At 61.3% G+C, this 109266-nt stretch carries 119 protein-coding genes, 2 tRNA genes and 5 pseudogenes (1 of these 126 only partly in view); 62 read left to right on the top strand and 64 right to left on the bottom strand.

Going from position 1 to position 109266, the window contains the following annotated elements; translation table 11 throughout:
• On the top strand, nt 1-219 hold the 3' portion of the coding sequence (locus CO667_RS16185; protein WP_097619329.1) for a LysR family transcriptional regulator. 675 nt of this gene lie to the left of the window's left edge; only the last 219 of its 894 coding nucleotides appear in the window; its start codon lies off the left edge, out of view; its stop codon occupies nt 217-219.
• A gap of 90 nt (nt 220-309) precedes the next feature.
• On the opposite strand, the gene CO667_RS16180 is transcribed toward CO667_RS16185, so the two are convergent.
• Nucleotides 310-2142: a methyl-accepting chemotaxis protein gene (locus CO667_RS16180; RefSeq protein WP_097619328.1), complete on the bottom strand. Its 1833-nt coding sequence runs from the start codon at nt 2140-2142 to the stop codon at nt 310-312.
• A 397-nt stretch (nt 2143-2539) separates the two neighbouring features.
• A pseudogene (locus CO667_RS16175) lies at nt 2540-2709 on the bottom strand (transcriptional regulator); the annotation flags it as partial.
• Nucleotides 2710-2885: 176 nt separating this feature from the next.
• Here CO667_RS16175 and CO667_RS35905 point away from each other — a divergent pair.
• Nucleotides 2886-3299, top strand: coding sequence for a hypothetical protein (locus CO667_RS35905; protein WP_245433146.1), 414 nt, complete (start codon nt 2886-2888; stop codon nt 3297-3299).
• Nucleotides 3244-3687, top strand: coding sequence for a DUF3800 domain-containing protein (locus CO667_RS35900; protein ID WP_245433145.1), 444 nt, complete (start codon nt 3244-3246; stop codon nt 3685-3687). The genes CO667_RS35905 and CO667_RS35900 overlap by 56 nt, the downstream gene beginning before the upstream one ends.
• Nucleotides 3688-3793: 106 nt before the next feature.
• On the opposite strand, the gene CO667_RS16165 is transcribed toward CO667_RS35900, so the two are convergent.
• Nucleotides 3794-4480, bottom strand: a complete 687-nt coding sequence (locus tag CO667_RS16165) for a metalloregulator ArsR/SmtB family transcription factor (RefSeq protein ID WP_097619327.1) — start codon at nt 4478-4480, stop codon at nt 3794-3796.
• Nucleotides 4481-4550: 70 nt separating this feature from the next.
• On the opposite strand from CO667_RS16165, the gene CO667_RS16160 reads away from it, so the two are divergent.
• From CO667_RS16160 to CO667_RS16145, 4 genes are all read left to right on the top strand, one after another.
• On the top strand, nt 4551-4880 hold the full coding sequence (locus CO667_RS16160) for an NIPSNAP family protein (protein WP_097619326.1): 330 nt from the start codon (nt 4551-4553) through the stop codon (nt 4878-4880).
• Nucleotides 4877-5227: an antibiotic biosynthesis monooxygenase gene (locus CO667_RS16155; protein WP_097619325.1), complete on the top strand. Its 351-nt coding sequence runs from the start codon at nt 4877-4879 to the stop codon at nt 5225-5227. Before CO667_RS16160 ends, CO667_RS16155 begins: the two co-directional genes overlap by 4 nt.
• Complete coding sequence (locus CO667_RS16150) at nt 5196-5792, top strand: hypothetical protein (RefSeq protein WP_179874158.1); 597 nt, start codon at nt 5196-5198, stop codon at nt 5790-5792. The genes CO667_RS16155 and CO667_RS16150 overlap by 32 nt, the downstream gene beginning before the upstream one ends.
• 204 nt (nt 5793-5996) lie before the next feature.
• On the top strand, nt 5997-7151 hold the full coding sequence (locus tag CO667_RS16145; RefSeq protein WP_097619323.1) for a site-specific DNA-methyltransferase: 1155 nt from the start codon (nt 5997-5999) through the stop codon (nt 7149-7151).
• Nucleotides 7152-7247: 96 nt separating this feature from the next.
• Here CO667_RS16145 and CO667_RS16140 read toward each other — a convergent pair whose 3' ends face one another.
• The 3 genes from CO667_RS16140 to mutY are packed head-to-tail and all read right to left on the bottom strand — an operon-like array spanning nt 7248 to nt 9324.
• On the bottom strand, nt 7248-7613 hold the full coding sequence (locus CO667_RS16140; protein ID WP_097619322.1) for a nuclear transport factor 2 family protein: 366 nt from the start codon (nt 7611-7613) through the stop codon (nt 7248-7250).
• Nucleotides 7614-7618: 5 nt separating this feature from the next.
• Complete coding sequence (locus CO667_RS16135) at nt 7619-8233, bottom strand: HAD family phosphatase (RefSeq protein WP_097619321.1); 615 nt, start codon at nt 8231-8233, stop codon at nt 7619-7621.
• Between the two features lie 2 nt (nt 8234-8235).
• Nucleotides 8236-9324, bottom strand: a complete 1089-nt coding sequence (gene mutY, locus CO667_RS16130) for an A/G-specific adenine glycosylase (protein WP_097619320.1) — start codon at nt 9322-9324, stop codon at nt 8236-8238.
• A 108-nt stretch (nt 9325-9432) separates the two neighbouring features.
• Between mutY and CO667_RS16125 the strand changes: the two genes are divergently transcribed.
• Complete coding sequence (locus CO667_RS16125) at nt 9433-9930, top strand: DUF721 domain-containing protein (RefSeq protein WP_097619319.1); 498 nt, start codon at nt 9433-9435, stop codon at nt 9928-9930.
• Nucleotides 9931-9957: 27 nt separating this feature from the next.
• Here CO667_RS16125 and CO667_RS16120 read toward each other — a convergent pair whose 3' ends face one another.
• On the bottom strand, nt 9958-10323 hold the full coding sequence (locus tag CO667_RS16120) for a hypothetical protein (RefSeq protein ID WP_097619318.1): 366 nt from the start codon (nt 10321-10323) through the stop codon (nt 9958-9960).
• 58 nt (nt 10324-10381) lie between these two features.
• On the opposite strand from CO667_RS16120, the pseudogene CO667_RS16115 reads away from it, so the two are divergent.
• From CO667_RS16115 to CO667_RS16105, 3 genes and pseudogenes are all read left to right on the top strand, one after another.
• Nucleotides 10382-10590, top strand: a pseudogene (locus CO667_RS16115) (TraY domain-containing protein).
• A 182-nt stretch (nt 10591-10772) separates the two neighbouring features.
• A complete protein-coding gene (locus tag CO667_RS16110) occupies nt 10773-11549 on the top strand; it encodes a DsbA family protein (protein ID WP_097619317.1) in 777 nt (258 codons plus the stop codon).
• Nucleotides 11550-11768: 219 nt separating this feature from the next.
• On the top strand, nt 11769-15230 hold the full coding sequence (locus CO667_RS16105) for a chromosome segregation SMC family protein (protein ID WP_097619316.1): 3462 nt from the start codon (nt 11769-11771) through the stop codon (nt 15228-15230).
• A 32-nt stretch (nt 15231-15262) separates the two neighbouring features.
• Here the strand turns inward: CO667_RS16105 and CO667_RS16100 are convergent, their stop codons facing one another.
• The 4 genes from CO667_RS16100 to CO667_RS34835 all read right to left on the bottom strand — a co-directional run bounded on the left by CO667_RS16100 (nt 15263) and on the right by CO667_RS34835 (nt 19735).
• The gene (locus CO667_RS16100; protein ID WP_097619315.1) at nt 15263-17353 is read right to left on the bottom strand and encodes a hypothetical protein; all 2091 of its coding nucleotides are present in this window, start codon (nt 17351-17353) and stop codon (nt 15263-15265) included.
• Nucleotides 17346-18425 carry a toxic anion resistance protein gene (locus CO667_RS16095; RefSeq protein ID WP_097619314.1) on the bottom strand — a complete coding sequence of 360 codons (1080 nt, stop codon included), beginning with the start codon at nt 18423-18425 and terminating at the stop codon, nt 17346-17348. The genes CO667_RS16100 and CO667_RS16095 overlap by 8 nt, the downstream gene beginning before the upstream one ends.
• Nucleotides 18422-19099, bottom strand: coding sequence for a hypothetical protein (locus CO667_RS16090; RefSeq protein WP_245433144.1), 678 nt, complete (start codon nt 19097-19099; stop codon nt 18422-18424). The genes CO667_RS16095 and CO667_RS16090 overlap by 4 nt, the downstream gene beginning before the upstream one ends.
• A gap of 144 nt (nt 19100-19243) precedes the next feature.
• Nucleotides 19244-19735: a hypothetical protein gene (locus CO667_RS34835; RefSeq protein ID WP_143540717.1), complete on the bottom strand. Its 492-nt coding sequence runs from the start codon at nt 19733-19735 to the stop codon at nt 19244-19246.
• Between the two features lie 175 nt (nt 19736-19910).
• On the opposite strand from CO667_RS34835, the gene ppdK reads away from it, so the two are divergent.
• On the top strand, nt 19911-22595 hold the full coding sequence (gene ppdK, locus CO667_RS16085; RefSeq protein WP_097619312.1) for a pyruvate, phosphate dikinase: 2685 nt from the start codon (nt 19911-19913) through the stop codon (nt 22593-22595).
• 18 nt (nt 22596-22613) lie between these two features.
• Here the strand turns inward: ppdK and CO667_RS16080 are convergent, their stop codons facing one another.
• Both CO667_RS16080 and CO667_RS16070 read right to left on the bottom strand, forming a co-directional pair.
• Complete coding sequence (locus CO667_RS16080) at nt 22614-22892, bottom strand: hypothetical protein (RefSeq protein ID WP_097619311.1); 279 nt, start codon at nt 22890-22892, stop codon at nt 22614-22616.
• A gap of 410 nt (nt 22893-23302) precedes the next feature.
• A complete protein-coding gene (locus tag CO667_RS16070) occupies nt 23303-23500 on the bottom strand; it encodes a hypothetical protein (RefSeq protein ID WP_097619435.1) in 198 nt (65 codons plus the stop codon).
• 105 nt (nt 23501-23605) lie between these two features.
• On the opposite strand from CO667_RS16070, the gene CO667_RS16065 reads away from it, so the two are divergent.
• The gene (locus tag CO667_RS16065) at nt 23606-23851 is read left to right on the top strand and encodes a hypothetical protein (protein WP_097619310.1); all 246 of its coding nucleotides are present in this window, start codon (nt 23606-23608) and stop codon (nt 23849-23851) included.
• A 15-nt stretch (nt 23852-23866) separates the two neighbouring features.
• On the opposite strand, the gene CO667_RS16060 is transcribed toward CO667_RS16065, so the two are convergent.
• Nucleotides 23867-24259, bottom strand: a complete 393-nt coding sequence (locus tag CO667_RS16060; protein WP_097619309.1) for a hypothetical protein — start codon at nt 24257-24259, stop codon at nt 23867-23869.
• Nucleotides 24260-24598: 339 nt separating this feature from the next.
• Between CO667_RS16060 and CO667_RS16055 the strand changes: the two genes are divergently transcribed.
• Nucleotides 24599-25507: a DUF1499 domain-containing protein gene (locus CO667_RS16055; RefSeq protein WP_097619308.1), complete on the top strand. Its 909-nt coding sequence runs from the start codon at nt 24599-24601 to the stop codon at nt 25505-25507.
• A gap of 1044 nt (nt 25508-26551) precedes the next feature.
• On the opposite strand, the gene CO667_RS16050 is transcribed toward CO667_RS16055, so the two are convergent.
• From CO667_RS16050 to CO667_RS16040, 3 genes are read right to left on the bottom strand one after another with little or no spacing between them, the layout of a single operon-like run.
• Nucleotides 26552-28273, bottom strand: coding sequence for a DUF4166 domain-containing protein (locus tag CO667_RS16050; protein WP_097619307.1), 1722 nt, complete (start codon nt 28271-28273; stop codon nt 26552-26554).
• Nucleotides 28270-28728, bottom strand: coding sequence for a DCC1-like thiol-disulfide oxidoreductase family protein (locus CO667_RS16045; protein ID WP_097619306.1), 459 nt, complete (start codon nt 28726-28728; stop codon nt 28270-28272). Before CO667_RS16045 ends, CO667_RS16050 begins: the two co-directional genes overlap by 4 nt.
• A gap of 30 nt (nt 28729-28758) precedes the next feature.
• A complete protein-coding gene (locus tag CO667_RS16040) occupies nt 28759-29670 on the bottom strand; it encodes an MBL fold metallo-hydrolase (protein ID WP_097619305.1) in 912 nt (303 codons plus the stop codon).
• Between the two features lie 162 nt (nt 29671-29832).
• Here CO667_RS16040 and CO667_RS16035 point away from each other — a divergent pair.
• Nucleotides 29833-29906 (top strand) — tRNA-Gln (locus CO667_RS16035).
• Between the two features lie 370 nt (nt 29907-30276).
• Here the strand turns inward: CO667_RS16035 and CO667_RS16030 are convergent.
• The 4 genes from CO667_RS16030 to CO667_RS16010 form a co-directional block, all read right to left on the bottom strand.
• Nucleotides 30277-31068, bottom strand: coding sequence for a DUF3037 domain-containing protein (locus tag CO667_RS16030; protein ID WP_097619304.1), 792 nt, complete (start codon nt 31066-31068; stop codon nt 30277-30279).
• Nucleotides 31069-31071: 3 nt separating this feature from the next.
• The gene (locus tag CO667_RS16025) at nt 31072-31749 is read right to left on the bottom strand and encodes a HipA family kinase (RefSeq protein WP_097619303.1); all 678 of its coding nucleotides are present in this window, start codon (nt 31747-31749) and stop codon (nt 31072-31074) included.
• Between the two features lie 352 nt (nt 31750-32101).
• A complete protein-coding gene (locus tag CO667_RS16020) occupies nt 32102-32881 on the bottom strand; it encodes an SDR family NAD(P)-dependent oxidoreductase (protein WP_097619302.1) in 780 nt (259 codons plus the stop codon).
• Nucleotides 32882-33697: 816 nt separating this feature from the next.
• Nucleotides 33698-34306: a TetR/AcrR family transcriptional regulator gene (locus tag CO667_RS16010; RefSeq protein ID WP_097619301.1), complete on the bottom strand. Its 609-nt coding sequence runs from the start codon at nt 34304-34306 to the stop codon at nt 33698-33700.
• A 111-nt stretch (nt 34307-34417) separates the two neighbouring features.
• Here CO667_RS16010 and CO667_RS16005 point away from each other — a divergent pair, with 111 nt between their 5' ends.
• The 4 genes from CO667_RS16005 to CO667_RS15990 all read left to right on the top strand — a co-directional run bounded on the left by CO667_RS16005 (nt 34418) and on the right by CO667_RS15990 (nt 40339).
• Nucleotides 34418-35104 carry a PspA/IM30 family protein gene (locus CO667_RS16005; RefSeq protein WP_097619300.1) on the top strand — a complete coding sequence of 229 codons (687 nt, stop codon included), beginning with the start codon at nt 34418-34420 and terminating at the stop codon, nt 35102-35104.
• A gap of 49 nt (nt 35105-35153) precedes the next feature.
• Nucleotides 35154-35435, top strand: coding sequence for a YiaA/YiaB family inner membrane protein (locus CO667_RS16000; RefSeq protein ID WP_003557239.1), 282 nt, complete (start codon nt 35154-35156; stop codon nt 35433-35435).
• A gap of 93 nt (nt 35436-35528) precedes the next feature.
• Nucleotides 35529-38924 carry an acyl-[ACP]--phospholipid O-acyltransferase gene (locus CO667_RS15995; protein ID WP_097619299.1) on the top strand — a complete coding sequence of 1132 codons (3396 nt, stop codon included), beginning with the start codon at nt 35529-35531 and terminating at the stop codon, nt 38922-38924.
• Between the two features lie 350 nt (nt 38925-39274).
• Complete coding sequence (locus tag CO667_RS15990) at nt 39275-40339, top strand: dipeptidase (protein WP_097619298.1); 1065 nt, start codon at nt 39275-39277, stop codon at nt 40337-40339.
• On the opposite strand, the gene CO667_RS15985 is transcribed toward CO667_RS15990, so the two are convergent.
• Nucleotides 40331-41533, bottom strand: a complete 1203-nt coding sequence (locus CO667_RS15985) for a TCR/Tet family MFS transporter (RefSeq protein ID WP_097619297.1) — start codon at nt 41531-41533, stop codon at nt 40331-40333. The genes CO667_RS15990 and CO667_RS15985 overlap by 9 nt on opposite strands.
• Before the next feature lie 627 nt (nt 41534-42160).
• Between CO667_RS15985 and CO667_RS15980 the strand changes: the two genes are divergently transcribed.
• Entirely contained in the window at nt 42161-45136 is a 2976-nt protein-coding gene (locus CO667_RS15980) for an NAD(P)-dependent oxidoreductase (protein ID WP_097619296.1), read from the top strand.
• A gap of 80 nt (nt 45137-45216) precedes the next feature.
• Here the strand turns inward: CO667_RS15980 and CO667_RS15975 are convergent, their stop codons facing one another.
• Nucleotides 45217-45624 (bottom strand): hypothetical protein, encoded by a 408-nt coding sequence (locus tag CO667_RS15975; protein ID WP_097619295.1) that lies wholly within the window; start codon nt 45622-45624, stop codon nt 45217-45219.
• Between the two features lie 263 nt (nt 45625-45887).
• Here CO667_RS15975 and CO667_RS15970 point away from each other — a divergent pair.
• Nucleotides 45888-45964, top strand: a tRNA-Pro gene (locus CO667_RS15970).
• Nucleotides 45965-46498: 534 nt separating this feature from the next.
• Here CO667_RS15970 and CO667_RS15965 read toward each other — a convergent pair.
• Complete coding sequence (locus CO667_RS15965; RefSeq protein WP_179874157.1) at nt 46499-47626, bottom strand: GSU2403 family nucleotidyltransferase fold protein; 1128 nt, start codon at nt 47624-47626, stop codon at nt 46499-46501.
• A 220-nt stretch (nt 47627-47846) separates the two neighbouring features.
• Between CO667_RS15965 and CO667_RS15960 the strand changes: the two genes are divergently transcribed.
• Nucleotides 47847-48086 carry a DUF982 domain-containing protein gene (locus CO667_RS15960; RefSeq protein WP_097619294.1) on the top strand — a complete coding sequence of 80 codons (240 nt, stop codon included), beginning with the start codon at nt 47847-47849 and terminating at the stop codon, nt 48084-48086.
• A gap of 41 nt (nt 48087-48127) precedes the next feature.
• On the opposite strand, the gene CO667_RS15955 is transcribed toward CO667_RS15960, so the two are convergent.
• The 4 genes from CO667_RS15955 to CO667_RS15940 form a co-directional block, all read right to left on the bottom strand.
• On the bottom strand, nt 48128-48337 hold the full coding sequence (locus tag CO667_RS15955) for a hypothetical protein (protein WP_097619293.1): 210 nt from the start codon (nt 48335-48337) through the stop codon (nt 48128-48130).
• On the bottom strand, nt 48334-48561 hold the full coding sequence (locus CO667_RS15950) for a hypothetical protein (RefSeq protein WP_097619292.1): 228 nt from the start codon (nt 48559-48561) through the stop codon (nt 48334-48336). Before CO667_RS15950 ends, CO667_RS15955 begins: the two co-directional genes overlap by 4 nt.
• Nucleotides 48562-48572: 11 nt before the next feature.
• On the bottom strand, nt 48573-48836 hold the full coding sequence (locus tag CO667_RS15945) for a hypothetical protein (protein WP_097619291.1): 264 nt from the start codon (nt 48834-48836) through the stop codon (nt 48573-48575).
• 839 nt (nt 48837-49675) lie between these two features.
• A complete protein-coding gene (locus CO667_RS15940) occupies nt 49676-50323 on the bottom strand; it encodes a S24 family peptidase (RefSeq protein WP_097619290.1) in 648 nt (215 codons plus the stop codon).
• Between the two features lie 77 nt (nt 50324-50400).
• On the opposite strand from CO667_RS15940, the gene CO667_RS34820 reads away from it, so the two are divergent.
• The 7 genes from CO667_RS34820 to CO667_RS15910 all read left to right on the top strand — a co-directional run bounded on the left by CO667_RS34820 (nt 50401) and on the right by CO667_RS15910 (nt 52968).
• Complete coding sequence (locus tag CO667_RS34820) at nt 50401-50646, top strand: hypothetical protein (protein ID WP_143540716.1); 246 nt, start codon at nt 50401-50403, stop codon at nt 50644-50646.
• Nucleotides 50647-50804: 158 nt separating this feature from the next.
• Nucleotides 50805-51086: an RNA polymerase subunit sigma-70 gene (locus CO667_RS15935; protein WP_097619289.1), complete on the top strand. Its 282-nt coding sequence runs from the start codon at nt 50805-50807 to the stop codon at nt 51084-51086.
• Between the two features lie 61 nt (nt 51087-51147).
• Nucleotides 51148-51513, top strand: a complete 366-nt coding sequence (locus CO667_RS15930) for a hypothetical protein (protein ID WP_097619288.1) — start codon at nt 51148-51150, stop codon at nt 51511-51513.
• The gene (locus CO667_RS15925; RefSeq protein WP_097619287.1) at nt 51479-51871 is read left to right on the top strand and encodes a hypothetical protein; all 393 of its coding nucleotides are present in this window, start codon (nt 51479-51481) and stop codon (nt 51869-51871) included. Before CO667_RS15930 ends, CO667_RS15925 begins: the two co-directional genes overlap by 35 nt.
• Nucleotides 51868-52167 (top strand): GcrA family cell cycle regulator, encoded by a 300-nt coding sequence (locus CO667_RS15920; protein ID WP_097619286.1) that lies wholly within the window; start codon nt 51868-51870, stop codon nt 52165-52167. Before CO667_RS15925 ends, CO667_RS15920 begins: the two co-directional genes overlap by 4 nt.
• Entirely contained in the window at nt 52164-52361 is a 198-nt protein-coding gene (locus tag CO667_RS15915) for a helix-turn-helix domain-containing protein (protein ID WP_097619285.1), read from the top strand. The genes CO667_RS15920 and CO667_RS15915 overlap by 4 nt, the downstream gene beginning before the upstream one ends.
• 13 nt (nt 52362-52374) lie before the next feature.
• Complete coding sequence (locus CO667_RS15910; protein ID WP_097619284.1) at nt 52375-52968, top strand: hypothetical protein; 594 nt, start codon at nt 52375-52377, stop codon at nt 52966-52968.
• A 212-nt stretch (nt 52969-53180) separates the two neighbouring features.
• On the opposite strand, the gene CO667_RS15905 is transcribed toward CO667_RS15910, so the two are convergent.
• On the bottom strand, nt 53181-53417 hold the full coding sequence (locus CO667_RS15905; protein ID WP_027685648.1) for a hypothetical protein: 237 nt from the start codon (nt 53415-53417) through the stop codon (nt 53181-53183).
• Between the two features lie 351 nt (nt 53418-53768).
• Here CO667_RS15905 and CO667_RS15900 point away from each other — a divergent pair, with 351 nt between their 5' ends.
• Nucleotides 53769-54431 carry a hypothetical protein gene (locus CO667_RS15900; protein ID WP_097619283.1) on the top strand — a complete coding sequence of 221 codons (663 nt, stop codon included), beginning with the start codon at nt 53769-53771 and terminating at the stop codon, nt 54429-54431.
• Nucleotides 54432-54483: 52 nt separating this feature from the next.
• Here CO667_RS15900 and CO667_RS35895 read toward each other — a convergent pair.
• Together CO667_RS35895 and CO667_RS15895 are read right to left on the bottom strand one after the other, a co-directional pair.
• Nucleotides 54484-54584, bottom strand: a pseudogene (locus CO667_RS35895) (kinase); the annotation flags it as partial.
• Nucleotides 54585-54648: 64 nt separating this feature from the next.
• Entirely contained in the window at nt 54649-55632 is a 984-nt protein-coding gene (locus CO667_RS15895; RefSeq protein ID WP_097619282.1) for a phosphotransferase, read from the bottom strand.
• A 462-nt stretch (nt 55633-56094) separates the two neighbouring features.
• Between CO667_RS15895 and CO667_RS15890 the strand changes: the two genes are divergently transcribed.
• Together CO667_RS15890 and CO667_RS15885 are read left to right on the top strand one after the other, a co-directional pair.
• Nucleotides 56095-56511, top strand: a complete 417-nt coding sequence (locus CO667_RS15890; RefSeq protein WP_245433142.1) for a hypothetical protein — start codon at nt 56095-56097, stop codon at nt 56509-56511.
• A 118-nt stretch (nt 56512-56629) separates the two neighbouring features.
• Nucleotides 56630-57433: a glycosyltransferase family 25 protein gene (locus tag CO667_RS15885; RefSeq protein WP_097619280.1), complete on the top strand. Its 804-nt coding sequence runs from the start codon at nt 56630-56632 to the stop codon at nt 57431-57433.
• Here the strand turns inward: CO667_RS15885 and CO667_RS15880 are convergent.
• The 9 genes from CO667_RS15880 to CO667_RS15840 form a co-directional block, all read right to left on the bottom strand.
• On the bottom strand, nt 57430-58857 hold the full coding sequence (locus tag CO667_RS15880; protein ID WP_179874156.1) for a HAMP domain-containing sensor histidine kinase: 1428 nt from the start codon (nt 58855-58857) through the stop codon (nt 57430-57432). The genes CO667_RS15885 and CO667_RS15880 overlap by 4 nt on opposite strands.
• Nucleotides 58858-58915: 58 nt before the next feature.
• Nucleotides 58916-59599 carry a winged helix-turn-helix domain-containing protein gene (locus CO667_RS15875; RefSeq protein WP_097619433.1) on the bottom strand — a complete coding sequence of 228 codons (684 nt, stop codon included), beginning with the start codon at nt 59597-59599 and terminating at the stop codon, nt 58916-58918.
• Nucleotides 59600-59841: 242 nt separating this feature from the next.
• Nucleotides 59842-60633: an aldolase gene (locus CO667_RS15870; protein WP_097619279.1), complete on the bottom strand. Its 792-nt coding sequence runs from the start codon at nt 60631-60633 to the stop codon at nt 59842-59844.
• 280 nt (nt 60634-60913) lie between these two features.
• Nucleotides 60914-61300 (bottom strand): response regulator, encoded by a 387-nt coding sequence (locus CO667_RS15865; protein WP_097619278.1) that lies wholly within the window; start codon nt 61298-61300, stop codon nt 60914-60916.
• Nucleotides 61301-61373: 73 nt separating this feature from the next.
• Nucleotides 61374-62423, bottom strand: a complete 1050-nt coding sequence (locus CO667_RS15860) for a PAS domain-containing sensor histidine kinase (protein ID WP_097619277.1) — start codon at nt 62421-62423, stop codon at nt 61374-61376.
• A 40-nt stretch (nt 62424-62463) separates the two neighbouring features.
• A complete protein-coding gene (locus CO667_RS35420) occupies nt 62464-62721 on the bottom strand; it encodes a hypothetical protein (protein ID WP_179874155.1) in 258 nt (85 codons plus the stop codon).
• 125 nt (nt 62722-62846) lie between these two features.
• Complete coding sequence (locus CO667_RS15855; RefSeq protein WP_097619276.1) at nt 62847-63443, bottom strand: general stress protein; 597 nt, start codon at nt 63441-63443, stop codon at nt 62847-62849.
• A gap of 16 nt (nt 63444-63459) precedes the next feature.
• On the bottom strand, nt 63460-63777 hold the full coding sequence (locus CO667_RS15850; protein WP_097619275.1) for a hypothetical protein: 318 nt from the start codon (nt 63775-63777) through the stop codon (nt 63460-63462).
• A 648-nt stretch (nt 63778-64425) separates the two neighbouring features.
• A complete protein-coding gene (locus CO667_RS15840) occupies nt 64426-64758 on the bottom strand; it encodes a hypothetical protein (RefSeq protein ID WP_097619273.1) in 333 nt (110 codons plus the stop codon).
• 243 nt (nt 64759-65001) lie between these two features.
• On the opposite strand from CO667_RS15840, the gene CO667_RS15835 reads away from it, so the two are divergent.
• Together CO667_RS15835 and CO667_RS15830 are read left to right on the top strand one after the other, a co-directional pair.
• Nucleotides 65002-65472: an Hsp20 family protein gene (locus CO667_RS15835; RefSeq protein WP_097619272.1), complete on the top strand. Its 471-nt coding sequence runs from the start codon at nt 65002-65004 to the stop codon at nt 65470-65472.
• A gap of 53 nt (nt 65473-65525) precedes the next feature.
• The gene (locus tag CO667_RS15830) at nt 65526-65774 is read left to right on the top strand and encodes a hypothetical protein (RefSeq protein WP_097619432.1); all 249 of its coding nucleotides are present in this window, start codon (nt 65526-65528) and stop codon (nt 65772-65774) included.
• 217 nt (nt 65775-65991) lie between these two features.
• Here CO667_RS15830 and CO667_RS15825 read toward each other — a convergent pair whose 3' ends face one another.
• The gene (locus CO667_RS15825; protein ID WP_097619271.1) at nt 65992-67017 is read right to left on the bottom strand and encodes an HWE histidine kinase domain-containing protein; all 1026 of its coding nucleotides are present in this window, start codon (nt 67015-67017) and stop codon (nt 65992-65994) included.
• Between the two features lie 211 nt (nt 67018-67228).
• Here CO667_RS15825 and CO667_RS15820 point away from each other — a divergent pair, with 211 nt between their 5' ends.
• Nucleotides 67229-68263, top strand: coding sequence for a PAS domain-containing protein (locus CO667_RS15820; RefSeq protein WP_097619270.1), 1035 nt, complete (start codon nt 67229-67231; stop codon nt 68261-68263).
• 163 nt (nt 68264-68426) lie between these two features.
• Here the strand turns inward: CO667_RS15820 and CO667_RS15815 are convergent, their stop codons facing one another.
• From CO667_RS15815 to CO667_RS36250, 3 genes are all read right to left on the bottom strand, one after another.
• Nucleotides 68427-68876 (bottom strand): response regulator, encoded by a 450-nt coding sequence (locus tag CO667_RS15815; RefSeq protein WP_097619269.1) that lies wholly within the window; start codon nt 68874-68876, stop codon nt 68427-68429.
• Entirely contained in the window at nt 68873-70291 is a 1419-nt protein-coding gene (locus CO667_RS15810; RefSeq protein ID WP_097619268.1) for a PAS domain S-box protein, read from the bottom strand. The genes CO667_RS15815 and CO667_RS15810 overlap by 4 nt, the downstream gene beginning before the upstream one ends.
• Nucleotides 70292-70547: 256 nt before the next feature.
• A complete protein-coding gene (locus tag CO667_RS36250) occupies nt 70548-70670 on the bottom strand; it encodes a hypothetical protein (RefSeq protein WP_280953223.1) in 123 nt (40 codons plus the stop codon).
• Between the two features lie 271 nt (nt 70671-70941).
• Here CO667_RS36250 and CO667_RS15805 point away from each other — a divergent pair, with 271 nt between their 5' ends.
• Nucleotides 70942-71931, top strand: coding sequence for a sensor domain-containing diguanylate cyclase (locus CO667_RS15805; RefSeq protein ID WP_097619267.1), 990 nt, complete (start codon nt 70942-70944; stop codon nt 71929-71931).
• Between the two features lie 308 nt (nt 71932-72239).
• On the opposite strand, the gene CO667_RS15800 is transcribed toward CO667_RS15805, so the two are convergent.
• Both CO667_RS15800 and CO667_RS15795 read right to left on the bottom strand, forming a co-directional pair.
• Nucleotides 72240-73412: an MFS transporter gene (locus tag CO667_RS15800; RefSeq protein WP_097619266.1), complete on the bottom strand. Its 1173-nt coding sequence runs from the start codon at nt 73410-73412 to the stop codon at nt 72240-72242.
• A gap of 105 nt (nt 73413-73517) precedes the next feature.
• Nucleotides 73518-74543 (bottom strand): HWE histidine kinase domain-containing protein, encoded by a 1026-nt coding sequence (locus CO667_RS15795; protein WP_097619265.1) that lies wholly within the window; start codon nt 74541-74543, stop codon nt 73518-73520.
• Between the two features lie 192 nt (nt 74544-74735).
• Between CO667_RS15795 and CO667_RS15790 the strand changes: the two genes are divergently transcribed.
• Complete coding sequence (locus CO667_RS15790; RefSeq protein WP_097619264.1) at nt 74736-75047, top strand: DUF982 domain-containing protein; 312 nt, start codon at nt 74736-74738, stop codon at nt 75045-75047.
• A gap of 130 nt (nt 75048-75177) precedes the next feature.
• Here the strand turns inward: CO667_RS15790 and CO667_RS15785 are convergent.
• Nucleotides 75178-75258 (bottom strand): annotated as a pseudogene (locus CO667_RS15785) (cold-shock protein); the annotation flags it as partial.
• Nucleotides 75259-76003: 745 nt separating this feature from the next.
• Here CO667_RS15785 and CO667_RS15780 point away from each other — a divergent pair.
• Nucleotides 76004-76261: a GlsB/YeaQ/YmgE family stress response membrane protein gene (locus CO667_RS15780; protein ID WP_097619263.1), complete on the top strand. Its 258-nt coding sequence runs from the start codon at nt 76004-76006 to the stop codon at nt 76259-76261.
• A gap of 199 nt (nt 76262-76460) precedes the next feature.
• On the opposite strand, the gene CO667_RS15775 is transcribed toward CO667_RS15780, so the two are convergent.
• Nucleotides 76461-77159 carry a TetR/AcrR family transcriptional regulator C-terminal domain-containing protein gene (locus tag CO667_RS15775; protein WP_097619262.1) on the bottom strand — a complete coding sequence of 233 codons (699 nt, stop codon included), beginning with the start codon at nt 77157-77159 and terminating at the stop codon, nt 76461-76463.
• Between the two features lie 296 nt (nt 77160-77455).
• On the opposite strand from CO667_RS15775, the gene CO667_RS15770 reads away from it, so the two are divergent.
• A complete protein-coding gene (locus tag CO667_RS15770; RefSeq protein WP_097619261.1) occupies nt 77456-77944 on the top strand; it encodes a RidA family protein in 489 nt (162 codons plus the stop codon).
• A 159-nt stretch (nt 77945-78103) separates the two neighbouring features.
• On the opposite strand, the gene CO667_RS15765 is transcribed toward CO667_RS15770, so the two are convergent.
• On the bottom strand, nt 78104-79441 hold the full coding sequence (locus tag CO667_RS15765) for a TadE/TadG family type IV pilus assembly protein (protein WP_097619260.1): 1338 nt from the start codon (nt 79439-79441) through the stop codon (nt 78104-78106).
• 222 nt (nt 79442-79663) lie between these two features.
• On the opposite strand from CO667_RS15765, the gene CO667_RS15760 reads away from it, so the two are divergent.
• Nucleotides 79664-80104 carry a hypothetical protein gene (locus tag CO667_RS15760; protein WP_097619259.1) on the top strand — a complete coding sequence of 147 codons (441 nt, stop codon included), beginning with the start codon at nt 79664-79666 and terminating at the stop codon, nt 80102-80104.
• Between the two features lie 108 nt (nt 80105-80212).
• Here the strand turns inward: CO667_RS15760 and CO667_RS15755 are convergent, their stop codons facing one another.
• The 4 genes from CO667_RS15755 to CO667_RS15740 all read right to left on the bottom strand — a co-directional run bounded on the left by CO667_RS15755 (nt 80213) and on the right by CO667_RS15740 (nt 83899).
• Nucleotides 80213-80968 carry a hypothetical protein gene (locus CO667_RS15755; protein ID WP_143540715.1) on the bottom strand — a complete coding sequence of 252 codons (756 nt, stop codon included), beginning with the start codon at nt 80966-80968 and terminating at the stop codon, nt 80213-80215.
• Between the two features lie 174 nt (nt 80969-81142).
• Nucleotides 81143-82237 carry a GSU2403 family nucleotidyltransferase fold protein gene (locus CO667_RS15750; RefSeq protein ID WP_097619257.1) on the bottom strand — a complete coding sequence of 365 codons (1095 nt, stop codon included), beginning with the start codon at nt 82235-82237 and terminating at the stop codon, nt 81143-81145.
• A gap of 572 nt (nt 82238-82809) precedes the next feature.
• Nucleotides 82810-83055 (bottom strand): hypothetical protein, encoded by a 246-nt coding sequence (locus CO667_RS35415; protein ID WP_179874154.1) that lies wholly within the window; start codon nt 83053-83055, stop codon nt 82810-82812.
• A gap of 499 nt (nt 83056-83554) precedes the next feature.
• The gene (locus CO667_RS15740; protein ID WP_097619256.1) at nt 83555-83899 is read right to left on the bottom strand and encodes a helix-turn-helix domain-containing protein; all 345 of its coding nucleotides are present in this window, start codon (nt 83897-83899) and stop codon (nt 83555-83557) included.
• Between the two features lie 107 nt (nt 83900-84006).
• Here CO667_RS15740 and CO667_RS15735 point away from each other — a divergent pair, with 107 nt between their 5' ends.
• On the top strand, nt 84007-84753 hold the full coding sequence (locus CO667_RS15735) for a glucose 1-dehydrogenase (RefSeq protein WP_097619255.1): 747 nt from the start codon (nt 84007-84009) through the stop codon (nt 84751-84753).
• A 398-nt stretch (nt 84754-85151) separates the two neighbouring features.
• On the opposite strand, the gene CO667_RS15730 is transcribed toward CO667_RS15735, so the two are convergent.
• A complete protein-coding gene (locus tag CO667_RS15730) occupies nt 85152-85964 on the bottom strand; it encodes an alpha/beta hydrolase (RefSeq protein WP_097619254.1) in 813 nt (270 codons plus the stop codon).
• 466 nt (nt 85965-86430) lie between these two features.
• On the opposite strand from CO667_RS15730, the gene CO667_RS15725 reads away from it, so the two are divergent.
• Both CO667_RS15725 and CO667_RS15720 read left to right on the top strand, forming a co-directional pair.
• Complete coding sequence (locus CO667_RS15725; RefSeq protein ID WP_097619253.1) at nt 86431-86772, top strand: hypothetical protein; 342 nt, start codon at nt 86431-86433, stop codon at nt 86770-86772.
• Between the two features lie 137 nt (nt 86773-86909).
• Nucleotides 86910-87443 (top strand): YidB family protein, encoded by a 534-nt coding sequence (locus CO667_RS15720; protein WP_097619252.1) that lies wholly within the window; start codon nt 86910-86912, stop codon nt 87441-87443.
• A gap of 198 nt (nt 87444-87641) precedes the next feature.
• On the opposite strand, the gene CO667_RS15715 is transcribed toward CO667_RS15720, so the two are convergent.
• Complete coding sequence (locus CO667_RS15715; protein ID WP_097619251.1) at nt 87642-88487, bottom strand: dienelactone hydrolase family protein; 846 nt, start codon at nt 88485-88487, stop codon at nt 87642-87644.
• An 854-nt stretch (nt 88488-89341) separates the two neighbouring features.
• Here CO667_RS15715 and CO667_RS15710 point away from each other — a divergent pair.
• From CO667_RS15710 to CO667_RS15635, 16 genes and pseudogenes are all read left to right on the top strand, one after another.
• Nucleotides 89342-89578, top strand: a complete 237-nt coding sequence (locus tag CO667_RS15710; protein WP_097619250.1) for a hypothetical protein — start codon at nt 89342-89344, stop codon at nt 89576-89578.
• A 12-nt stretch (nt 89579-89590) separates the two neighbouring features.
• Entirely contained in the window at nt 89591-90061 is a 471-nt protein-coding gene (locus tag CO667_RS15705) for a terminase small subunit protein (protein WP_097619249.1), read from the top strand.
• Complete coding sequence (locus CO667_RS15700; protein WP_097619248.1) at nt 90027-91598, top strand: terminase; 1572 nt, start codon at nt 90027-90029, stop codon at nt 91596-91598. Before CO667_RS15705 ends, CO667_RS15700 begins: the two co-directional genes overlap by 35 nt.
• Entirely contained in the window at nt 91598-93721 is a 2124-nt protein-coding gene (locus tag CO667_RS15695; protein ID WP_097619247.1) for a hypothetical protein, read from the top strand. Before CO667_RS15700 ends, CO667_RS15695 begins: the two co-directional genes overlap by 1 nt.
• Before the next feature lie 16 nt (nt 93722-93737).
• On the top strand, nt 93738-94049 hold the full coding sequence (locus CO667_RS15690; protein WP_097619246.1) for a hypothetical protein: 312 nt from the start codon (nt 93738-93740) through the stop codon (nt 94047-94049).
• A gap of 41 nt (nt 94050-94090) precedes the next feature.
• Nucleotides 94091-95104, top strand: a complete 1014-nt coding sequence (locus tag CO667_RS15685) for a hypothetical protein (protein ID WP_097619245.1) — start codon at nt 94091-94093, stop codon at nt 95102-95104.
• Nucleotides 95105-95136: 32 nt separating this feature from the next.
• A complete protein-coding gene (locus CO667_RS15680; protein WP_097619244.1) occupies nt 95137-96111 on the top strand; it encodes a phage major capsid protein in 975 nt (324 codons plus the stop codon).
• Nucleotides 96112-96143: 32 nt separating this feature from the next.
• Nucleotides 96144-96617 (top strand): annotated as a pseudogene (locus tag CO667_RS15675) (hypothetical protein); the annotation flags it as partial.
• Nucleotides 96618-96667: 50 nt separating this feature from the next.
• The gene (locus CO667_RS15670) at nt 96668-97228 is read left to right on the top strand and encodes an acyltransferase (protein WP_097619243.1); all 561 of its coding nucleotides are present in this window, start codon (nt 96668-96670) and stop codon (nt 97226-97228) included.
• A gap of 301 nt (nt 97229-97529) precedes the next feature.
• Nucleotides 97530-97784 (top strand): hypothetical protein, encoded by a 255-nt coding sequence (locus CO667_RS15665; RefSeq protein ID WP_097619242.1) that lies wholly within the window; start codon nt 97530-97532, stop codon nt 97782-97784.
• Nucleotides 97759-98223 carry a lysozyme gene (locus CO667_RS15660; protein WP_097619241.1) on the top strand — a complete coding sequence of 155 codons (465 nt, stop codon included), beginning with the start codon at nt 97759-97761 and terminating at the stop codon, nt 98221-98223. Before CO667_RS15665 ends, CO667_RS15660 begins: the two co-directional genes overlap by 26 nt.
• On the top strand, nt 98223-98585 hold the full coding sequence (locus CO667_RS15655; RefSeq protein WP_097619240.1) for a hypothetical protein: 363 nt from the start codon (nt 98223-98225) through the stop codon (nt 98583-98585). The genes CO667_RS15660 and CO667_RS15655 overlap by 1 nt, the downstream gene beginning before the upstream one ends.
• Before the next feature lie 19 nt (nt 98586-98604).
• Nucleotides 98605-98817 (top strand): hypothetical protein, encoded by a 213-nt coding sequence (locus CO667_RS15650; protein ID WP_097619239.1) that lies wholly within the window; start codon nt 98605-98607, stop codon nt 98815-98817.
• Complete coding sequence (locus CO667_RS15645) at nt 98814-100667, top strand: hypothetical protein (protein WP_097619238.1); 1854 nt, start codon at nt 98814-98816, stop codon at nt 100665-100667. The genes CO667_RS15650 and CO667_RS15645 overlap by 4 nt, the downstream gene beginning before the upstream one ends.
• A gap of 10 nt (nt 100668-100677) precedes the next feature.
• Nucleotides 100678-101025 carry a DUF1515 family protein gene (locus tag CO667_RS15640; RefSeq protein WP_097619237.1) on the top strand — a complete coding sequence of 116 codons (348 nt, stop codon included), beginning with the start codon at nt 100678-100680 and terminating at the stop codon, nt 101023-101025.
• 123 nt (nt 101026-101148) lie between these two features.
• The gene (locus CO667_RS15635; protein ID WP_097619236.1) at nt 101149-101334 is read left to right on the top strand and encodes a hypothetical protein; all 186 of its coding nucleotides are present in this window, start codon (nt 101149-101151) and stop codon (nt 101332-101334) included.
• Between the two features lie 609 nt (nt 101335-101943).
• Here the strand turns inward: CO667_RS15635 and CO667_RS15630 are convergent.
• From CO667_RS15630 to CO667_RS15600, 8 genes are all read right to left on the bottom strand, one after another.
• Nucleotides 101944-102141, bottom strand: a complete 198-nt coding sequence (locus tag CO667_RS15630) for a hypothetical protein (RefSeq protein WP_097619235.1) — start codon at nt 102139-102141, stop codon at nt 101944-101946.
• A 270-nt stretch (nt 102142-102411) separates the two neighbouring features.
• Nucleotides 102412-102573: a DUF3606 domain-containing protein gene (locus CO667_RS15625; protein ID WP_097619234.1), complete on the bottom strand. Its 162-nt coding sequence runs from the start codon at nt 102571-102573 to the stop codon at nt 102412-102414.
• Between the two features lie 131 nt (nt 102574-102704).
• The gene (locus tag CO667_RS15620; RefSeq protein ID WP_097619233.1) at nt 102705-102941 is read right to left on the bottom strand and encodes a hypothetical protein; all 237 of its coding nucleotides are present in this window, start codon (nt 102939-102941) and stop codon (nt 102705-102707) included.
• 207 nt (nt 102942-103148) lie between these two features.
• Entirely contained in the window at nt 103149-103589 is a 441-nt protein-coding gene (locus tag CO667_RS15615) for a pyridoxamine 5'-phosphate oxidase family protein (protein WP_097619232.1), read from the bottom strand.
• A gap of 85 nt (nt 103590-103674) precedes the next feature.
• Nucleotides 103675-103821 (bottom strand): hypothetical protein, encoded by a 147-nt coding sequence (locus CO667_RS35410; protein WP_179874153.1) that lies wholly within the window; start codon nt 103819-103821, stop codon nt 103675-103677.
• Between the two features lie 69 nt (nt 103822-103890).
• Nucleotides 103891-104253, bottom strand: coding sequence for a hypothetical protein (locus CO667_RS15610; RefSeq protein ID WP_097619231.1), 363 nt, complete (start codon nt 104251-104253; stop codon nt 103891-103893).
• A 41-nt stretch (nt 104254-104294) separates the two neighbouring features.
• Complete coding sequence (locus CO667_RS15605) at nt 104295-104558, bottom strand: DUF1488 domain-containing protein (RefSeq protein WP_097619230.1); 264 nt, start codon at nt 104556-104558, stop codon at nt 104295-104297.
• 37 nt (nt 104559-104595) lie between these two features.
• Nucleotides 104596-104898: a hypothetical protein gene (locus CO667_RS15600; RefSeq protein WP_097619229.1), complete on the bottom strand. Its 303-nt coding sequence runs from the start codon at nt 104896-104898 to the stop codon at nt 104596-104598.
• A 169-nt stretch (nt 104899-105067) separates the two neighbouring features.
• On the opposite strand from CO667_RS15600, the gene CO667_RS15595 reads away from it, so the two are divergent.
• Nucleotides 105068-105454, top strand: coding sequence for a hypothetical protein (locus CO667_RS15595; RefSeq protein WP_097619228.1), 387 nt, complete (start codon nt 105068-105070; stop codon nt 105452-105454).
• Nucleotides 105455-105519: 65 nt separating this feature from the next.
• On the top strand, nt 105520-105897 hold the full coding sequence (locus CO667_RS15590; protein WP_097619227.1) for a hypothetical protein: 378 nt from the start codon (nt 105520-105522) through the stop codon (nt 105895-105897).
• 186 nt (nt 105898-106083) lie between these two features.
• Here CO667_RS15590 and CO667_RS15585 read toward each other — a convergent pair whose 3' ends face one another.
• A complete protein-coding gene (locus tag CO667_RS15585; protein ID WP_097619431.1) occupies nt 106084-107589 on the bottom strand; it encodes a DegQ family serine endoprotease in 1506 nt (501 codons plus the stop codon).
• A 470-nt stretch (nt 107590-108059) separates the two neighbouring features.
• Between CO667_RS15585 and CO667_RS15580 the strand changes: the two genes are divergently transcribed.
• Nucleotides 108060-109097 carry a LacI family DNA-binding transcriptional regulator gene (locus tag CO667_RS15580; protein ID WP_097619226.1) on the top strand — a complete coding sequence of 346 codons (1038 nt, stop codon included), beginning with the start codon at nt 108060-108062 and terminating at the stop codon, nt 109095-109097.
• Nucleotides 109098-109266: the final 169 nt, after the last annotated feature.

Raw genomic sequence — 109266 nt, 5'->3', positions numbered from 1 at the left:
TTTCCGGCGGTGATCGCCGTCGCGGCGGCATCCGATCTGATCGGCTCGGTTCCTAAGTCCTATTGCAAGTCCGCGATAAGGGAGATCAGGACCTTCGACCTGCCGGTTGCCGTGCCGGGTTTCAACATCGTCCAGGCCTGGCACCCCCGCATGGATGCAGATCGCGCGCATCGCTGGCTGAGGGCGCTGATTTTCGAGACGTTCCACGCGATGAGCTGAGGAAGCGCCCAGCCAAAGCAAGCGCTGCGCCCTGTTTCGCTGGAATGAAAGAGCGATCCTGTAGGGCACAGCGTGTTTACAACGAAGCCGTCAGGCGGCCCACTGCGCGCTCCGCCGGCCGGCTGCAGATTGCGGCGAAGCCGTCGCACGCAGCTTGAACCGGGAAACGAGTTCACGCAGCTTGGCGGCTTCCTGCGCCAGCTGGCTGGATGCAGCAGTCGATTGCTCGACCATCGCGGCGTTCTGCTGGGTCACCTGATCCATGGAATTGACGGCGGTATTGACTTCGGCAAGGCCGGTCGACTGCTCTCTTGCCGAGACGGCGATGGCATCCATGTGCTGGTTGATGCGGGCAATCTGTTCGCTGATCGCGCTCAGAACCTGGCTGGTGTCGAGAACCAGCTTGACGCCGCTTTCCACTTCCTCCGACGATTTCTCGATGTGGCCCTTGATTTCCTTCGCCGCCTTCGCCGATCGCTGGGCGAGCTCGCGGACTTCCTGGGCCACCACCGCAAAGCCCTTGCCGGCCTCGCCGGCGCGCGCCGCTTCGACGCCGGCATTCAAAGCCAGCAGATTGGTCTGGAAGGCGATCTCGTCGATCACGCCGATAATGCTGGAGATCTGCTGCGACGACGCCTCGATGCGGCGCATGGCCTCTTCGGCATGCGACACCACCTCCGAAGACTTGGCGGCATTGCGGTTTGCATCGGTTGCTTCCGTGCGCGCCTCGTCGGTGCGCTTGCTCGAGTTCGAGACATTGGCGGTAATCTGATCGAGCGCTGCGGCGGTTTCCTCGAGCGAGGCTGCCTGCTGTTCGGTGCGTTTCGACAGATCGCCGGCCCCGGAGGCGATTTCCCTGGTGCCTTCATCGATCGCCGTAATGGCAGCCGCGATCGCGCCCAGCGTCTGGTCAAGCTGGCGGATCGACATGTTGAAATCATGCCTTAGGCTCTCGAAATCGGGGGCGAACGGCTCTTCGATCTGGAACGCGAGATCGCCTGCCGCAAGCCGCTTCAAGCCGGCGGCAAGGCCTGAGGTCGCTGCCCGCAGCCGTTCGGCGGCATCCTCGTCAGCCTGTTTGCGGGCCGTGACACGCTCGGCTTCGCCCTGCAGGCGCGCTGCCTCGGCGTCTTGTTCGAGTTTCCTGTTGGCAATCGCCGCCTGGCGGAAAACTTCGACAGCCGATGCCATTGCGCCGATTTCATCGGTGCGGCCGATCGCGGTGCTTGAAATGGCCGTGTCGCCGCCGGCAAGCCTTTGCATATCGTTGGAAAGGGCGAGGATGGGTTTGGTGACGCTCTTGCGGGTCAGGAAATAAAGGCCGACGGCGAAGATTGCGGCCAAGGCCAGAATTGCTTTCAGAGCCATGCCCACCGAGGCCTTAACCTCAGCGCTACGCTTGGAAATCTCGTCTGATGTCGCCGTGATCTGATCGCCGGTCTGTTCCATTCCCGTTTCCAGCGCGGAAAACTGCGCCATGAAGTCGGGCAAGGCCTTCAATGCCGCCGCCGGATCCCGGCCGGCAAGATCGATAATTTTGGTGGCGCTTTCGACATAGGCGATGAGGGGAGGTTCGATGCCGGCAAGGATGGTTTTGGTCTTTTCGTCGGTGGCCAGCGCCCGGTTGGCGTCGATCATTTCCCGGAACGATGTCTTGTGCTCGGCTAGATCCGCCTTCACTGCCTCGGGGTCGATGCCGGCTGCCGGGTTGGACGCCAGCATGGCGGCCAGCACGTCGGCGCGCAGCGCGTCATGCATCATGTCGGCCTGCATGTGGTTGCGCAGAATTTGCGCTGACTGGGCGACATCGGCGCTGTTGGCCGAGAGGGTGGCGGCAGACCAGATGCCGACGCCGGTGGCGCCGCCCGCCAAGGCGAAAATCGCAACGCTTGCAATGATGATTTTATGCTGGATCGACGCCATAGCCGGGCTCTCACGTTAATGTAGAACTTGAGAGTATCGAAACATGCTTAATGATTTCTCAGCGAGGCGTCGCTAAGTCGCATAAAAAACAATAGGTTGTGGTGTTTGGCTTATTCGATGAGCGGTTGAGTTCGCGGCGGGATTGGCGGGGAGAAGGAGTGGGCTCGGGTGCGCGTTGGCAGGGAACCGGAATGAGAGAAGGGCGGAACGATCAGCCCTCATGGTGAGGAGGCCCGAAGGGCCGTCTCGAGCCACGGGGGCGGGTGGCTCTGCACCAACCGCAACATCTGTATTGTTGGAGCAACCGCGGTGGCCGGCCCCGTCCTTCGAGGCCCCTGCGGGGCGCCTCAGGTGAGACCGGAGAGAGGGCGCATTCGGGGTGGCCTTCAAGGGCAACCTACGCATCGACCGGGAAAAGCATAAAAACTGCCGGTCGCCTTCCGGAGAAAACATCGAGCGGCTTTCGGCCGTCCGCCGCGCCCAGCCTTTGTCGAGGAAGCTTGAGAGCAGCGCCTTGCCGAAGCTGCCGGCCAGATGGGCGCGTCTTTCGCTCCAGTCGAGGCAGGAGTCGCACCAGCTTAAAGAACAGCAGGACGGCAGCAATCAGGGAGTTGATGGACCGCCTGGGTCCTCGGACGGTTGGTACAAGAAGTCTGTCTGCATCACCCGCTGCACTCTGGTTGGATGTTACTCGTAAAGGGAATAACCAAAGGTGATGGAGCATAGGAGGGAAGGAGCGCGTCTTGGGTTGGCATGCTTACATCGACGAAAGCTACACACCTGATGGTGATGCTTACGTGATCGGCGGCTGCATCGCGACAGATCAGGATTGGGCCATTTTCTCTGCCGAATGGTGCTTGTTTACAGAGCGATTTGGCCGCCTTGATGCCCGCGGCCATCGGTATTTTCACATGGCCGAGATGGCGCACCGCTTGGAAGAGGTCGGCTTTTTCTATTCGGTCATAACCAAGCACGTACCTGTCTTTGTATCCGCTCGCTTCAACAGGTCAGAATTCAACCGCGCGGAATCGAATTTACATTCCAGGAACTGCGATAGAATGGGACCGGCAAAATTACTACTGGATCGCCTTACGGTGTCTTATGGACAAGTTCCATTTAGAACGGCCGCAGCTCGATCGAATCATTCCGCAGAATGAAGTAGTTCAATTTCATATGGACGAGACGTCAGACAGAAAATCCGTCGAGCGGATGTGGGCGGAGTACATCGCTCATCGACCGAACGATATTCGAGATCGTTACGCAGCAATTCCAGTTTTCGAAAACGACAAGCATGTTCCACCCTTGCAAGCGGCGGACTTTTGGGTTTGGTGGGTCCGGGAGTGGTGCGATATTGGGCAGCCGGATAAAATAGTGCGTCATGATTTTGGAGAGTTTGTAAAGCCAACCAAATGGCGGTCACCTCGCGCGACGATGGACATCGCGTTCACAGCAGAACAATTTTTGCCAACGCTCGAACGAATGGCAAAAAATCAGTCAGGAAGGAATGTAATCGTTCTGTCCGGCGGGCAGGATGCAGACCTTTGATCTGCGTTGCAGAAGCGGTGCCTCAAGCGAAGAGGGTCTCGCAGCTTCCTCTATCTGATCGACCGAGGCCTGATAAAAGCGACTCCATCCTTGCGCTGGATTTGCTCTACCCATCGACCGGGAAAAGCTTCAAAAACTGCCGGTCGCCTTCCGGAGAAAAGAGGATCGAGCGGCTTTCGGCTGTGCGTCGCGCCCAGCCCTTGTCAAGGAAATTGGAAAGCAGGGCCTTGCCGAGGCTGCCGGCGAGATGGGCGCGTCTTTCGCTCCAGTCGAGGCAGGAGCGGCAGAGCGGGCGGCGTGAGGATCTGAGGTTGCCGACATCGATGCCGATGCATTTGAGATCGCTTTCGCCCTTTTCCGTCAGCGCCAGGCCGTCTCCGACCGCATCGATCGCGCCTGAGGCAATCAGGCTGTCGAGCATGCGCACGCCGTAATCGCCGGCCAGGTGATCGTAGCAGATGCGCGCCTTGCGCAGCGCCGGCTCCTTCGGTCCCGGCCGATGGCGCAGATGGCCGCGTCCGGCGGCAAAACCCATCATGCTTTCGATCAGCCGGGCGACGGCCTCGTCGGCCAGCGTGAAATAACGATGGCGCCCCTGCTTGCGCTGGGCAAGCAGCCCGCCGGCTTCGAGCTTGGCCAGATGCGTGCTCGCCGTCTGCACGGTGATGCCGCCGACGCCGGCAAGTTCGGTCGCCGTCAGCGCCCGCCCGCCGGTCAGCGCCGCCAGCATGTTGGCGCGGGCGGGATCACCGATCAGCGCACCGATCTGCGCAATGTCTGGACCTTCCTTCATACTTCGATCGTAACCGAAGCATCGCCGTCAGGCAATGTGCGAAAAAGGATGAAGAGCAAAGGAGAAAACCATGATCACCTGCTTCATCCGTTATCAGATCGACCCTTTCAAGAAGGAGGCGTTTGCCGAATATGCCCGCAACTGGGGCCAGGCAATCCCGAAGAATGGCGCCGATCTGATCGGCTACTACGGCCCGCACGAGGGATCGGCAACGACCGCTTACGGCGTCTACAACATTGAAAGCCTCGCCGCCTACGAAGCCTATCGCGCCAGGCTGGCAGCCGACCCGCTCGGCCGCGAGAATTACGAATTTGCCAGACGCGAAGGCTTCATCCTTAGGGAAGACCGCATCTTCCTCAAAAATGTCTCCGCCCCTCACGCCAAGCTGGTGCTGCCATGATCGCCGTCATCTTCGAAGTCGTGCCCTATATGGGCGAACGCCACAAATATCTGGATCTCGCCGGCGAGTTGCGCTCGGAACTCGAAAAGATCGACGGCTTCATCTCGATCGAGCGTTTCGAGAGCCTGACGAACCGCGGCAAGCTCTTGTCGCTCTCCTTCTTCCGCGACGAGGCGGCGGTGAAGCAATGGCGCAATCTCGAGGCGCACCGGGCAGCCCAGCAGGCCGGCCGCGGCGGCATCTTCGCCGATTACCGCCTGCGGATCGCCAGCGTCGTCCGCGATTACGGCATGTTCGAACGCGACGAGGCGCCTGATGACAGCCGCAGGGTTCACGATGCGGCTTGATCCGGGCGGCGAGAGCTGCCGACAGGTAATGGCGTGCGAATTTGTGTCACCTCCCGGATTAGTTTTTGCCGGAGATGCTGGGTGTGTTGACAATGTGCCTTTCCGTGAAGGTATCTGCGCATGCCGCGCAACGGATATGGGGGGAAGCAGGTTGGAGGAACTGGAGGGCTTTTGGGCGCAACTGTCGGATGAAAGAACAGGATACTCAGTCATTATCGAAGATGACGGCGGGAAGGCCTATGCATATCTCTTGGATGCCGCCGGGGTGATGGTCAGCGATGTGTGGTTGTACAATCGCGGTCCCGCCCCTGAGACGGTGGATTGGAGCGACCCTTCAAAGCTGCCTTTTTCAAATCCGGCAGAATTCGTAAGCGATGTCGATTTCAAACCGATAGGGAGCACCTCCGAGCTGCTCGTTCAGTGGAAGCAATCTGCCGTTCGGCCGATTGAGGCGCACCTATGGGTGCGAGGACAACTATTCGCGATACTGCAACACGGGATCGGGCCTGGGAGGTCACGGCTCGCCGCCAAGGACGGCCCCTTGGCGAAGGTGTTGGAACTCTAGCTGGACGTCCTGGCCAGAGTGATCAACCGGTTCAGCGAGAACTGAAATAAACTCGTTCCACCGCCTGGCAGCCAGCCATGCGGCCAGCCGGCCCGACTGTCGGAGCAATAAATTCCCGAAATCGGCCATCGCTTCAGGCTTTGGTAACTAAGTTGGGTAACCATAACGGACAGTTAAGCGTAGAGCGTATGAGTGAGTATCAGAATGGCATCAGTTTTTCCGCTTGCCGACCTCAAGGCTTCCGTCAAGTCGGATACCCGGCAGGATTCCAGGCCCGGGTCTTGGGTTGACACGATCATCAAGGGCGATTGCGTCAGCGCCCTTGAAGCCTTGCCCAACCACTCCGTCGATATCATTTTTGCCGATCCGCCGTATAATCTCCAGCTCGGCGGAACGCTGCACCGTCCCGACCAATCGCTGGTCGATGCGGTCGATGATGAATGGGATCAGTTCGCCTCTTTCGAGGCCTATGACGCCTTCACCCGCGCCTGGCTGCTGGCCTGCCGCCGGGTGCTGAAGCCGACAGGCTCGATCTGGGTGATCGGCTCCTACCACAATATCTTCCGTGTCGGCGCCACGCTGCAGGATCTGAACTTCTGGATCTTGAACGACATCATCTGGCGCAAGACCAATCCGATGCCGAATTTCAAGGGCCGCCGTTTTCAGAACGCCCATGAGACGATGATCTGGGCAAGCCCCAACGCCAAGGCCAAGGGCTATACCTTCAATTACGATGCGATGAAGGCCGCCAATGACGATGTGCAGATGCGCTCGGACTGGCTGTTCCCGATCTGCAACGGCGGCGAGCGGCTGAAGGGCGAGGACGGCAAGAAGGTGCATCCGACACAGAAGCCGGAAGCGCTGCTGGCCCGCGTCATCATGGCCTCGACCAAACCGGGCGATATCGTGCTCGATCCCTTCTTCGGTTCGGGAACGACGGGCGCTGTTGCCAAGCGCCTCGGCCGCCACTTCGTCGGCATCGAGCGCGAGCAGGATTATATCGATGCGGCCTCGGCCCGCATTGCCGCCGTCGAGCCGCTGGGCAAGGCGGAACTGACTGTCATGACCGGCAAGAAGGCCGAAGTCCGCGTCGCCTTCAACGTGCTTGTCGAAAGCGGCCTGATCAAGCCCGGCCAGGTGCTGACCGACGCCAGGCGCCGCTACAGCGCGATCGTGCGCGCCGACGGCACCGTCGCCTCGGGCGGCGAGGCCGGCTCCATTCATCGTCTCGGCGCCAAGGTGCAGGGTCTCGATGCATGCAACGGATGGACCTTCTGGCATTTCGAAGACGGGCAGTCCCTGCGCCCGATCGACGATCTCAGGTCCGTCATCCGCAGTGATCTGGCAAAGGCGGAGTGAGCAGCGCCTCTACGGATCGAAACGACCTTCTTCCGATTTCCCTCCAGTTGCGGAAGAAGACCAAGGCGCCCGGGGTCAAACCCGGGCGTCTTCTATTCAAAAGTCCTGGTAATCGGTGACCTCGACCCTTGTGACGCGGCCTTCCGCGTTGAAGGTGATCGTCTCCTCGCCCTCGCGGATCAGCGGCTTGCCCGTCTTGCTGTGGGTGGCGCGCACCGGCCAGACCGATCGGCCGGAGAGCGGCGTCAACGTTTCCACCAGCGAATTTTCCGCCGTCTGATCGGGATAGTCGTCGAAGTAACGACGGAAGGCGGCCATGATCTCCGCTCGCCCGGCAAGGCTGCCGACGCCGTTCGAGACATAGGTGGCGTCCTCGGCGAAATAGGCCTCGATTGCGGGAAAATCGAGGGCGTTGATGGCGGCGTGGAAGCGTTCGATCTCTTCTGCGGGGTCGAAAGCCATGAGTTTCAGACCTTCAATCCGTAAGCGTCAAGATCGTGGCGGAGCTTCTCAGCGCCTGAAAACAGCACCGCATTCCAGCCGTAGGCCTTGGCGCCTTCGACATTGGCCGGCGCATCGTCGATGAAGATCGTTGCTGCGGGATCGAGGCCGAAGCTTTTCGTATGCGTCTCGTAGATCGCGATATCGGGCTTGATCAGGCCGACATCGCCGGAAACGGTGACGCCGCGCGGTAGGTTGAGGAAGGGGAAGCGGGCTTGCGCCTCGCGGAAGGTGTCGGAGGCGAAGTTGGTGAGCATCGTCACGTCGCGCCCTTCGGCGATCAGCCCTTCCATGATCGCGACGCTATCCTCGTAGGCGTGCGGCACCATCTCGTGCCAATATTTGCGGAAGGCGCGGATATGTTCCTCACGCGCCGGGTGCTGTTCGATCAGCAGCGCTTCGGCCTCCGCCCAGCTGCGGCCGCGGTCCTGCTCGATGTTCCAGTCATGGGTGCAGATATTGGCGAAGAACCAGTTGCGCTCGGTCTCATCAGGGATGAGGCGGGCGAAGGGAAGATGCGGATCGTAATGAATAAGGACTTTGCCGATGTCGAAAACGATATGTTTTATGCCGATGGTCATGGTCATCCCTTGGATGTTTTGAACGCGAGAGGAATAGCCGCTGCGATCGCTTTTTTCATGACGGTCGGCAAGGCCTGGGCTTCAAGATTTGTAACCGGCTCCCACCATCCGTCAGCGCCGATTTTCGTGGCGATCGCCGCGCGCCAGATCGAAAGCCTGAGCTCGAAATGGGTAAAGACATGAGTGACGGTGCCGCAAGCCTGCCAGGCCGCCTCGAAGGGCGCGGCCGCAGCCGAGGTTTCGCCGTCGATGCGCGCCGTCCACGCCGTCGTCGGCACCTCGGTCATGCCGCCGAGCAGGCCGCTGTCGATGCGCCGCCGTAACAGGATTTCGCCGTCACCAGTCACCGCGACGAAGGCTGCGCCGTATCGCACAGGCTTCTCCTTCTTCGCCGCCTTCACCGGAAAGAGCTCGGGATCGGAAAGCTTCAGCGCCTCGCAGGCGCCCCGGAAGGGACAGAGCGAACAGGCCGGCCGCTTCGGCGTGCAGATCGTCGCACCCAGATCCATCATCGCCTGGGCGAAATCGCCGGGCCGGGCCGCCGGCGTCAGCAGCGCCACCTTCTCCTTCATGGCGGGCTTTGCGGCCGGAAGCGGCGTTTCGATGGCATAGAGCCTGGAGATCACCCGCTCGACATTGCCGTCCATCACGGCCGCCTGCCGGTTAAAGGCGATGGCCGCGACGGCGGCGGCCGTATAGTCGCCGATGCCGGGGAGCGATTTCAGGCCCTCTTCGGTATCGGGAAAGGCGCCGCCATGCTCTTTCGCCACCGCTTCGGCGCATTTCTTCAGGTTGCGAGCCCGCGCGTAATAGCCAAGCCCCGCCCAGGCGGCCATCACAGCGTCGTTCTCGGCCGCGGCTAGATCGGTCACCTCCGGCCAGCGCTGCAGAAACTTCTCGAAATAGGGTTTGACCGCCTGCACCGTCGTCTGCTGCAGCATCACTTCGGAAAGCCAGACGTGATAGGGATCGGGTTTGATGCCGCGCGCCGCCATGCCGGGCGAGACACGCCAGGGCAGGTCGCGGTGGTGCCGGTCGTACCAGTCGAGCAGGGGCTTGGCGGAGGGCGTGTCGAGTGTAATGATCGTCATGATTTGCCGCGATGCGGGGAAGTGCCTATACTTGGCGAAGCAATGCCGCGCGATCAAGTCGACTGTGCGAATTGCCTGTGCGATTGGCAGGGGCGCCCAAGGGTTTCGATGAGTTATCCACGCAAAGGTGCAAAGCAGATCTCCGAGCTGGCGAACGGGCTGATCGATCCCGTGCTTGCGCGCCGCGCCGGCATCAACACGGCGCTGCTCGGCTCCTGGAGCGAAATCGCCGGCGAGGATTTCGCCGATTGCACCCGGCCGGAAAAGATCGCCTGGGCCCGCGGCGGCAACGAGGCCGGCGGCTTCCGCCCCGGTGTGCTGACGATCGCCTGCGAAGGCGCCCGCGCGCTGTTCCTCACTCATGCCCAGGGCGAACTCATCCAGCGCATCAACAGCTTCTTCGGCTTCGCCGCCGTCCATCAGATCCGCATCGTCCAGAAGCCGGTCTCTCAAGCCATCCGCCGCTCCCGCACCCCGCCACCGCTGAAGGGCGAAGCCGCCCGCAAGCTCGAAGGCATGATGGAGGGGATAGAGAACGACAAGCTGCGCCAGGCGATTCAGCGCTTGGGCACTGCGGTGATGGGAAAACGGGGGAATCAACGCTGATGAGCAAAACGCCCTATCTCCGCATGCTTAGTTTTTTGATCGTGCTTCGACAAGCTCGCGGGTAACAGCGAATTCCATCTTGCCCGAGACAGAGCTATAAGGCTCGCACTCTGTGATCGCATCAGCGATCAATGGGGCTGCGGTTTTTTCCCATTCGGATGGTGGAGTGCGGAAGTTGATGGATAAAAAGTCGGCAGATCCATCCTTGATGACCGCTACAACCAGGAAGCTATAAGCACTCGGCGCGTCCGCAGGCAGCTTTAGACATTTAAGCATCTGATTGAAAACAATACTACCGCTGTCTTCAGCGGCGAGCACGCTCTTGACGTTTATGGCCAATGCGACAGATGCAATAAGAACGTAATAGAGAAAAGTCTTAGTCAACGAATGCATTCAAATACCCCTCTGAATAATCGTCTGCTATACTTGTATAGCAGACGGGAGAAAAATCATGCTGGTCTTGCAGTTGCCCGCTGATATCGAAGTGCGGCTGATTGAGCTTTCGAGGCGTACCGGCCGCAGCAAGAGCTTCTATGCGCGGCAAGCCATCCTCGCGCATCTCGACGACCTCGAGGATGTCTATTTTTCCGAAAGACGCAGGGCGAGAGCGATACCGTGCCGCTGGCCGAGCTGTTGGCGCGTCATGGCTTGGACAACTGAGTTTCATCGAGCAGCCGATGTGAGGTGGGCCGCCGCCTCGATGTAATCCCGCAATTTTTGATCTATCGTCTTCCCGCGGTCACAATTCTTTGAAGGAAGTTGGTGAACCGTGGCTTGTGAGCGGCCGTCAGCCGTTATATCGCACAGTCACGCCGTCAATCTCATTACGTTATGGGGAATCCATGCAGATGTCCGAAATGCAACTGACGAAACGCCGCCTGCTCAGCGGTATCGCCATCGCCGCAGCTGCCGTAGCGCTTGTCGCCTGCAACGACAGCAAGGACGCTGCCGATGCTTCGTCCTCCGGCAAGACCATGGCTGATGGCACCAATGTCGACACCATGCAGACGGCGGCTACAGCGGCGACCGAAATGCCGGAGTCCGACGGCGATGTCGACATGGCCGAAGTGCTGAAGCCCGGCGCGCTGCCGGAGATGGCGCTCGGCAAGGCCGATGCTCCGGTCAAGATCGTCGAATATATGTCGATGACCTGCCCGCATTGCGCCCATTTCCACAACACCACCTTCGACACGATCAAGCAGAAATATGTCGACAGCGGCAAGGTGCAGTTCATCATCCGCGAATTCCCCTTCGATCCGCGCGCCGCCGCAGCCTTCATGCTTGCCCGCTGCAGCGCCGCCAATCCGGAACAGTTGAGCACGCCGGAACAGTATTTCCCGATGGTTTCGATGCTGTTCAAGCAGCAGCAGATCTGGGCCGCCGCCGATGATGGCCGCGCCGCACTGCTGCAGATGTCGAAGCTTGCCGGATTTACTGAGGATAGCTTCACGAAATGCTTGACGAACCAGAAGCTTCTGGATGAAGTGAATGCCACGCGGGAAAGAGGTTCCAAGGATTTTGGCGTCAACGCCACCCCGACTTTCCTGATCAATGGCAAGCGCTACTCTGGAGACATGCCGGTTGACACTTTGTCGAAGCTCATCGACAGCCTGCTCTGAACCGGATCGTTTCGATAGAACGGGCGACGGCGAAAGCCGTGCGCCCGTTTTTCGTTTTCAGCGCAGTTTGCAGGCGTGGCCCCCTCATCCGCCTGCCGGCACCTTCTCCCCGCTGGGGCGAAGGGGATTTGCCGCAGCGTCTCGATGCCCTCTTCTCCCCAGCGGGGAGAAGGTGCCCGTAGGGCGGATGAGGGGGCTTCCTGCCGTGGATATCTCCGCATGAAGTTCAACAAGCTGCGCCTGGTCGGCTTTAAATCCTTCGTCGAGCCGACGGAATTCATCATCGAGCGGGGGCTGACCGGCGTCGTCGGCCCGAACGGCTGCGGCAAGTCGAACCTTGTCGAGGCGCTGCGCTGGGTGATGGGCGAGAATTCCTACAAGAACATGCGCGCCTCCGGCATGGACGACGTGATCTTCTCAGGCTCGGGAAATCGCCCGGCGCGCAACACCGCCGAAGTGGCGCTCTATCTCGACAATGGCGAGCGCACCGCGCCTGCCGCCTTCAACGACAGCGACGAGATCCAGGTCACCCGCCGCATCGAGCGTGAACAGGGCTCGCTCTATCGCATCAACGGCAAGGAAAGCCGCGCCAAGGATGTGCAGCTGCTGTTTGCCGATGCCTCCACCGGCGCCCGCTCGCCGTCGATGGTCGGGCAGGGGCGTATCGGCGAGCTGATCCAGGCCAAGCCGCAGGCCCGCCGCCAGCTGCTCGAAGAGGCGGCCGGCATTTCAGGCCTGCATTCCCGCCGCCACGAGGCGGAGCTGCGGCTGCGCGCCGCCGAAGGCAATCTCGAGCGCCTCGACGACGTCACCTCGCAGCTCGAAAGCCAGATCGAGAGCCTGAAGCGGCAGGCCCGCCAGGCGAACCGCTTCAAGACGCTGTCTGCCGATATCCGCGCCCGCGAAGCGATGCTGCTGCATATCCGCTGGGTGCAGGCGAAGGAGGCCGAGGCCGAGGCCGACAGCGCGTTGAACCAGGCGACCTCAGTCGTCGCCGAAAAGGCGCAGATGCAGATGGAGGCGGCGAAGAACCAGGGCATTGCCAGCCTGAAGCTGCCGGAACTGCGCGAGGGCGAGGCGCGCGCCGCCGCCGCCCTGCAGCGCCTGCAGATCGCCCGAAGCCAGCTGGAGGAAGATGCCGGCCGCATCCTGCGCCGCCGCGACGAGCTGACCCGCCGCCTCGCCCAGCTTGCCGAGGATATAAGCCGCGAGCAGCGGCTGGTGGCCGACAATGCCGTCATCCTTGCCAAGCTCGATGCCGAAGAGGCGGAAATTGCAGAAATCCTCGCCGATTCCGGCCGTTATGCCGAGGAAACCCGCGAGGCCTTCGAGGAAGCGGCGGCAAAACTGGCCGACAGCGAGCGCATCTTCACCCAGCTGACGGCCGAGCGTGCCGAGGCGGCTGCCGGCCGCAACCAGCTGGAGCGCGCCATCCGCGATCTCGCCGACCGCCGGATGCGCCTCGAACGCCAGATGGACGAGGCCAACCACGAATTGTCAGCCATCGGCGAGAAGATATCAGGCCTGGCCGATCCCGACGAAAAACGCGCCATCGTCGAGGCCGGCGAGATCGCCCTTGCCGATGCCGAAGCCGCCGTCCAGCTGGTGGAACAGGCGCTGACATCAGCCCGCCAGACCGAGGCGCTGTCGCGCGCGCCGGTCGATCAGGCCCGTTCGAGCCTGAATGCGCTGGAAACCGAGGCGCGGACTATTTCTCGCATGTTGGCCGCCGGTGCGGCCGCCGGCAAATTTCCCCCGGTTGCCGATGAGTTGAAGGTCGATCGCGGCTTCGAAACGGCGCTGGGTGCCGCCCTCGGCGACGATCTGGAATCGCCGCTCGATGCCGAGGCGCCGGCCCATTGGTCGGACAATGGCGATGGTGCCAGCGATCCCGCACTGCCATCCGGTGCAACACCGCTGCTCGATCATGTCCGCGCGCCGGCGGCACTCACCCGCCGCCTGCGCCAGATCGGCCTGGTCGCGGAAGCGGAGGCGCAGTCGCTGATGGCGGCGCTGAAAACAGGCCAGCGGCTGGTGACGAAAGAGGGCGCGGTCTATCGCTGGGACGGCCACGTCACCGGCGCCGATGCCCCGAGTGCCGCGGCCCTGCGCCTTGCCCAGAAGAACCGCCTGGCCGAACTCGAAGGCGAAGCCGCCCTGGCCCGCGACGTGCTTGCCGAAGCCGAGGAGCGGCAGGCAGCGGCGGCCGAAGCGATCCGCGCCGAGGAGCGCCGGCTTGCCGAAGCGCGTGACATGAGCCGTCTGTCGGCGCGTCATCTCACTGAGGCGCGCGAGGCGCTTGTTGCCGCCGAGCGTGCCTCCGGCGATCTCATCCGCCGCCGCGATGTCGTCAGCGAGGCCGCCAGCCAGCTGCGCACGCAGCTGGAAGAGATCGCTATCCAGGAAGAAAATGCCCGCATCGAGCTGGAGGACGCGCCTGATCTCACTGCGATCGACGAGCGGCTGCGGTTCCAGCAGGCGGAAGTTGCGACCGATCGCGGCGCGCTGGCCGAGAGCCGCGCCCGCCACGAAAGCCTGGCGCGGGAAAACGAGGCCCGCCAGCGCCGCATCCTGGCGATCGGCCAGGAGCGCGAGACCTGGCGCCAGCGGGCGGCAAGCGGCGAAGATCATGTCGCCACGCTCCGCGAGCGCGAGGAAGAGGCGCGGGAAGAGGCAGCCGAGCTCGAACTGGCGCCGGATGAATTCGACGACAAGCGCCGCGCTCTGCTCAACGAATTGCAGAAGGCCGAGGAGGCGCGCCGACAGGCCAGCGATCTTCTGGCCGAGGCCGAACGCATCCAGCGCGAAGCCGATCACAAGGCGACGACGGCACTGTCGGAACTTGCCGAATGCCGTGAACGCCGCGGCCGCGCCGAGGAGCGCCTCGTCTCCGCCCGCGAGAAGCGGCAGGAAAGCGAAGGCCGCATCCGCGAGGTCCTGAACGTCGCCCCGCACGAGGCGCTGCAGCTGACCGGGCGCCCGACCATGCAGGCTCTACCCGATCCGCGCGAAGTCGAGCGCGAGCTGGAACGCCTGAGGATCGAGCGCGAGCGGCTCGGCGCCGTCAACCTGCGCGCCGACGAGGAACAGAAGGAGCTGAGCGAGAAGCTCGAAGCGCTGATCAAGGAACGCGACGACGTCATCGATGCGATCCGCAAGCTGCGCGGCGCCATCCAGAGCCTCAACCGCGAGGGCCGCGAGCGGCTGATCGCCGCCTTCGATATCGTCAACGCCCAGTTCCAGCGGCTGTTCACCCACCTTTTCGGCGGCGGCACCGCCGAGCTGCAGCTGATCGAATCCGACGATCCGCTGGAAGCCGGCCTCGAAATCCTCGCCCGTCCGCCCGGCAAGAAGCCGCAGACCATGACGCTGCTATCCGGCGGCGAACAGGCGCTGACGGCGATGGCGCTGATCTTCGCCGTCTTCCTCACCAATCCGGCGCCGATCTGCGTGCTCGACGAAGTCGACGCGCCGCTCGACGACCACAATGTCGAGCGCTACTGCAATCTCATGGACGAAATGGCGGCCTCCACCGAAACCCGCTTCGTCATCATCACCCACAATCCGATCACCATGGCCCGCATGAACCGCCTCTTCGGCGTCACCATGGCCGAGCAGGGCGTCTCCCAACTGGTCTCCGTCGACCTGCAGACCGCCGAGCGCCTGCGCGAGATTGCTTGAGGCTCTGCGGGAGCCACGGAAACGCTCTATTTCTACAGCTGATATCGGCCGCGCTCTTCAATGAGTGCTTCGATACGATTGCGCCGTGCGACGGCCATTGCGATCAAAGGCGTGACAAGAACCGCTAGCGCCAAGCTTGCAACCGAAAGCGCAAGCAGCCACCGTCCCAACTGCCTCACCAGGGATGCAAGATCGGCAGAGAGCCAGTCCATCTCGGGGGCAGTATGACCATTGGCGGAGACCCAATCCCGCATGATCGCCATGCGCTCGCGGTGAATGTCTGGATGTAAATCCTTCACGTCTTCGATCCGGCTGAGGAAATCCGAGGCGTCGCCAGCCTCGCCCTCAAGATAGGCAATCTGCGCAAGGGTATAGGCCGCAAGCGAAGGATCGACGGTCACTTTCCCGACAGAGGAGGCGGTATTCTTTTCCGCAGCGATCGAACCACGAAGATTGAGAGCCAGACCCTGGAATCCGTCTGTGTTGGGCTGCGGAATATTTCCGGGCGCGACGGTTGATCCATCGGCGGCCAGTTTCAACTTTGAACGCAGAAGCTGCGAGAATTGCTGGGGTAACGCTTCACGGCGCGAGTGCTGTGCAAGCTGAACATTTTGCAGAGCCAGGCATGCCAGGAAAGCCACCGCCGTGAAAGCGCCTAGATATCCTGACCGGCGCGTCGCAAGAACAATCGCGACAATACAAGCCGGATATTTGAGCCAGTTGAGTGCGACGGACCAGCCCGTCCAGTCCCGCACACCGACGATGACAGCAACTCCATCCTGCTGCGCATAATCGGCCGTATTTCCCGCAAGCGCCACAAAATGGAAAGCCGTATTTTTTTCAGCATCGGGCAGCCAGACCCAATAGGAGGCCAAAGCTGAAAGCGCGGCGAATGTCAGGAGACTGAGGGATACTAAAAGATAGGTGCGTGCGCGGGAGGCGATTGCTTCAATCGCACGCTCGCCATTTGCAACGGAAGGCGATTGAACCGACTTTCTGGCAATGCTGGTGCCAAACAATCTACCCGCTTTCTTCAATGCATCCGGCAGCCTGGCCCGGCGATGTTCCAGCTCGCGCTCGATCGAGGAAACCCTGCGGCTCCGGCGAGCGACCAACCAGCTGACCCCGTTCGTCAAAGGAGCTGCAATTCCAAACAGCAGGCCTGCCAAAAGTAACAGATATGCCTTCTGCGATTGGGCGGCATTGTCGACGATGAACTTCTTGCGAGCCTCCGGACCAAAGCCGCCGGATGCGAGCGTAAAGTTCCGTATCGCCTGAAAGCGGGCGCGCTCGAAATTATTCTGAGCGACGCCGCTTGCCTCCAGCCTATCAAGTGCAGCCGCGGCAGCGGCGGCATCGCCGCGAAGGGCCGCCACTTGCGCCAGGAAGTAAGGTGCGATTTTCGTATCGGCGCCCGCATCGGCGCTTGCCTGGTCGGCGTTGGAAGGGAGTTCGGAAAGGCGGATCACCCTATATTTGGCATAGGTCTCCCGGACGCCGACATGCCTGGAGAGGTCGAAAATCAGTGCGAAAATAAGAGGGCTGGCCAAGACGCCGACGGCAACAAAGGCAATGATCGCGCGGCGAGAAAGCGGCGCGTGGAAAGCCACGGCAATGAATGCGAACAGTGCAAGCGCATAGGGGGCGAAGTACAGGGACTGGCCGAACAATCCCCATGGGATCAGAAAAAATGCAGCGGTCAGGCCAGCGAAAAACCAACGTCTTTTGATGATGGTGAAAACGGTCGCAAGCGCCAGGATGGCAGATATCATTTGCGCCGGCTGGGCGAACGGTATCGAGCCGACGGGAACTGAAGACACCGCTGATTTGACGTTGGCTAGCGCCAGTGCATTGGTGAAGGCATCGAGCACGTAGATCGAGCCATCCAGCATCCTCAGATCATTCGGATCAGATGGTCGCGTGCACGCTGCTGCAAAGAGCAGCATGAAGGCGACGAAAGCAAATCCCTGGGCAATAAACGACAGCATGCCGGATCGGCGATCCAATCCGGCATGCTGTTCGTCAATTATGTGGTCGGTGAGTTTTCCCGCCGCGGAGCCGGAGGCACGTGGAGACGAGGTTGCGCCGAGCACCCGCCTCCCAAAAGCCGAAGCGTCAGCCACGGGTGGCCCCGGCCGCCTTGACGCCGGACAGCATCTCGCCGCGAAGTCGTTCCAGCTCGCCAATCGCCTGACGACGATCCGTTGCGCCCTTCTCGTGGACATCGCGAACGTCGGTCAGCGTGAGCAGGATCTTCTCATGGACGTGCTGAAGCGTTTCGACATCGACGACAAGACGCTGGTTGGATTTCGCCGTCGCCACCGAATTCTGGTGCAGAAGTTCGGCATTCCTGCGCATGATGGCGTTCGTCGCATTGTCGATCGTGTCTGCCAATGCGACGGCGCTTTTCTGCTCGTCCAGGGTCAGGGCCAGCATGAAGGCGCGTTTCCACGCCGGTAACGTCAACTGGCGGATCGTCTGGAACTTGTCGACGAGCGCGAGATTGTTTGCCTGGATGATGCGAACCATCGGCAGGGTCTGCATGGCCGCATGCTGAAGGACGCGCATATCATCCGCGCGCTTCGAAAGCTGCTGACGGTTCGCTTCGAGGACCGCGAGATATTCGCTCGAGGCAAGGTCGCCGGATGCGTTATTCTGGCGGCCGATCTCGGCTTCCATGTCATGAAGCCGCAGTTCGATGGCTTCGACATGCTTGCCGAGCGCGGAATACTCTGTGCGAACGCCCTCGTACATCAGCTGATAGTCATGGTTCCGCTGCGACAGCGTCTGAGCCGTCGTCTCGATCTGCGCAACTAGCTTGTCGACCTGACCTTTGACGGTATCGAACCGAGCGATGGCGCGTTCCTTCGATCGCGCAAGCCGCTTCAAAAGCCCGCCGATGACCGGAATTCGGCCAGCCGAGTTGTCGAGTGACGACAGATTGAACTGTTGCGCGGCGAGCACGATCTCGTTCAACTGAGCCCCGGTGTCGTCGAGGTCCGTCGCTCGCGCCGTGCGAAGAATCTCGTCGGCATATTGCGATGAGCGCTCGGCGACTTCCTGGCCGAACAGCTGGATGGAGAGCGCCGACGACAACTCGATGGTGGCTGCCAGACGCGCGACTTCCGGATCGACTTGGCGGTCGCCGGCGACCGCAATTGATGTGTCTTGCAGTGGCAATGCTGCGTTGATCATTCTTGTCCAACCTTCTTCAGGAAGCCTATGAGATTGCGGTGTGCATCAAGAAACGCGGTTACGACGGAGCTGCGAGGGGCGATAGCTTCCCCATGAATGATCGCCAGCGCGTTTCGTTGCCAAAGAGGCAGCAACAGCGTTTCGATGTCGGTAAATCGGTCGAGCAACGAAGCAAGCACACTTGCGGACAGCTCGATCTGCTGGAGCGTCAACGTGTTGGCTGCTTCCATCGCCATGATGTTGGAAAGACGCCGCTCAAAGCGGGCGACGAGAGACAGGTCGGAGCCGTCCGACAGGGAAACAAGCAACTTGGCATCGGAGATCACACGGGCAAGACGCCGCTGTTCGTCGATGAGCTCTAACCGGGTTCTGTCGAGGATTTCCCGTATGCGCACCCCGGCCTGCGCCGCCCGGCTCAGCTGCCGGAACAGATCGGCGACCCTGTGGCTGGCAAGTTCGAACTCCAAGCGGGCCTCGACGTCTGCGCCGGTGAAGCGGCCGATCAGGCCCTGCTTTCGCAACATCTTCTGGAGGTCGACCTCCTCCAGCATCTCGATCAGTTCGTTCGCCGAGCTGCGGATGTCGCGCGCCGGGGCCGAACTCAGGAGGTTGCCATCCATCCTTGGCGAGCGAGCCGCCATATCAAGGACTGCAATCGCGTCGTCATCGATCACCGCAGATCGAGCAGGCCGCTCTTCCGCACTGTCCGGAACTGGATAAGAATGATTGGTGCCAAGGGCCATCGCAATATTGGGCTCGGAGAATTCAAGTCGTCACACGACAATGTCAGCTGAATATTGAAAATAGAATGAATTCGGTCATGCGCCTTTTACGGGTGGCGAAAATGTCAGCGCTCTGCCGCCCAAGCCCAGACGCAATTTCAGCAAATGTCCGGGCGGTTTTGCGCCCGGAAATTGCGTAAAATCAAACGCCGAGCAATAAACACCAAAAAAGGTCGGCTCTCTTGCCGTTCCTACCCCATTTGGGTGATGCTCTTTTCGCTGACTTGCATTAGAAGTTGTTTCAACGCAACCTGAACGCCTTGCTGAAAAGCGGGTGATCAAGGCGCGGGATTTTCGAAATTGCGTGCGGTTTTCCGGGCAGAGGGCAAGAGCCGGAAAGCTTAAGGCAGTTCCAGCAGGGCGCGAGCGATTTTCCTTTCGAAAAGCGTGCGGCAGCTTTCGCCGGATTTGCACGAAAACAAAGCGATAGGGCGTTTCCCCGAAAAGATGAAGGTGGGAAATGCGCTGGGTTGAGGGACCCCCCGTCCGGTTTTCCTGGCCGGACGGAAACAAGGCTTTGCGGGACATGTTGCAGTCCCGCAAAGCTTTTTTTATGCCGTCTTCCCTGTCGGCGACGGTTTCAATCGTTTCATTCGCCGCACCGCCAAAGATTTATTGTGCAATGCAACATTCTGCCGCATTTGTCGATTTTCATTTCAACACCAACGGATTAAGCTAATCGCGGTTTGGTGTTGGGGGGAAGATGACCAAGTGGGTCTATACGTTCGGCGACGGGCAGGCTGAGGGCCGGGCGCGCGATCAGGAGATTCTGGGCGGCAAGGGCGCCAATCTCGCGGAAATGTGCGCCCTTGGGCTCCCCGTTCCGCCGGGACTGACGATCGTCAGCGCTGCCTGCAACACCTATTACAAGAACGGCCGCCATATCGACGACGGGCTGAAGCAGCAGGTGCGCGCCGGCATATCCGGTATCGAGGCCGTCACCGGCCGCCACTTCGGCTCCGTCAGCCAGCCGCTGCTGTTGTCGGTGCGCTCCGGCGCCCGCGTTTCCATGCCTGGCATGATGGACACGGTGCTCAATCTCGGCCTCAACGACGAGACGGTGCAGGCGCTCGGCCACGATGCCGGCGACGCGCGTTTTGCCTGGGACAGCTATCGCCGCTTCATCCAGATGTATGCCGATGTCGTCATGGGCCTCGGCAACGACGCCTTCGAGGAAATCCTGGAAGACGAGAAGGCGAGGCTCGGCCACGAATTCGATACCGAACTCAGCGCCACCGAATGGCAGCATATCGTTTCGCTCTACAAGCGGCTGATCGAGGAGGAGCTCGCGCAGGAGTTTCCGCAGGATCCCGAAGTTCAGCTCTGGGGCGCGGTCGGTGCGGTCTTTTCCAGCTGGATGAGTGCGCGCGCCGTCACCTATCGCCAGCTCCACAATATTCCGGAAGGCTGGGGCACGGCGGTCAATATCCAGGCAATGGTCTTCGGCAATCTCGGCAATGCCTCGGCGACAGGCGTTGCCTTCACCCGCAACCCCTCGACCGGCGAGAGGGCGCTTTACGGTGAATTCCTCGTCAATGCCCAGGGCGAGGATGTTGTGGCCGGCATCCGCACGCCGCAAAGCATCACCGAGGAGGGACGGATTTCCTCCGGGTCCGAAAAACCCTCGATGGAAAAGCTGATGCCGGAGGCCTTCCGCGAACTCCTCCGCATCTGCACCGAGCTCGAGATTCACTATCGCGACATGCAGGATATCGAATTCACCATCGAGCGCGGCCGGCTGTGGATGCTGCAGACCCGCTCGGGCAAGCGCTCGACCCGGGCGGCGATGAAGATCGCCGTCGATATGGTCGATGAGAAAGTGATCACCGAGGAGGAGGCGGTGCTGCGCATCGAACCATCCAGCCTCGATCAGCTGCTGCATCCGACGATCGATCCGCGCGTCACCCGCCAGGTGATCGGCACCGGGCTGCCGGCCTCGCCGGGGGCGGCCACCGGCGCCATCGTCTTCACCGCCGAAGAGGCCGTCGAGGCGGAATCCGAAGGCCGCAAGGTCATTCTGCTCAGGGTCGAGACCAGCCCTGAGGATATTCACGGCATGCATGCCGCCGAAGGCATTCTGACGACGCGCGGCGGCATGACCAGCCATGCGGCGGTGGTTGCCCGCGGCATGGGCATCCCCTGCGTCGTCGGCGCCGGCACCATGCGCATCGATCAACGCAACGAGCGGCTGCTCGGCGTCGGCGTCACGCTCAAGAAGGGCGATATCATCACCATCGACGGCTCGGCCGGCCAGGTGCTGAAGGGCGAGGTGCCGATGACCCAGCCGGAGCTGTCGGGCGATTTCGGCCGCATCATGGGTTGGGCCGACCGCGCCCGGCGCATGACGGTGCGCACCAATGCCGATACGCCGGCCGATGCGCGCGCCGCCCGCTCCTTCGGCGCCGAGGGTATCGGCCTCTGCCGTACCGAACATATGTTCTTCGAGGGCGAGCGCATTCACGTGATGCGCGAAATGATCCTGGCTGTGGACGAGAAGGGCAGGCGGCTGGCGCTCGACAAGCTGCTGCCGATGCAGCGGCTGGATTTCACCGGCCTCTTCACAGTCATGCACGGCCTGCCGGTGACGATCCGCCTGCTCGATCCGCCGCTGCACGAATTCCTGCCGAAGACTGATGACGAGGTCGCCGAGGTCGCCTTCGCCATGGGCATGGAACCATCCGCCCTTCGCCAGCGCGTCGATGCGCTGCACGAGTTCAACCCGATGCTCGGCCATCGCGGCTGCCGGCTGGCGATCTCCTATCCCGAAATCGTCGAGATGCAGGCCCGCGCCATCTTCGAGGCGGCGGTGGCCGCGGCCCAGGAGACCGGGGCGGCCGTCGTGCCGGAGATCATGGTGCCGCTGGTCGGCCTGCGCTCCGAACTCGATTACGTCAAGGCGCGGATCGACGCGGTGGCCGGCAATGTCATGAGCGAGGCCGGCATGAAGATCGATTATCTCGTCGGCACGATGATCGAGCTGCCGCGCGCCGCCCTTCGCGCCCATGTGATCGCCGAAGCCGCCGAATTCTTCTCCTTCGGCACCAACGACCTGACGCAGACCACCTTCGGCATCTCCCGCGACGATGCCTCGGCCTTCATCCCCACCTATCAGCGCAAGGGCATCATCGAGCACGATCCCTTCATCTCGCTCGATTTCGACGGGGTCGGCGAATTGATCAGCATCGCCGCCGAACGCGGCCGGCGCACCCGCAACGACATGAAGCTCGGCATCTGCGGCGAACATGGCGGCGACCCGGCCTCGATCCGCTTCTGCGAAACGATCGGCCTCGATTATGTCTCCTGCTCGCCGTTCCGCGTGCCGATCGCCAGGCTGGCGGCGGCGCAGGCGGTGATTTCAGGCAGTCTGAAAGACCGCGCGGGCAAATAAGAGCCGGGCAGCCAGGGTTTAATGATGATGCCGCCAGTGATCGCGGTAGATATAAGGCCCGTTCAGATCCCAGGCCATGCTCTGCATCAACTCCGCACTCTGCGCCCGCGATTCCGCCCGCCGGTCGAGATCGATGCGCTGCAGGCAGGTGGCAAAACCATCCGTGCCGCGGCGGAAGCCATAGCCGAGGCACCGCTGCTCATCCGCCGCCCGCCGCTCCTCCGGCGTCATCGTCTGGCAGGCGGAAAGGCTGGCGGCGAGGGTGGTTATGACGGTGATGAGGAAGGGAACGCGCATTGGTGTATTCCTTGAGGCATAGCTCCCCTGAGGAAAGTCCTTTCAGCGGATGCCGTCAAGCGAGTGATATCCGGCGGTCGCCGAGATCGGGTCGATGGCGTGACCGGTGTGCCGTGTGGCCCCCTCATCCGCCCTACGGGCACCTTCTCCCCGCTAGGGGAGAAGAGGGAATCGAGACCTCGCGACACATCCCCTTCGCCCCAGCGGGGAGAAGGTGCCGGCAGGCGGATGAGGGGGCCGCACGCACCGCCTCTCCTCCCTCGTTCCTGTGCTTGTCACAGGAATCCAGTGCGCCCAAGGCTTTGGGCGCGGAATACTCTTTGCCGTCGCATCAGTCATTCACCGCGCCGACGCGCGGTGGCTGGATTCCTGTGACGAGCACGGAATGAGGGAGGCTGTGGCGGACGTTCTCACGCCGCCCCAGCCGGATCCCCAATCGGCAGCAGGGCCGGATCAAGCGGCTTATCCCCAGGGTTCTTCGTATCGGCCGGATCCTGCGCCGGCGTCAGCGGCGGTTTTTGTTGGATGGGGTCGGGAATGCCGGGGGTCGGCGTGGGGCCGCGCGGTGTATCGGCATTGGGTGTCGGGATCGGGTCTTTGTTGGGCATGATCGCCTCCTTTTCGAAAAAAGGAACGGCATCGTCCGCATATGGTTCCACTTTCGCAGCCGGGCATTCCTCTGTATGAGGGGGCGCGCAAATATTGGAACGAGCATGGCCATCCGCGATCGATTTTCGAAGAAACTGAGCTGTCCGCAATGCGGCAATGAGGGCTTTGCCGAAGCCTCTGAGATCGATGATCCCAAGCGCAAGCACCCGGATTTCAACGTCGATCAGCTGCCGCGCGGCTTCGGCGTGCAGCGGCCTTCCAATCACCAGGAAAACTTCATGATCAAGTGCGAATGCGGGCGCAAATTTCCCTTCCGCAGCGTTGCGGAAGCCGCGGCCGAGCGCCGCTGATATGATGATCTAGAACTAGATCCGCTCCAGCAATTCGATAAAAGCATCGGCGAAACGCACCAGCGGCGCGGTCTCTTCGTCGGGCGCCTGCATGCGGATCTCGGTGCCGTTATCGTCGAGCAGCGCCAGCACGACGCGCATCTCCTGGCCGTCACCCGGAATGCGCAGCACGGCGATGCGGCGGCAATCCTGGACGAGGCCTCCGGCCGGAAGGTCGAACAGTAGTTCGCCGCCGGAGCGTGCCGCTGCCCGGCGCACCGCCTCGCAGAAGCCGGCATCGCCGCCGGCATAACCTTCGAGCGAAAGTTCGAGCTCGAGCAGCTCCATCGGCAGCATCGGCTCGGACTGGTGGTCGATCCCGCCAAGCGCAGACGCCTGCGGCCTTGCTGCAATCTCGGGTGAAATCATCCCGTCTCTCCTCTGCATCTGGAGATGAAACCGCGGCAGAATGGCCTTTTTTTGACATATCAGCAAGGGCTTATGAAGCAACCGCCGATTCGTCATGGCCTTCGCCGTGGATTCCAACGCATTGCCTCAGACAATAGTTTCAATTTAGCCGAATCTTGCCCCAGATCCGGATGATTTTAGGCCGGGCCGGCCTAAAATCTGAATCCGGATCTAAATCAAAGAATAGAGCATGATGTCGTCCGAAAACCGCTTCACACTTTTCGGCATCATGCTCTAAACAGGGTTGTGGCGATTTGCGTGGTCGAGGACGCGGGCGCTGACGAGCAACCGGTAAGTTTGATGGCCATCCGTTTCGACCGTCCCGTTTCCAGCGCCGCCCGCTTTTCGCGGCTGCTCGGGGCGTTTTCGCTGGTTCTGGCGCTGGCGGTGCTGATTGCCCATCGCTTCGGCGGGCTGGCCACCCCCTATCTCGTGCTGCTGCTGATTGCCGCCGCCGGCTGCGCGCTGCTGGCGGCGATGCTCGCCGCGCTCGGGCTGCGCAGCCTCTGGATGACAGGGGCCGAAGGCGGGCTGGCGGCGCTCGCCGCCCTGATCTATGCCGCCTTTCCGCTTGGCCTCGGCGCCCTTGCCGCCGAGCGTTATATGACGCTGCCTGACATTCACGACGTCTCCACCGATCCGGCCTCCGCTCCGGACTGGCTGTCGCCACCGCACGCCGATCAGATCTGGCTGAAGCGCAACGCCGAGGTGACGCCCGAGGATCGCGAAAAGCAGATATCAGCCTATCCCGAACTCACCGGCCGGCGTTATGAGGGCGCGCTCGACCGGGTGCTGGAAGCGGTGCGCAAGGTTGCCAAGCAGAGCGGCTTCACGATCGTCAAGACATCAGGTACCACCGAGCCGGACCGCGACCCCGAGGACAAGCCGGCAAAACCTCAGCCCGGCGACGACGCCGTTACCGATGCGCCCGGCATCATCCCCGTGCCGACGCCGCGCCCCTATGACGACGATGTCGCCAAGCTGATCCGCGGCGCCAACGGCGTGACGCTGCAGGGCACCACCCGCACGCTGATCCTCGGCCTGCGCTTCGATTTCATCATCCGGCTGCGCGAAGAGGCCGAAACCACCTTCGTCGACATCCGCGTCGCCTCCCGCTACGGCCAACACGACCTCGGCTTCAGCGCCGCAATCGCCGGCGATTATTTGAAGGCGCTGGATGCGGAACTGCTGGGGATTGCGGGTGGGTGAGCCGCGGTGCCGCCGCAGGCGGCAGCAATCGATCCGGCGAATCGATTGCAGCGGCGAACGCCCTGAGCCCAAGCGAAGGGCCGGGATAGGGTGCGGCAGGTTCGACGCCCGTACCGGTGCCGCCGCAGGCGGCAGCAATCGATCCGGCGAATCGATTGCAGCGGCGAACGCCCTGAGCCCAAGCGAAGGGCCGGGATAGGGTGCGGCAGGTTCGACGCCCGTACCGGTGCCGCCGCAGGCGGCAGCAATCGATCCGGCGAATCGATTGCAGCGGCGAACGCCCTGAGCCCAAGCGAAGGGCCGGGATAGGGTGCGGCAGGTTCGACGCCCGTACCGGTGCCGCCGCAGGCGGCAGCAATCGATCCGGCGAATCGATTGCAGTTGCGAACGCCCTGAACCCCAAGCGAAGGCCCGGAATAGGGTGCGGCAAACTCGGCCTGCTATCACGGCACACCAGCTAAAATTTTAGCGAGAACGCTACCCCAACCTCCCTCATTCCTGTGCTCGTCACAGGAATCCAGTGCGCCCAGGTCCCTGGGCGCGGGAGACTCCTTGGCTGATAAGAGTCAATCACCGCGCAGAAGCGCGGTGGCTGGATTCCTGTGACAGGCACAGGAATGAGGGAGGAGAAGTGGGCGAAAACGCCTTAGGCCCAAAGCAAAGGGCCGGGATAGGGTGCGGCAGACTCGGCGACCTACGGCCGCAACCTCTCGATTCCCTCTTCTCCCCAGCGGGGAGAAGGTGCCCGTGGGGCGGATGAGGGGGCCGGCGAAGCCGGTCTTTCCTTACAACGACAAAGCGGGTTTCAACCGCGCTCGCGTCGGCATGGCGGATGAGAGGGCGTGCCGTGTGGCCCCCCCATCCGACCCTTCGGGCCACCTTTACCTGGGTCGAGCCACGTGTCTCGACCCGTCCTTCGGACCCCCGCTGGGGAGAAGAGAACACATGCCGCAGCCTCTCCGTTCCCCCGCTCGCTCTCGCTGGGCTCGACCCCGGTAAGGTTAGGGTGAGGGGCAGCTATCCGCGCAAACCGACAGGCACCCCTCACTCCACCACCAACCACCCCGTATACCGCACCACCAACCCCGTCAGCCGCCCGCCGATCTCCACGTGAAAGTGGAACCGCCCATCGCGCTCCTCCTCATACGTATCCCCGCCAGGCGCCAGAAACATCGGCAGTGGAATCCCGCAGAACCGCCAGCCGCGCACGACGAGCCGCAGCTTCTCCCCATCCGGCACCAGCGCCATCAGCACCCGGAACGGCCCAAACACCTCGGTGAGCAGATGCCGGTCGCGGCCCTTTCCCTCGACCTGCCAGCTGCGGAACACCGTGCCGCCGAAATCCCGCGTCCAGATCTCCTTGTCGCCATCGGCAACGAAACGCACCGTGACCGGCACATCCTCGCCCGCCTTGGGAAAGCCGATCACCCCGGCGACGATCCTGGCCAGCAGCCCGCCGCCGCGCTCGATCCGCGCCCGGCCGGAGGCGAGGCGGGTGCCGCCGGCATGGATCGCGGCGAGGGCCGGCGGCAGCCGCTCCCAGGCGCTGCCGAGAATCCGCCGGTAAAGCGGCAGACAGGTCTCCTCGTTTTCCATCCGGATGCCTGTCGTGATCTGAAAACGCCGGAAGGCCGCTTCGAAATCTTCAAGCTGCAATTCCCCCGCCGCCGGTCGCGCACCATTCTCCGGCCGTACACCGCTCAGCAGCCGGCGAACCAGCGCGTCGACGCCGATGATGGGAATGAACGGCCCGTCATCACCTTCGGCAATCAGATGCCAACCGCAGGACAGCCGCTTTCCCGCGTGATCGATGCCACTGATGCGGACGAACATGCCGCCGCGATGTTCGCCGATCGCGAAAGCGTGGCTGGCGCGCTGTAGCAGCCGTGCAATCGGCAGCAGCGATGGCAGCAGCCGGAGGTGGACGAGCCTTGCCGAGAAGCTGAGCAAGCGCTGCAGCGGCTGCGGCTCCGTTCCGACCCCGGTGAAGCTAGATTTGAGATCGGCAAAGCGGGCCGGCAGCAGCTTGAGATCCGGCGCATCCACCAGCAGGAATTTCCGGCTGCGCAGCGGTGCTGCCCCTGGCGCCGCTACCGTCACCCGCATCGCATCGATCAGCCCGCGCCCGGCGGCCGGCTGCCCATCGCGCAGCACCGTGACTTGTCTGCCGGCATAGGTGGCGATCGCTCTGATGACATTGAGCCCGATCCGCACATGCGCCGACGGGGCAATGCCCGCCGATACAGATTCGATCCGGGAGAAATGCGGCGCCATCGCATTAAGTGCTGCAAAGGAGAGGGCGGGCAGGCTGCTGAGCCCTGAAAGCGCGAAGGTGCCCTTTGCCTTGGCTGCCGCATCGAGCCCACCGATGCCGGCGACAAAGCCGGTGCTGTCGGCGATATCGGCATAATCGATGCCGAGGCCGATGCAGGCCTCGGCGACCTTATAGGCATCCTCTCCGAAGGTCTGGAACGGCCCCGAGGCATCGACGACGAGATGAGGCCTCAGCCGCGTCAGCTGTTCGGTGAGATCGCCGTCTCGGTCGAAGCTGACGGCCTGCACCATCGCGCCGAGATTGTTGCTTCCCAGGCCCTCGGCGCCATCTTTCGGCGTCCGGAGATCTGCAACGAAATCGTCAGCCTTTTCAAGCGAGCGCCCCGCAACCAGCAGCCTCAGCCTGGGTTGATCGCCAAGCAGCCGGGCAAGCCGCCCGCCAAACGTGCCGTAACCGCCGATGATGAGCAGGCAAAACCGGTCCTCGCTCATGTGATGAAGCGGCTTCGCTGCTCCGGCGTCGGCACCATGCAGCTTTGCCGCCCGGCGATCTTCAGCCTGTTGCGGGCGATGAATTCATAGAGCGCATCGGCCGCCCGCCGCGGCAGCAGCCGGAAAATCTTGACCAGCGAATAGGGAAAGCCGAGGCCCGCCACCATGCGGATCGAGCCGTCGGACTTGAAGAAGGCGCGGCCGTTCTCGATCAGGATATTGGTCTCATAGTCGCGCGCGTGCAGCCCGTAATGCCGGTAGAGCGCTTCGCCGAGCGGCGTCTGCGCCGCGAGGAACCGGTATCGCTGCTTCTTGTCATGTTTCAGCGCGAATTTCACCCAGCCGGAGCAGAACACGCATTCGCCATCGAAGACGATCAGCGGCCGGTCATCGGCAAAACCGGGCACATCGGCATCGTTGCGATAGCTGTAATCGGCTTGCGGCTTCATCGTCATGTCCCCATCCTCATGACCCCACCCTCATATTCATGCCGCCGGCCGGTAGTGGGCGGCCAGCGAAGGCGGCCCATCCGCCGCGATCTCGCCGCGCTCCAGAAGATCCTCGATATGGGCGAGCACGGAAAGGGCGGCCGCCCCATGCAGCTTCGGATCGGTATCGTGATAGATCACCTTCACCATCTCGGCAATCTGCCTGTCCCCGGCCTGGACACGCGCCAGCACGGCCTGCTCGCGCTTCAGCCGATGCGCCTTTAGCGCCTTGAGGAAACTCGAGGGCTCCGTCACCGGCCCGCCATGGCCGGGCAGCAACAGACGGTCCTGGCGCTCCATCAGCCGGTCGAGCGATTCCATGTAATCCGCCATCGAACCATCCGGGGGTGCCACGATCGAGGTCGACCAGGCCATGACGTGATCGCCGGAGAACAGGATGTCGCGTCCCTCAAGTGCGAAGGCCGCATGATTGGCCGTGTGCCCCGGCGTCAGCACCGCGCTCAGCGCCCAGCCATCGCCCGACAGGGTCTGGCCGTCACTGAGCGCGATATCGGGCACGAAAGATATATCCGAGCTTTCGGCAAAGGGATTGACCTCGCCCTCGCGCAGCGGCCGCGCCGGCCGGTGCGGCCCTTGGCCCACCGTCTCCGCCCCCGTTGCCGCCTGCAGCCGCCTGGAAAGCGGCGAGTGGTCGCGATGCGTGTGGCTGACGAAGATATGCGTCACCGCGCGGCCGCCAAGCGCTGCCATCAGCGCTTGATAATGCGCCTCGTCCTCCGGACCGGGATCGATGACCGCGACCGAGGAAGCGCCGACAATATAGCTGTTGGTGCCGAAAAAGGTGAAAGGACCGGGATTGTTCACTGTAACCCGCTCGACCCCTGAAACAACCGGCACGGCCTGCCCATAGGCCGGCTCGAAAGCGAGGTCGAATGCGGGACTGTCCATGAAGGAATGATCTCGGGCCAATGACGTCGCCACTTCCTATCACGACGGCGGGTGCTGCGCAGCGCATAAATCTGCGCCGGGTTAAACTTAGTCATTGTGACAGGCGAAGAGCTTTGCTAATCAGGCGTCGATTTGAGCAAGCGGTTTCCGCTCAAGCTCTGTTGGGGCGTCGCCAAGCGGTAAGGCAACGGTTTTTGGTACCGTCATCCCTGGTTCGAATCCAGGCGCCCCAGCCACGCTAATTTTTACGCTTTTATTCCTGATCTTTGCGCTCTCATGACCGCATCGTATAATTCGAAGACTACAGTTCCGCCAGACTTGGAGCAGGAGGCCGTGCAGACGGTGCTTGCTCAGGCCGAGCTGCTGCTAAGGGAAATTGCTTTTCATTGAAGTCCGCGGCTACGAGCAACCTAAAACGGCGGCCGCCAATATCTGATGGTGTCCACGCCAAACCAGACTGGTGCCCCATACTGAGGTCGAGGCGCACAAATTGTTATGCAGCTTCAGTTGTTTGACATTCCGCCAATGGCTCCCGCTGTAATAGTTTGCAGTAGCACTTGCTAGCCCGGTCGACACAAGAGCCATGCCGTCATAGCGCTACCCTCATCAATGATGAAGGGCGTAATTTGTCCTAATATCCGTAACGAGAGGCTGTAAATCGGCCATCGTGTAGAAGTGGACTTTGTGCTGCTCCATTTGAGAACTAAGGAGCGATATAAAACTCTCCTCATGGACCTCGGCATCGTCGGCCACTACTACGAGACGTTTCTCTTGCAGCGTCTGACTGAATAGCAAACTCCCCTCAATCATTGCTGGGCTTGCTTTGCTAAGCGCCTTGTCTGGCTCGTCACCCAGCGATAGACCTTGAAGGAGATTGAATGACCCGTTCTGGTAACCGAACGGCGCTTCAATTTTGATCCCTCCTTCTAGGAATACAGGTTCTGGCCTTTCAAGCAGGGCATCGACACCAAACTCTTTCAGTTTGCTAGCGAGCTTGGCGTTAGCGCGCTGCTTGCGAGGCTTAGAAGATATATCGCCTACAAGTTCGGAAAATATCCTGTTCAAGTCAACTCTGGCATCGCTGACGAGAACCGAGCGCAACGGAAACAGTCTTATTTTGCCAGACCGTTGCGAGATGAACCTCTCGATATCTTCTCTTCTCCAGCCATTTCCAAATTCAGAAAAAAGCCTGCTATACAGCGAGTTCTGAAGAAGCTCGAAATGAACACCGGGGTTTACGTTGAACGCCGATTTGATCCGCTTTGGACGCTCACCGAACTTGCAAAAAACACACGGTGCCTCTGCCGCGAACAAGACCACACCAATGTTGATGTATTCTGCGCGTTCAGGATGCTCCGAATACTGGATAATTGAGAAGTATCCTTGCTTTTCTTTCATCGCTCAAAATCCCGGCAACGGCGGTTCGTCTATCAGTTTTGGCGCCAAGGTGTCTACAACGAACGTGGCGCGGGCGCAGATGAAGTCGATCAATCCCACACGAGCTAACGGCCCCAACTCCCAAGCTAGTGGCACAGAGTTAACAACTTCAGTCACGAAGTTTCGATCCAACGTCTTCAGCTTGTCGAGCGTTCCCGTAATGCCATCGGCGGTGATAAAGTCATCAAACTCGGGAAACTTGCCATAGACGCCGGCGTCTTCAATCCAATGGTTTGGCGCGGGACCATCGGGAAATGTTGGATCGCCGCCGATAAAGCAGTTCGAATGGTCGATCGGCACCAGATCATACTTATGCACGGAGGCCTGCGAGTACAACAGGTTATCCGAATTTGCGTCCTCGCCGTAGTAACGGTCCCAGTTTCTAATCCAAGTATCGAAAACGACGAGTCTTGATACGCTGTCCTTATCTCGAAGACGTCGCAGGAACACGTCAGTTCCATCCCTTGGTGTCCCCTCAACTGCTGAGGAGAAAAACAGCGGGGCGACCATCGGCCTCCCGTTCTTGCGCATAATGATCTCGATATCGCATTGATGAACAACCGCGAATGGAGGTACGGCTAGTCCAAACCAAACTGCCAACTCTGCCGCGACCAACTCCGAGATTAGAGCAGCATTTCCCATAGGGTTTCCCAGCGATTTGATGAACCCATCGCCTACGTCTGTGGCAACACGCGCAGGGCTGGTACTTGAAGTGAAATGTTGTATTTCTCGCGTGATCTCTGTTGGGCAGACTAGATTGCCGCAGGCTAGCACTTAGTACCCCGATTTTCGATCTTTGATTTCGATCACTTTACCGTTGCAAGCGGCGAGTGCAACCGCATGCTGAAGAGAATTGAAAGCTGCCTTCTGCTTGAGCCGCTTCTCGTCCTCGGGACGCCCTTATAGCGGTCATCGGCCTTGGCCACGTAGTTTGTGTTCACTCAGTTGCCAAACATCGAGCGGTTACGCGGCAGCGCCCGCTAATCGCCCGGTCCTACCCGCGCTCATCAAACAGCCGAACGCCAGTCAACCCGGCAAGCCTCCCTACCAGCGCCTCCTGAAACCCCGCATCACTAACCTCCGCCGCCGCCTCCCGCTGCTGCCGATGATACCAATACCGGCCGCTGACCTTGGCAGCTCCCGCACCACTTGCCGCAAGCCATGTCTGGGTGAGGTGCCCCATCTCAAGGTCGTCGGGCGCGCCGGCGCCGCCCATCTTTGTCGGCACCCAGCCGGGGTCCACCGCGTTGCTGAGCACATCCCGCCAATGGCGGGCGACGGCGGCTGCGAGTGTTGCGATGTAGAGCTTGCTTTCCGAGTAGGCCTGGCTGGCGTTCCATGGCCGCTTCTTCCAGTCGATATCCTCAAGCGCGTTGCTGCCGCTGCGGTGCATGCCGCTGGTGAGATAGACCAGGCGATCGGGGCGCGCGATCCATGCGGTGAGCAGATAGGGGGCAAGCACATTCACCGCCAGCGTCTTTGCGTGACCATCAGGCGTTTCGCCCCGGCTCCTCTCGAGGTAGATGCCGGCATTGTGGATGACGGCGTCCATGCGGCCGATGGCGTTGACCTGCTCGGCAATCGATCGCGTTTCGGTGGCGCTGGCGAGATCGCCGATGACGATGCCGAGGGCCGCAGCCGAAATCTCTGAGATAGCGGAGGCGCGCTCCCTGGAGCGGGCGTGCAGCACGACGTCATGGCCCTCTTTCATGAGAGTACGGGCGGCGGCAAGGCCGAGGCCATCGGTGGAACCGGTGATGAAAATACGGCTCATGGGGTTTCCCTTCGCGGTGGTGGGCGTCAGTCAATCAGCTTTCGTTGGGTTGCTCAATGCGGGAGTTGGGGTGTGGGTTCCCGGTGTTTGGTCGATATAGGTGCGGATTTTTGCGCTGTTCGGTAGCCCGTGCCACCATAGTTCCGGGGCTAAGAATTCACCAAAAGTTTTCCGTTCCACGCTTGAGTAATCAGCGTAGAATTCTGTGCTCTGGGGCGGAATGTTCGGGAGGCGTCGATGACTTTCCCACCTTCAACAGTGTCCGTGGTGCTCTTCGCAGTTGTCTTGGTCGGCCTTTGCGCGCAGAGCGATGCCCACCAATCCGGAAGCGGTTGGACATACCCGCTGTCGTGCTGCAACACCAAAGATTTCGGCGGAGACTGCGAGGCCATACCTCGATCTCAGGTGAGGAAAGGATCCAACGGATTCGCTGTAATTCTTCATCCAGGAGACCATCACCTGGTGACGAGAAACCAGTTGTTCCTCATCCCTTATGGAGATGAGGCTTTATCTGGAGACGGTGATTTTCACATCTGCCTTCATCCAACGGACGATCCCACTGAGGCGGATGGAATAGGACAGGGTGGACGGTACCATATGAACTGCTTTTTTGCGCCTCCTGACGGCGTTTGATCACCAAGCGGGCCTTGGGGGCAGTTGCTGCCTGATAGCGGATTTTTGGCTGTATCGTTCGTGCGGATGTTTGCCCCTCACTTCGCCCCGCAGGCGGGGGGCCGAAGGACGGGGCGAGACACGTGGCTCGACCCAGGCAGAGGTGGCGGCAGCCGGAGGAGGGGCTGGTCTCGCCGCCCACCATCACCCCCGCCGCCGCTCCGCTCCCGCCGCAATCGTCTGCACCAGCTCATCCACCTCCCGCGCCAGCCGCTCCAGCGGCAGGCCGACGAAGCGGCCTTCGAGGCTGATGCTGACGACGCCGTGCACCGCGCCGAAGAGGGTGCGGGCGCGGATGGCGCGGTCTTCGGGGGGCATGTCGGGTTGCAGTTCGGCCAGCGGTTCGGCGATCACGTCCATCAGGAAGAGGTGCTCGTTAAGATGCCATTGCGGCGTCGGGCTGGTTTCCGGCGGGAAGTGCTCGAACAGCGCCTTCCAGAGGTTCCGGTGTTCGACGGCGAAGCTGAGATAACCCTGCGCCAGGTTGCGCAGCCGGTCGGTCGGCGGCCGGTCCTTGGTTTTATCAAGGGTCAGCCTTGCCTCCAGCGCCTTCAGCGTCGCGGAGTTGACGTGGATGACCAGCTCGGCGAGGTCTGAAAAGACCGTGTAGAGGCCGCCGAGCGCGCAGCCGGCATCCTGGGTGATATCGCGGGCCCTCAGGTTCGCCAGACCGTCTCTGGCGATCCGCTCGCGCGCCGCCTCGATCAGCCGGGCCTTCAGGTCTTCGCGTTTTTCTTCTCGCCTACCGGCCATTCACCATTCCACTTCGATTTTTTGAACGTCGTTCAAAATTTATCTTGAACGACGTTCATGATTCTGGCATAACACCTCTCGTGAACAACGTTCATAAACCGGAGGAAGGAAATGTTCAAACTGATTTCCATTTTGTTGCGGGGCAGGGCGCATGATGCCGAGCAGGCTTTCGCCGACTGCCACGCCGTGCCGCTGCTTTCCCAGCAGATCCGCGATGCCGCCCAATCGATCCAGTCGGCGCGGCGCAGTGTCGCGGTCGCCATCGCCCAGAACGAGCAGGAGAAGGGGCAGCATGCAACGATCGTTGCCCGCATCGCCGATCTCGAGATTCGCGCTTCCGCGGCGCTGACCAAAGGCAATGAGGGGCTGGCCCGCGAGGCGGCCGAGGCGATCGCCTATCTCGAAGCCGAGCGCGACGCATCGGAAAAGGCGCAGGCCCAGTTCACCCAAGCGATCGACAAGCTGAAGGGCATCGTCCGTGCCTCCGAGGCTCGGCTGCAGGAGCTGCAGCGCGGCGAGCGGCTGGCGCGGGCGACGCAAGAGGCGCAGAAGCTTGATGTTGTCGTCGCCGGTCCGGGCTTTGCCACGCTCGACGATGCCGAGGAGACCCTGGCGCGCCTTCGCCTGCGCCAGAGCCAGAATGAGCTGACGGCCGCCGCCCTGAAGGACATGGAAGGCGCCATCCGCCCGGCCGGAATCATCGAAAAGCTTGCCAATGCCGGCTTCGGCGCGCCGCTGCGCTCATCCGCCGATGATGTGCTGGCGCGGCTGAAGAGCCGCATCACGCCCGCTGCTTAAGATCGCATCCATCCAACCATTCATCCATCGAACCATAGGGACCACTGATATGAACGACAGTTTCCAGAAACATTCCTCAAGCTGGGTCAGCTTCTCCTACATCTCCTTCGGCTCGGCTGCCTTCATGCTGGCGCTTGGCCTCTACATGATGCCGCTCGATCTCTGGGGCAAAGGCTATCTCGCCATGGGCATTCTGATGCTGGTGCAGACCACGGTGAATATCACCAAGACGCTGCGCGACAATGCCGAATCCGAGAAGCTGATCCGCAAGGTTGAGGATGCCCGCACCGAGAAACTCCTGGTCAAGTTCAATCGTAACGATGAAGATTGATCTTGGTTAACCACAGCGCAGAGTTGTTACCGCATTCAACTTTTGCGTAACAACTCTGTGGCCTTCTCTGCCAGTCGAAAGAAGGACGAGCCCGTGCAACACAATCTGATGACCTCCAGGAAATTCGCGCCGCTGTTCTGGACTCAGTTCCTGACGGCCTTCAACGACAATTTCCTCAAGAACACCCTGGTGTTCCTCATTCTCTTCAAGATGTCGGCGAGTGAAGGCGCCGCCCTGGTGACGCTTGCCGGCGTCATCCTGATCGTGCCCTTCCTGCTGCTCTCGGCGCTCGGCGGCGAACTCGCCGACAAGCACGACAAGGCGAAAATTGCCGAACTGCTGAAACGCTGCGAGATCGCGGTCGCCGCCCTTGCCGTCGTTGGCCTCGCGTTTTCCTCCATCTTCGTGCTGATGGCGGCGCTGTTCGGCTTCGGCGTCGTCTCGGCGCTGTTCGGGCCGATCAAATACGGCATCCTGCCCGATCATCTCGAGCGCCGCGACCTGCCGAAGGCCAATGCCTGGATCGAGGGTGGCACCTTCATCGCCATCCTCGCCGGCACGATCATCGCCGCCTTCGCCTTCTCCGGCGGCGACAATGTGCTGATCTTCGGCACGATGATGATGGGGCTTTCGGTGCTCTGCTGGCTGGCCAGCCGGATGATCCCGCCCACCGGCTCCAAGGCGCCGGATCTTCAGATCGACCGCAATGTCATCCGCTCCAGCTACACCCTCGTCATGGAAATCCGTCAGGACAAACGGCTGTGGCGTTCGGCGCTGATGAACTGCTGGTTCTGGCTGGTCGGCGCCTTCGTGCTCTCCATCCTGCCGACCATGGTCACCGAGCTGCTCGGCGGTTCCGAGCTCGTCGTGCCGGCCTATCTCACCGTCTTTGCCATTGCCGTTGCCGTCGGTTCGGCCATTGCCGCCTGGATGTCATCCGGCCGCATTGTGCTGCTGCCGGCCCCTGTCGGCACGGCGCTGCTCGGCCTCTTCAGCCTCGATCTCGCCTGGAACCTCTGGGGCTTGGCTTCCACAAGTCATGCGACGACGATTGGCGGTTTCTTTGCCGGAGAGAATACCATCCGCGTCGCCATCGATCTCGCCGGCATGGCGATAGCAGGCGCTTTCATCGCCGTGCCGACCTTCGCCGCCCTGCAGACCTGGGCGCATGAGGACCGCCGCGCCCGCGTCATCGGTGCCGCCAATGTGCTCTCTGCCCTGTTCATCACCGTCGGCCTCGGCCTGGTTGCCGTCGTCCAGGCGCTCGGCGCTTCCATTCCGCAGATTCTGATCGGCCTCGGCATCATCAATTTTGCTGTCGCCTGGCTGATGCTGAAGACGCTGCCGACCAATCCCTTCCGCGATTTCATCTCGATCCTGTTCCGCGCCTTCATGCGGCTGGAGGTCGAAGGCCTTGAGAATATCAAGAAGGCCGGCCGCGCGCCGATCATCGCGCTGAACCATGTCAGCCTGCTCGATGGCGCCTTGGCGCTTGCCATCACCGAGGAAGAGCCCACCTTTGCCGTCGATTACAAGATCGCCCAGGCCTGGTGGGTTCGGCCTTTCCTGAAAATGTGCAAATTCCTGCCGCTTGACCCGACAAAGCCGATGGCGACACGTTCGCTGATCAAGGTGGTGCAGGATGGCAACCCGATCGGCATCTTCCCCGAGGGCCGCCTGACGGTGACCGGCACGCTGATGAAGGTCTATGATGGCGCCGCCATGGTCGCCGACAAAACAGGCTCGATGGTCGTGCCGGTGAAGATCGACGGGCTGGAGAAGAGCTATCTCTCCTATCTCGATAACGGCAAGATCCGCCGCCGGCTGTTCCCCAAGGTCAAGGTCACCATTCTCGAACCGGTGAAGCTCGAAGTGCCGCCGGAGCTGAAAGGCCGCAAGCGCCGCACGGCGGCGGGTGCCGCCCTTTATCAGGTGATGTCGAACCTGCTGTTCCAGACTGCCGATACCTCTTCCACCGTGCTCGACCGCGTCATTCAGGCAGGTGGCGAATTCGGCATGGGCAAGCTCGCCGTCGAAGATCCGGTCACCGGCCGGCTGACCTATGGCAAGCTCCTCACCGGGGCTGCCGTGCTCGGCGCCAAATTCCGCGCCCGCTTCCCGGAAACCAACCTCGGCGTCATGCTGCCGAATGCCAATGGTGCGGCCGCCACGCTGCTCGGCGTGATGACGGCGGGCAAGGTGCCGGCGATGCTGAACTTCACCGCGGGTGCCGCCAATATCCTCTCCGCCTGCAAGGCCGCCGAAGTCAAACATGTGCTGACCTCACGCGCCTTCGTCACCCAGGCCAAGCTCGGTGCCGTGATCGAGGAGATGGAAAAGCAGGTGAAGATCGTCTGGCTCGATGATCTCCGCGCCGAAATCGGCCTCAAGGACAAGATCCTCGGGTATCTCCGCAAGGCGCGGCCGCTCGTCAAGCGCCGGCCGGATGATCCGGCGGTGATCCTCTTCACCTCGGGCTCCGAGGGCACGCCGAAGGGTGTGGTGCTGACCCACCGCAACATCCTGTCGAACGCCGCCCAGGCCGCCGCCCGCATCGATTTCCATAGCGGCGACAAGGTGTTCAACATCCTGCCCGTTTTCCATTCCTTCGGGCTGACGGCCGGCACGGTGCTGCCGTTGATCTCGGGCGTGCCGGTCTATTTCTATCCGTCGCCGCTGCATTACCGCATCGTGCCGGAGCTGATCTATGTCTCCAACGCCACGATCATCTTCGGCACCGATACCTTCCTCAACGGCTATTCGAGGACGGCCCATCCCTACGATTTCCGCTCGATCCGCTATATCTTCTCCGGCGCCGAGCCGGTGAAGGCCTCGACCCGCCAGACCTATATAGAAAAATTCGGCCTGCGCATCCTGGAAGGTTACGGCGTCACCGAGACGGCACCGGTGATTTCGATCAACACGCCGATGTACAACAAGTCGGGCACGGTCGGCAAAATCCTGCCGGGCATGGAATGGAAGCTCGAACCGGTGCCCGGCATCGATGAGGGCGGCCGGCTGCATGTGCGCGGCGCCAATGTCATGGCCGGTTACCTCCGCGCCGAAAAGCCCGGCGTGCTCGAGCCGCTGATCGACGGCTGGCACGATACCGGCGATATCGTCACGATCGACGAGGACGGCTTCGTCAAGATCCGCGGCCGCGCCAAACGCTTCGCCAAGATCGGCGGCGAAATGATCTCGCTCGCCGCCGTCGAGACGCTCGCCGCCGAGCTCTGGCCGGGCGCGCTGTCGGTCGTCTCCTCGCTGCCCGACGCCAAGAAGGGCGAGCGCCTGGTGCTCCTGACCGACGCCCCCACAGCCACCCGCGCCGAATTCCTCGCCTTCGCAAAATCCAAGGGCGCCATGGACATGATGGTGCCGGCCGAGGTCAATATCGGCAAGGTGCCGGTACTCGGCTCCGGCAAGGTGGATTTCGTCGCGGCGCGCAAGCTGGCCGAGGGTGCGGCTCAGAAGGAGGAGGCGGCGTAGGTGAAAGTTCGGGGGCGTCGTGTGGCACCCCCTCTGCCCTGCCGAGCCCGGGGTCGAGCCGCGGGTCTCGACCCGTCCTTCGGACCCCACAAGGGGGGAGATTGGCAAGGGGCGGACACCTCGTCTCTCTCTCTCTCTCTCTCTCTCTCTCTCTCTATCGATACGCTGATGCCAGCGGTCGTTGTTTGGGGAAGCCCGTGAGCCCAGCCGATCTCCCTCCTTGTGGGGGAGATGCCCGGCAGGGCAGAGGGGGGTATCCATGCACCGCGGTGGCTATGCGGCAATCTCCTGCATGTTGCCCGCGCATCAGCTTCCCCAGCCATGCAAAATTGATCCCGGAGGAAACCGACATGGCCGAAATCGATGTCTTCGACGGGCACAATGACGCGGTTCAATTCATTGCGGAATATAAATCCGCCGGCCGGGATTTTCTCTCGCGGTCGGAAAGCGGGCATCTCGATCTGCCGAGGGCGCGCGAGGGCGGTCTGGCCGGTGGGTTGTTTGCGCTGCATGCAGGCCCGGAGCGCCAGCCGGAAAATGATCTGATCATCACCGAGAACGGCTACGAGGTGATCTATGCCGAGACCGTCGATCCGGCCTATGCCCGCCGGCAGATCGAGGCACAGCGCCTGGCGCTGGAAATCTTGATCCGCCGCTCCGATGGCCGGATGCGACTGGCGGTCGATGTCGATGAGATCGCGGCCGCCAGAGCCGAGGGAGCCTTTGCCGTCGTGCTGCATATGGAAGGGGCCGAAGCGGTGGATGGCGAATTCGACTATCTCCATCGGCTGCATGCGGCGGGCCTGCGCTCGCTGGGGCCGGTCTGGAGCCGCCCGAATATATTCGGCGCCGGTGTTCCCTTCGCCTATCCGAGGTCGCCGGATACCGGTCCCGGGCTGACCGAGATCGGCAAGGAGCTGGTCAGGACCTGCAATCGGCTCGGAATCATGATCGATCTCGCGCATCTGAACGAAAAGGGATTCTGGGATGTGGCGGCTCTGAGCCACGCCCCGCTCGTCGTCACCCATGCCTGCGCCCATGCCATCTGCCCGTCGACGCGCAATCTCACCGACAGGCAGCTCGACGCCATCCGCGATAGCGATGGCGTCATCGGCTTCAACCTCTCGGTCAACGACGTCAGAGCCGATGGCCACCTGAAGGACGATACCCCGCTCGAGGCCGTCGCCCGCCATATCGACTATCTCGTCAACCGCGTCGGCGAAGACAGGGTGGCGCTGGGATCGGATTTCGACGGCGCGGTGATTCCGCGCGCCATCAAGGACGCCAGGGGCCTGCCGCATCTGTTCGAAGCGATGCGCAACAGCGGCTTCGACAAACAGGGCCTGTCGAAATTCGCTTTCGACAACTGGCTGCGCGTGTTCGCGCTGACCTGGAAGAACAGCCCGTCATCGTGAACCAGTGCGGCGCTCTGGATCGGACGTCTTCAGCCTGAGAACGAGCACCAGCGGCACAGCGGTTGCGTAGACGGCAACGACCGAGAGCCAGATGGCGCCCGGCCATTGCTGCCGGACGAGGAAATAGACGCTGGAAAAGCCAAGCGGCGCGACGATCGAGGCGAGGCTGACGGCCGAGGCGAGCACGCCCTGGAACTGGCCATGGCCTTTCTCATCGACCTGCCGGGTCGCCAGCGACTGCAGTGCCGGCACGCCGATGCCGCCGAGCGTGAAGACCGGCATGATCGCAAAGATCATCCAGCTCCGGTCGGCAAAGGCCATGACGGTGAGCGCGATCGAGACGCCGGCGACGCCGACAAGGATCGCCCCGCGTTCGCCGAAGAGCTTGACGGCCGGGCCTGGAAGAAAGGCCTGGGCCAGCGTCTGGCAGATGCCGAAGGCGCCGAGCGACAGGCCGATCGACAGCCCGCTCCAGTGGAAGGCCTCGCTTCCCCAGAGCGCCCAGCAGGTGCCGTAGGCCTCGCCAGTGGCGCTGAAGATGAAGAAGAGGATGATGACGGGCAGCAGGCTTTTGACCTCCAGCACCGCGCGCAGCGGCTTCAGCGGATTGAGCGTCGACAGCGCGATCTTTTCGCGGCTGCCGGGGCGCGATTCCGGCAGGATGAAGAAAGCGAGCAGCAGGTTGGCGCCATTCAGCGCCGCGGCGGCGATGAAAGGCAGCCGCAGCCAGTGATCGCCGAGCACGCCGCCGAGAACCGGGCCGATGATGAAGCCGAGGCCGAACATGGCGTTGAAGAGGCCGAAGCGGCGGGCGCGCGTCTCCTCCGGCGAAATGTCGGTGATATAAGCGGTCGCGACCGAGATATTGGCGCTGGTCAGCCCGGCGATCGCCCGACCGACGAACAGCAGCAGCAGATTGGGCGCGAAGGCCAGGAACAGGTAGTTGACGGCGGCGCCCGCAAGCGAAATCAGCAGCACCGGCCGGCGGCCGAGCCGGTCGCTCAGCGCCCCGAGCACCGGCGCGAAGATGAACTGCATCACCGCGTAAAGCGCGGTCAGCGTGCCGATAGTGGGCGCGACGTTTTCGGCATGGGTGATGTCCTGCAAGAGCGACGGCAGGATCGGGAAGATGAGGCCGATGCCGACGGCATCGAGGACAATGGCGGTGAAGATGACGATGAGAGATCTGGTCATGGTGCGTTCCGGGTCGACGCGAGCGCACAGCGCCGTTAACGCGCGCCGACGGCTCACGATGAGGCCTGAGCAGGGTCAGGCGTTTGGTTTCTGGGAGTGCTGGCCGAACCATGGCGGAAAGCGCATGGATGGCGTGTGCTCGACCACCTGGACGACCATTCGTCCACCTGTTTACTCCGCCACTGAGCGGATCAAGGAAGGCAGTCGCTTTTCGCGACGCGCAAGACATACGCCGGCCGGCGGTTTGCGGCAAGCCTGTTTTTGCCGGGGTGCCTCAGGTCAAGCCCACGGCTGTTAGGTTCGCGCTAATGGCTGCCCCTCACCCTAACCTTACCGGGGTCGAGCCACTCGTCTCGACCCGTCCTTCGGACCCCCGTAAAAACGGGGCGAGGGGACGTGCCCTGCGAAAGGTCGGCGTGGGACGGAGAGCTTGCGGCATGGTCCCTTCGCCCCGCGAGCGGGAGAAGGTGCCGGCAGGCGGATGAGGGGCTGCCAAACGCGCGAACATCACCGCAGCCATAGCAATGACGCGTTTCGCCTGTCGTTCGGCGCATATGAGCTTGTCGACGCGGGCCAGTCGCTTCACCATAACGGCCGACTTCAGCTCCGGAAACAGACAGGCAGGCAATGACCGATATCGTGCAGATGCAGGAACAGCGACTGATTGCCCTTCGGCAGACCGCCTCGGGTGCGCCGAAACTGCCGTCCAACCCGTTCTTCGGCGTCGGGCCGATCACCGATGCGACGACCGACGAGGTGGACAGCCGCCTGCGGCGCATCGCCTTCGACGCCTGGATCGAAAAGACCTATCGCAAGTTCGACGACCGGGGCAATGATATCGGCGGCTTCACCACGGCCGAGATTTCCCGCAGCATGCATCGCGGCTATCCGGCCGACAAGATCCTGACCGACATGATGCGGGCGATCCATCGCTATTTCGGCTTTCCCAAGACGAACCGCATGGCGGTGGGGCTCGGCGGCGGCCACAGCGGTTTCACCGTCTGCATCCAGCACCTGATGAATGCCAACGACGCCGGCCAGCGCGTCTATGTCGATACGCCGCGGCCGGAGAGCGATCCGTCCAAGGCGGCCGGCTTCTTCCGCCAGTCCTGGGCCACACAGCTGATCGAGATGCAGCGCTTTGCCGAAAAGGGCTGTGAGAGCCGCATTCATTTCGCCGCTTCCGAAGGCGTGATCCCGACGGCGGCCGAACTTGCCGCCCTCGGCGTTTCGATCTTCGTCGGCGTCGGTCACGAGACGACGGGGGCCAATGCCTATACCAGCGGCGAAATCCACGAACTCCTGAACTGGCTCGACGGCGATCCGGCCAATCGCCATGCGGTGTTCGACGCCACCTCGATGCTCGGCGCCATGCCGTGGGAGCCTGAACTGGTCAGCGCCGTGATGGCGAAATGCTGCCTGTTCATGCCGTTCCAGAAGGCGATCGGCGGGGTTTCCGGCTATTTCGTCGCCTCCTTCACGCCGCATGCGTTGGCGCTGATCGAGAAGAACCAGCAGGATCCGGCCTGGGCGATCCCGCGCCAGCTGAAGATCGCGCCGCCGATCGATCCCAGGCAGCCGTTTTCGGCCAAGCGCTCCGTCGATGCCGGGCCGTTCTACGATCCGGCCGAAGACCGCATGCTCGGCGGCGTCATCAACACCTACAGCGCGCTCGCCTTTGCCGAGACCACCTTCGGCCTGCTGCAGTCGGAGGCAAGGGTCGGCTCCGTCGTCGAGCTCAACCGCCGGTCCGCCGCCAATCGCGCCGTGATCGACGAGTGGGTCAAGTCGCATCCGCTGCTGTCGCTTGTAGTCACCGATGCCGAACGGCGCGGTGCGGCGGTGACGCTTCTGAAGGTCGAGGACGACGGCATCACCGATGCCGGCATCCACGCCCGCATCATCGCCCGGTCGAAGCAGCTGCTCGGTTATGAGGGCATCACCCATCCGAACGGCGAATACGAGCCCGGCCTCGACGCGGCCCGCTACGTCAACGCCTTCCCGGGCACGCCAGGCGACTACCGCGCCTGGGTCGGCGGTATCCGCGAGCCCGAAGATGTCGTCGCCCTCTTGGAAAATCTGCAATATGCCTATCTCAGCGCCAAGATCGTCGTTCTCGAAGAGGAACTCGCCAAGCAGGGCGTGACCTTCGAGGCGCCTGATAAAACAGATGGCGCCGCGCGCAAGGACGATCCGAACCACGCCTACACGGTGCTGATCGCCGACCTCGTCGGCCTGCGCTTCGGCGCCGACGGCGAGCCTGATTACAGCGAGGTCAAGGCCTATATCGAGGAAAAGGGCGGCGCCTTCCATCTCGGCCCGGTCGGTGACCGCGCGAGGCTCGAAAAGGGCCGCATCCATTTCTTCTATCAGCCGAACCTCAGCACCGAGGCGGAGATCCTGCCGCAGACCGACAAGGGCCAGTACGACGCGCTGATCGCCGCGGCGACCTTCATCCCGAAGGCCTCGGTCTTCCCGCGCGGCGGCGTGCGCATCGGCGCCGGCACCGGCAATATGGGCTCGGCCTCCTGGGGCGGCGGCAACGGCGAGGGCGGCGACGCGCCCCTGATGAACACGCCCGGCATCAACAGCCGGGCGACCGCCCAGATGGCTGTGAAAGCGATCCTGAAGGTCGTTCCCGACCTGCCGGTCGATAGTTTGCACCGGCTGGTCGCCGGCGGCGATTTCGACACCGGCCGTCAGCTCAAGGACTTTCCGACGGCAAAGCTTGAGGGCCGGAAGCTTGCCGTTCTCGGCTACGGCAATATCGGCCGCGAAGTCGCCAAGCTCGCCAAGGCCTTCGGCATGACGGTGGCGATCTACGCCCGCGAGCACCACAGGCGCTGGATCGAGGCCGAGGGCTTCGCCTATGCGGCAAGCCCGGTCGAAGCGGCAAGCGGCGCCGACGTGCTGTCCGTTCATATCGGCCTCGGCCGCCTGGACGCATCGACCGGCCTCTATTCCAATGCCGGCACAGTCGATGCGAAAGTGCTCTCCGCCATGAAGGACGGCGCCGTGCTCGTCAATTACGACCGCGGCGAAGTCGTCGATCCCTATGCGCTCGACGCAGCGCTTTCCTCCGGCAAGATCGCCCATGCGGCAATCGACGCCGATCTGTTCAAGGATGCCGCGACCGGCGCACTCAGCGGGCCGATGCTGCCCTACCTGCCGCTCGAACAGCGCCACAAGGGCAGACTGGAGCTGCTACCGCACGCCGCCGCCGACACCGACCACCCCTCGCGGGTGACCGGCGCCAAGCAGGCGGTCGACCAGATCTTCGACGTCATCCGCTTCAAATCCGTCGTCAATCTCAAGGGCGACCTGCCGGAAGGCCACACCTCGGCCGGCAGCCGCACGCCGGCCGGCATCGGCAAGGTGACGAAGCAGGTCGTCACGGCGGCCGCCGGCAAGGCAGAGCTTCTGGAAGAATTGCGCCAGGCCTCGGAAAAGATCGCCGCCATATCAGGTGCGCTTTCCGCCGTGTCCGACCCGGATCACCGCGGCCGGATCATCGAACGCTACACCGGCCTTCTCGTCGAAAACGCCGACAGGCAGCGCGCACTTCTCGATCAGCTCGGCCTCTACGGGCCGGCGGAGGGCTGAGCTGCACCGGCAGTGACCCGGTAAAACAAAACAGGCGGCACATCGGCCGCCTGTCTTCGCTTCCTTGGACAAACCGTCCGTTACTTCTGTTCCGGCGCCAGGAACTCGGCGCAATAGGACGGGCCGTCGACGCCGGGGATGTCGGCGACGGTGCGGATGTCGCGGATCGTGTAATCGGAGCTGGTGGTGATTTCGGCCTGGCAGCGCAGATAGGCGGTGCGGGCCGACGAAATCTGCTTGCCGCGTTTGCCGTCGGCGCCTTCGGCATATTTTGCCGGGATGCGCACGGTCTTGTAGCCGCCGCGCCAGGTATAGACGGTGGTGGCGCCTTCCTCGCGGTCGCTGATCGGCGGTCCGTAGGCGGCAAAGAAGATGCCGGCCGATTTGCCGACCCAGCGGGCCTCGATCGGATTGCCGGCGGAAGGTATGGTCGTGCATCCGGCAAGCCCAATGGCAAGCCCGGCCGCGGTCATGGTGCGGAATTTCATCGTGTCGTCCCTGATCTCTAGCGCATTGGCTGCGACGCCGCTTTTACGGGCGGTTTCGCCTGTCCCGTCGAGCCCTTTAGCGCGGAACCCGGCAAAAGAAAATTGCCCCTGTGGCACTTCCCGACGATTTGCTCCGGGTGTGTCTTTTTGCTGCAGCAGCGCACTGCCGGCCCTGTCATCAACCCGTCAAAAATTCCGCCGGTTTTTTGGAATTTGGTGCTTGTGCAACCAGATAGGCTGTTCTATAGAAGCGCCGCTGGTCACGGAGTGTAGCGCAGTCTGGTAGCGCACCACGTTCGGGACGTGGGGGTCGAGTGTTCGAATCACTCCACTCCGACCAGCTAGAAACCCCGCTCCGGCGGGGTTTTTCGCTTCTGGCGCTGCTATGCCGATTTTTTGCCCGGCAATGATTGATCATCTCTTGCGACCAGCTCTCCCCCTAGTGAAAGCCGCGCCAACGTTGGCTTGGTGATCCGGGCGGTGATGGCCATGGTCTTCTCCGGCGTCTCCAGGGAAGTCAAGCAGGCTTTTTGGTCGCCGGCCGGGTGGGTAGGGGCCATCGAATGGAACCAACCCCGGCCAGCGCCGTTGTACGCGAGGGAGTCCCGCCATGAGCAACGCCCGTCAGGCGCAAAGGAGATGGTGATGGTACTCCCAGGAGAACGCACATGGATCTCACAACCCTTCTCATCATCGTTGTGATACTTCTTTTGCTGGGCGGCGGCGGCTGGTACGGCAGGGGACGCTGGTATTAAACGACGGTCGACGTGGCCGCATCACTGGGTTGACGAGCGCTCCGGCTAACTGAGCGCGGCGGGACGGGGCCATTGGCATTGGCCGGCCAGTTCAGGCTGCCGCCCTCTCAGTGTCTTCATCATGAAGTTTCCCCGACTCCGTCAGGGTCCGTTGCAACTCCGTAACGAACGGGATCCTCGCCAATTTCCGCCATGCCTTCGACGAGGGTGGACATCAGCTGTTCACGGCGAGCGGGCCGCATCAAAGACAGTCCGCGCGAAATTGCGTCCCGCCACGCCTGACCGCGTTCCCACGCCTCGCAATAGGCCAGCGCAAGATCGGAATGGCGGCGTGTCGCGCCCATCGCCTCGAAAAGATGGGATGCCTGCTGCACGTCCTTTTCGCGCTTGAGCGCGCCGTTGTCGTCGTTCTGCCGCCGCGAGGCGACGATCAGCTTGTGGACTGCGTACCGCTCCGGAGCGGGAACGTTGACCGTAACGCCGCTCTTGTGAAGCATCACCGTCCGAATGGGGTTATAGATGAGGTAATCGAGAAATCTGAGCGGTTCAGCGGAAATGCCCCCAAGGGCAGGCATGTCAGCGGGCTTGTGCTGGTTGTCGTCGCTGCCCGTATTCGGCGTCAGGAACTCGACCTTGTAGCTCTTCGAATTCACGAACTGGGTCGAACGTGTCGGGTTGTTGAGATGCGGGACCTCCCGGAAAGTCGGGTCCAGCCTTTCGAGGACCCCTCGAATGGGCGGAATGCTGTCGTTGACCGCCGTCGAGATCGAATGGAACTGGGCGAAATCGGCGTCGCCCGTCTGCATGAGCGACGACGGCAGTCGAAGGCCGAGCACGCCGGAATAGGTGTGGAATGCCACGGTGCCGACGAGAACCGCGCGCAGACGGAACAGCCCTGCGTTGGCAAGCGCCTCGACGACGTCGCCCGTAAACCTGGGCGGTGCGTTCATCCCGCCTTCTCTGGTCAGCGTGGCCACCATGCGCCGGCGGTTTCTGAGATCATCCTTGATGGCGCCGAATTCGGTCACCCTTTTCGTGACCTCCTCGTCGCTCTTCGGCCCGACATACGACCGTTTGACACCGTTCTGGCCCGGAAGGTCGAAATACCAATATTCCTTGCCCTTCACCGGGACGGAGACGAACCGACCCTCCAGCGGGAACTCGGCGACGAAGCTTGCGTCCAGCGACCGCTGACCCAGCTCGGCCAGCATGGTCTGATACATCAAGTCGATTTCGCGGACGGGCATGGATTCTTCCCAGGTTATAACTTTCTTGCGAAAAGATTATAACCCCGAATTCCATCGTCCGGAAGCCTTGCTCTTGTCGGTTATAACTTTTTTGCAGGAAAGTTATAACCGGTACGCGAGCGTGGCCTGAGCCAGGTTCGATTCGCCGCACTCCCGAATCAACCGGAACGAGTCCCCAAGTGATTCGTTGAGTCGCGTGGCCAGCGTGAGGGGCTGTATCATGAGCAAGCGACGAAGGTTCAAACCGGTGAAGATCACCATCAATGGCAAGGTGCGGACGGTCTATAATGTCGTTCAGGCCGGCAACACTTTGCTGAACGATTGGCCGGAGCAGACGCCGGCGGCCGAGGCGGCCGAACGGCTTGTGCTCGATGTCTTCAACGATGCCGCCGAGCCCGAGCAGGTGCGGCGGGCATTCATTACCGCGGCCAAGGCCAGCGACATCAAGTACAGCTCCTAAGCTGAAATATCTGGAAAAGCCTTGGCTCAGTGCCATGACAGCTATTCCTGACGGCTGAGATCCTGGTTCTTGAACTGCGTCTCCATCCAGGAGGCGGTAACGAGCGCGGCGAGGAAGCCGAAGGTGAGGCAGGTGATCGCCTGGGTCCGCCACGAGACGAAGGTAACCGGCGCCGGGGTGACGGGCTTTTCAGCGCATTTGCCGGGCGGGCAGGCGCAGCCGGAAAAGGCTTTGATCAGGCAATCGCTCATGATGGACAGCCTTTCACCGTGTGGATGGCGGCAAGGATCTTCTGGTGCAGCGGGCAGCCGCGATCGTCGCTGCCGTCGAAAAAACGTTCGGCCTCCACCAGCGCCGTCAGGAGATCGGGCGCCCCGGCGGTGAAGCGGGTCTTTTCGGTTGTTCCGGCCGGTCGTCCGGCGGGACGGGGAAGGCTCTCGGGCGATGGTTCGGATGTGGGATTGGCGGCAGGCATCGCAGCTCTCCTCAGGCGTAAAGCTGGTCGGTATCGGTGATGCCCATGATCTCGCGGGCATAGCGGTAATGCTCTTCGACGCTGGCGCTTGCGCCGCGCAGCCAGGACGGGCCGCGGATCGAATGTTCGGGACGGCGGAGAAAGGCAAAGCCGAGGGCGCCCATGCGCTGGGCTTCGTTGGCCATATAGGCGCGGCAGTCGTGGGCCGTGCGCGCCGCATTCCAGCGGGCATCCCGCTTGCTCTCCTCGGTTTCGATATTGCGGATGTGCTGCATCGCCCTGTCCTCTCGCGCCTCTGATCGGCCTGTGGAGAAAAGGTATATATAATACCCCATCGCGTCAATCGTAAAAGGTATTGAAAATACCCTTGTGATTGACGAGGTACGAATCATAGGCGTATGTCTGGATCCAGTGATTGGGCGACCGGGTGCAACTCCCGAGCTGACGAAGCCCAGCGGCGCGGGAAGCGAAAGTCCTTAAGTGCGCTGTCAGAAAATCAGGACGAGGGCGAAGCGAATGGCCCCTCTGGCACGTGTCCCATCCCGGCTCCGGCCTTCAGGACCTTGGCCAATGCTCTCCCGGCTTCATGGGCTTTGCTCATGGGGTAGGGGGAAGCTTTGGCCGGAACCCTCCCTCACCAGCCTTCAGGAGCTAAGACAGAAAGATAGAAATCAAAACCTATCTTGGAGTCTGGTGTGGAAGAAAAAGGAGGCCGGCCATGCGCGGCGAAATCGAATTCGCCGACGAGATGATCGAAGCCGGCCTGGGATCGCCGAATTCTACGATCGGTGGGAGGAGAAGCTGCCGAAGGACATCGCGGTCACTCGTTCCATGCGGCGGCGGTGATGAGGATGCGCGAACGGCAACCGGACCTTCAACAACTTGTGGTTTCAGAGGATGAATCGTCGCGATATCCCTCGTGATCCCGGCGGGCTTCAGAGCGAAATCCTACAGGCCGTAGATCTCCCGCTCGGCGCTGAAGGCGAGAAGCAGCACTGCTGATGTGACGATATAGAACCAGATTCTGCCGGCGCGCGAGGAGGGGCGGATCATATTGGTTTCCCTAGTGAAATAGGATTGATTCGCGGTGTTGCTTCCGAGCCTTGGGTCATTCCTACATCTCGATGATCGATCGGCGGACGCGGCCGACGATGGTGACGGCGCCCTGGAATTCCGGCGGCGGTACGTCCTCGTAGGAGGCAGGCTGGAAGGGCGGATTGTCGTTCGGGCGGTAGCGCTTGTAGGTGGCGGCGCCCGTCTCGTCGGCGACGACATAGAGCGCGTTCGGCGCCAGGCGTTTGTCGCGCAGATTGACGAAGATGATCGAGCCGGGCGGCGAGATCTTGTTCATCGAATTGCCTTCGACCTCGAGCGCGATCCATTCGCCATCGGGAAGATCGAGCGCGGCGACGGTCGGGAATTCCGAAAAGTCGGTGATCGGCGCCTGCTCGCTCAGCTGGCCGGCGCTGACCCAGGAGATCTTCGGCACATCGGCGACGGAGACCGGCAGCTCATCCGGATCGAGCGCGTTGCCAGTTCCGAACTGCAGCCAGTTGAGATTGACCTTGAACGCGCGGGCATACTTCTTCGCATCGGCAATGCCGAAGCCGTTGCGGCCGGATTCGTGCGCCTTGTAGACATTGGCGTTCCAGCCGAGCCGATCGACGATCGCCTTCGGCCCGGCAAAGCCGGCATTCTTCCTGGCCATAACCAGCCGCTTTGCGCGTTCTTCGCGCTCAAATTGTTCCTGATCTTTCAACATGATATAAATTATACCCCAAAAAAAGGTATATGTAATGCCCTATTGCGCTTGACGTCACGGGTATTAATTGTACCCTAATGAGCATGACACACAGCGACACCATCCAGAACGGGCTCAGCCTTTCCCGCTACACCGAGGGCCCCCGCTACACCGAGTGCCCTCGCTACAGCGGGTGCGGGATGTGCGGCAAGGCGCTGTCGATTGCCGAGGTGATCGAGCGCCACTGCGAAAATTGCGGCCAGCAGACGAGTCCGAAAGAGATGCGGGAAATCCTGCCCGGCGCTCTTTTGATCACCCATCCCGACGGCGTCACTCCTCCCTGACGGCGATCGGCGGCCGGCGTCGTCGCCCCCCTCGGCGACGCCGGCATCTCACTCCCCGGGCCGGAGGCCCAAGCAGACGAGCGGAGCCTTGCTCCAACAACAGCACCGCTGCGGCGGCAACGGCAAGCCGCGCCCGAATCGAAAACAAGGATGAAACGATGAGCATCCAAGCCAAGGCCGCGCAGCAACGAGACGTCCGCATGAGCGCGCTCGAGCTCTTCCGCACCGGCCGGGATTATATCGAAATCGCGGCCCTTCTCGGAATGTCGGTGCCTTCGGTCGAAATCGAGATCCACCGGCTGCGCAGCGCCGAGAAGGGCGACACCGCCCAGCAGGATCATGCCGGCGCTGAGACCCGCCGGTTTGCCCGCCGTCCCCTCAAGCCGGGCACGCCGGTCAATTTTGCCGGCCGCCGGGTTTGTAGGGGACGGCGGGTTTGAGATCGGCCATCCGGCCGGGAAAGGAAAACGCATGGCGAGGAAAACAATGGCGAGGGAAGCAATGGCGAAGGCAACAATCGACAAGGACATCATGGAGATCCTCGGCCCGGTGCTGGGGGAGGAGCTGGCGGCAGCGATCATCGAACATCGCAAGCGCACGCTGAAGCGGCCGCTGACGGCTTACGCAGCCCGGATCCAGGCCAGGGAATATCTGCTGACCGGCGATCCGGCGGGTGCTGCCGAGATGCAGATCTTCCGCGGCTGGCAGGCGATCAAATGCGACTGGTACCTCAAGGAGAAGGCGAGGGAAGCCCAGTCGATCAACAGCAGCACGAGAAGGACGACAGTCGATGCCGCAAGAGATTTCCTCTCCGGTGAAGATCATAGCGGGGATGCTTTCGGGTTTCCCGGCATCAGCAGGCACTGATCCCGACATGCAGATCCGCGCCTATCTCGTCGCCATCGACGGCATCCCGCTGGAGGCTGTCTGGCAGGCCGCCAAACTCTTCATCGCCGGAAAGGTGAAAAGCCATAACCGCGCCTTCGCCCCGAGCTCAGCCAGTTTCGCCGAGCAATGCCGCCGTCAGCAGGCGGCGATCGAAGCGCAGAGCCGCCCGCGCCTTAAGCCGCAACCGGAGACGCCGCAGCCGAAAGTCGCCGCCTACAAGATGCAGCTGCTGCGCGACGCGGCAAACGGCAGCCGCAACGCCAGGCGGGAACTGGCGAAGATGTTTCCCGACAACCCGATCATTGCAGGCGCCGGGCATGAGGAGGCATTGAGGTGAGAGGCCTATTCTGGACCGAAGACAAGATCGTCAGGGCTGAGAAGCTCTGGCAGGAGGGGCTCTCGGCAAGAGAGATCGCCAACCTGTTCGGATCGAAGAAGAACACCGTCATCAACATGGCGCGCCGCAACCGCGACAGGTTCCCCGCACGGCAGGACTTCAGGCCTCCGCTGCCCGAGACCCGCCCGGCGCCGGCGCCGATCCGCCATCCCGACCGGGTCACGCGGGTGACGCTGTCGGGCGCGCATGTGACGATGCCGCGCGTGCCCTCGATCGATGGACCGGCAGAGCCATGAGCAACGTCACCCCACGCGAAACCGAAATCATCGGCTGGATGGCGGCGGGCAAGACCGCCGCCGAGATCGGCACCATTCTCGGCATCTCCCACATCACCGTGAACACGCCCATATCAAACGCCAAGGCGAGACTCGGCGTCTTCAAGGATACGGCGCTGGTCGCCGCCGCACTTCGTAACGGCATCATTCGATAGAAGGACAATCACCATGGGTGGCAAAGCAGCCAAGGCTAGGACACAACGGGCAAACAAGGGTGCCGGCCGGCCGCGCAAGGCAAATGTCGAGCGTTTTCCCTGCGGCAAGATCAAGCCCTTCGAAACCGAGAAGGACAATATCAGCGTCGCGATATCAGCCCGCCGCCGCATCCACGGCTTCGGCCGGACGGTGACCGACGAGACGGTCAAAAGCCCGTTCGCCGGCTATACGCTGGGCCGCATGTTCCTCGACGGCCTGATCACCGCCGAACAGCGCCAGGCCGGCGACGACTATGCCGAGGCAATGGCCCGCTACCACAAGACCACGGGCATCCCGGCCCCGAGCCCGCGGGCGCAATCGCTTTTCGCCGTCAAAGGCCACGAAGGCGAGGTGACCGAGACCCTCGCCGACCGCGCCCGCAAGGCCAGCAACCGCATGATGGCGCTGCAGGGCATCCTGCTGCGCTGCCCTGATGGACCGCAGGTCAGGAGCACGGTCTATAATGTGACGGTGATGGACTACGAACATCTGCGCCAGATGCCGCCGCAGCAATTGCTGTGGCTGCGGCGGGGATTGACGGCGTTGCGTGGCGCGAGGGCTGGGTGATGGGGTAGGCAACGGACGCGAAATTCGCCCATATCCCGTCCGCCATCGCTGTCCTTGCCGCAGAGCTCACCCCACCCTCCGTCGTCCTCGGGCTTGACCCGAGGACCCACCTTGGCCTCCATCAGCAGCGGCCTGGAGACACGGGCGGGAGCGGGGCGAGGGGGCATGCTGCGACATCTGTGACTACAGCCGTCTGCCTTCACAGCAAGGCTTCACGAGGCTGAGAATTTCACCATGACACCGCGCTGCCGAAAGTAGGCCTCCATCCGCTTCCTGCCAGAACGGTTATTCTGCACGAGCCTGGCCGGGTCGAATACGGCCTCTTTCAAACCCGCCCGGGTCAACGCTGCCTTGAGGGCCGCGATATGCACGTCGATGTCGGCGTTGTCCGCCTGGAGCGACTCATAAATGCGGTTTGTTGCATCTGCTACGGTCGGTTCGCTCACGATTACACTCCTGTTGTCGTCTGGCTGGGCTGACCGTATTGGGGTGAAACCTGTTCAGGTCAATGGGTGACAATGGAATGGAAACATTTCCTCCGCTTTCGAAGATGAACCACCAGAAGCAGCCCTGCCGCCGGGTTTGCGTGGAAACATCACTGCCATCCGGAAGCTTCTCGACGACGGATCATCCGGTAGAGGGGGGCATACGGGCTAAACCTTGAATCCACTCCGTCGAGATCTCATCTTCGGGAGAGCATTCCTAATCGCTTTCAAGCGAGGCACACTGCAACAGCCGGTACTGATTCCGTCCTGCGTGCGACCGATGCAAATCGCTTCTCGAACCCTACGAGGTAAGTGTTGACGCAGTTCTTCGAAACAACTCAGGGCATCATGCTAGTCGGAGCGATGATTGGGGCTGGCTGTTTCGCCGCCGGCACGATCATACCGAGCGCACTGCGGTGGACGAGTGCTGAACGCGCGCGGAACCCAAAAGCCAAAGCGCGCAACGCGGCGATGCTGACAGCTCTGGCATTGGACGATTTTGTCGGCGCCGCATACGCTGCCGTTCACGATACGCCTGAGTTCAACCCAGTCAACGAAGGCGAATTCGTCTTCCACACAGCGGATCCGATTCTTGTCCTTCCACGGGCTGAAGATTTGAGCCTCCTGGGCGACGAGCTCTTCCATGAGGCTTTATGGTTATCGAACCGGGTGACGAACCTTGGGAACGCGTTGGATAACCTTGATCTCTCCGGCCCAGGCTTCGACAGCTTTTTCGAGCGGCGCCAGGAGGGTTATGCGGTGATCGCGGCGAAGGCGATGGACCTCATCGAGCGACTGCTTGCCGATTTTGATCTCAGTCTTCCGGAAAAACCTGACTACTACAGGCAGCGCGATGGATTTGCCTCGGCCGTACAAGCTGCTGGCGAACGCAGCAACGGCAGCAAGAAGACCGCAGCGAGGGTTCAGTCCCCTGGTTCCAATGTCACTCAACTCTTTCCGAAGACAGGTGAAGAGTAAACGGTATTCCCTGGCCACGTCTTCGAAGCCTGAGGGCACGCAGGGCGATCTACCATTGCAGGCTCTCGACCATCCCTCGGGACGGACCGGTTTCGGCTTGGCAAGCGACGTCTTCCCCGAACCGGGAAGACCACAAGTGAGGTAGAGCGTGGGGGCGGCTTTGCGATTTGCCCTGTGTGCTTCTTCCTCCGGCCGCCGATCAAGCCGAGAACTGAATTCAAAACAAACGATCGACAGATTGCTCGGTCTCCCAGGTCTTGAGGAAATGCGCTTCCCGCGCGATCCAGCCGACGGTCTCGCTTCCCCATTCCTGGGCCCGGCTTGCATACTCGCCCATCAGCCAGATGTGGCGGACGATCACAAAGCGATGGGCGGCTTCGAAGTCGTCTGGGGTTATCGGCCGGACGGCGCGATAACCGTCGACGAAGGCGTCCCACATGGCGGTCGAACTTCGGCCGAAGGAGACTTGCGCCCACAGGAAGACCGACAAGTCGTAGGCAAGGTATCCCGGACCGCCGTCGTCAAAATCGAAAAATACGGCTTCGCCGGCGTCGTTGATGCGCGCATTGAAGCCGTGGCAATCCCCATGGCAATAGGACCTGGTCAGATCGCTGAAGGCTTCGATCGCCTTTGCGGTTCGTGCCGCGATGGTTTCGAGATCGCTGCGGACCTCCGCGTCCTCCACAATGCCGCTATTGCGTATGCGAGCGAGGGGCCGATGCAGCAGGTGTTCGAGGTCAAGCCGATAGAGCGCGCCGTCCGGCGAGAATGTCTCGGCGGCATTGTGCAGCAGAGCAAGGGTCTTGCCGTTGGCCCGGGCATCGCCGGCATCCGTCGTAGACGGCTGGCGGCCATCGATCGCCTGGAAGAGCACGCCCTCGCGCCCGCCTTCCGGCGCAGATCCCCGAACAAACAAGCTGCCGTCGCGTGTCGGGATGGGTGCTGCGACCGGAACGCCCGATTGCGAAAGATGCGTCAGGAATGCCGTTTCGGTTTTGACGTCGGCTGGACCGCGTGCGCGGCGGTGGGAAAGCCGGAACACATAGCGCTCGCTGTTGCTGCCGACGACGATATACACATCATTCAGGCCACGTTGAAGCAATCGGCAGGAAAGCGGTCCTGCGAGCGGATAGTGATGATTGATGAACTGTTCGACTGCCTCAACCCGAGGCGTTGAATAGAGCGGATCAAAGTCGAGCATAGGGCTGTCCGTAGGGGCTTTGCGAGAGGGCTGCTTCCAGGATTGCAGGGGACGCGTTTTGCAACCCTATCGGCACCTTGCCGACCAGGCCAGCTTTTCTCAGCGGCGCGGAGATCGAATCTTCTCCTCGTGAGGTTGCAATCGCGCACATTAAGGGCGCTCGCCGATCGCGTCCGGATGCGTCGCTGTCCTTGCGCCAGACGTCACCCCACGCTCCGTCCTCCTCGGGCTTGACCCGAGGATCCACTCTCGCCTCCGCCAGCCGTGGGCATGGATTCCAGGCTCAAGGCCTGGAATGACGGAGGGTGGGGACCCTAGGTCCCGTTGCAGCGGGCATTGGAGGCAGCTCCAACCCAGGGCAACCAGTTCCGTGGTGTATAGGTCGGTTAACTTCTGACCGCATAGGCCTTTATGGTACCATTCAGATGCCATGATGATGGAATTGAGTTGGGGAGCCGAGCATTGACACAACCCGCAGACGATAAGATCCGCTTTCAATTCGTCACGCAATGTCCAAGGGATGATGGCTGCGGCGTTTGCGTCTTGCAGATGCTGACGGGCAGACCCTATGGCCAAATTGCCGGCATGATCGATTGGGGCGTTCAGACCAATCATTACACCACGTGGAAAGAACTGTGCGGCGTGCTGCGCGAGTTGGGCTGGCAGACGGGCGGATTGTGCGAAGCCAAGAGCTGGGGCGATGTTCGCGGGGTGGCGGTGGTCCATGTCGAAGGCGACCACTTTATCCTCTACGACGCCGATAACGGCATCTTTTATGATCCCGGGCAAGCGGATGGCCCGGATCTGCACAGCCGCCTCGTTCCTGTGAGCTACCTTCCGGTGCCATATGCGGAGATCGTTGGGGCTGGAAATCCGTAAGGATGCCATCCCGGCCGTTTACCTCTGCACCTTACCAAAATGTATAGTCCGGGCGAGGTCCCGGTGAGATTTCGAGCGCAGGCTTGGCGCCGTCATTGTCAAGCCGAGGCCAGCTCTCATGAATATGCGCGCCACACCTGCCGCCCTTATGCCGGCGATCCATCCGGTCAGCCTGCGGGTCGCCACTTACCTGATCAATCTCGACCGGGCGCCATTGCGCCGGTTTCGCATGGAACGGCTGCTGGCAGATTTCGGCCTTGCCTTCGAACGCGTGGCGGCGGTCGATGGCGCGGTCATCAGCCTGCCGCATCCGGGTTTTGACGAAGCAGCCTATCTCGGCCGGCACGGCCGCCGGCCGAACCCTTTCGAGATCGGCTGTTATCTGAGCCACGTCGAATGCGCCAAGCGCTTCCTTGCCGGCAATGCCGAATTCGCGCTCATTCTCGAAGACGATCTCGATCTCGATGACGATCTGGCTGAGCTGCTCGATGCCGCCCTTGAGCACCATGAGCGCTGGGACATCCTGCGGCTGTCCACCGTTAATTCCGGGAAAAAGCACCGGGTGGAGGCGCTGACGGCGTCGCGCTCGCTTGCCATCGCGCTCACCCGCGAGAAGGGGTCCGGCGCGTATCTCATCAACCGCCGGGCGGCGGAGTGGATCGCCGGTGCGCTTCTGCCGATGCGCCTGCCTTATGATCTCGCCTTCGATCTGGAGTTCGATGAGGGGCTCAAGGCCTGCTTCGTCGATCCGGCGCCGGTCAGCCAAAGGGCGGATCCCTGTTCCCAGATCCAGGCCGGGCTGTCGGCATACCGGCTTGGCCGCCGCCGGCCGTGGAGCGTCCTGCCCTATCGCACGGCGGCTGAAGTGCGCCGGTTTGCCCGCCGCTTCCGCCGTCTCGCCGCCTGGAGGGTGAGCGGCTAGGGCCGCTCCCCCGGGATGAGCGGTTGAGACCGCTCACCTGGGATGAGCGGAAAGGCGATCGAGAGGGTGAGGCCGGGATGATTGTCGGTCATGATGATCTCAGCCGCATGCAGGTCGGCGATCGCCTTGACGAGGCTGAGCCCAAGCCCGCTTCCCGGCGTCGTGCGGCTCTTGTCGAGCCGGTAGAGGCGCCGGAAGACCTTGTCCCTTTCGTCGGCGGGAATGCCGGGGCCGGTATCGGCTACCGAGATGATGGCGCGGCCGTCCCGGCAGCGCAGCGCCACCGTGATATCGGTTCCATCAGGGCAGTGGTTGATCGCGTTTTCCACCAGGTTGGCGATCATCTGCGTCAGCAGATCGCGGTCGCCCCGGATGAGCGCCGGACAGCGCTCCGTGATCCTCAACGACTTCAGCGCGTCTTCGGCGACGTCGACATAGACTTCGGAAATCACCGCCAGCACGGCGTCGATATCGATTGCCTGGAAACGCTCCTTGCGGGCGCCGGCCTCGATCTGCGAAATGCGCAGCAGCGCCTCGAAGGTGGCGTTGATCCGGTCGCTCTCGTTTCTGGCTTCGTCGAGAAGGGCCGACACATCGGCCTGCCGGTCATTTCCGGCCACCGCGGCATCGAGCGTCAGCCGCAGCCTGTTAAGAGGCGTCTTCAGATCATGGGCGATATCGGCGCTCACCTGCCGCATGCTGTCGACCAATGTCTGCAGCCGTTCCAGCGCCGCGTTGATCTGGATCGCCACCGTGTCGAGATCGTCGCCGTTGCCGCTGATCGGAATGCGGGCGTCGAGCGCGCCTTGGGCGACGTCGTTCATGGTCAGCGCCACCCTGTCCAGCCGCGCCTGGGCGCGAACGGCGAGAAAGACGCCGCCGCCGATCGCGGTCGCGACGACGATCGCCGCCGCCCATTCGAGGCTCACCTGCACGATCCGCAGCATCTCGTCGACATCGTTGAAGTTTTCGGCGACCACCAGGCTGTAGGGGCCGATCGTCGACACCTGCATCCGGTAGCGTTCATGCCCCTTCAGCCCGACGTCGCCTGAAGTGACGGTATGGACGCCGTTCGGGATGCGCGGTGCGGCGAAATTGCCGGCGAGTTTCCTGCCGGCCTGGTCGGTCAGCGAATAAAGCCCGTCGGAGGTCGACTGGAAGCTCGCATAATTGTTCAGCGTGTTGATCAGATCCCCGGTGTCACCGGGCTCGTAGGTCGAGACGATGAGTGAATTCATCTCGGTGAGCGACTGTTCGAGATCACGGCCGAGGCCGAGGCGCAGCATGTGATAGATGATCGCGCCGCTCAGGATGAAGGTGACAACGAAGAGCACGCCGAAGGTGACGGCAAGCCGGAACGGCGTGCTCCTGCGCAGGCTCGAGCATGATGCCGAAAAGTGTGCGCGGTTTTCGGACGACATCATGCTCTTACTCTTTAAATTGCGAACAGGATTTGAGATTTTCAGGCCGCTGGGCCTGAAATCATCCTGTTCGAGGCGCATGCAGGCTGTATCCGGTGTTGCGGACCGTGTGCAGAAGCTGGATCTGGAACGGCTTGTCGACCTTGGCCCTGAGGCGGCTGATATGGGTCTCGACGACGCTGGTCTTCGGATCGAAGTGGAAATCCCAGACCCGCTCCAGCAGCATCGTCTTGGTGATGACCCGGCCTTCACCGCGCATCAGCACCTCGAGCAGGGTGAATTCGCGCGGCTGCAGCTCGATTGCCTGCCCGGCGCGGCGGGCCTCCCGCCGGATCAGATCGAGCTCGAGATCGGCAACCTTCAGCACCGTCTTCTGCTCCTGCACCGGCGGCCGCCGGCCAAGCGCATTGACCCGCGCCATCAGCTCGGAAAAGGCAAAGGGCTTGACGAGATAATCATCGCCGCCCGCCTCCAGCCCCTCGACCCGATCGTCGACGCCGCCGACCGACGTCAGGAACAGCGCCGGCGTGCCGACCTTGGCAGCCCTAAGTGAACGCACGATCGCCAGCCCGTCGAGGCCCGGCAGCATGCGATCGACGACGACGACGTCATAGGCTTCGCGCTGCGCCTGAAACAGCCCGTCGCGGCCGTCGCCGATGACGTCACAGACATGGCCTGCCTCGGAAAAACCCTTGGCGATATAATCGGACGTCTTGGTATCGTCCTCGATAAGCAGGATTCGCATCAGCCCGATCGTTCCCGGCATGCCTGGGGATGAGATCTAGCCGAGAAGACGGCTTGGCTACAACTTACGGATTCGTAAGGTGACGGGCGGGGGGAGTGGCTTCAGGCGCAACCGTGTCGCCACCCTACCTCGTCCTTCGAGGCTCCGGCCTTTGGCCTGCGCACCTCAGGATGAGGGCTGGTCGTGGTGCTTGGCTCGGGCTACCGGCGCATCTTGCCGCTGCGCTTAAACCGGTCTGCGGCTCAGCGCTTGTATTCGGGCTCGCTGCGATCAAGCGTGCGCTTCACGGACTCCAGATGGAGCCGGGCCGACTCCGGGTCGCCTTCGCGCATTTGCCGGTACGCCGCTTCGGCGATCTCAGGCGCGACGGCAAGGACTTCGCGTCCGGTCGACAGGGCGAGCGTCTGCACTTCGCAGGCGCGCTCGAGGTAATAGAGGTCGTCCCAGGCCTCGGCGATATTGGGTGCGCAGACCATCACGCCGTGGTGCTTCATGAAGACGATGTCGGCATCCCCGATCGCGGCCGCGATCCGATCGCCCTCGCGCGCGTCGAGCGCCAGGCCGTTATAGTTGCGGTCGACGGCCGTGCGTCCATAGAATTTCAAGGCGGTCTGCCCGGCAAAGATGAGCGGATCGCCCTCCGTCATCGAAAGGGCGGTGGCATAGGGCATATGGGTGTGGAACGCCGCCTTGGCGCGCGGAATGTTCTTGTGAATCCTGGCATGGATGTAAAAAGCGGTGGCCTCGGGCTGCCCGCTGCCCGACACCACGTTGCCGTGAAAATCGCAGATCAACAGCATCGAGGCCGTCAGTTCGGCAAACGCGTAGCCGTACGGGTTGACGATGAACAGGTCGTCATAGCCGGGAACGACGGCCGAGAAGTGGTTGCAGATCCCTTCCTCCATGCCGAGCCTTGCCGCCATCCGGAAGCAGGCCGCAAGATCGACGCGGGCCTGCCAGATATCGTCCGTATCGAGTTTGGGCTGGTTGGGGCCGCCGGCGGGCGACGGGGCTGTATTGAGGGAGTGCGCCATGGGTTCGTTTCAGATCGGTGTCGAAGGAGAGGGTGGCTATGTTCTGGATTACGCCCGGATCAGACTCGCATCAAGCCGGCTGGAGACAAACATGGTTCGCTTCATTTGCATATTTTACCCGCGCCGGTCTTCCATCAGCAGTGGGCATGGATCCCAGGCTCGAGGCCTGGGATGACGGAGGGTGGGGAGGCGCTTTCCGCCAAACTCCCCGTCGGCGCAGCGGATGGCGGATCGTCTTAGCCCGCGGCTCGACCCGAAGGGTGTCGAAAAACACTTTAGCTTAGCAGCCAGTCTTATTCCGGATCGACAGCAGATGAGCCATTGCATCCGTAATCGCGTGGTCGTCGTAGGGTTTCGAGAAGATCCTGCTTCCCGTGGGGAGATCGCTTTCTTTGAGGATTGCTGCACCGGAGGCAACGATCAGCCTGACAGGCGGCCATCGATCCCTGATGTAATGGGATAGCTTGATGCCGTCCATCGTGCCAGGCATCTGAACATCCGTGAAAACCAGATCGACGTCGTCTCGGGATTGAAGGATGCCGATTGCCTCGTCCGCATCGCACGCCTCCAGCGCTTCGTATCCCGCAGACAGCACCAGATCGACCGCATCCATCCGAATGATCGTGCTGTCTTCGACGACCAGGACGACCGCCTTGCCATTTTTCATCGCTCATTCGGTCAAATTGGAGTGTGAACCTCGCGGGCTCCAATGGGATAGCGAGTAGGAAGCCATTCGGTTCCTAAGCGGCCGTAGAAATGTCGCGGGAACCGGCGCTTTCCCGGTGGTTGATGGTGACGGCGGTGCCGGGACCCGCATCGCTCAACTGAATGTCGCCATTCAGGCTCTTTGCGAGCGCCTCCACAATGCCGGTCCCCAGTCCCGCCTTTGGTGCATCGCGACCCGCGGGCATGCCGATGCCGTTGTCAGTGACAGACAGAGTCCAGTCCTTGCCGGATGAGTGGTAGTCGATGACGATTGCGCCCGGTCGTTCATCGGGAAAGGCGTGCTTGAGGGCGTTGATGACAAGCTCGGTCACAACAAGCCCCAGGCGAACGGAAACGTCCGCTTCCACGGCGCTATCGTCGACCGTCACCTGAATCGAAAGCCTGTCAGGATCAGCGATCATCGATGCACCGAGGCTTTGGCAAAGCTGAGTGAAATAGGCATGGAGTTCAACCTTGCCGCCGTTGGACGTAGAGAGTTGCCGCTGCAGGGCCGCAATCGACATGACCCGGTGATGGGCGTTGTGGAGATGCCCGCGCGCTTCCTCCGACTGGACCCGGCGGGCGCTCTGCATGAGAACGCTGGCAATGATCTGGAGGCTGTTTGCCACCCTGTGCTGGACCTCCTGCAGCAGGATCGCATTATCGCGAACGAGATCATCTTTCAGCCGAGCCTCGGCGCGCATATCGGTCACGTCGGTGATGGCGAGAAGCAGGCGAATATGATCGATGTCGCCGTCATCGAGCCTGCGTGCATTGACGACCAGCTGCCGTGTTTTCTGGTTTGGCCGGTGAAAGTCGATTTCGTAAGCCTCGATGGTGGCACTTCCTGAGGCAGTGGCCGTCAGCAGTGACGCAAGCTTGGGCATTGCCCATTCGCCGTTTCCAATTTCGCTGAGGCTTTGGCCGCAAACTGTCTTGGGGTCGATGTCGAAGGCTCGGCAGAAGGATGCGCTCGCCGCGATGACCTTCAGGTCGTCGGATAGGAAAAGCAGCGGTTCATTGGATGATACCACCACGGCAAGAGTGCTCGCCGCTTCGAAATGCGCTGTGGGTGTCTTTTGCATGGAGAGGCCCTCAAGGGCCGGAGACTTACGGAGCAAGTCATCACTCGGCAACAATGCCAACCGGCCGAAAGGCTCGGCTGGACAAAGACACTATAACACGCGCGACGCGCAATCTCTTCATATTAAATTTCCCGGCTGCCATGTCGACGCGATGAGCCGATGATGACGAATATTCATAGTCTGGAACGAGGCCATCGAGCAGGAAGCCGAAGCCTTTGCGGAAAGCGCCGTCCCACCAACAGCGGATGCGAGCGTTCGATTGTCGGGCAGTGTTGGCTACGTGAAGCTCGTCGTGCACTTTCGCCTCCCTCGGCAATCTCCGAACGGGTTTTGTCCACGGCGGATCCCAAGCACCGACCGGTGCGGGAGATCAACGCCTCAACCCTCCTCGCCAGATGCGAGGAGGGTTGGTTTCAAGGCCGGTTAGATCGTCCGCCGATAGCGGTCGCGCTCTTGCGCGATCTGCTCAGGGGCATATGGATCGAGCGTGTCGTCGAACCGGGTCCATCCCTGCTCGTTATAGGCACGCCGACGTTCGACCGGGTCGACCCAGTTTGAACCCTGGAGGATAGCCTGCGCCTCGGCGGCGCGGGCGTCGTCGACCTTGGCCGTGACCAAGCTACCACCGCGGCGGACACCTTCGGCATAGAGGTGAGCATCATCTTCCGAGACGCCGGAGTCGGTGAGGGCACCGATCAGCCCCCCGGCAGCCCCGCCCGCAACGGCGCCGGCGACAGCCCCGGCCGCGGTCGCGGCAAGCCAGCCTGCGGCAACCACCGGTCCGACACCAGGAATGGCCATCAGGCCCAGTCCAGTGAGCAGGCCGCCAGCGCCACCGACGGCAGCGCCGATACCAGCGCCCGTCGCGGCATCCTCGCCAACGTCATTGTCGCGATCGATGCGGCCAGCCTTGTTGGAGACGATACTGATGTCGTTTGAGGGAATGCCTGCCGCTTCCAATTTGCTGACGGCGGAGCGAGCATCCGAGTAGTCATCGAAAAGTCCGGTTACAGTTCTCATCATGCTTCTCCTTGGGTTACTTGGCGACGATGTTGCCTTGATAATCGAGGGCGATGGCGACGGCTTTGCCGTCCTTCATGCCGGTGGCCATCCAGATCCCCTTGTCATCGAGCTTGAGACCCTTGACGTCGGTGTAGCCCGCATCCGCGATGCGATCCTTCGCCTGAGCTTCGGTAAAGCTGTTGGCGCCCTCCACGGGCGCAGTCGGATTTTTGGTGTCCGGCGTTGCAATCGCAGGTGTATTTCCATCCGGAGATGGAGCCGGCTTTGTTTGAGCAAAGGCTGCAACGGCTGATGCGCCGAGAATTGCCGCCGCGACGATGATCTTCTTCATATATGTTTCCTCCATTTTGCGGATCAAGTGACAGATCCATGCGGCGAGAACCCGCAGAGGAGATCTTTGTTCCCATTGCAGCAAGGAAGCATGCAATTGATTTTTCTGAATATATGGCACAGAGGCGTTCCGTCGGACGACTCTCCTTGATTTCGAGGCAAAGCGAGCGGACAACGAGGCGTGCGGGACAAATCGATACCGGGCAAGGCAAAAGAACCTCTCACGGCGAGTCCGATTTTTTTAACGCCTAAAGTTGTACTTCAGGCGCGAATTTCGTCTCGGCCAGCCGACGTTCCACATATGGCGCGCCGGCTCTGAGTATCGGCGACACTCTGAAAATCAGTGCAAGAAAGAGGACTTCGCCTCGCGGTCGACGAGTCTTTCCACCGTGCCGATAAGGCGCGCTGCACGCCGCAGAACTTCGATTCCGTCATCATTGACGGCGATATCGTCGCTCATCCGGTCTATGCAACGAGCAACCTCCATGAGTTTCGTTGCAAGATCCGCGTGGCGGACCCGTTCAGCGGTTCGCGAAAGCCGGCGGAGACACTCCGAGTATCTCGATGCGAGGACGAGCCTGTTCGTCACTGTGTCGACTTCGGGAATGGAAGACGACTGCAAGGTCTTTTGCCGCATGATCCTGTCTCCCTATTCTATGATTGATTTGGGCGGCCTCTCCCACCTCGTCACGCCGAAATCCTCGCGAGTCCCATCCAGTGTCTTCAGGGCTGACAGAATGTCCCGACAATGGATCGGGCAAGCGAAGCCGGGAGGGTGACGGAGTTCAGGATTGGATTCGACCGCGTGCAGGTCAGACGCCCACGATGCGAGGATCCTCCGCTTTTCGGCGGTCGTTATCCCGCCCGAAGCGAGCACCTCTTCCGGGTCCGAAAAATGCTTATGGGGATGCAGGACTTGCACGGCCGAGATGGCATCGACGACGTTGTGAGGGCTAGCTGAATTCGTGGTTTTGATCGTCATCTTCGATCTCCTAAAAACTTCCAACGGGTGAAGAAAATCTCCAGGTGCCCAAGAGATTGTTTCAACCTTTTCAGCGTTCAAGAGGTTAAGCGGGCAGGCCTTAAAAATTTTTCCGACTCCCCTTGAAACGCAAAAACCGGAAAACCAAATCGATGTTCGCCGGCAGCCCAAAGGGAGCCGGAAAGCCGGGGACGCTGTTTCCGACGCGTCTCCTATCCAACTCGCTTTACGGAGGATTTGGTTATGAGAAATGAGTTCGACTTCGCACCGCTCTATCGGTCCAGCATCGGCTTCGACCGCGTCTTCAATCTTCTCAACAATCCGCAGCGTCTGCAGGCCATCGAGACCTGGCCGCCCTACGACATCGTCAAATCAGGCGAGGACGACTACCGCATCCAGATGGCGGTGGCGGGTTTTGCCGACAGTGACCTCGACATCACCCAGGAACGCAATGTGCTGATCGTGAAGGGACAGAAGAACGAGGACAAGGAGGGCGAATATCTGCATCGCGGCATCGCCGGTCGTTCCTTCGAACGCCGATTCGAGCTTGCCGACCACGTCCGGGTCGAAAACGCCTCGCTGACGAACGGTCTTCTGACAGTTGATCTGAAGCGCGAGATCCCGGAAGCGATGAAGCCTCGCAAGATCGCCATCGGCAATTCGACAAGCGGCCAGACGCCGCTGCAAATCGAAGGCGATAAGCAGGTGGCATAAGGTTACTGCAGGGGAAGTCCGGCGCCGTCGAGCGGCGCCGGCTCTTGGACGCAATGAAAACAACGAACGTTCGGAAATCACCAGCATTCGACGGGCGCGATCTTGCCGCGTGCCAGCCGGTCTTCGACACCCTGCTGCGCGAGGCCGGAGTGACGAAACAGTCGGAGGAGGCCGCCCGGATGGCAGCGATTGTCGTCGAACTTTACCGGCAAGGCGTCCGCGACCCTGAGTATCTTCGTTTGATGGTGGAAGGCGCCCGCGGGCTCTTCAAGCAAGCGAAGACAGGCGACCTCGCTGCATAGTTTCGGTTAGGATTTGTGTCGCTGCGCAAATTACGGCGCGATCGTTGTCGGCAACTCCTGTCTCATCGTTGGTGAAGCTGCCTAAAGTCGGTGCAATTGCTTCCGGCCCGACGACGCCAAGCGCCTCCGGTCAGTGCCGACGTTTCCATCCAGTTATAGAAGAGCGCGGTGATGCTTGGCTTGGTTGCTCGCGGGCTTGCCTATCTCTCAAACCGAATTATTCGTCCGCGTCGGAATAGGTCTTGTATTGCAGCTTCTCGAGCGACGCATCCAGCCTGAGGATGAGCCCCGTCGGCGCGTAGTCAACAACGACCTCTCCGAACGAACTGAGGCTGGAGTTGATCAGCCGGCACCCGAACCCCTTCTTGCTCGGAGCTTCCACCGCGGGGCCTCCGAGCTCCCGCCAACTGAAGTTCAGGCGCTTGTCGCCCGACGCTTCGCGCACGGACCACTCGATTTCGATGGACCCGGTATCTTGCGACAGGGCGCCATATTTGTTGGCGTTGGTGACAAGTTCGTGCAGCACGAGGGAGAAGGAAAGCGCCGCCTGGGGGCCCAATTCAATCACAGGACCGCTCGCTTTGAAGCGTTCGGACGTCTCAAGTCCGAGATTAATCGCCGTCGCCTCGACAATCGTCGCCATTGTCGTGCCCAGCCAATTCTGCTGCAGCAAAATGTCGTGTGCTTTCGAATAGGCATTGATGCGGGCCGCGATCGCCTGTTCTGCGTCCTCCATGGAGCTGGCGTTTCGGAAGGATTGAGTGGTGATGGCCTGAACGACGGCCAGCGTATTCTTGATGCGGTGAGAGAGTTCATGCATCAGAACCCGCTGTCGCTCCTCGTTCTCCCTCTGCTCGGTCTGATCCCTGAGTATCTTCACGAAGCCCTCGACTTCGCCGTCGTCCGACGTCAATGCCATCATCTGGCCCGAGGCCCAGAACAACGAGCCATCTCTGCGAACATGCCAGCGCTCATCGCTGCCATGACCTTCGGCCAACGCGGCGGCCATCTCCCGTTCAAGAACCCCCGCCTGCAGGTCTTCCTGCGTGAAGATGACCGCTGCGGGCTTGCCGATGATCTCGGCCTCATCCCATCCGAGGATCCGTCGTGCGCCCTCATTCCACGTGGTCACCAGGCCATTCAGATCCGTCGAGATGATCGCATACTCGATCGCGCTCTGGAGAATGGCTTCGAGAAAGCGCTCTCGCGAGCGGCTGGAATTGGAAAAGAGTTTCATGATCATGTGATTGCGCCTGATCCTTTCAGGGCCTGACCGCCGGAAAGGGCCTCGTCCTATTTCTATACCGGACGCCGTCGCGTTGGCAAAGGTCGCAGCCGTGACACGTTGTCCGGCAAACCCCGGACGAGCCGCGTCGTAAGCCATATGCGCGGCCAGTCGGAAACAAAGGAACGCGAGCCGCGTTAGTGGGCGACGTCACATTGAGCGTGGAAGCATGACAAGCCATTCAACGAACAAACTCCACGGGGATTTACCTTCCGCATCATCGAAGACGGCCGCCGCCGATCGGAAGGAGTTGGCGGCGATCGCCTTTGAACGCACCAGAATGCCGATGGTCGTCACCGACGCGCGCACGCTGGATCTGCCGATCGTGCTTGCAAACAAGGCGTTTCTGGAACTGACGGGCTACGCCGCCGAAGAGGTGCTTGGCCGCAACTGTCGTTTCCTCCAAGGGCCCGCTACATCTCCCATTGCCGTCGCGGAGATTCGTGCCGGCATCGCCGACGAGCGCGAGGCGAATGTCGAGATCCTCAACTACAAGAAAAACGGGGAGCCGTTCTGGAATCGGCTGCACCTAAGTCCAGTGCATGGGGATGATGGACAGATCCTGTATTTCTTCGGATCTCAAATCGACATGACGGAGTTTCGTCGCGTCGAAGCCCTGGAGGCCTCCGAGAACCGCCTGCTGAGGGAAGTCGACCACCGCGCGAAGAATGTCCTTGCGATCGTCGACAGCATCGTCCGCCTCAGCAATGCTGATGACCCGTTGCTTTATGCCGCCGCTATCCAACACCGCGTGCAGGCGCTCGCCCGTGCCCATGCCTTGCTTGCCGAGCGAAGATGGACAAGCATTTCGGTCGAGGAACTCATCCGCCAGCAGGTGACGCCGTTTGCAGCCCGCGCTTCATTTAGCGGGCCGGACATCAGGCTGCCTGCGTCGATTGTCCAGCCACTTGCGCTGGTTCTCCACGAACTCGCTGTCAACGCGGCCCTTCATGGCGCCATTGCCGTTGCGGAAGGCAGACTTTCGATCAGTTGGAATCCAGGACCGTCGGGCGCCGGCCTTAACATCCGGTGGCAGGAGGTGGGCGCCCGCACGCCGGCTAAATCGGCAAAACGAGGTTTTGGTACCGTGATCGTCGGTGCAATGGTCGAAAAACAGCTTAAGGGGCGCCTTGAGAGAAACTGGGTGGATGAAGGCCTGCTTATTGATATTGAAATCCCGCCTGCAGGTTCGACCTACGTGTAACGGCCCTTTGGCGCACCCGAAGTTCAAGACTCCTCCATCGCAATCGAATGCTCAGCGACCGCTGTAAGATGGTCTCCAAAGATGCGGTATCATGCCCTTTGCGATTGGAGCTCCGAAACCGGGCGATCCTGGATCGAAACCCACACACGGCGACGAGCGACGGCTATTCCAGATGCTGTCTGATCAGATTAATCAAGGCCTCGGCGGAGTAGGGTTTTTGCAACCAACCGATGGGTGAGGCCGCCGCGGCTCTTTCGCGGGTCCGGTCGTCAGCATGGGCGGAAGCAAAAATCGAGCGGACACCCAGCATGGCGAACAATTCGATGGCCGCTTGAACACCATCGGTGCGATCGGCCAATCGAATGTCCATGATCGCTAGATCCGGGCTGCCTGATACCGCCATGGAAATTGCCTCGCTGGCCGTCACTGCAATGCCGATGACTTCGAAGCCTGCGTCGAGAAGGCGATTTTCAACGTCGAGCGCAATGAGATATTCGTCCTCGACGATCAGAATTCGCGTCGGTCTTCCACCTCCCGCGGCCCTACCGGCCCTGTCGGCTGCTCCAGTATCGGAGCCATTGGCGCTAGTGGCGGGTGGCCCGAATGAGGTCATAAATCAGGCCTGCCTTCCGTTTGAGATTGACCGGCAAAACGGACGGTGCATTGCGCTCCTGCTCCTGGAGCAACCGTGAACGAGCCTCGCAGTTGCCGGACCAGCCCGGAGACCAGACCGGTTCCGGAGGAACGTCTGCCCGTGACCTTGAAATCGTAGCCAGGGCCGTTGTCGCGGACGGTCAGCACGAAGTCACCCTCCGACCGTCGGAGGGATACCCAAATTTCGCAATTGCCTGTGTCGTCGCAGCCGTGCTTTGCCGCGTTTGTAAGAAGCTCATTCAGAACAAGCGCGAGAGGCATCGTGACGTCATTCGCCAGGTTACCGGCGCCGGCGTCGATGTGGAGCGTGACGTTTTTTGAGAACGCTTGTCTGGCACTGTCGCACACCGCATTGACAAAATTGCGCGCATTCACCTCTGCGCGGTCATGCTCGGTATAAAGCGCTTGCTGCGCGGCCGCCATGGCTCCAACACGCTGAGCTGCGTCACCCAGAACAGCGCGCGCCTCGGCGCTGTTGCTTTCGCGCTCTGCCGACCGGATTAAGCCGTGGAGCATCATCATGTTGTTTTTGACGCGATGATTGAGTTCATCGAGGAAGACCCGCTGATTGGTTTCCGCCAATTTGCGGTCGCTGATGTCGACCAGCATGTTCACCGCCCCTATCGGCTCTCCGTCGTCATTGCGCATCGGGGTGGGGAAGGGAAGGAACGGAAACATCGAGCCGTCCGGCCGCTGTGCCATGGCTTCGACGCCCCGCACGGGGCGATTTTCCTTCAGGGCGATCGCCATCGGACATTCGTTGTGCGGCAGTGGCTGTCCGTCGGCGGTGAAGAGCCGAAACGTCACACACCATTCGTCCTTACCAATGACCGGCTCCCTGCCGGCCAATTCGGCGGCCGCACGGTTGAAATATGTGATCTTGCCCTCCGCGTCCGTGGTGTAGACGGCAGCAGGAAGCGCTTCGAGGACCTGGCGCATTTCTGCGTCCTTGCGCGCAAGTTGTCGTCTTGCCTCGACCACTTCGGTTACATCGGTCGTGAAGCAGCGGGTGTTGATGAATTCGCCATTGCGAAACTGGGCGCTGGAGGTTGTCTCGACATGCTTGATCGAACCATCCTTGGCTCGCATCCGGGCGGGAAAGCGGGCGAGCTTTTCGCCGGCCGCGAGGCGCACCAGCATCTCGCTGACGGTATCTGCATCTTCATGAAACTCAGAAATCTGCCGGCCGACGTATTCCTCGGCCGTGTAGCCGAGCAGATCCAGTTCCGCCTGATTGGCGCGCAGGATCGTACCATCCGCCGCGACCAGGTGCAGCGCAAGCGCTCCATTTTCAAAAAAATCTTCGTAATCTTCAGGGAAAACATCAGTTTGGGAGACAATGGGGCTGCCGCTCACCAGTTCAACCTTGCCCATTCCATCCCTCGCTTCCGTCTGTTTACGTCCATTTAACTTTGTTAAACCTGCCGGCCGGCACTTTGGTTCCGCGCGGCATCACAAAAAGCAGCGGTGCATTGAGCAGCGGTTGAAGTGGGACACCTGCTTGGCCATTTCCGGATCGTGAAGTGTCAGCTGTTGGAGAATGGCGCCGGTTCCTAAACGTGATTGCGGACCTCGGTTCGAAGCATCTCGACAATCTCGTCTCGCGAGCGGCCGTCAGCGTACAGGTCTATCACCCGCGCGACAACGCCTGTGTGATCGGGGGGATTTTCAGTTCGTTGCATGCGTCGGTGATGATCGACTGGAGCGTTTCAAAATCGTCGAGATTGACCGCGAAATCTGAGAATAAGCCCAATTCCACCTCCTCATCCGAGGGGCAGCATCATGCGTCCTCTACCTAGCCGCAAGCTCCCACAACGTCATGATAATCGGACCGTTTGTGCAGTCCAGTTAATTCCGATCCTCCGGAAGCTGAATTGCAAAAACGATGGTCACCGACAGGAGTGAGGGGTGACATCCTCGCTGCACTCGCTAGTTAAGTTAGCCATGTTTTCATAAACTCGTCAGATAGTGGCCACCGGCGGGTCGTCGCGAGAACCGCCTTCTCGCTTCAGGAAGGACCACCAATGTTTCTGGATGAAGACCACGAAGCACTTGAAGCAGCCGCGCTGACGAAGCAGACGCTCGTCGACACGCAGGCGAGGATGGGCATGATGCTCGACCTCATGCCAATGGGGCTTCTCATCCACACGCGGCAGGGGATTATTTTCGGAAACCAGGAAGCGGCGCGCCTCCTGCAAGTCCCGCAAAATGAAGTCGTCGGCAAACATTTCCTCGATTTTCTCTCCACGCATGCTGAAGAAGCCGCCAAGCAGATGGAGGAGGCGTTTGACGGCCGGATCGGTGCGGAACCGACGGAGGCGGAGGTCAGAACTGCTACCGGCCAGGCTCGGACGATCAAATTGATCGCCGGCGCTTTGCCCTGGGAGGGCAACCCAGTCGTTCAGCTTCTCCTCCAGGACATTACCGACCTCAGGGCCATTCAGGATAGATTGCATCTTCTGGCAGTTACCGACGAGCTGACAGGCGCTTTCAATCGCCGCCATGCGTTCAATATTGGCCACGCATTGTTTCGGGGAGAGAAGGCCGTTGCCGGCAAAGCCGCCGTTGCGATTCTCGACGTCGATCATTTCAAGCGTGTCAATGAAACCTATGGCCATTCCGCTGGCGATGCCGCCCTGAAAACGCTGACGCAGTCCATCCAGGCGATCATCGCAGCTGACACATCACGCGAAATGACCTTTGCGCGTGTTGGCGGTGAGGAGTTCATGATCCTGTTCCCGACCATGAAGCCTGAGGCGGTGTTTGAGGTGTGCGAGCAGATCAGGCGTGAGATCGAGCAAAAACCCATTCTATCGGCAGCCGGCACATTTCGGATTACCGTCTCTGTCGGCGTGGCTTTGCAACAGGAAGCCGACGGTTCATTCGATGTCCTTTATTCGAACGCCGATAAGGCGCTTTACCAGGCCAAATCGAGCGGCCGAAATCGTGTCTGTGGGCTCGATTCTGAACCGGCCTCCCGTCGAGGCTCGACCGGAAACAGCGCTCGCACATGAGCGTGCGCCCGCCTACCCAGGAAACCCGCTAGGAGCCAGATTCCCACCAAATATCCGCTGGCAAAAATCGCCCCGCGAAGACGCGGGGCGCAAGTGAGCGTACATGGAAAGGCGGACGTTAGCGACAAGTCGCGATCACATCCGCGCCCAAAACGCGACGATGCAGAAAAAGTTCCAAGCTGTGTCTAAGCACCCCGCGAGAGAGGGGCATGACCTTCCTTTGAAAAGGTGCTGGCTATGCTCGGATCGTGGTTCCGGGACGGCTGCAAATTGGCGCTCGACAGATCCACCTGGCGCGCCGCGACCGGTTAACGTTGGTTTGCGACGTTCCGCCAGGCTGGCCTCGCCAAATAGGCTGTCAGGCCGATGGCGAGACAGCCTGCGGTGAAGAACAAGATGATCTGAAACGTGGCGGAGGGTCCACCGGCATTTTGGGCGATCCATCCAAATGCAGCCGACGAGATCGCAACTCCGAAAAACACCAGGGTGTTGAGAAAGCCCAACAAAAGGCCTCTATGCTTGGAAGGTGCGAGTTCCTGCGCCTCGGCCATAAGCAGGGGATGGAGGTTGCCGATCGAATAGAGCAGGCAGATCAGAGCGACGGCAGCGACAATATTGGAGCCGGGCGAAACGGCCATCGCGAAGGCGGCGATCGTCGCCGCGGCCATCCCAGCCGTCACGATGCTTCGCGGTGACACTCTGGATACGAGTGCGGGTATCGCAAAGGACGTCCCTATGCCGACGGCGCTCACGATCGTCAGCGCGAAACCTGAAACGCGCTGATCCGCGGAGAACACCCCGGACAGGTAAGGGGTCGCCCAAGCATTGCGAAAAGTCCCTCCGAGCGACAGGGTTAGGCATATTGGCAAGAGGTAGACTATGCCCGCTGGCCTGCTCTCAGGCGCCTCTTCCGATCGTCCTTCATGGGGAGGTGGCCCCATTTGAAAGGCGACGCCAGCAGCACAAAGCGCCATTGTTGACGCTGCAACAAGCATCGCCCCGCGCCACCCGAGGACTTCAGAAAGCCAAACCATAGGCGACGCCGAAAAAAGGGCGCCGAGGGAGCCAACAGCGCTGACGGCGGCGATCTTTTTCCGCGCGGCCACCCCGTCGCCAAGACTTCCGAATTGATAGACCACTCCCATGAAGATGGGCGCGCATCCCGCGCCCAGGACCGCCTGACCGGCAACGAGCTGCCCGGCCGTTCCAGCCATGGCGACCAACGCGGCCCCCATGGCGCCGACGATCATTAACACAGTCATAGGCGTTCTTGCGCCGAAGCGGTCGAAGGCTGAGCCCAGTGGCATCTGCAGCAGCCCGAACGAAATGAAGAAGGCCGACGCCGCGTATCCGTACCGGCTGGGGTCGAGGTCGATGTCCGCATCGACCATCGGGCCGACCACACCGAAATAGCTGCGAAAGAACATGCTCATCAGAAAGGCGAGAGCGAGGACGAAGAACTGCTTCCTGTCGTTGTGCATCAAACGTCCGCCGTTTGCGAGATCCAGAAGCAATGTCAGTCGGTGCGATTGGTTCCGAACCGACGACGCCAAGCGCCCCTAACTCTTGCGGATCGTTCTCTCAAATTATTCCTCAGCGTCGGAATACGTTTTGAATTGCAGTTTCTGAAGCGATGCGTCCAGCGTCAGGACGAACCCTGTCGGCGCGTAGTCAACAGTGACCTCCCCGAAGGCGGAGAGACTGGAGTTGATGAGTCTGCAGCCGAACCCCTTCTTGCTCGGAGCTTCTACCGCGGGGCCCCCGACCTCCCGCCAACGGAAGTTCAGGCGCTTGTCGCCCGCCTGGCCGCGCACAGACCAATCGATTTCGACTGTCCCGGTCTCTCCCGAAAGCGCACCATACTTGTTGGCGTTGGTGACAAGTTCGTGCAGCACGAGGGAGAAGCAAAGAGCCGCCTGAGGACCCAATTCAACAGCAGGACCGCTTGCTTTGAACCGTTCCGACGTCTCCAGTCCGAGATTGATAGCCGTCGCCTCGACAATCGCCGCCATGGTGGCGCCCAGCCAATTCCGCTGTAGCAATATTTCGTGCGCTTTCGCATAAGCATTGATCCGTGCCGAGATCGCCTGTTCCGCATCCTCTATAGAGCTCGCGTTTCGGAAGGATTGGCTGGTGATAGCCTGAACGACGGTCAGGGTATTCTTCATCCGGTGCGAGAGCTCGTGCATCAGAACGCGCTGTCGTTCCTCGTTCTCTCTCTGCTCTGTCTGATCTCTCAGAATCTTCACGAAGCCCTCGACTTCGCCGTCATCCGTCGTCAATGCCATCATCTGACCCGACGCCCAAAACAACGAGCCGTCCTTGCGAACGTGCCAGCGCTCATCATTGCCATGACCTTCGGTCAAAGCAGCGGTCATTTCCCGGTGAAGAATCCCCGCCTGCCGGTCTTCCTCGGTGAAAATCACGGCCGCAGGCCGGCCGACCATCTCGGCCTCATCCCATCCTAGGATCCGTCGCGCGCCCTCATTCCAGGTGGTCACCAGCCCATCCAGATCCGTGGAGATGATCGCATATTCGATCGCGCTTTGGAGGATGGCTTCGAGAAAGCGCTCTCGGGAGCGACTGGAGTTGGAAAAGAGTTTCATGATCATATGGTGGCCCGATCCTTCCCAGGGCCCGCAAGAAAAAAGGGCCTCATCCGGTTTCTAGGACGCCGCCAGACAGTGGGACGGCGCTGGCATTTGCAATGGGTTACTCGATGGTTCTGACGGTCCTTGAATGATCGGCTATCCCTAACAATATCATTTTCGTCGGGACCATTGGTGGCATGAAAGGAGGAAAAAATGCCGCAGAACGATGTTTCATGGACCCGGCCGGTAAGAATCCGGCTGCAGTGTGGTTTGGAGCGCACTTTCTCAGGCGCATACGACGCCTTGGACTTTCTCGAAAACGAATGGCCGTTGCGTCACGGAGAGCGCCACGAGCGAGCGGTGAAGACGTGCCGTGGGGCCCTCAACGGCGCCACCGCCGGCATTATAGCGCGGGAGGCCTTCGTGGCCGCCTGCCTGGAAGCCGGCATGCCGGCCGTTCTCATCCCGTGGAAGAGAAAGCCGAGCGCGCATCCGGCTCGGCCAGCGCGCCTTGCTATCATCTAGCGTATCAGTGATGACCTCGCCTCATCAGAGGAGGTCATAGGGCGCCTTTCGGCCGCGCTATCGTCGGCACCGTCGCGCCGGTCTGCGACGACATCGTGATGCTAGGCTAACCTGTCTAAGCACCTGGGAAATCTACGCTGACTTTGTCGCCTTCGCGGAGCGAACCGCCGCGTTGCAAAGCAGACACGTGAACAAACACATCCGGTCCGCCGCCCTACAGGCAGTGCGATTTTTAACGCCTAAAGTTGTGCTGCTAGAAAAAAGGGTGGTGGCGAACCAAGGCAGCATAGCCATGCGCCATTTGGCCGGAAGCAGCTGGCCCAGCCGGAATAGTTGGTCTACAGGGGGCCAAGAGCGCTAGGGAGCGTCCTATTGCACACGGCATCTAAACCGCTTGACGCAGAGGCGGCTGCCCGATTGCTCAGCGGCGCGGCTCCCAGTCTTGGCAGGCGGAACCATTCCTGCGGCTGCCGGTTAATCCGCCGAGGTCGCGGCGTGCCAATCGGACGTGACGGAGACGGTGAACGCACCGGTTTTTCCGATTTCTCGGTGCGGGCAACGAAACGCCAGGCGAGCACCTTACCCGTTCGCCGCGACCTCATCCCGCACGATCTCTCGATGAGACAACCGCCAAATAGGGCTGCGCATCGATCATTTTCTGCCGGGTGCGGAAGCGGCCGCCCGCCCGTCCCAGATGGTGGGTAAGACTGAGGAGGAGATGGTCGTGAGCTCCCGACCCCGCGGACGACGACACGGGATAGAGGAGCCTGCGAATGATTGGCCCGCGGCCGACAAGTGACCTGTCAGATCGCGATACGCGCGACCTCCGGGCGGGGGCGGTGGAACCAACTGGCGCCGCGACGGTTATGGTCTTGCCGCTTGGCAATCGGCTTAGCCTCGTCCGCGAGACGTGATTGCCCGTGCCGGCCGCTCATAATTCACAATGGGGAATGGCTATGGAAAATGCAGGTATTGGCTGGATCGCCGCAATCATCATCGGCGGCATTGCCGGCTGGCTCGCCGAATTGCTCATGAAGAGCAACATGGGCGTGCTGATGAACATCATTCTCGGTATTGTCGGCGCCATCGTCGCCAACTTCATCCTGTCGCTCTTCGGCGTCGTCCTGGGCGGATGGCTGGGTTATTTGATCGCCGGCTTCATCGGAGCCTGCATCCTCATCGCCGTGGCGAGAATGGTCAGACGTCCGGCCTGATGAGACGGGCGGCGGCCCCCAAACGGCCGCCTTCCTCACATTCGCGGATCGCGCTCAAATGTGGCTAGAGCCGGCGGCGCTCCGTCCTTGCTCCAGACACCGCCACACGCTCCGTCCTCCTCGGCTTGACCCGAGGATTCGCGCTGGCCACCATCGACGATGCGGTGGCGGTCCGCAGCCATAGGGAAATGACGCATGTTCATCGTCTCGGAGAAAGGCCGTCGAGCAGGAAATCGAGGCCTTTGCGGAACGCGCCGTCCCAATCATTGTCGAGCAGCAGACGGGAGCGTTCGATTGTCGGGTAGTGTTGGCTGAGAGCTGTCAGGCGCTGCTGCGCGGCGGCCCTGTCGTCTTCCGAGAGGTCGAAATTCGCCCGGGTGATGGTGGCGCCGATCACATAGTTCCAGAGCGACCATATCGCAACGTTCAAATCCGCGTCGGCGACACCGGCGCCGGACAGGGTCCTGCTCAGCAATTCCAGGCGGTTGAGGATGTTCGGGCCGAGCGCCCGGCGCGGCAACAGCGCTGCCGACCAGGGATGGCGCAGCATGCTGGCGCGCCAGTCTTTCAGCATGTGAACGACTTCCCCGCGCCAGTCGTCGGACTCATCGGCTTGCGCCGGGCCGCGATATTCGAGCACGGAATCGAGCGCCAGATCAAAGACCTCCTCCTTGTTGCCGACGTGCCAATAGAGGCTCATCGCGCCCGCGCCGAGGCGATCGGCGAGCCGGCGCATCTTCAAGCCGTCGAGACCTTCGGCGTCCAGCAGTTCCACCGCCGTTGCCACGATCCGTTCGAGCGAGAGGGGCGATTCACTGCGTGGCTCCTGCCCGGACCGGGGCGACGCGCCTGTCCGTCGAGACCGTTTGCTTTCAGCGCCGCTGTCTTTGGCTGCCATCCGTTTTCCCCAGAGCGGTTCAGCTTTTAACGGAAGCGCAGAACCGCTCTTTCCTTTTGTTTTGCGCAATTGCCGGCAAAAGCGCTTCGCGTTTTGCCTGGGAAAACCGCTTCGCACTTTTCCTGGAATTGCTCGGTAATCAGAACGTCGATCTAAACCGACAATGCCGGGAATGTCGATCCTGACCGCTTGACTCGTACAGTGTACGATGCGAATAAATCGTACACTGTACGAGTCAATTCATCCTGCCGGCCGCGAGGTCGTTCCTCGCCATCCTCAGAGTCGAAAGAAAAATCATGTCACGCGCAATCAACCATCTGCTTATCGGAGGGCTCATCATCATGACCATGGCAATTCCCACTGCGACGACGGCCAATGAGAGCGATCTCAAGCTGGAGATCGTCAATCCGAAAAACCTCTACGATCCCTCGCCGAATGGCTACAGCACGGCGGTGATCGTACCCCGCGAGGCCAGGCTCGCCTACATCTCCGGGCAGGGCGGCCAGGACGGCACCGGAGCCTTGTCGCCCGACTTCGCCATCCAGGCGAAGCAGGCCTACGCCAATCTGCGCACCGCCCTCGATGCGCTCGGCGCCAGGCCGGATCACGTCGCCAAGCTCACGGTCTTCGTGGTCGATCACGATATGTCCAAGCTCGGGGTGTTGACCAAGGAGGTCAAGGAGATGTTCGGCGCGGCCCTGCCGGCGCAGACGCTGATCCCGGTTCCCAAGCTGGCAATCGACCCCATGCTCTTCGAGGTCGAAGCCGTCGTCATTCTGGAATAGCGGTGGCGCGGACTGAGCGGCGGTTGAGATCACCTCGGCCCGGAGATTGCTGGTGCCGGCCCCTCATCCGCCTGCCGGCACCTTCTCCCCCGCTCGCGGGGCGAAGGGGACATGCCGCACCGGCTATCTCCAACCTCAACGCTGCGTTTCCGGCGGCGATCAGCTGGTTATCCGCGGGGCGCTGACGATCTTGCGGAACAGGGCCTCCATGGCCTCTTCGATGCCTTCGGTGGGGCTGACCGCGAAATAGAAGCCGGGGCTTGCGCATTCTTCCATTTTCGTGGCGATTTTGGTCTCGAAGGGCTTCACCCAGTCCTTGTAAAAACCGTTGTCGGGCAAGGGCAGGTAGGTCGTATAGAGCACGGCGACCTTGATGCCGCGGTCTTTCAGCTTCTTGCAATAGGTCGTGTCGATCGGTTCGATGCAGCGTCCGCCGTTTGTGCCTTTCGGGCTGGTGCAGCCGGCCGGCTTATAGCTGTCGCCAACACCGTCAGCGACGAAAAATACGATCTTCTGGCGATCGGCATTGCTGGTGCCCGAGCCGATATTCCCGGTGATTTCGCCTTCGATCCCTTTCAACGCTTCGTCGAAGCTCGTCTGCTGGTCGTTGTAGTAGTTCTGATAGGGAATGCTCATAAGACTGATCATGTTCGTCGCGACGGCCACGGCGTCGAGATCATAGTTCAGGTCGGAGACCTTGAAGAGCTTGGCGGCTTTGGCGTCCTGGGCAGTCTTGCCGAACGTATAGGCAGCGACCCGGAATTGGCTTGGCATGGACTGCGTGTCCTCGGCCTTGGCCATCAAGGCTTTGACGGCGGCGGCGACCACGTCGATACGGATGGTCACGCCATTGTTGCGGGCGACATTGTAGTAGCTGTTCTTGTCCTCGACGCCCTTTTCGGAAACGATATGGCATGCGAAGGCGCAGTTTTTATCCTTGCCGCCGTCGTGGCCGTTGATCGTCGCCTTTTTCATGGCGGTGATGTCATCGGTGGTGGCCGCAACGCCCATCGATGGGGTGTTATCGAGCAGCATGAAGAAATCCATGTAGGACGGGGTCTCATACTGGGCGGTTGCCGTCCCGGAAACGGCGATCTCATGAAATCCCATCACCTGCATGAAGGTCGTGGGCATCGCAGCGTTAAAGGATACGGTCGAACTGAGCATGCCGCCCTTTTTTTGAACGCTGATGTCGACGGTGACGGGCACGTCGCCCTGTTTCTTGGACATCTGCGAAAAGAAGATTTTTTGGGCTTCGGACTTTCCGAGCGTCAGCGACCCGTCGCCGGACATGGTGTTTGCCTGCGTTGCCGCATCCGACTTGGGTGTAATGGATCCGACGGCTGCCGCATCCGCAGCGGCATAGAGTTCGGTCCGAAGCGACAGGGCGCTGCCGAAATCAATGGCTGTACCCGCGGCCCCGAGCAGGGGGACGGCGATGAGCGCCGTCATGATTCCGAAATTGCCGGATCGATCAAGAATGAAACGACGCAACATACAAAGGCTGCCTTCCCCTAGTGGCTGTCTCACAACCAGATCGCTATGCGGCGATCACTAGCAGCGGAACTTAAACCAAAGGCAAAGACGTATGGTTGTGTTCTAATTAAATCGCCAGAGAATGCGCGGTCGCCATCATCAGCCTGTTCGTTACAACCGCTCTTGACGGCAGCCGCACAGATGCAGTCAAATCATAGGCATAATGGAGGGACGCTGTGCATTATGATCGACAGAATATCGCAACTGCTCGACGTTGACCAAAACAAGGAGCTTTCCTCTCTGGAGCCAGTCTCAAAAGAGAAGCTATCGAGCATCACCGCTCTCTATCCCGCCATTTCTCAGCAGTATCTGGAGTTCATCCGCGTCATCGGCGTCGGCTCAACGACGAGAGGGTTCTACATCTACGAGCCCGAGCCCGCTTCCTTAGTTGAACAACACCCCTCGTTTCAGCTTTATCAATCTCCCGCTATAGCGAGCTTTATGGAGCACGCGGAAAAGGCGAGTCCGTTCCTGCCGATGCGGTTGCAATTGCGGACTGCGGAGCTTCCTGGCGCTATTGCCTCTGGCCGTCGCGCGGAGAGGGTGTCTTTTGTCTGGATATGGCCGGTCCACAGTTCGAGCCGGAAACCGATGACTTCTTCTCTTTCGTGCTGGCCAGCGTAATTTTGGATAAGGCGCTGCAATAACGCGGTCGGGAGGAAAGGCAGGGTCCATCGACAGTCGGCTCAAGCCTCACGTTTTGCGAGTTGGTTTGGCCGCGGCCCTTGCGTTTCACAACGGCTGACGGGTCAAGCCGAGCACATTGGCGACGGCGATCGCAGGCCCGGTGACGCCATCCTTCGGCTGCAGCATCGGAATGCGCGTTCGCGCAAAGGCGGCATCGCAAACCCAGGCCGACGGACTATCCTGAAGCGCGCAGCCGATCATAGGCATTGGAAACCAGGAGAGCGCCGGATAAGAGCCGTTTTCGATGGTCGCTTGCGACCCGTCCGATGCCGTGACGATGATCTCTGACGATCCTTCGGCTGTCCCTGGTCGATATGGGCTCGATATCTTCAGAACTGGCCCGTTATAGCTCTCCCGCGTCTTTACGATACACCGATCCATCGTCAGCGAATGTCGGGGCATCTCGCCGAGGTTCGTCGAGAACCTGGAAGCAGGGGCGGCTGAGCATGAGGGGTCCCTTTTGAAAACGAGGGCCAGATCGTGGCCATATATCGGCTCGATTGCCCGCGCCACACCGCAGAAAACAAGAAGATCGTGAGAGACCTCTTCATTGCCGTAGTCGCTTTCAATGGCTGTGTTGTCGGGGTCGAATTTCAGGTGGGAGACCGGCGCCGAAGCCGTTTCAATCGTGTGGTTCACCGCCAGGTGCTGGTAGATTGCCACGGCGTAATAGCCCCCGAAATAAAGGACGGGAAAGACCAGCGCCCATCTTGGAAGCGCGCCCGACCGAGCCTCGAAGAACATTGCGACGAAGCCGAGATTGATCAGCAGCACGGACCAGAGCGGCGCAAGCAGAAACATCAGGAATATGCCGGTAGCCGGAATCCACTGCAAAACGAAAACGATCGCCGTCGCGATGAAACATAAAATGGAGATCGGCAACGCAAGCCCCTGCGGCTTTGTTATAGTCGATGCAACTTAGCCTGGAAAAACTAAACAATCCTGAAAACGAGGGGCGTGGCAATGGCAGCGAAATCACGTCGGGCGAGCTTCGGCTCTCAACTTCTCCATATCGGGCATCTCTGATCCAAGAGCCTTGCCGAGCGCTTCGACGCCGTTATGAGGGAGCCTCAGGAGACCGTTGCAGATGCCATCTTTCCATGCATCCCCTCGATCCCACGCTTCCGCCCAAGCATCTGTCAGCTCGGAATCGTGGCGTGTCTCGACGAGGGCTTGGAAAAGCAGGGAGGCTTGCGCGAGGTCTTTGTCCGCCTTTACGCGTCCTAGAGTGTCAGCGAGCCTTCTGGACGATACGATGAGCTTATGGACTGCATATCGCTCGGGAGCGGGAACGAGGATGTTCACACCCTCGCGGAAGAGAAGCACCGTGCGCACAGGCTCGTAGATCAGATAGTCCAGGAAGCGCAGGTTTTCCGCCGACGCACCGCCGAGGGCAGGCATCGGAGAGGGCTTGCCCGTATAGTCATCCGATCCTCGGTTTCCCGTCAGGAATTCCACCCGATAGCCCTTGGCGTTCTGAAAGGCGACAATCTTGGCCTTGTCTGCCGCATGGGGAACGGCCCGGAATTCGGGATCGACCGACTGGAGGACTTCGAGAACCGGAGGCAGGCTGTCCTGGACACTTGCAGAAATAGCAAAGTCCTGCGCGAAGTCCGCGTCGCCGGTCTGCATGGCAGATGAGGGCAGGCGAACGCCGAGCATCCCTGCATAGGTGCTGAATGCCACCGACCCGATCAGGACCGCACGCAGACGGAACAAGCCCGCATCCGCGAGGGCTTTCGTGATGTCGCCCGCGAAATTATCCGGACCCGGGAGGCCGGCACGACGGAGCGTGCTTACCATGCGCCTTCGCTCCCGGACGTTATCCTTGATCTCCTTGTGGGCCTTCACCCGCGCTGTGATCGCTTTGTCGCTCTGCGGACCGACATAGCTTCGCTTGTCCTTGCCTTCGGGAGTAGGGAGATCGAAATACCAGTAATCACGGCCCTTCACGGTGACGGTCACAAACCACCCTTCCAGCGGGAAGTCCGCCAGAAACTGTCCGTCCAACGTCCGCTGCGCCAGTTCCGCGAACATCGTCCTATAGCTGATGTCGATCTCTTTCATCATTGGCAGCTCTTCCTTTTCGAGTGCAGCGTCCCGGCGGCAAGTTCGGACATCGATTTGTCGAAGCGGCCTTTCCTCGCTTGGCGAAGTTCTCGTCACGCATCTCGCAGCGGCGTTATAAGTATCTGCCAAAACCTTATAACCCCTTTTGGCCTTGATCTCCAGTTATAAGTTTCCGCCAAAACCTTATAACGCGTCCTCCAGCTTCATCAGCCGCAGATATGGATCCCAGGCTCAGGGCCTGGGATGACGGAGTTTGGAGGTACGTTCTGCCAAATTCGCAGCGGATGGTGCGTGGGCTAGCAGTGGGTGATGAAGCCTGGCGGCGAGATCAGAAAGCGCGATTGCGCCCCGGTTTCGCCGGGCGTCGCCTTATTGCCGCAGAACGCCTCGCCCAGCCTCCATCGGCAGTGCCATTGAGAGTCTTGCTCCTAGAGCCGTCAACTCGTCTTCAGTTCTCCCGGAACTTCCCATAAGCAATGAGGAATCGCCCTGATCAGGCCGGGGAAGCGTTCGTCCAGCCCGGGGCAGCGGGTTTGAAGTGTAATATGCCACACAGCAACCGATGTCGATCGTTATTCGAAGTGCGATATAATCTCGATGGAATCGAAAGAAGGGGGAAGGGTGAAGCGTCTCGTCAGTAAATCAGTCGGGATCTTGCTGGCCGTGTGGCTGTTGCCGGGAATGCTTGTGATTTTCGTGAGGATGTCTGGCTTTATCTTCCTGCCGTCCATCGAATGGACATCCAAAGCAAACCATCCTTCGATTGTGGCTGGTCTGCTCCCCGCGGCGTACCTGTCATGGCGCGCCTGGAAAGCCATGGACGTTACTCCGATCGGCGATGGGAAAATGGCCATAGGCATGTTATCAGCCCCCGTCTTTGCTTACTTTCTGGGAACGAATCTTGTCGCCATTGCCTTGCCGATGACGCTCGCCATCGTCGCGGGCCATCAGGTCGAGCTCTCGTTTACCGTGGCAAATGCCGATCAATGGGGCGACTCCAAATGCCGAACACCAGTTGAGCTCGAAGGCCTACCCTTTCTCTTCGACACAGTTTGCCGTGTCCGAGACGATGTCAGGATGAGCCTATCGCCGGGTAGACCGACTGTCGTCACCGGCCGAGGCACCAGCCTGGGTCTCTTTGCGGGAAGTCTGAAGGCCAGCGGCGAAAGCAAAAGCGCAATCGCATCCGGATTCCTCCAGATGCCGCCCTATCGCCGCAGAACACCTCCAATCCCCGTCGTCCTCCGGCTTGACCCGAGGACCCAGGCGAGCCACCAACGGCAGCGGCTATCGAAAGCATTCTTGCTCAAAGAGCCGTCAACCCGTCTTCAGTTGCTCGGGAATCTGCCCGTAAGCGGTCAGAATAGCCTTGATCAGGCCCGGGAAGCGTTCGTCCAACTCGGCGCAGCGGGTCTGATTGCGCATCTCCACGCCCTGGCGTTCGCTCACAATCAGCCCGGACTCGCGCAGCACTTTGAAATGGTTCGACAGCGATGACTTCGGGATGACGCGGTCGCCGAGTTCGGCAAGCGCCGAACAGGTGTTGCCGCAGGCGGCGCCGGCAAGCTGGGCGTAGATGGCGGCGCGTTCCGGATCGGACAGCGCATAAAGGATCGCCTCGGGCTTTATGTCCTCCAGGGCTGGGTGAAAGAGCGGTCTCATGAATTTTATATAGCGTCCCTTGACATTAAGATCAACAGTTCCGAATTTCTGAACTACGGAACAAGGCCGTCAGTCTCGACGGCAGTCCGCCTCAGAAGGAATTGGATATGGCTAAGCTCACGGGAAAGGTCGCAGTGGTCACGGGCGCCTCGAAAGGCATCGGCGCCGCGATTGCCAAGGCCCTTGCGGCCGAAGGTGCGCAAGTGGTGGTGAATTACGCTTCGAGCAAGGCCGGAGCAGACGCCGTGGTCGCGGCGATCAGCGCCAAAGGCGGCAAGGCCATCGCGGTCCAGGGTGATGTTTCGAAGGCCGAGCAGGCGCAGGGACTGGTCGATGCCGCGGTCAAGGAATTCGGCAAGCTCGACGTGCTGGTCAACAACTCCGGCGTCTATGAATTCACCCCGATCGACGAGGTGACCGAGGAACAATACCGCCGCATGTTCGACGTCAACGTTCTCGGTGTTCTCCTGACCACCCAGGCGGCGGTCAAGCATCTCGGCGAGGGCGGCAGCGTCATCAACATCTCCTCGGTGGTCACCAGCCTGGCTCCGCCGGCCTCGGCCGTCTACACCGCCACCAAGGGTGCCGTCGAGGGCATCAACAGCGTGCTCGCCAAGGAGCTCGGCCCGCGCAAGATCCGCGTCAACGCCATCCTGCCCGGGATCGTCGAGACCGAGGGTACCCACACCGCCGGCGTCATCGGCTCGGATTTCGAACAGACGATGGTCGCCCAGACGCCGCTCGGCCGCACCGGCCAGCCTGACGATATCGCCGGCGTCGCGGTCTTCCTCGCTTCCGACGATGCCCGCTGGCTGACCGGCGAACGCTTGGCCGCCAGCGGCGGTTTCCGCTAAGGGCCGGTTCGACTTCTAAAGCACGATGCCGAAAAGTGTGAGCGGTTTTCGTATTGGCGCGACGCTCACCCTGCGCTCCGTCTTCCCAGGGCGGTTCAGCTTTCAACGGAAACGCCGAACCGCTCTGTTCTTTGTTTTTGCGCAATTCCCGGCAAAAGCGCTTCGCGCTTTGCCTGGGAAAACCGCTTCGCACTTTTCCTGGAACTGCTCCAGGGCTTGACCCGAGGATCCACTTGGGTTCGGCTCAAGGCCTGGAATGACGGAGGTTGGAGGTGGCTTTCGCCGAACGCGCCGCCGGCGCAGCCGCATGGGGCCAGACACGTCACTCGCCTTGGCGTGCCGGTCCCAGGCGTTGCCTCCCAGTACAACCCCGGAAACCGCTCCATCCGTGACGGGATTTAGGGCCCGTTTCCTTGCAGCGCTTCCACAAAACGGATCACGTCACCGACCATTCGATCGTTCCAGATATCGTTGTGACCCGCACCGTCATAGATCAACATCCTCTTGGGCTCGGGTGCGATGCGGTACAACGCCTGTCCTGAAGCAAGCGGGATACTATCGTCAAGCCGGCCGTGGAGGAACAACTTCGGTTGTCTTACTTCGGCTATGTTGAGGTCGGAGCGAAAGGGGTCCTTGAGAAGAACCCCGACCGGGAGGAACGGAAAACGCGCCTGCGCAACCGACAGAACCGACAGGTACGGAGACACAAGAATGACGCCCACGGCCGGTCTCTTCCCGGCCGTATTCACAGCAACGCCAGTGCCGAGTGACCGGCCGAGCACAACGATCTCGCTTCTGGCGTGTGCCGAAAGCCAGTCGAACGCGGCGATGCCGTCGGTCAGCAGCCCCTGCTCGCTGGGCGAACCGGTCGATCCGGGATAGCCGCGATAGGAAATCGCCAGCAATCCAATCCTCCGCGTGGCCAGCGCCTGTGCGAGAAACTCGTAATTGTTGACGCGGTCACCGTTTCCGAAAAAGAGGAGCACGCAGGGCTTGTCGCTGTCGCCCTGGCTGTAGAGTCCCTGAAGCATCTCTCCGTCGGGCGTCTTGACGTGGACCGTCTCGCCCCAACTCGCGCGCTCCGGAGCAGGTGTGGCGCCGGCTCCTGGATAAAGCAGGGCTCGCTGAGAAAGATAGATCAGACCCACCAGCGCCATGTAGGCGATGACCGCCATCAGCGGCAAGATCAGCAAGTACCTTGTAGCGCTCACGACAGAATGTACCCGCCGGTTTTGACGTGTCCAGAACTCTTTGCAGCAACCGCGGCCCGCTGCGGCGTTGGTGTGCTCGGCGTAGCGGCAATATATGCACAAAGCGTTCCTAGAGCAATTCCAGCACAAGTGTGCAGCGGTTTTGCCAGGCAAAGCGTGAGACGCTTTTGCCGGGAATTGCGTGAAAACAAAGAGATAGAGCATTTTGGTGGTTCGAAGAAAAACGGAAATGCTCTGGAGAGAAGAGGGTCTCGACCCCCGGCGGTGGGAGGGGAGATTGCCGTAGCCTCCGGCACCCGCATCGTCCTTCGAGGCTCCGGCCTGCGGCCTGCACGCCTCAGGATGAGACTCTCTTGGGCTCCTGCGACGGTTATGCCCGTGGGCGCCTGCAGCACGCCGCCAAGGAACAAAATCCCAATGGCGATGTTGATGTTGCGATAAAGCAAAAAAACCATGGGAGGAACTCATGCGGAAATCTCTTCAATTCATACTGGTCGGCCTGGCCGCCATGACCGGCTTGACGGTCTCGCCGACGATCGCCGCGGCGCAGGATCTGGAATTTCGGATCGGCCCCGGCGGCGTCGGCGTTTACGATCGGGATCGCGATCGCGGCCGCTATGACGGATATGACCGCCGCAGGCCGCGCGGCTGCGATCCGCAGGATGCGCTCGACATCGCCCGCGGCGAAGGACTGCGGCGGGCGCAGATCGTCCGCATGTCGCCGCGCCGCATCGTCGTCCAGGGGATGACGCGCCGGGGACCGGAGCAGATGAGCTTTGCCAACCGGCGCGGTTGCCCGGAAATCTGACTGTCGGCTGTGCGCCAAGTTGGACGCTCGGGCCTTGAACAGCCCGGCGCGGAACCTTTGGCCGCTCTGAACATTGCTGCCCATGCAGCGCGCCGCTTCGGTCGCCTGCAGTCGTTGAACCATGGGAGGATTTCATCATGATGAGCGGTCAATTGAAGGCGCTTCTCGCCGTTCTTGCCGTTGCCGGCTACCAGAACAGAGACAAGATCGGGGAACTCCTGCGCGGCATCCAGAACCCGCAGCAGGCCGGGCCCGGCGGCCAGCAGCCCGGCGGGCTTGGCGGCATCCTCGGCGGATTGGGCGGCTCGGGCGGTCTTGGCGGGCTTCTCGGCGGATTGACCTCCGGCGGCATCGTCAGCGGCGGTCTCGGCGATCTCCTGAAGACCTTTCAGCAGAATGGCCACGGCGACAAGATCGACTCGTGGGTCAAGCCCGGCCAGAATGCCGAGATCAATGACGGCCAGCTCGCCGAAGCCCTCGGCCCGGATGTTTTGAACGAAATCGCCAGAAATACCGGCCTTTCGCGTGAAGAGATTCTCGGGCGACTGAGCCGCGATCTTCCGAAGGCCGTCGACGACTTGACCCCGGAGGGCAAGCTGCCGACCGCCGAAGAGGACCTTTTTTCGTCGGCGAGCAATTCCCCCACGTCGGTGCGGCCGAGCAATATCTAGCCGAGAGGCATCTGGACTTGCGATAGGCGCGCGCGACCAGACCGGCGCGCGTCACCACCCCTTCATGGGCGACACGCGGCGGGTTGGCGCCTACGGCTTGCATGGATTCCCACGCTCAAGGCCTGGAATGACGGAGGCTGGGGGTGGGGTTCTGCCAAATTCCCCGCCGGCGCTCCATCCTCCGCGGAACCTCGGGCTTCAGTTCGAGAGGTATTTTCGCAGGAAGAGGCGCACGCTGCGGATCGACTTTTCTGCGGCGTCCGGATTGTATTTTTCGATATGACCCAACACCCTCCGCCCCACCTTGAATTCCGGGGCATCGAAATCGTGGTAAGTGCCCTTGTAGATGTTGAGCTCGATCGGCGGGCTGTCGTCGCTCAGGCGGGCAAGCCTCTTGCGGCAACGTTCAGCCGGGCTCCAATTGTCTCGATCGCCACTCAAAATCAGGATCGGCACCGTCGCATCGCCCTGACTGGCCGCGCAGACCGGATAATAGGCGACCGCCGCCCTGAATTTACGGTCCATCAGCTGTTCGTTGCCTTCGATTTTCGTTCCCTCCAGCGTCGCGGTGCCGCCCGCCGAAAAGCCCATCAAGGCGACACGCCTGATATCGACAAAGTTTTGTTTCGACAAAAAATTCAAAGCGCCATAGGCGTCGAAGACGCGGTCGGGGAGCGTGCTTTGACACGTGTCCTGGATGTTGCGGGTGGTGAAGCTATCGACGACCAGCACGGCGTAGCCCCACAAGACCAGCCGTTTCGGCCAAAGCTCTTTGATGCTCAAACGCATGCCCTCGCATCCATGCAGGACGACGACGGCCGGGAAGGGGCCATCACCCTCCGGGCGGGATAAATATCCGAGCAATGGCGTGCCTTCAGGTTGGGAAAGGATTTCTCCCTGTTCTCTCGCCTTGCTGATTCGAAAGGGGCTGAGCTTGACCGGCGCGCTTTCGAAGTGAACCAGCTCGTCGGCATCAGCCGGGTTTCCAGCGAGCGCGACGCTGAGAAAAGCGGCAAGGCAAAGAAAAAGTCTCGCGGTTTTCACTGACGCCTCCATCGTTTGACCGAAGCTTGCTGATTGTACGCCGGACCTGAAGGGCTGGCAAAGCGGACGGGGCGTTCTGCCGCCGATTGGGGCGGGTAGATTATCCGCGCGCTGCGGTTAGAAGCCCTTGATCACCCCCCGGCAGGTCAGTTATGACTGCCGTAAATCCAGGCTGCGAGATTTGAATCCAGGGGGATGTCGACCACGTCGGCGCCGCTCTCCGGTCGTATGCGCCATTCGCTGGGGCTTGCGAGCCGGCCAGCGTCACTGAGCCACCACCGCGGATTTGCCGCTGAGCGCACCCCTTGCTCCGTCCTCCTCGGGCTTGACCCGAGGATCCACGTCGGGCCTCCATGGGCAGTAGGCATGGATCCCAGGCTCAAGGCCTGGGATGACGGAAGTTGGGGTGGTACTTCGGCAAATCCGTCGTCGACGCGGGGTAGAGCAATCCGACACCATTGTGTCGTGCAGGCTCGATTTTAAACTGGCGCGAGAGCCAAAATCAGTTCTTGATCACCCCCTGGCAGATCATTTATCACTACCGCAAATCCAAGCTGCGAAATTTGAATCCAGGGGTGATGTCGACCACGTCGGCGCCGCCCGGTCGATGCGCCATTCGTCCAGGTTTGTGAACCGGGTAGCGTCGTTGCGCGGCTGCCGTGGATTGCCACAGCGCTCACCTCTTGCTCCGTCCTCCTCGGGCTTGACCCGAGGATCCACCTCCATCAGCGGCGGCATGGATCCCAGGCAAGGACTGGGATGACGGAGATTGGAGGGCCGTTCCACAAGACGCCGACTGTCAGCGTCATGCGGCCGTGTCGGCAGGACATCCACCCCCCACAAGGAGAACTGCAATGGACCCTTCGATTGCTCCGGCCTCGCGGGCCGCGGTGGTGACGCCGAACGATAGTGCTATTGTCGGCGCGCGTGCGCTTTATATCGGCACGACGGGCGATGTGGCCATTGCGCCGCGCCGCGATATGGATCCGGTCGTTTTCAGAAACGTGCCGGCCGGCACCATCCTGCCGGTTCACGCGGCGATCGTGGCGCTGACCGGGACCACGGCATCCAACATCGTCGCGCTGTTCTGAGCTTTCCACCCGATGGGCAGGCCGACCAAGTTCACCCAGGCGCTGGCGGAGAAAATCTGCGAGCGCATCGCCGACAGGGAAAGCCTGCGATCGATCTGCCGGGATGAGGATATGCCGGCGAAATCGACGGTACTCTCCTGGCTCGCCGATGACGGCAAGGCGGCGTTTCGGGCACGTTATGCGCTGGCGCGCGAGATCCTCGCCGACGGCTTCGTCGACGAGCTGGTCGAGATCGCCGACGACCGCAGCAATGACTGGATCGAGAAGAAGAACGCCGCCGGCGAAACCACCGGCTGGCAGGAAAATGGCGAGGCGATAAGGCGGTCGCAGCTGCGCATCGCCACCCGGCAATGGGTGGCCGAGAAGCTGAAACCGAAGAAATACGGCGCCAAGGTCGAGCCCGAACAGGGCGTCACCGGCGAAGTCTCGCAACTGCTGGAAGATATCAATGGTCGGACGCGCGGACTTCCAAACGGCGGTTGACCAGTTTTCCGACTGGCGCTGGCGGCTGAACAATCTCTACTGGATCACCGATAAATCGGGCAAACGCGTCAGGTTCGAAATGAACTGGACGCAGATGACCTTCTTCGAGCAGATGCATTATCTGAATGTGCTGCTGAAGGCCCGCCAGCTCGGCCTCACCACCTTCATCCAGATCTTCATGCTCGATGCCTGCGTCTTCAATCGGGATATCAGGGCCGGCACGATCGCCCATACGCTGGGCGACGTGCAGACGATCTTCCGGGACAAGATCAAATATCCCTATGACAATCTGCCGGATGCTATCCGCAACGCCGTGCCTGTCGTCAGGGCCAACCAGACCGAACTGCTGCTTGCCAACAATTCCAGCATCCGCGTCGGCACCTCGCTGCGCTCGGGCACGCTGCAATATCTGCATATTTCCGAATATGGAAAGCTTTGCGCCAAATATCCCGAGAAGGCGCGGGAAGTCCGCACCGGTGCCTTGAATACCGTGCAGGCCGGCCAGCTGGTCTTCGTCGAAAGCACGGCGGAGGGCCAGGAAGGGCATTTCTATTCGCTCTGCGAGGATGGCCAGGTCAAGCAGCGCCAATCGGCGAAGCTGACCGAACTGGACTTCAAGTTCCATTTCTTCCCCTGGTGGAAAGAGCCGCAATATGCGATCGCGCCCCAAGGCGTCATCATCACCGATGCTTTCGCAAAGTATTTTCGCAATCTGGCCGACCAGGGCATCAGGCTGACCGACGGGCAGAAGGCCTGGTACGTCAAGAAGGCCGAAACCCAGCTCGGCGACATGAAGCGCGAGTATCCCTCGACGCCGGCCGAAGCCTTCGAGGCGAGCGTCGAGGGCGCCTATTATGCCGATCAGATGGCGGTGGCCGACGCCGAGGAGCGCATCGGGGTTTTCCCGCATGTGGAAGGCTATCCCGTCCACACCATTTCCGACATCGGCATGGACGATACCAACAGCGTCTGGCTGTTTCAGGTGCTGCCCGGCCGCGTCAGGATGATCGGCTATTTCGAGCATACCGGCACCGGCATGGACGGCATGCTCGACGAGCTGGCGCGGCGTGGCGCCGACCATGGTTATGTCTACGGCGTGCACAACATGCCGCATGACATCAAGGTCAGGGAATGGACGCGCGGTGGCATGACCCGCATCGAAATCATGCTGAAAGAGGTCAAGGCGCGCGGTCTCGGCACGGTCCGCAAGGTCGAGCGCGCCTATGTCCACGACCGCATCAACGGCACGCGGCGGATTCTGGCAAAGGTCGAATTCGATCAGGCCGGCTGCATCGACGGCATTAAGTGCCTCAGGAACTACCGCAAGGACTGGGACGGGGATCTCGGCGTCTTCCGCGACGAGCCGCTGCACAACTGGGCCTCGCACGGCGCCGACGCTTTCGGGGGGCTGGCGATCATCTTCACCGGACTGGCGCCTGAACCCTTGAAACCCGAGCCCAAGGCGCTGCCGACATTCCAGACGATGACCTTCAACGAATTTGCCGATTCCACCCCGAGACAGAGCGAGCGTGTTTGATGGAAGACGAAACAACGGCTTCGGAGGGCGGGCAGCGTTTTGATCCGGCCAAGGTCGGCGCCCGCTGGCAGCAGGAGCTCGAGCGCGCCCAGCGCTATTTCAAATCCTGGCATGACCGCTGCGTCAAGATCGAGAAAATCTATCTCGACCAGCAGTCGGACCAGACGAGTGCGGCCAAGCGCCGGTTTCCGATGCTTTGGGCCAATACGTCGGTGCTGCAGCCGGCCGTTTATGCCCGGGTGCCGCAGCCGGTGGTCGAGCGCCGCTTCAAGGATGCGCAGCCGGTGGCGCGCATCGCCTCGGAGCTCGTCGAACGCAATCTCGCCTATACCGGCGACGAAGCCGATATCGATTCCATCATGCGGGCGGTGCGCGACGATTTCCTGCTGTGTGCCCGCGGCACGGTGTGGCTGCGCTACGAGGCCGATTTCGAGCCGCTCGACATGGGCGTCGAGCCTTCCGCCCCGCCGGCGAATGGCGGCTTGCCCGAGGGTCTGCTCGGCGGCTTGCCCGCAGACGGCATGGGTGAGAATGGCGGCGCTCTGCCCGAGGTGATCGCCGACGAGCGTGTGTGCATCGATTATGTCCACTGGTCGGATTTCCTGCATTCGCCGGCGCGGCGCTGGAAGGATGTCACCTGGGTGGCGCGGCGCGTGCCGATGACCGACGAGGAGATGGAGAAGCGCTTCGGGCGGGACGCGATGACATCGCGGGCGGCAGAAGGTGCTGCCGGCAAAAAGGGCGAAAGCCAGGCGGAGCGCGCCGAGAATGAGGGCAAGACCCATATCTGGGAGATCTGGTGCAAGAGCGAGAACTATACCGTCTGGATCGCCGACGGCGCGGCCGTGGCGCTCGAAGTCTCGGAACCGCCGCTTGATCTGACGCATTTCTGGCCGTGCCCGCGCCCAGCCTATGGCACGATGTCGACGAGCTCGCTGATCCCGGTTCCCGACTATGTCTATTATCAGCAGCAGTGCGACGAGATCGATCTGCTGACCAAGCGCATCAACAAGCTGACCGATCAGCTGCGGCTGAAGATCTTCTATCCCTCCGGCGACGGCGCGATCTCGCCGGCGATCGAAAAGGCGATGCGGCCTGAAAACGACATGGTGATGGTGCCGATCCCGGAATGGGCTGCCTTCACCGACAAGGGTGGCTCGAAGGCGATCGTGACGCTGCCGATCGACGAGGTGCAGAAGGTGATCGTTGCCTGCATGGCGGCGCGCAAGCAGCTGATCGAGGATGTCTACCAGATCACTGGCATCTCCGACATCGTGCGCGGCGACACCCAGGCCTCGGAGACGGCGACGGCACAGCGGATCAAGAGCCAGTGGGGCTCGATCCGCATCCGCGACCGCCAGGCCGAGCTGGCGCGCTTTGCCCGCGATATCATCCGCCTTGCCGGCGAAATCATCTGCGACCAGTTCCAGCCGGAAACGCTGATGCTGGTGAGCGGCATCAAGCTTCCCACCATGGCCGAGAAGCAGCAGGTGCAGATGCAGATGCAGCAGATGCAGATGGCCGCACAGCAGGCGGCCATGCGGGCGCAGCAGATGGGCCAGCCCTCACCGCCGCCGCCCGAAATGCCGCCCCAGCTGCAACAGATGATGCAGGCGCCGACGATCGACGAGGTGGTGCAGTTGCTGCGCAACGACAGCATTCGCGGCTTCCAGATCGAGATCGAAACGGACTCGACGATCGAGCCCGACGAGGATGCCGAAAAGCAGCGCCGCATGGAATTCGTGCAGATGGTCGGCGGCTTCATGCAGCAGGCCGGCGCGATGGCGCAGCAGTCGCCGATGCTGGTGCCCGTGATGGTCGAGACGCTGCTCTTTGCCGCCCGCGGCTTCAGGGCCGGCCGCCAGCTGGAAAGCACGCTGGAGCAGGTGGGCGCCCAGCTCTCCCAATCCGCCAGCGCCCCGAAGCCGGAGCCGCAGCCTGCGCCCGGAGAGATGATCAAGCTGCAGACCGCGCAAGTGAAGGCCGGCGCCGAACAGCGCAAGGCCGAGCTTGCTGTCGCCGAGGCCGAGATCGAGCATCGCGCCACGGTGGAAAAGGCGCGCGGCGAGATGGCGGCGCAGGCGATCGACCAGATGCGCAGCGCGCAATCCCTCTATCAATAGCTGCGGGGAGAACAGCATGAGAGAACGCTATTGCCGCGTCTGCGGCGGCTGGCACGCGCTCGACCAATGGCCGCACAATTGCATGCCGGCGCAAAACCCGGCGCAATCCGATTTGCCGGCGCCGCATTTCATCAGCGACAGCATCGATATCCGGTCGATGCAGGACGGGCAGCATTACACCTCGAAAGCCAGGCTGCGTTCCGCCTACCGGGCGGCCGGCGTGGTCGAGATCGGCAATGAGAAGCCGCAGCCGGTCGAGACGCCGAAGACGGATCGAAAGGCGATCCGCAACGAATTGCGGCGCGTTCACGCCGAATATAACGCCTGAACCTGAACGGGCATCAATCCCCGAAATAGGAAACTTTCCCAATGGATATGGAAGACCTGAACGAGGCCGGCAACGGCAGCGAAGATTTTGGCGCGTCCGATGGGGCGCCGGTCAGCATCCGCGACAGCCTGAAGGCGGCGATCGATACCGTCGAGGGCAATGGACCGGGCGATATCACCGGCCAGCCGCGCGACGGCGAAAATGGCCGCTTCCTCGCCAAGGGGCAGGAGCAAGCCGCCGCCCAGCAGACATCGCAGGCACAGAGCCGAGGGCAGGGCGTTGAACAGCCTGCCGCCGGCGGCAGCCGGGTTCCGCCCGGCTGGTCGGCGGAAGCCAAGGCGCAATTTGGGAGCCTCCCCGGCGAAGTGCAGGCGGCGATCGCCAAGCGCGAACAGGAGGTCGATAACGGCTTCCGCGTCCTGCAGGATTACAAGGGGCTCGAGGAGTTCACCCCGCTCATCCGCCAGGCCGGCATGAACCATGCCGACGTCATGCGCCGGGCGATCGACTGGGAGAAGGCGCTCATCCACGATCCCGTCAACACCGTCGTTCACGTCGCCAGGATGGCCGGGGTCAATCTTCACGCCCTCGTCAATGGTCAGACGGGGGAGATCCTGCAGCGTCAGCAGCAGGCACAGCCGCAGCCGCGAACCATCAATGTCGAGGCGACGGTCGAACATGTTCTGCGGAAAAGGGACACCGAAACTCAAGTCGATGCCTTCCTTTCCGATCCGGTAAACGCGCACGCCGAAGATGTGCTTGACGACATGGTCGCCCTTATCAATGCAGGGCGGGCAACGTCGCTTCAGGACGCCTACGACGCCGCATGCTGGATGCGCCCGGACATTCGCCGGCAGTTGATCAGCCAGACTGCGGCGCCCGTCCATCCACAGCAAGCCCAGAGGGCCGCAGCGGCAGATCAAGCCCGCCGCGCCTCGCGATCCATCTCTGGTTCCTCCGCGCCGGGCCCAACCCGCGACGCGGCAAGAGGCCAGCCCACCTCCATCCGGGACTCGCTGCGCGACGCCATGCGTTTTTCGCGCGGCCAAGTCTGATCAAAGGCCAATTCTGATCAAAGGAATGATCGATGCCCATCTCGCCCAACCTTTCTGAAATCGTCACCACGACGCTGCGCAACCGCAGCGGCACGGTCGCCGACGACGTGACGAAGAACAACGGTCTTCTCACCCGTCTGAACAGCCGCGGCCGCAAGAAACCCATCTCCGGCGGCCGCACCATCGTTCAGGAACTGCAATACCAGGAAAACAGCACCTTCAAGCGCTATTCCGGTTACGATATCCTCAACGTCCAGCCCTCCGACGTCATCACCGCTGCCGAATACGACCTCAAGCAGGCCGCGGTCGCCGTCTCCATGTCGGGTCTCGAACAGCTGCAGAATTCCGGCGAGGATGCGATCCTCGATCTGCTCGAGCAGCGCATCGAAAACGCCGAAACGACGCTGAAGAACAACATCGCCCTCGATTGCTATTCCGACGGCACCGCCGATGGCGGGCGGCAGATCGGCGGCCTGCAGCTGCTGATCTCGACCTCGCCGACCTCCGGCACCGTCGGCGGCATTTCACGCGCCACCTGGGGTTTCTGGCGCAACCAGAAATTCTCGGCCTCGGCCGATGGCGGTGCGGCCGCCACCAATGCCAACATCCAGAGCTACATGAACCGGCTCTATATGTCCTGCGTTCGCGGCTCCGACGCCCCCGATCTCGTCGTCGCCGACAACAACTTCTTCCGCCTCTACTGGGAATCGCTGCAGGCGATCCAGCGCATCACCTCGGCGGACAAGGGCATGGCCGGCTTCCAGTCGCTGCAATATATGGGCGCCGACGTGATCTTCGACGGCGGCTTCGGCGGCGGCGCGCCTGTTAATCAGATGTTCTTCCTGAACACCAAGTACCTGTTCTACCGCCCGCACCGCGACCGCGACATGGCGCCGATCGGCGACGAGCGCATGAACACCAACCAGGATGCCTTCGTGCAGCTCATGGGCTTCGCCGGCAACCTCACCATGAACAACGCCTTCCTGCAGGGCGTGTTGTTCGCCTGATCGTCAACGAAAGGAAAAGCAAATGTCGGTCCGGCGTCAGCACGACGCTCCTCACCGGCTATACCATCGTCAAATGCATCGGCGTCGTGCTGACCGATGGAAGCTCGAACATTCGGCCGTTTGTCCTGTATCCGCGTGACGAATATACCTTCCTGACGCCGGTAAAAGATGCTGTCGGTGCCGCTATCTCTACGACCTCGACGCTTCTGGCGCTGACAGTGCCAAATGGGCTGAAAATGAAAGCCAAACTGCGTTTCGAGTTCTCATCGTCGGCAACGACTAACGCAGCTCTGCTATCCGACCCTGCACAAGGTGCGCTTGTTGCCGGCGCCGGCAACGATGGCGCCAACGTCGGCACTATCCAGGTAGCAAGCGGTTTCGCGGTGGGATCGCAGGAGATATGGACAAATACAAGTCGGCAAATTCGCATGACATTGGGCGGCTCTACCGGCAGCATCTGGATCTGGAACGATGGCTTCCATTTCCCTTGCGGAAGGAGCTCTTGAATAAGCTCCACACCTGTGTTTGACATGCTGCCATCACGCCAGGAGTAAAAATGGCACAGGTCGACAAGGCATCATATCGCAATCGAGGCGGCGTAATCCAGCGGCTCGTCACTGCTTATAAGCGCTTCCGCTACTTCACCGCGGCCGGCGAAAGTCTCGTGGTGAAGCGCAGCGCTGAGTTCCGCCTGGTCGGTCATGCCGTCCTTGAAGTCGGCGATAACGTCACCATCCAAGATCAGTCGTTCTTTCAACTTACAATGCCAGAGCCCAAAGTCTTCATCGGCAACAACACCGTAATCGGCCGGCGCAACATCATCACGGCGAAGAACCGGATATCAATCGGCAATGATGTCCTGATCGGCTCTGATGTACAGATCATCGATCACGGCCACGGCATGAGGCGCGATACGCCGATCAGGCTTCAGAAGGCTGAGATCGGCACAGTTGAGATCGGTAACGATGTCTGGATAGGCGCCGGAGCGAAGATCCTGATGAACGTTAAAATCGGCAATGGCGCCGTGATCGGAGCGAACGCCGTTGTGATAAGCGATATCCCGGAATATGCAATCGCTGTCGGTTCGCCGGCAAGGGTTGTCAAATATCGTGAATAGCGGTCAGACACGGCTCGTCCGATCGCGCTGACATTCCATCTTGTGACACAGCCAGAACGCGGCTGCGAAGATCACCGCTAAAAGCGCGGTTCATATTACCTCCGACGAAATCACCAACGGAGGCGATGGAATCAGAGAACGCGTAAAAATGGAATCCTCAAACCGGTTCCGCGTTCGATGACTCGCTTTAGTGTCCTTTTCGTTAGACGGGACACCCCCCGCACCATTGAAACGTCAACTCGCACCCGTCTCCACCCAGAGCCGCGCGCCCACGACACTCATCACAACCCGGAGCCCACCCATGCTCGTCCATAACTGGCGCGCAGTGCTGAAGCACGCCTGGTCCATCCGCCTGATGGTGCTGGCGCTGCTCTGCATCGTCCTCGAGCCCGTCATCAATTTCGTCGCCGCGACCTGGGTGTCCGGCAACCTCTACATCCAGCTCGCCATGTCGGCGGCGACAGGGCTTTTCGCCGTTGCGGCGATCGCCGCCCGCATTTTCGTCCAGCAGACAATCTCAGGAGATCTGAATGGCAAACCGCCTGCAGAAGGGTAGTGCCGCCGCGGCGATGGCTGTGGCGCTGGTCGGCTCGTTTGAGGGATTGCGCCAGAATGCCTATCCCGATCCGGCCACGAAGGGGCAGCCGTGGACGATCTGTTATGGCAGCACCAATGGCGTCAAACCCGGCGACCGCAAGACGGTGGAAGAATGCAAGGCGCTGTTGGCGCTGGAGCTCAAGACCTATGCGAGCGGCGTCGAAAGCTGTGTGCGCGTGCCGCTGCCGGATGCGCGCTTGGTGGCGCTGACCTCCTTCGCCTATAATGTCGGCGTCAAGACGGCCTGCGGCTCGAGCGCGGTCAGGCTGATCAACCAGGGCAGGACGGCCGAGGGCTGCGAGGCGCTTTTGAAGTGGAATCGCGCCGCCGGCATCGTCTTTCCTGGCCTGACCAGGCGCCGGCAGAAAGAGCGCCAGTTCTGCCTGGAGGGCATCTGATGTTCTCCCTGCTCGACACCCTCAAGATGGGCGCCGGCATCGCCGCCGGCGTGGTGCTCTATCATCTCTATGCCGTTGCGATCGGCTATCCCTCGGCGGCCCGGGAGGCACGGGCCGGCTATGTGCTGCTGGCCGAGAAGGCTGCGGCCGATGCGCGGGCGGCCGAGATGGAGCGCCAGCGCAACGCGGCGTCGCTTGCCACCGAAGAGCACCGCAAGCGCCTGCTGGCCGCAGAAGCGGCCGAGCAGGCGGCCAGAGACACACTCGAAATCGAGATCCAATCCTATGAACGTCAGCTTTCGGAAAAGAACCGCGCTTGCGCTGTCACTGCTGCTGATCGTCAGTGGCTGCTCCGCCACTGAGCGGCTGAACAGGGCTTCGGTGATGAAGGGGCAGGCGGCGGCCGGCATCACTCTGCCGCCCTTGCCAGACGATCTCCGCCGGCAGGAAGCGCATGCGCCCGTCGCGGAAGGCGAGCCCGTCATCGCCATCCTCGCCCGCGAGCGCCAGGCGCTCGACCGCGCCAATGCCCGCCAGGGGCGCAGCGTGCAATTTTATGACGACCTCGCCAGCAGATTTGGACCACGCCGATGATCAATGCCATCTCGCTTGCCCTTGTTCATCCGATGCCGAGCGGCAGGGGTAGCAGCATCGTCGATGCCGACCGTTACCTCTTCTTCGCGACCCGCAACCGTATGGCTTCGGGGTCGATTGCCACCGCCATATCAGGGGCGAACTATATCTGCGCGAAGATCGTTGTGACGACGCCCCAATACAAGACGCGGACCTTTCGTTTTCACCTTCCTGGCTTTGCCGGAACCGAGGGCGGCAACTCGCCGCAGGAAACCGTCGTCACCGGCACCATCGGAGCGCCAGGAAATTCCGTGATTGTCGACGGCTTCTATATGCGGGTCGCCGGGACTTTCCACCAACTGCAGTTTTCGGCGTCGAACACGGTGACTGTGGCGGACCAGACGAACGGAGCTTGGACCGACGCCATTACGATTCCAGACGTTCCCGCAGAAAGCGAAATCGAGCTTTGGCTGTTTTACCATACTGCCGTTGGTGAAAAGGTGTGGCCTGTTTACCGCATCCAGAAGCACCGCGGCGAACGTGTGTGGGGTGCGAGCGACAATGCATCTCTCCTGGCGTTCATGTCCGACCCGCTTGCCGACAGCACCGCCGCGCTCGACACCGGCTACGCGACGCAAACGCAGCCGCAATATTATGGTCCAGATTTCATGGTCGCGAAGGGCGATTGGGACGGCAGGCCGGTTGCCCTGGTATTCTGCGACAGCCTGGGTGAGGCTCGCCAGGAATTCAGCGCCGCCGCCGACGCTCGCGGCAATCTCGGCTGGCTTCGCCGCTACCTCGACAAGGCCGGCGGCATAGGTCGCATTCCGCATTTGATGGTCGGCTATCCCGGGGCCAAGTCCAGCTTGGAATATACCGGCTCCGGCTCGACCATTGCCACCCGCCGCCGGGACATCATCCGCGAAATCATCGCTTTCAACGGCGGCAAATGGCCGATGACTGTTGCGGCCAATCAAATGGGGCAAAACGACGTTTCCACGTCTTACAACACCTGGTTCAACACAAATTACCGGTCGTTTGTTACGCGCGTCCGGGCTGAATATTCCGGCATTCGGATTGTTGCCCTGCCTCCCCTCGGGCGCACGGACATTCAGAAAACGATCACCTTGACGTCGGTCGATACGGTGGCGACCGGCACCATCGCGTCGACCAGCGGCCTCGTCAGCGGTCAGACCGTGAGCATCACCGGGGCGACGCCGGCCGCCTACAACGGAAACGTCGTCATCACCGTGACTGGGACCACCACGTTTACCTACACCTTCGCCGGCGGCACGTCGCCGGCAACCGGAACCATTCGCTTGGGAGAGCTGGGGCTCAACGTCGATTTCCAGGCGTTTTCCGCTAACCAGACTTGGCCGTCCGATGGCACAGACGCTTCCGGCAAGTGGCGTCTCCGGGATGACATTCTGGCGAAAACGTCTTCCTGCTGCGACGCGACGATAGACACATATGCGGCTTGGGTGTCGCCGTCCAGGGGCGGATGCTGGCCTGGTATGATGGAGTTGCCGAGCACCACGTTGACAGTGCAGGCCGGCACGGATGGCGTGGCCACCTACAGTTCGATCGATGTGGCAGACGCCAGCATTTTCCGACCGGAGCAGACGATCAGCATCTATTCCGGCCCTGATGGCATAGCGCGGTTGAGCACCCAAGTCATCGCCAGCATCGCCGCCAACGTCATCACCTACCAAAGCACCAGCGCGGTGGTGATGCCCGTTGGGTCTGTGGTTCGTCCGGCGGCGGCGATCGGCGAGAACACGCCGGCGTCGATGGTGCATCCTCAGCCGATCATGATCGACCGTGTCGCGAACGGCATTTCACAATCTGAAAAGACGAAATTCGCAATTTAGAGGCATCAACATGAACACATCCGAATTCGACCCGCGCCTGCACCAGCAAATGGGGGAACTCCTTGCCGAGGTCCGCAATCTCCGTGACGCCTTCCGGCAGTCAGAGATAAAATCGGACAACAACCGGTCGCAGATGCATGGCCGGCTTGATTTGCTCGTCGACCGGGTCGCCAAGGTCGAAGGCACCGTCTCGGCCGTGCAAGAGGATATCTCTGAAATGCGGCCGGTGACCGACGACGTGCGCAGATGGAAACTGATGGGGCTCGGCGCGCTCGGGATCGTCGGGGTCGGCGGCACGGCGTTGGGCGTCAGTCTCGCCGGCGTATTCGATCAGGTGATGAAGTACCTGCACCGGTGAAGAGCTTTACCGGCATTGGCAATCCCGGATGCCATCGATGACAAAATCGGACCTCCTAAATTTTAGACTTCTCTAACGAACAAATCCGCGCCCTGCTGGTTCTCCTCTCAGGAGGAAACAGTCATGAAGAGCATGAACGATCGCCAAGTTCGCATTCCCGGTCCGCGGGAGCATGATGTTGCAGAACATTGCCGCAAGTTCGGGATTGGTCCGGCTGAGGAGAAGAAGCTGAAGAAACTTCTCGGCTCCCACGCGCCGCTTCATGAGATCCGGGCCAATGCTCCGCCGCGCCAGCCGCGCTGGCGCTAGCGGCGGCGGCGCTTGACCTATGATCATTCACGCCGCGTTACGGCGATGATTTAAAGATTGAGCGGGCGGAGTAGAGACCGCGAAGGTGAGGGACAGAAATCCCGTTGCCGGACTTGCGGGATGACCGATCTCCGGCTTACGCCGCTCCTACCAGCAGAAAACCCCGCTCCGGCGGGGTTTTGTCGGCACCATGATGGAGCTCTGTGTTTTTTCAGGCGGCGGGGGCATACCAGTCTAACGATTGGAATGTAACGGGAACAATTCCCGCTTGTTGCCCCGGCAGATATGCCCGAGCGCCGGCTCATTTTCAGCCCCGCACCCGCGGGAACTTCCGACAAATACCGGCGTTGTGGCCGACGGACCGTGCAGCAGGCTTCGTCTCCTGTGCCATTGCTGCTACCCCTGCAGTTGCTGTGCGGTCCACTGACCATCTGGGTGATTTCAGATGCGATTGCGCCAGACTGCGCGCCCGCCGCGGCTCGTGACGCGATGCGAGCCGGGAAAGAGAACAGGATGATTTTAGGCCGGCCCGGCCTAAAATCATCCTGCTCTATGAAAGAGTGAGACCATGATTTCGTCCGAAAGCGCCCACTTCTTTCGGCATCGGTTCTAATGCCGCTGCCGCGACAGCATGAGAATGTAGTCGTCGGCGATATCGGCAACCACCATGGCGGCTTCCGCAGGCTGATATCCCTTGCAGACCGCGTCACTGACGATTTTCATGACGGCCGATTCAAGCGCTTCCCGGCAGTCGGACAGGCTGTCGACATGCGGGCGTTTTGCCCGAAATTCCAACACGTTGTTCATGACATACCTCCATTTGATCTTGCTCGGGCCGATGCCTGGAAGCCGGTCTCTCCGCTTGGAGGGCGGGCCAGGGGTTCCGGCGAGCTGCTTCAGGAACCAGAATGTTACCCTGGAGACAGGATGGCATAGGGCCTGCTGTATTCAAGCGCATGCTGATATTAAGGTAAGCCAGTAGGGTTAATTCGCCCGCCGATGTTGCATCGTGGCATCGCAGGCAGATAAAGCGCGTCGCATCGAACTGGGTTCATGCGACGCGCTTCCGCGTCCTGATCAGGCGCTGATGCGCCGGCCGGCCTTGTCTGCCTCTTTGCGATTGGCGCCGTATTTTTCGATGATGCCCCTGGCATCCTCGTTGGAAATGCGGTGTTTCTTGGCGAAATAGATGACGTCGTAGGGACCGTCGGTGGCAGTGGCTTTTTTGTCATTGGTCATGATTTTTCCTTTCATGGAAATGCTGGCTCGAATGTCGCGTCGTGTCAGGACGCGCGAGCATCGTCTCGGGGCGCGTGAGGTTGAGAGAGTCGGCGTCAGGTCAACGTCAGCCGGATCGGCCTCGTTCCGTATTACCGATGAGATCGGGCTATCGTATGTTTTTCCCAGATCTCTGTTGCCTGAGCTGCGGTGCCGGTCTCGTGGAATCGCAGCAGGTGAAACCCTTCCGCCCTGCGCTGTTCATCGAAGGCGCTGTTTTCATAGTCGGAGCCTTCGACGATGCTCTCGCTGTGAAGAACGGCCTTCAGTTCCTGCACGAAGTGTCCGGTGATGTTGAAAAGCGCGTCGTTCTGAGGTGCCTGGTTCATCGTTTTCCCTATGGGTGGTCGCGTGCGATTAAACGCGCAGTGCTGGTTCAGCAGCCGCGTTGGTAAAATGCATCAAGCAATCCGCGCCCCTATGGGAAGGCTGGTATCGGACAGCGCTCAGCCGTGTCTGTCTGGAGTTCCATATATGGGGCGGCAACGCCGCCCTGCGAATCAAGGGTAAGGCGTGGCCAATCTCAAGGCTGCACCTTAAACCACTTGCCTTCCCGACACCATGTTAATTGAGATGCCGAAGAATATGGACGGGCCAGCGTCTTCGCTTTCCGAGTTCAAGGCAAGCGATCCGGGTTCCCACCAAAACGGTTGCTTCTGCAGGAGCGACCAGGCATGGATACGTTCGTCATGCCGGGACGGCGTATCGGTCAACTCATCGTAGATCCCCTGGACAAGAACGCTCTTCCAGGTGCGGTTCTCGCCGAATTCTTCAACCTGAACACAGGCCGGCGAATTGGCCCGCAGCAGATCGATCTTCAGGCCCGGCATGGAAAACATGAAAAGCCGATCTTTCTCATACGCATACTGGATCGGAACGATATAGGGATATTTGTCGCCGAGGCACGCCAGGTGGCCACGGCTGTGGCCTGCCAGAAAGGCGAGGCAGTCTCGTTCAGCCATATCTCGCAGTTGCATCGCGTTATCCAATCCCGTCGGCGTTACAGCCCTTCGTTTGATCGGCAGCAAAGCGTCATGGCTCGCCGCAACAATCTTGCAGCGCCTACCAAAAGACATCCTTGAAGATGATGTAGACGATAAAGGCCACACTGACTGCGGGTGTCGATTTCACCAGGAAGTCGATGTACCGGAACCTGCCGATAGACTGGGCCAGGCTTTTCCAAGAATGGATGCTTACCATGGAAGACATGATGTCCTCCTTCTGTTGGGGCTGGGGTCTCTCACTACCCAGGAAGCAGCGCCCGTTCACAAACTGCCGCTATAGCAAATATGGGCGCCCATCAACTGCACTACAAGGCGTCGGGGATTGCCGGTGCGGCAGAACGATCACACAACTGCGCACGATTGCACAGGGCGGCGCCGGCGTGCCACGATGGCTGGGCGCGCCCGGACAAGATGGGGCCTTTACCTCAACCATCGCTTCGATCAGTTTCAGGCGATCGAGTTTTCGCCGTTGATCGTCGTAGAGCCTGTCCAACAGCTCGTAGGCCAATGCTGAAGGTCTGCCTTTGAGCGACAGTTTTCTGATTACCATTTCCTGCTGGGCAATGCGGTGCGCCGCTTTCACGATATGGCAGCGTGCCAGCTTCAGGTCTTTCGGGTGGTATCGTGTGGAAACCATAGGCTTTGCCCCCTGTCCCAGTTCGCCGCGCGTTCCAGCGATCAGCGGAAGTCTTCGGCCTTGAGCGTGAAGTTGTTTCCGCGTCGATGCTGATAAGCTCTCGACGCGGCTTCCTGAATGGAAGAGCGCGCAGCATCGAAGGCATTCAGGTATTCGGCTTCGGAAGAATTCCGGGTGATCGCACCGCCGAGTTCTGCTTCTTCGACCAAAAACCTCACCTCGAACATACCATCATATCCGGTGAAACGGACAGCTTTTCTCGCTTCGTCGAAGCTCCGACTTCTGTTGGGAAAGATAAGTGCCATTGCGGTTGATCCTTGGAAGTGAGTGCGGCCGGCCGATTCAATGGATGGTCTCGACGATGACCCGGTTATCCAGCAAAGCTTGTGACGTCTTGATCAAGCGTACCGTGCCGGTGATGACCTCGTCGGAATAAAGAGGGTCGGCGCGGGAAATTTCGTCCGTCATATCGCGCAGGACTCTGTTTTTTTCCAGGAGAGGCGGCGCGAATTCCACCAATCCGCCGGCGGCCAGCCCGTGGGTCAGGCGTGCGATCGCCGCTCTCAGGTGATCTATGAGAGCACGCCTTTCCGAAACCGAAAGAGCCGACGGCTTTCTGAGGGTCGCTTCACCGTTAAACCGCATGATGCGTATCCTCCTCTCTCTAAAATGGGTTCCGCGACGGCGTTATCAATGGCTGCCGCCGAATGAGGTTGCGGTCAGGTGGCAAAGGGCGCAAGCTGATCTATCGGCGGGCACGATACGGGCACCGCTGCTTGGGGCGTGAACCCTAGCCCCAACGAAGGAGGACTGAATGTCTTCCACACCTGATCCGTTTTTCGATGTGACCAATTTGAGAATGCTGGAGCGCATTCTCCGAAAAGCCGGATTCCGCGGCGGCGAAACTTACGCGGTTGATATCAGCGAGATCAGCGCGACGAGTTTCCTCATTCATTGTTTCCAAATGGGAATCGTCGATGAGGCCGCGCTGAAATCGGCTCTGAAAATGTATCTCGCAACCCAGTTAAGCTCGGGCCCGCTTCCTCCGGTCGACGACGCTTCCTTTGCGAGATGGCAGGATGATGGCGGCGCTCCGGCGAAGGCCTATCGCATTGCCCGGTATACGGCGCCGAGGCGTGCGAACGCATGGCAACGGCCGCTCGGTTACCGCTTTCCAAAAACCAGGCTGCCCGAGCGATAACCGGCGAACGCGGCCGAAGGCGGTCACGCAGCAGCGGTGATGACACAACGAACAAGGATGAAGACATGTCCCGGAATCGCGCCGATCAAATGGACGGCGCCAGGAAAGGCGAAATCGTCGCCTCCGCCCAGAAGAGCGCAACGTCAAGCCCGACCGCAGACGATCTGATAACCCAGGCTCGTCGTGCCCGCTCCCCGTCAGCGGAGCAGGGGATCGATAACGCTGATAGCCAAGCCTATGGTGTGGCGCGGACACACAAGGGTCCGTTCGACAATGCGACGGCATTCAGCGATCCGATCTACGAGCATGATCTCCCGACGCGGCAGCAATTGGAGGCTGCCCAACGCAGCCAATCCGATGCGATAAAACAGCAAGAGGCAAACCGCCAAAGGGGCAGATCCCGCACCCGCGCAAAGAAGACGAAGCTGACATCCCCCGAATGAAATGGAAGCAGGAGCGGACGCTCCTGTATGAACTTCTTCGCTGACGGAGCGGAGCGCGGTTCGAAGGCGCTGCACTCCGGCCGGTCGAAAAGCCCGCTTTTGCGGGCTTCTCCTTCCCAACGCGATCGCTCTCAGGCCGCTGCAAAAGGCACGGCGACGAAGGTCTTGCTGCCGGACGCGGCCGCCTCAGGCCGCGGTGAATGGCACGGCGACGAAGGTCTTATTGCCGTCGCGTTCGACGAGCAGCAGCACCGATTTGCGGCCTGATTTGCCGGCGTCGGCAATCGCCGCCTTGGCGTCGCGGGTGTTGTGGACCGGCCGGTCGTTGACCGAGACGATCACGTCGCCCGGCTGGATGCCGGCGGCAGCCGCCGACTTGTCCGGATTGACGCTGGCGACCACCGCGCCGCTGACGGCGCGCGGCAGGTTGAGTTGCTGGCGCAGGTCGGGTGTCAGATCGGCAAGGCCGATGCCGAGGCTCGGCTGGCCGCTGCTCTGGCCTTGAGTGTCGGGGCTTTCGGCGGCGGCCTGTTTCTGGCCGTCCTCATTGCCGCCGACGGTGACGTTGAGATCGATCGTCTTGCCGTCGCGCCAGACACCGAGGGATTTTTTGGCGCCCGGCGACAGGTCGGCCACCAGCCGCGACAGATCCTTCGGCGTCTTGACGGTCTCGCCGCCGACCGCTGTGATGATATCGCCCGGCTTCACGCCGGCATGCGCCGCCGGCGTATCGGCGGTGACGGCGGCAACCAGCGCCCCGCCAGTCTTATCGAGGCCGACGGCATCGGCGACTTCCCGGGTGACCGGCTGGATCTGCACGCCGAGATAACCGTGATCGATCGAGCCGTCCTTCTCAAGCTTGGCGACGATCGCTTTGGCCTCGTCGGAAGGAATGGCGAAACCGACGCCGACGCTGCCGCCGTTCGGCGAATAGATCGCGGTGTTGATGCCGACCACATTGCCGCTGCGGTCGACGAGCGGCCCGCCGGAATTGCCGTGGTTGATCGGCGCGTCGATCTGGATGAAGTCGTCATAGGGGCCGCTGTGCAGGTCGCGGCCGCGCGCCGAGACGATGCCCGCCGTCACCGTGGTGCCGATGCCGAAAGGATTGCCGATCGCCAGGATCTGGTCGCCGAGCTTCAGCCGGTCGGAATCGCCCCAGGCAATGGTCTGCAGCGGTTTCGGCGCCTCAATCTTGACGACGGCGACATCGGATTTCGGGTCGGTGCCGATCAGCTTGGCCGGCAGTTCGGTGCCGTCGTCGAGCGTTACCTTGATGTCGACGGCATTGTCGATGACATGGTTGTTGGTGACGATCACGCCGTCCGGGCTGATGATGAAGCCGGAGCCGAGCGCCATGGCCTGCTGCGAAGGCCTGTTTTTCGGGACCTGGCGCGGCAGCGGGATGCCCTGATCCTCGAAGAACTGGCGGAACTGCTCGTCCATCGGTGAATCCTGCTCTCCGGCGCTGACATCGGTCGCCTTCATCGTCGTGGTGATGGTGACGACGGCAGGCTTGTCGGCGTCGACGATCGACGCGAAGGAGCCGCTGGCTGCGAGGACGCCGCCGGTATCCGAAGGTGCTGCAATGGCGTTGGAGGCGTTGATGGCGAACGGCAGGCATGCCGCGCCGGCGATGATGGCGGCTCCGACCAGGGCTGCGGCGCGATGTTTGCGGAGGATGTGTGACATGATGATGGTCCTTGGATGGGCGCTTGCGGGAGCGTTGGCTTGGGATGGCGTCGGGTTTCCCCCTGGACCTGGCGTCGGATGGCGTTTGGCGGCAATTCTCTCGTCGCAGCGCAGTCGTTGGGTGCGGCCGGGCGAAAAGAAGAATTCGCGCTCGGGATTCATATGATTGCGGCCCGCGGATTTACAAATTAAATATTGATCATGTTTATATTGCCGATTTGTAAGACATTACTGGAATTTAATCTTCGTTTCCGTTCGAAAGTAAATGCACCTCTTCCCGAAGGCGGTGATCCGGCCGCCCGGCACGCCCGTATGTCACGTCAGACGATCCAGCGGCTCTTCCCGCCGGTTAATTCCCAGATTTTGGTGCTAATTTAAAACGTTAGTAGACTCTAAATTATTTCTTCTTCAGAAAGTAAGGGGCCTCGAATCGAGGGCAGGTGAGTCTCGCAGGCAGCATTTGAGGGGCAATGACCAATTCAGTGGGGCCGGGGCGGAAGGCCAGGCGCGGCACGCAGGTGAAACTGAGCGATGTTGCGAAAAAGGTGGGCGTCAGCCCCATCACCATCTCGCGCGCGCTTCGCAATCCTCAGATCGTCTCGGAGGATCTTCGCGAGGTGATCCTGCGCACGGTCGGCGAGATGGGCTATATCCCCAATCTTGCCGCCCGGGCGCTGGCCGGCCGCCACAACGGCGTCGTCGGCGTCATCACCCCCGCCTTGCACCAGTACGGCTTCACCGGCCTGATGATCGGGATCGAGGAACGCTTCCGCGACACCGAATTCACCGTGCAATATTCCAATACGCTGCGTCATGCCGAGGGCGAGGCCGGCCTGCTGAAATCCTTCCTGACGCAGAAACCGGCCGGCGTCATCATCGTCGGCGCCGAATCCTATCGTAATCTTCTGCCGCTGATCGACAGCGCCGCCTGTCCGATCGCCCATATCACCGATCTCAGCCAGGAGCCGCAAACGCTGGTCGTCGGCCTCGATCATTATACGGCAGGCGTCGAACCCACCCGTTTCCTGTTGTCGAGGGGCTATAAGCGGATCGCTTTCATGGGCCGCGGCGCCGATGTCCGCTCGCGCCGCCGCATCGAAGGCTATGAGGCGGTGATGCGGGAAGCCGGGCATTTCGACCCCGATCTCATCATTGGCGGCGAGGCGGCAAGCCGCACCGGCCTCGGCAGGGAGCTGTTTTCCCGCCTGTTGCAGCGCGTGCCCGATGTCGATGCCGTCTTTGCCCAGAGCGACGAACTGGCGCTCGGCGTCCTCATCGAATGCAAGGAGCGCGGCATCCGCGTGCCGGAGGATCTCGGCATCTGCGGCTTCAACGATCTGGAATTTTCGGCCTTCATCGAACCGTCGCTGACGACGGTGCACATCCCGCGCTACGATATCGGCTACCGCGTCGCCGACATGCTGCTGCGCGCCGTCCGCGACGAGCCCCCCGACGAAGACAAGGCCGACCTCGGCTTCTCCATCATCGCGCGCGGTTCGACGCGGTAAGGCGGTATGATCTGCCGAGCTGAGGGGCTGCCCACATCTTATCACGGGATCAATCAGCCCTACAGCCACCAGCCACACGGCACCACGATCAGCCCTCATCCTGAGAGCCTGTGAATGTTTGCTGGCGGCGGCGATTGGATTGTGATTCTGTTGGGTCGTTGATTTGCCT

Source organism: Rhizobium sp. L43 (genome assembly GCF_002531725.1).
Classification (GTDB): Bacteria; Pseudomonadota; Alphaproteobacteria; order Rhizobiales; family Rhizobiaceae; genus Rhizobium.
This window is presented reverse-complemented; position numbering and strand designations above follow the sequence as displayed.

What these genes read in the sequence shown, in the direction of transcription:
- CO667_RS16040 (WP_097619305.1), bottom strand. Translation starts at nt 29,670, where the DNA reads ATGGACAGTCCCGCATTCGACCTCGCTTTCGAGCCGGCCTATGGGCAG.
- CO667_RS16135 (WP_097619321.1), bottom strand. Translation starts at nt 8,233, where the DNA reads ATGACCATCGGCATAAAACATATCGTTTTCGACATCGGCAAAGTCCTT.
- CO667_RS15685 (WP_097619245.1), top strand. Translation starts at nt 94,091, where the DNA reads ATGGATATGGAAGACCTGAACGAGGCCGGCAACGGCAGCGAAGATTTT.
- CO667_RS16180 (WP_097619328.1), bottom strand. Translation starts at nt 2,142, where the DNA reads ATGGCGTCGATCCAGCATAAAATCATCATTGCAAGCGTTGCGATTTTC.
- CO667_RS16070 (WP_097619435.1), bottom strand. Translation starts at nt 23,500, where the DNA reads ATGCCCAACAAAGACCCGATCCCGACACCCAATGCCGATACACCGCGC.
- CO667_RS16045 (WP_097619306.1), bottom strand. Translation starts at nt 28,728, where the DNA reads ATGACGATGAAGCCGCAAGCCGATTACAGCTATCGCAACGATGCCGAT.
- CO667_RS15765 (WP_097619260.1), bottom strand. Translation starts at nt 79,441, where the DNA reads ATGTTGCGTCGTTTCATTCTTGATCGATCCGGCAATTTCGGAATCATG.
- CO667_RS16030 (WP_097619304.1), bottom strand. Translation starts at nt 31,068, where the DNA reads ATGAAAGAAAAGCAAGGATACTTCTCAATTATCCAGTATTCGGAGCAT.
- CO667_RS15950 (WP_097619292.1), bottom strand. Translation starts at nt 48,561, where the DNA reads ATGCCTGCCGCCAATCCCACATCCGAACCATCGCCCGAGAGCCTTCCC.
- CO667_RS16060 (WP_097619309.1), bottom strand. Translation starts at nt 24,259, where the DNA reads ATGATTTCACCCGAGATTGCAGCAAGGCCGCAGGCGTCTGCGCTTGGC.
- CO667_RS15740 (WP_097619256.1), bottom strand. Translation starts at nt 83,899, where the DNA reads ATGAGACCGCTCTTTCACCCAGCCCTGGAGGACATAAAGCCCGAGGCG.
- CO667_RS15755 (WP_143540715.1), bottom strand. Translation starts at nt 80,968, where the DNA reads ATGTTTCTGCTTGCGCCGCTCTGGTCCGTGCTGCTGATCAATCTCGGC.
- CO667_RS15625 (WP_097619234.1), bottom strand. Translation starts at nt 102,573, where the DNA reads ATGACCAATGACAAAAAAGCCACTGCCACCGACGGTCCCTACGACGTC.
- CO667_RS15915 (WP_097619285.1), top strand. Translation starts at nt 52,164, where the DNA reads ATGAGCAACGTCACCCCACGCGAAACCGAAATCATCGGCTGGATGGCG.
- CO667_RS15840 (WP_097619273.1), bottom strand. Translation starts at nt 64,758, where the DNA reads ATGACGATCAAAACCACGAATTCAGCTAGCCCTCACAACGTCGTCGAT.
- CO667_RS15830 (WP_097619432.1), top strand. Translation starts at nt 65,526, where the DNA reads ATGAAAACAACGAACGTTCGGAAATCACCAGCATTCGACGGGCGCGAT.
- CO667_RS15990 (WP_097619298.1), top strand. Translation starts at nt 39,275, where the DNA reads ATGGCCGAAATCGATGTCTTCGACGGGCACAATGACGCGGTTCAATTC.
- CO667_RS15580 (WP_097619226.1), top strand. Translation starts at nt 108,060, where the DNA reads ATGACCAATTCAGTGGGGCCGGGGCGGAAGGCCAGGCGCGGCACGCAG.
- CO667_RS16125 (WP_097619319.1), top strand. Translation starts at nt 9,433, where the DNA reads ATGAGTTATCCACGCAAAGGTGCAAAGCAGATCTCCGAGCTGGCGAAC.
- CO667_RS16055 (WP_097619308.1), top strand. Translation starts at nt 24,599, where the DNA reads ATGGCCATCCGTTTCGACCGTCCCGTTTCCAGCGCCGCCCGCTTTTCG.
- CO667_RS16105 (WP_097619316.1), top strand. Translation starts at nt 11,769, where the DNA reads ATGAAGTTCAACAAGCTGCGCCTGGTCGGCTTTAAATCCTTCGTCGAG.
- CO667_RS15645 (WP_097619238.1), top strand. Translation starts at nt 98,814, where the DNA reads ATGATCAATGCCATCTCGCTTGCCCTTGTTCATCCGATGCCGAGCGGC.
- CO667_RS15690 (WP_097619246.1), top strand. Translation starts at nt 93,738, where the DNA reads ATGAGAGAACGCTATTGCCGCGTCTGCGGCGGCTGGCACGCGCTCGAC.
- CO667_RS15780 (WP_097619263.1), top strand. Translation starts at nt 76,004, where the DNA reads ATGGAAAATGCAGGTATTGGCTGGATCGCCGCAATCATCATCGGCGGC.
- CO667_RS16160 (WP_097619326.1), top strand. Translation starts at nt 4,551, where the DNA reads ATGATCACCTGCTTCATCCGTTATCAGATCGACCCTTTCAAGAAGGAG.
- CO667_RS16005 (WP_097619300.1), top strand. Translation starts at nt 34,418, where the DNA reads ATGTTCAAACTGATTTCCATTTTGTTGCGGGGCAGGGCGCATGATGCC.
- CO667_RS15855 (WP_097619276.1), bottom strand. Translation starts at nt 63,443, where the DNA reads ATGAGAACTGTAACCGGACTTTTCGATGACTACTCGGATGCTCGCTCC.
- CO667_RS15880 (WP_179874156.1), bottom strand. Translation starts at nt 58,857, where the DNA reads ATGATGTCGTCCGAAAACCGCGCACACTTTTCGGCATCATGCTCGAGC.
- CO667_RS15770 (WP_097619261.1), top strand. Translation starts at nt 77,456, where the DNA reads ATGTCACGCGCAATCAACCATCTGCTTATCGGAGGGCTCATCATCATG.
- CO667_RS15670 (WP_097619243.1), top strand. Translation starts at nt 96,668, where the DNA reads ATGGCACAGGTCGACAAGGCATCATATCGCAATCGAGGCGGCGTAATC.
- CO667_RS15930 (WP_097619288.1), top strand. Translation starts at nt 51,148, where the DNA reads ATGGCGAAGGCAACAATCGACAAGGACATCATGGAGATCCTCGGCCCG.
- CO667_RS15640 (WP_097619237.1), top strand. Translation starts at nt 100,678, where the DNA reads ATGAACACATCCGAATTCGACCCGCGCCTGCACCAGCAAATGGGGGAA.
- CO667_RS15835 (WP_097619272.1), top strand. Translation starts at nt 65,002, where the DNA reads ATGAGAAATGAGTTCGACTTCGCACCGCTCTATCGGTCCAGCATCGGC.
- CO667_RS16010 (WP_097619301.1), bottom strand. Translation starts at nt 34,306, where the DNA reads ATGGCCGGTAGGCGAGAAGAAAAACGCGAAGACCTGAAGGCCCGGCTG.
- CO667_RS15660 (WP_097619241.1), top strand. Translation starts at nt 97,759, where the DNA reads ATGGCAAACCGCCTGCAGAAGGGTAGTGCCGCCGCGGCGATGGCTGTG.
- CO667_RS15695 (WP_097619247.1), top strand. Translation starts at nt 91,598, where the DNA reads ATGGAAGACGAAACAACGGCTTCGGAGGGCGGGCAGCGTTTTGATCCG.
- CO667_RS15960 (WP_097619294.1), top strand. Translation starts at nt 47,847, where the DNA reads ATGAGCAAGCGACGAAGGTTCAAACCGGTGAAGATCACCATCAATGGC.
- CO667_RS15750 (WP_097619257.1), bottom strand. Translation starts at nt 82,237, where the DNA reads ATGATGAAAGAGATCGACATCAGCTATAGGACGATGTTCGCGGAACTG.
- CO667_RS15985 (WP_097619297.1), bottom strand. Translation starts at nt 41,533, where the DNA reads ATGACCAGATCTCTCATCGTCATCTTCACCGCCATTGTCCTCGATGCC.
- CO667_RS15615 (WP_097619232.1), bottom strand. Translation starts at nt 103,589, where the DNA reads ATGCAACTGCGAGATATGGCTGAACGAGACTGCCTCGCCTTTCTGGCA.
- CO667_RS15585 (WP_097619431.1), bottom strand. Translation starts at nt 107,589, where the DNA reads ATGTCACACATCCTCCGCAAACATCGCGCCGCAGCCCTGGTCGGAGCC.
- CO667_RS15875 (WP_097619433.1), bottom strand. Translation starts at nt 59,599, where the DNA reads ATGCGAATCCTGCTTATCGAGGACGATACCAAGACGTCCGATTATATC.
- ppdK (WP_097619312.1), top strand. Translation starts at nt 19,911, where the DNA reads ATGACCAAGTGGGTCTATACGTTCGGCGACGGGCAGGCTGAGGGCCGG.
- CO667_RS35415 (WP_179874154.1), bottom strand. Translation starts at nt 83,055, where the DNA reads ATGGCTTTCCAGGCGCGCCATGACAGGTACGCCGCGGGGAGCAGACCA.
- CO667_RS16150 (WP_179874158.1), top strand. Translation starts at nt 5,196, where the DNA reads ATGACAGCCGCAGGGTTCACGATGCGGCTTGATCCGGGCGGCGAGAGC.
- CO667_RS16145 (WP_097619323.1), top strand. Translation starts at nt 5,997, where the DNA reads ATGGCATCAGTTTTTCCGCTTGCCGACCTCAAGGCTTCCGTCAAGTCG.
- CO667_RS15965 (WP_179874157.1), bottom strand. Translation starts at nt 47,626, where the DNA reads ATGCCCGTCCGCGAAATCGACTTGATGTATCAGACCATGCTGGCCGAG.
- CO667_RS15720 (WP_097619252.1), top strand. Translation starts at nt 86,910, where the DNA reads ATGATGAGCGGTCAATTGAAGGCGCTTCTCGCCGTTCTTGCCGTTGCC.
- CO667_RS15795 (WP_097619265.1), bottom strand. Translation starts at nt 74,543, where the DNA reads ATGATCATGAAACTCTTTTCCAACTCCAGTCGCTCCCGAGAGCGCTTT.
- CO667_RS15705 (WP_097619249.1), top strand. Translation starts at nt 89,591, where the DNA reads ATGGGCAGGCCGACCAAGTTCACCCAGGCGCTGGCGGAGAAAATCTGC.
- CO667_RS15945 (WP_097619291.1), bottom strand. Translation starts at nt 48,836, where the DNA reads ATGCAGCACATCCGCAATATCGAAACCGAGGAGAGCAAGCGGGATGCC.
- CO667_RS34820 (WP_143540716.1), top strand. Translation starts at nt 50,401, where the DNA reads ATGAGCATGACACACAGCGACACCATCCAGAACGGGCTCAGCCTTTCC.
- CO667_RS15700 (WP_097619248.1), top strand. Translation starts at nt 90,027, where the DNA reads ATGGTCGGACGCGCGGACTTCCAAACGGCGGTTGACCAGTTTTCCGAC.
- CO667_RS15605 (WP_097619230.1), bottom strand. Translation starts at nt 104,558, where the DNA reads ATGGCACTTATCTTTCCCAACAGAAGTCGGAGCTTCGACGAAGCGAGA.
- CO667_RS15805 (WP_097619267.1), top strand. Translation starts at nt 70,942, where the DNA reads ATGTTTCTGGATGAAGACCACGAAGCACTTGAAGCAGCCGCGCTGACG.
- CO667_RS16095 (WP_097619314.1), bottom strand. Translation starts at nt 18,425, where the DNA reads ATGATCAACGCAGCATTGCCACTGCAAGACACATCAATTGCGGTCGCC.
- CO667_RS35410 (WP_179874153.1), bottom strand. Translation starts at nt 103,821, where the DNA reads ATGTCTTCCATGGTAAGCATCCATTCTTGGAAAAGCCTGGCCCAGTCT.
- CO667_RS15940 (WP_097619290.1), bottom strand. Translation starts at nt 50,323, where the DNA reads ATGTTGAAAGATCAGGAACAATTTGAGCGCGAAGAACGCGCAAAGCGG.
- CO667_RS15925 (WP_097619287.1), top strand. Translation starts at nt 51,479, where the DNA reads ATGCTTTCGGGTTTCCCGGCATCAGCAGGCACTGATCCCGACATGCAG.
- CO667_RS35900 (WP_245433145.1), top strand. Translation starts at nt 3,244, where the DNA reads ATGGACAAGTTCCATTTAGAACGGCCGCAGCTCGATCGAATCATTCCG.
- CO667_RS15620 (WP_097619233.1), bottom strand. Translation starts at nt 102,941, where the DNA reads ATGAACCAGGCACCTCAGAACGACGCGCTTTTCAACATCACCGGACAC.
- CO667_RS16050 (WP_097619307.1), bottom strand. Translation starts at nt 28,273, where the DNA reads ATGAGCGAGGACCGGTTTTGCCTGCTCATCATCGGCGGTTACGGCACG.
- CO667_RS15955 (WP_097619293.1), bottom strand. Translation starts at nt 48,337, where the DNA reads ATGAGCGATTGCCTGATCAAAGCCTTTTCCGGCTGCGCCTGCCCGCCC.
- CO667_RS15895 (WP_097619282.1), bottom strand. Translation starts at nt 55,632, where the DNA reads ATGCTCGACTTTGATCCGCTCTATTCAACGCCTCGGGTTGAGGCAGTC.
- CO667_RS15630 (WP_097619235.1), bottom strand. Translation starts at nt 102,141, where the DNA reads ATGAACAACGTGTTGGAATTTCGGGCAAAACGCCCGCATGTCGACAGC.
- CO667_RS15975 (WP_097619295.1), bottom strand. Translation starts at nt 45,624, where the DNA reads ATGAAATTCCGCACCATGACCGCGGCCGGGCTTGCCATTGGGCTTGCC.
- CO667_RS15595 (WP_097619228.1), top strand. Translation starts at nt 105,068, where the DNA reads ATGTCTTCCACACCTGATCCGTTTTTCGATGTGACCAATTTGAGAATG.
- CO667_RS16080 (WP_097619311.1), bottom strand. Translation starts at nt 22,892, where the DNA reads ATGCGCGTTCCCTTCCTCATCACCGTCATAACCACCCTCGCCGCCAGC.
- CO667_RS16155 (WP_097619325.1), top strand. Translation starts at nt 4,877, where the DNA reads ATGATCGCCGTCATCTTCGAAGTCGTGCCCTATATGGGCGAACGCCAC.
- CO667_RS15760 (WP_097619259.1), top strand. Translation starts at nt 79,664, where the DNA reads ATGATCGACAGAATATCGCAACTGCTCGACGTTGACCAAAACAAGGAG.
- CO667_RS16140 (WP_097619322.1), bottom strand. Translation starts at nt 7,613, where the DNA reads ATGGCTTTCGACCCCGCAGAAGAGATCGAACGCTTCCACGCCGCCATC.
- CO667_RS15885 (WP_097619280.1), top strand. Translation starts at nt 56,630, where the DNA reads ATGAATATGCGCGCCACACCTGCCGCCCTTATGCCGGCGATCCATCCG.
- CO667_RS15590 (WP_097619227.1), top strand. Translation starts at nt 105,520, where the DNA reads ATGTCCCGGAATCGCGCCGATCAAATGGACGGCGCCAGGAAAGGCGAA.
- CO667_RS15725 (WP_097619253.1), top strand. Translation starts at nt 86,431, where the DNA reads ATGCGGAAATCTCTTCAATTCATACTGGTCGGCCTGGCCGCCATGACC.
- CO667_RS15910 (WP_097619284.1), top strand. Translation starts at nt 52,375, where the DNA reads ATGGGTGGCAAAGCAGCCAAGGCTAGGACACAACGGGCAAACAAGGGT.
- CO667_RS15815 (WP_097619269.1), bottom strand. Translation starts at nt 68,876, where the DNA reads ATGACCTCATTCGGGCCACCCGCCACTAGCGCCAATGGCTCCGATACT.
- CO667_RS15980 (WP_097619296.1), top strand. Translation starts at nt 42,161, where the DNA reads ATGACCGATATCGTGCAGATGCAGGAACAGCGACTGATTGCCCTTCGG.
- CO667_RS15860 (WP_097619277.1), bottom strand. Translation starts at nt 62,423, where the DNA reads ATGCAAAAGACACCCACAGCGCATTTCGAAGCGGCGAGCACTCTTGCC.
- CO667_RS15665 (WP_097619242.1), top strand. Translation starts at nt 97,530, where the DNA reads ATGCTCGTCCATAACTGGCGCGCAGTGCTGAAGCACGCCTGGTCCATC.
- CO667_RS15710 (WP_097619250.1), top strand. Translation starts at nt 89,342, where the DNA reads ATGGACCCTTCGATTGCTCCGGCCTCGCGGGCCGCGGTGGTGACGCCG.
- CO667_RS16110 (WP_097619317.1), top strand. Translation starts at nt 10,773, where the DNA reads ATGCAGATGTCCGAAATGCAACTGACGAAACGCCGCCTGCTCAGCGGT.
- CO667_RS15850 (WP_097619275.1), bottom strand. Translation starts at nt 63,777, where the DNA reads ATGAAGAAGATCATCGTCGCGGCGGCAATTCTCGGCGCATCAGCCGTT.
- CO667_RS16165 (WP_097619327.1), bottom strand. Translation starts at nt 4,480, where the DNA reads ATGAAGGAAGGTCCAGACATTGCGCAGATCGGTGCGCTGATCGGTGAT.
- CO667_RS15820 (WP_097619270.1), top strand. Translation starts at nt 67,229, where the DNA reads ATGACAAGCCATTCAACGAACAAACTCCACGGGGATTTACCTTCCGCA.
- CO667_RS15790 (WP_097619264.1), top strand. Translation starts at nt 74,736, where the DNA reads ATGCCGCAGAACGATGTTTCATGGACCCGGCCGGTAAGAATCCGGCTG.
- CO667_RS15735 (WP_097619255.1), top strand. Translation starts at nt 84,007, where the DNA reads ATGGCTAAGCTCACGGGAAAGGTCGCAGTGGTCACGGGCGCCTCGAAA.
- CO667_RS15610 (WP_097619231.1), bottom strand. Translation starts at nt 104,253, where the DNA reads ATGGTTTCCACACGATACCACCCGAAAGACCTGAAGCTGGCACGCTGC.
- CO667_RS16065 (WP_097619310.1), top strand. Translation starts at nt 23,606, where the DNA reads ATGGCCATCCGCGATCGATTTTCGAAGAAACTGAGCTGTCCGCAATGC.
- CO667_RS15810 (WP_097619268.1), bottom strand. Translation starts at nt 70,291, where the DNA reads ATGGGCAAGGTTGAACTGGTGAGCGGCAGCCCCATTGTCTCCCAAACT.
- CO667_RS15800 (WP_097619266.1), bottom strand. Translation starts at nt 73,412, where the DNA reads ATGCACAACGACAGGAAGCAGTTCTTCGTCCTCGCTCTCGCCTTTCTG.
- CO667_RS15775 (WP_097619262.1), bottom strand. Translation starts at nt 77,159, where the DNA reads ATGGCAGCCAAAGACAGCGGCGCTGAAAGCAAACGGTCTCGACGGACA.
- CO667_RS16120 (WP_097619318.1), bottom strand. Translation starts at nt 10,323, where the DNA reads ATGCATTCGTTGACTAAGACTTTTCTCTATTACGTTCTTATTGCATCT.
- CO667_RS15680 (WP_097619244.1), top strand. Translation starts at nt 95,137, where the DNA reads ATGCCCATCTCGCCCAACCTTTCTGAAATCGTCACCACGACGCTGCGC.
- CO667_RS15600 (WP_097619229.1), bottom strand. Translation starts at nt 104,898, where the DNA reads ATGCGGTTTAACGGTGAAGCGACCCTCAGAAAGCCGTCGGCTCTTTCG.
- CO667_RS34835 (WP_143540717.1), bottom strand. Translation starts at nt 19,735, where the DNA reads ATGTCCCGCAAAGCCTTGTTTCCGTCCGGCCAGGAAAACCGGACGGGG.
- CO667_RS15635 (WP_097619236.1), top strand. Translation starts at nt 101,149, where the DNA reads ATGAAGAGCATGAACGATCGCCAAGTTCGCATTCCCGGTCCGCGGGAG.
- CO667_RS16000 (WP_003557239.1), top strand. Translation starts at nt 35,154, where the DNA reads ATGAACGACAGTTTCCAGAAACATTCCTCAAGCTGGGTCAGCTTCTCC.
- CO667_RS15825 (WP_097619271.1), bottom strand. Translation starts at nt 67,017, where the DNA reads ATGATCATGAAACTCTTTTCCAATTCCAGCCGCTCGCGAGAGCGCTTT.
- CO667_RS16025 (WP_097619303.1), bottom strand. Translation starts at nt 31,749, where the DNA reads ATGGGAAATGCTGCTCTAATCTCGGAGTTGGTCGCGGCAGAGTTGGCA.
- CO667_RS15935 (WP_097619289.1), top strand. Translation starts at nt 50,805, where the DNA reads ATGAGCATCCAAGCCAAGGCCGCGCAGCAACGAGACGTCCGCATGAGC.
- CO667_RS16020 (WP_097619302.1), bottom strand. Translation starts at nt 32,881, where the DNA reads ATGAGCCGTATTTTCATCACCGGTTCCACCGATGGCCTCGGCCTTGCC.
- mutY (WP_097619320.1), bottom strand. Translation starts at nt 9,324, where the DNA reads ATGACGATCATTACACTCGACACGCCCTCCGCCAAGCCCCTGCTCGAC.
- CO667_RS15865 (WP_097619278.1), bottom strand. Translation starts at nt 61,300, where the DNA reads ATGAAAAATGGCAAGGCGGTCGTCCTGGTCGTCGAAGACAGCACGATC.
- CO667_RS15870 (WP_097619279.1), bottom strand. Translation starts at nt 60,633, where the DNA reads ATGGCGCACTCCCTCAATACAGCCCCGTCGCCCGCCGGCGGCCCCAAC.
- CO667_RS15655 (WP_097619240.1), top strand. Translation starts at nt 98,223, where the DNA reads ATGTTCTCCCTGCTCGACACCCTCAAGATGGGCGCCGGCATCGCCGCC.